This window comes from Roseibium salinum (genome assembly GCF_026240905.1).
Classification (GTDB): Bacteria; Pseudomonadota; Alphaproteobacteria; order Rhizobiales; family Stappiaceae; genus Roseibium; species Roseibium salinum.
In genome coordinates this window covers 1,432,193-1,547,535 of record NZ_JAPEVI010000003.1, presented here as the reverse complement: position 1 = coordinate 1,547,535, position 115,343 = coordinate 1,432,193, and the positions used below count along the sequence as shown (strand labels likewise).

Genomic DNA, 115,343 nt, shown 5'->3' with positions numbered 1-115,343 from the left:
TACCTGGTCTCGCCTTCCGAGCAGTGGCGCTTTGTCCGTATTCCGTTCCTCGGAGATGCGGTCAGCTACACCATGGACGGCAAGGCGGCCGTATCCAAGAAAATCGGGTCCATTCCGTTCGACAATGCCGGTTCCTGCCTGTTCTTTCACTACCCGAACACCTGGAACCACTTCCTGTCGGACCATGTGCTGACGTTCCGTGTGATTCCCGTCGGGCCGCAGGAGACGGAAGTCACCACCACGTGGCTGGTCCACAAGGATGCCGAAGCGGACGCTGACTACAACCTGCAGCGCCTGACGGAAGTCTGGATCGCCACCAATGACGAAGACCGTCGGATCGTGGAAGAGAACCAGATCGGCATCAACTCACCCGCTTATCAGCCGGGGCCATATTCCACGGCGCAGGAGAGCGGCGTCATTCAATTCATCGACTGGTATACCCGCACGCTGGAAAACAGCCTTCTAGGCCGGTTCCGCGTAGCGGCGGAGTAGACAAATGATTCCTATGCCTGGGCGTGACACGCCCGTGTGGAACGACAGCGAGACCCTGGAGTGTGTCGGCGTGTTGCCGGAAGCGCCGGATGTCAAGACATTCGTCTTTCGGCCGCCCTCCGGAGCGACCTTCGTTTACAGAGCCGGCCAGTTCATCACGCTGGATCTGCCGGTTCCGGGCGGCAACGTGCAGCGAACCTACACCATCTCTTCGTCGCCGGTGTCGAACGCCTATCTTTCCGTCACCGTAAGGGCTCAGCAGGACAGTATCGGTACGCGCTGGATGCTGGACCACCTGATTCCGGGCATGCGGATCAAGGCCTACGGGCCGGCCGGTCTTTTCCATTTGCCGCCCAGTCCGGACGGCAAGTATCTCTTCATCTCGGCAGGCTCGGGCGTCACTCCGATGATGTCCATGGCCACGACCCTTTTCGAGCGGGGCGAGGATCCGGACATCTGCTTCATCCAGTGCGCCAACCGGCCCGTTGAGCTGATCTTCCGCAAGAAGCTGGAATACATGGCCAGCCGGGTGAACGGCCTGCAGCTGCATTTCGTCGTCAGCAGGAATGATCCCTATGAGGTCTGGACCGGCTATCGGGGCCACTTCAATCAGCTGATGCTGGGTCTGATGTGCAACGACTACCTTGAGCGGGACGTCTATTGCTGCGGGCCGGAGGGGTTCATGAACGCCGTGCGCGAGATTTTGAACGCGCTTGGCTTCGATATGGAACGCTACCATCAGGAAAGCTTCCAGGCACCTGCCGAAACGCGGGAAGAACTCACCGAATTCGACGACCTCGTGCCGCAGGACGACATCCAGGCGCAGATCGTTTTCGCCAATTCGAAGGTATCCGCCTGGTGTACGCAAACCGACACCGTTCTGGCGGTCGCAAAGAACGCCGGTCTCAATATTCCCTCAGGCTGCACCTTTGGCGTCTGCGGCACGTGCAAGGTGAAGAAGCTTGCCGGAGACGTGCATATGGTTCATTCCGGCGGCATCAGTGATGACGACGTCGAAGCCGGTTACATCCTGGCCTGCTGCTCCAATCCGATCGGCATGGTTGAGGTTGAGGTGTAAGGACGGCCCGCCGGACGGAAATATTCAAAGTTTGAGATGTATCAATGGCGTCCACGCGAGGAGCAGCGTAATCTGCTCCTCGGTTTTGTTGGGAGGACGTCACATGTGGATAGAACTGAGGAAAAGTGTTCAGACCGTTGCCGCAGCCGCCGGCATACTGATCTGCGGAACTGCGATCTCCGCTGCTCAGTCCGTGCCCGAAGGGGTAACGGCCTACGAGGCGTCCGCGGCATTCGACGATATCCGCTTTGAACTTGAAAACGCCATCGTCAATCGCGGTCTTGTCATCGACTATGTCTCGCATATCGGCGATATGCTGGAACGTACAGCGCAAGACGTGGGTGGGAAGAAGCAGGTCTTCGCCAACGCCCAGGCGATGCTGTTCTGCTCGGCCAACCTGTCGAGGAAGGCGATGGAAGCCGACCCGGCGAATATCGCCTACTGTCCTTACACGCTGTTCGTCTATGAGACCGCAGATGCTCCGGGCAAGGTAACGGTCGGTTTCCGTAAACTCGCCGAGACTGGATCGGACACGTCCCGGACGGCCATTGCGGACGTCAACGCATTGCTCGACGCAATCGCCAGGGAAGCAGCAGGGCAACAATAGAGTGGCCTACGGCTCCGGCAGCTTTTTCAGCCGGGTCAGGACCTTCTCTGACGAAAGCTCTTTTTGCGCTTCTCTACCGATCCTGCGGGACGTCTTGTTCTGAGATTCGCAGAGTTGCCGGGAAAGGTCGAGCGCAGGGTCATGCAACGCGGCGGAGCGTTTGCCGATCTGTCTCAGCGCCCAGTGAACGGCTTTCCAGACGAAGTTTCGCTCATCGGTAGACTGCGCTCGTATCAGGTTGAGATAATTCAGGAACTCGGTGTCCGGTACAGTCTTGGCATGAACCGCACGCCAGGCCATGAGGGCGAAGCCCGCTCGGCGGACGAATTCCCGCTCATCGGCAACCAGAACCGGCACCAGTTGATCCGAGCCCGGGCGCCTGGCAAGCACGTTGGCGAACTGATCGCAAAGGTCCCAGGAACGGATATCCTCCATCCAGGCCATTGCACGATCGGGAGCCAGGGATTCGGGCGGCGTCAGTAGGATGGCGAGCAGCCGGGCTTCGTGTCGGCCGGTTTCCCAGAGTTCGTCTGCCAGTTGCGGCGACATGCCGATCCTGCGGGCAAGGGGCCTGAGGACCGACATGGGAACGCCGAACGCGCTGGATGCATCGATGCCGAACCGCGCCATGCCGGCGCGGTTCTCTTGCGACCCGGAAACCTGCAACTCGGCAAGCACCGCGGCGGCCGACCATTCCTGGCTCGGTTCCTGCGCAGACATGCCAATGCTACTTTCTGTCGGCATGCTCCAGTCGGGCAATGAGACTGGAGGTGTCCCAGCGTTTGCCGCCCATGGCCTGGACCTCGGCGTAGAACTGATCGACCAGAGCCGTCACCGGCAGACGGGCACCGGTATCATTCGCGGTCTTGAGGCAAATGCCGAGATCCTTGCGCATCCAGTCGACGGCGAAGCCATAGTCGAACTTGCCGTTGGTCATGGTCTCCCAGCGGTTTTCCATCTGCCAGGATTGGGCGGCACCGCCACTGATTGCGGATATGACTTTCTCGACATCGAGATCCGCCTTCTTGGCGAAATGGATGGCTTCGGAGAGGCCCTGAACCAGCCCGGCAATGCAGATCTGATTGACCATCTTGGTCAATTGGCCAGCGCCGCTTCCCCCATCAGGCCGACGGATTTCGCAAAACACTCGATCACCGGCCTGGCCTTGTCGAAGACATCCTGATCGCCGCCGCACATCACCGTGAGAACGCCGTTTTCGGCGCCGGCCTGGCCGCCGGACACCGGCGCATCGATGAAACCGCAGCCTTTTTCCCTGGCCGCGGCGCAGAGCTCGTGGGCGACTTCGGCGGAGGCGGTCGTGTTGTCGACGAAAATCGCGCCTTCCTTCAGGCCGTGAAAAGCACCGTCCGGACCTGTGGTGACGGAGCGCAGGTCTTCGTCATTGCCGACGCAGGAGAAAACAAAGTCGCAGCCTTCGGCGGCTTCCTTCGGCGTTTGGGCGTGGCTTCCGCCATATTCGGCCACCCATTTTTCCGCCTTTGCCGTCGTGCGGTTGTAGACGGTAACTTCGTGGCCGCCCTTGGTTTTCAGGTAGCCAGCCATCGGGTATCCCATGACACCCAGACCGATGAATGCAACCTTTGCCATGAAGACGCTCCTTTTGCAGAACAAGGCCCGGAGGTTATCCGGGCCTTTCAATTAAAATGGTTCGTCATGGTTTTAGGGCATTCACTGCGATCTGTCAGCCAATACCGCTCAAATCCAGTAGGGCCCGCGCAACCACAGGCGCGAATGCCGTTCGCGCTTCGCGCTTCCGGCATCCTGATGGCGCTGCGTGCGCGGTTCAGTCCGGGAGTTAACGGAAGAGCGGGTTGCTTCCAGGAAGCTACGTGCGTAAATATCAAACATGGCCTTACATCCCTTGCTGGTGTGTCTGAAGGGAATGTGGCCGATAGTCGGGCAAAATGCCAGTCAGGAAGATTTTCAAACTGTAAGGTGAAGTTACATATGGATTGGCGCTCTATTCCATCCCTGACGAGTTTGAAGACGTTTTCTGCCGTGGCGGAAACGAAAAGCCTGTCCGCGGCCGGGCGTGAGCTGAATGTCACTCATGCGGCGGTCAGCCAGCAGGTCAGGAGCCTGGAGAAATTCCTCGGGCTTCAATTGGTCGTGCGGGAGGGGCGAGGGATAGCGCTCACACCGGAAGGTGAGCAGCTCTTCGAGGGGGTAAGTGACGGGTTTGAGAAGATCCGTGAAACGATTGACGGGCTTTTGCAGGAAGACACGGCCCGCCCGCTGAATATTACCACGACACCCTCCTTTGCCATCAGCTGGCTGATGCCGCGCATCAGCGACTTCCGGCACAAACATCCGGATATCGAGCTGATGCTCAACCCGACTGCGGAAGTTGTCGAGCTGAAGCCGGGCGGCGTCGATCTCGCAGTTCGATTCGGCAAAGGGAACTGGCCGGGTCTGGAATCGGAGCTCCTGGTTCCCACAAACTTCGCCGTTGTCGGGGCGAGCTGCCTGATCGGAGACCGCGTCATCGAGAAACCGGAAGATCTTCTGGAGTTTCCCTGGCTCCAGGAATACGGCACCAATGAACTGACGATCTGGATGGAACAGCAGGGAGTGTTTCCGACAGGGAAACTGAGCACGATCCACTTGCCCGGCTACATGGTTCTGGAGGGGCTGCGCCGAGGCGACGGCATATCGGCAACCGCGAAAGTGTTCATCGAGCCGGACATCGAAGCCGGCAACATGAGGGTCCTTTTCGAGGACGGCGTGTCGCCTGGAACCGGGTATCACCTGGTGACGCGGCCGGGCGTCAAACGCCCGCCCCTGAAAGCCTTTATGTCTTGGTTGCGCGCCCTGAGGGCCGAGCAGGCCGACGCCTGACGACCGGCAGATCAGAGTGCCTGGTCGAGATCCGCAATCAGATCGTCGATATGCTCGATGCCGACGGAAAGCCTGAGCAGATTGTCCGGGATGCCTGAGTCGGGGCCCTCGATCGTCTGGCGATGCTCGACAAGACTTTCCGTGCCGCCGAGGGAAGTGGCCCGTTGGAAGAGGTCAAGGGCTCCTACAGACTTGAGGGCCGCGTCCTTGCCACCTTTGAAAAGCACCGACAAAACCGAGCCGAAGCCCCCGGTCATCTGGCTCTTGGCCAACTCATGCTGCGGATGGCTGGCAAGTCCCGGATAGAGCACGGCCTCGATTTCCGGGTGTTTCTCCAGGTGCCGTGCAAGCGCCATCGCATTCTCGTTCATGCGTTCCACGCGCAAGGCCAGCGTTCTGAGACCGCGCAGCAGCAGCCACGCCTCGAACGAGCCGAGGACAGCTCCCGCCATTTTGCGCTCCTCTGTCAGGAAGGCCCAGGCTTCGCTGGCAGCGTCATTGGCCGTGACGACACCGCCGAGAAGGTCCGAATGCCCGTTGAGAGCCTTGGTGGCCGAATGCATCACCAGATCCGCCCCCAGGGACAGAGGCTTCAGGATCAGGGGCGTTGCAGCCGTCGCGTCGACGCAGAGCAGGGCGCCCGCCTGCCTGCAATGCGCGGAAATATTTGCGATGTCGGCGACCTTCAAAAACGGGTTGCTCGGCACTTCGAGCCAGACGAGATCCGGCTTCGTCACGGATATCTCATCGTGAAAGGCCTGCAGATCACTGGCGTCCGCTTCCACCAGCGCGACCTTGTTGCGTGCGCAGTGTTTGCGCAAAAACAGCGTCGTGCCCCAGTAGATGCCGGATTGCGCCAGGAGTGTCCCGCCCGGTCTGACCAGCCGGGCAACTGCGGCAATGGCGGCCATGCCGGAGGCGAAAAGCCGGCTGTCGGCACCACCCTCCAATGCGGCGATCAGCTTTTCGGTCCTGGAAAAGAGCTCGTTGTTGTCGCGGCTGTAGATATGACCCGGCTTGATGAGCTCATAGGCCTCGTCGCGCACGAAGGTCGTCGCCGTCTGGATTGGCGGAACGACGGCGCCGGTTTCCGGGTCGTGACCTCCGCCGCCATGGGCAAGAAGACTGTCCAGGTGGAGGCGGTGATCGTTGGGCGTGTTCGGCATGGCACATCATCCGTTTAGGCTTGGCGGCGGGGAGGAATGTTAAGGAAGCAGTGACGGCTCAGCGTATCAGATGGCGGGTCAGACGCATTTCGATGCGGTCCCAGACACGGCGCAGCGTTTCCACGACCACAAGATACAGGACCGCGGCCCAGATATAGGCCTGGAAATCGTAGGAGCGGGAATAGGCCCGCCGGGTTTCGCCCATCAGATCGTATATCGTGACAATGGACACGATGGCGGATCCCTTGATCATCAAGATGATCTCATTGCCATATGGCCGGAGTGCAACCATCAGTGCCTGCGGAAGGATGATCCTGAAGAAAATAACCGGCCTGGAGAGGCCGAGCGCCTCAGCTCCTTCCCATTGCCCCTTCGGCACGTTGAGCACAGCTCCCCGCAGGATTTCTGCCTGATAGGCGGCTGTATTCAGCGAGAAAGCGAATATCACGCAATACCAGGCTTCCCGGAAAAACGCCCACAGGCCGATCGCTTCGAGTTCTTCCCCGAACGACCCGGCGCCATAGTAGATCAGGAAGGTTTGTGCCAGGAGCGGGGTTCCACGGAAGAAATAGACGTAAGCATAGGCCGGAGCCGACAATATCTTCCATTTGGAGCTGCGCGCAATTGCGATCGGCACACTGATCAGTGCGCCGATCAAAAGTGAGAGCCCGACGATCTGCAGCGTGACGATGAAGCCGCTGACATAGGTCGGCCAATACTTTTGAACGAACGGGCTCGCGATGTTGGTGCCGAGATAATAGACCAGAAACACTCCGGAAACGATCCAGAGCGCCATCAGAACGTGACCCAGAATGCGGGCGTTGTTCCACATGCGCGGCGGCGTGGGCGGGCGCTTCATGCTTGTTTCGGGACTTGCGGCAATCATCGCGCGGCATCTCCCTGTTTGGACCAGCGTTCAATGCGGACGAGACCTGCGGACGAAATCATCGCCAACACCAGATAGATCAGGCAGGCAACGCCGAAAAACAGGAAGGGTTCTTTGGTTACCCTGGCAGCAATGCCGGCTTGTCGTACCAAATCGGCAAGCCCGATCACCGAAACCAGGGACGTCTCTTTCAAGAGGATCAGCCAAAGATTTCCGAGTGCGGGGAGGGCGAGACGAATCAACTGCGGCAGGATCACGAGCGACATGGTCTGGTAGCGTGAGAGACCGAGTGCAAATCCGCCTTCGAACTGGCCGTAGGGAATGCCGCGGAAAGCTGAGAGAAAGGCCTCGGATGCGTAGGAGGAGAACACCAGTGCAAGGGCGACCATGCCCGCCGCAAAGGAGTTGACCTCGACATAGGCGTCGATGCCAATGAACGTCATCCCCTTCTGGATTGCGATCTGCACGCCGAAATAGACCAGGAACAGTGTCAGCAGTTCAGGCAGGCCGCGAAAGATTGTCGTGTAGATATTGGCGGCGAGTTTCAGGCTTGGTTCGGACGAGTTCTTTCCCAGTGCAATCACAAAACCGAGCACCAGTCCGAAAGGCAGAGTGGCGATTGCCAGCGAGATCGTCACCAAAACGCCGAGCGCGATCTCATCGCCCCAGCCCAGGTCGCCGAAGGATAGCAGCGTCAGAGCTTCATTCATAAGCCGGCGCTTCTTTCTTGCTTGTCGTTTGTGTTTCGGCCGCCCCTACGGCCGTGAACTGGGTCTTCCCCAATGCAAAGCGCGGCACACAGGAGGTGCCGCGCTCGTCATCCGGTCAGCCGGCGGTCAGATCAGCCGCCATAAACGTCGAACGTGAAGTACTTGTCGTTGATTTCCTTGTACTTTCCGTTCGCCAGAATGGCGTCGATCGCCTCGTTGAACTTCTCTTTCAGGTCAGTGTCGTCCTTGCGGATGGCAATACCCGCGCCTTCACCGTTGATGACCGGGTCCGGAGTAAGGGTACCGAGCAGCTTGCAGCAAGCGCCGTCTTCCGACGCCAGCCAGTCCGACAGCACCACGACGTCATCGATGACGGCATCAATACGGCCGCTGGCCACGTCCAGCTTGTACTCATCCGGTGTCGGATAGAGCTTCAGGTCGGCCGAGGGCAGCTTCTCTTCAGCGTAGTTCGAATGCGTGGTGGACGACTGCGCGCCCAGAGTGACACCCTCCAGGTCCTTATCGGAAGTACCGGCCAGCTTGGAGTCCTTCGGCACGGCGATGGCCGGCGGGGTGTTGTAATACTTGTTGGTGAAATCGACCTTCTGCTTGCGCTCCTCCGTGATCGACATGGAAGCGATCACCGCGTCGAACTTGCCGGCCTGCAGAGCCGGGATCATCCCGTCCCAGTCTTGAGTGACGAAGTCGCACTCGACCTTCATCTCTTCACAAAGTGCATTGGCGATGTCGATGTCGAAACCAACCAGCTGACCGTCAGCGGTCAGGGAATTGAAAGGAGGATAAGCGCCTTCGGTGCCGATCCGCACTTTGGTCCATTCTTTCGCCTCCGCGCCGCCAAGAGCAGCCATTACTGCAACAGCGGCCGCAGCCATACGCAAACCACGCATATTGAGTTCCCCTCACATTTTTCTTCGCGGCGCATGCGGGTTCCTCCCGCCTTTTGCCCGATGGCCCTATTCCATACACTTCAGTTCAAATTTCAAGCATGGCACCGAAAAAAACACAGTGTTGTCTGCTCGTTTTCTATTTTGACGAGCATTCCGGAACGTAATGCTTCAATGAAAGTGCGGGGCCTTGTCCTCGCAGGAAGTGGAAATGGGCTCTCCGACAGTGCAGGGGCGGCACACTTCTGGACCGTCTTGGCGAAGGTGGCGCCAGATCCGTTTGACGGGCAACGGGATCAAGAATCCCATTCTTCGTTCGGAGCCTTAAGTGCGACGGAAACGGGTTGAGAACGTTGCCGGCCAACGATAAGGGTTCCTGATCTATTCCATGAACTTATTGAATTTGATGATTGCGCTCTGTCGCCATAAGAAGCTGTAGCGTCGCGGAACTTTCCTTTCCGGGCAGCAGGCAATTGGAGACGGTGGCAACAGGAGATCGTGATGGCGGCTTTCGAGCTTTATATCGGCAACAAGAACTATTCGTCCTGGTCTTTCCGGCCCTGGATCGCCCTCAAGCACAAGGATATTCCGTTCACGGAACACCTGGTGCCGTTCGATTTCGAGAACGGCAACCCGGAATTCGCCGCCTTTTCGCCGAGCATGAAGGTTCCGGTGCTGACAGACGGAGATCTGACGGTCTGGGACAGTCTGGCGATCCTGGAATATGCGGCCGAGGTTTATCCCGACAAAAACCTGTGGCCTCGGGATCGTGCCGCGCGCGCAAGAGCAAGGTGCATTTCAGCCGAAATGCATTCCGGTTTTTCGGCACTGCGCGGCGCCTGCCCGATGAACATGCGCCGGCCGATCGAGAAGCTTGCCGTTGGCGATGCCGTCAGGGCAGATGTCGCCCGGATTGTCCGGATCTGGACCGAGTGCCTGGAAGCGTCCGGCGGGCCTTTCCTGTTCGGTGACTTCACCATAGCCGATGCCATGTTTGCACCGGTCGTCAGCCGCTTCGCGACCTATCACCTGTCCGAGGATCGCATCGTCCGCCGCTATTCGGACACGCTGACCTCAACACCCGCATGGCGGGTCTGGGAGGCGGAAGCGCTGAAGGAAACCTGGATCGTGGAAGTGGACGAGATCTGATCGCCGTCCGGTTCCGCCTGCATTCCGTGGAAAGCAGGGTGATCCAGCTTACTCCAACGCAGCCGGGTCACTCCGCCGCTTCCGGAAGATCGATATAGAACGCGCCTTCTTCCTCGAAGAAACCGTGCAGGGCGTCGACGAAGCGTCGGACTTTCAACGGAATGAACCGATTGGACGGATACACCGCGTGTACGGGGTGGAGCGGGTACTGCCACTCCGGCAGCACCAGTTCCAGTTCGCCCGATGTCAGGTGAGGGGCGACCAGCCATCGGTTCGCCAGACTGATGCCAAGGCCTGCGAGCGCCGCCTGGCGCAGGGTCGATGAATTGTTGACGATCATCGCGGGCTTTATCTTGACCGAAAGACTTTCGCCCTGCGCGTTGATCAGGGGGACATGGTCTCCGGTCGAGATATGCTTGTAGAGCAGGTAGTCATGATCGGCCAGGTCGCCGGGATGCCGTGGCCGACCGCGTCTGTTCAGGTAGTCCGGTGAGGCGATCAGGCAGCGCTGAGCGTGGCCGAGTTTGCGGACGATCAGGCGGTCGTCGTTGATTTCGCCCATCCGGATCGCAACGTCGAGCCGTTCCTGAATCACGTCCACGAAGAGATCGGACATGGAAACGTCCAGCAGGATGCCGGGATGTTCCTGTTTGAAACGGATCAGAAACCTGGACAGCACGGTTTCCGCAAAGCCGAGGGGCAGGCCGATCTTGAGAGGCCCGCACATTTGGGCTTCCTCGCTTTGAATCGCCCTGTCGGCTTCCGCGAGGCGCTCCAGAACGTCGCGCGCATAGGTGTAATAGCGCTCGCCGGCCTCGGTGAGACGAAGCTGGCGCGTCGTGCGGTTGAAAAGCCGCGTCCCGAGTTCATTCTCCAGGCTTCGCACCTGCTGGCTGACGGCGGGTTGGGAAATCCCGAGTTGCTTCGCGGCTGCCGAGAAGCTGCCAAGATTTACCGACTCAACAAAACCGGTAAGCGCACTGAGTTTATCCATCGGCCACTCCGGGTGGGACGTGAATCGGTGGGAATGGGCATTCATAATCCCTGCTTATGAGTTTTATAAGATTAGGACGGCTTCAAAATCAATTCGAATGAATCACTTTTAGAGCAGCCCCGGTCGGTCACTCCGGCCGGGCCTTGAGGTTTCATTGTTTTCAGGTCGAGCCCGGAGGCTATTCATGACCAATTCCAATATTTCGCTTTCCAGAAGGTCCCTGCTGGGAGCTGCTGGAGGAGCAGGGGCTCTTGCTGCGGCCGGGGGCATCACCTTTCTTGCCCCATCTGCACACGCGGCCGCACCGAAAGCCGGTGCTCCCATGGCCGGGGCGCTACGCTACAAGGTCGGCGACTTCGAAGTCACCGCGCTTCTGGACGGCTATCTCGATGTGACCCCGGACCTGGTCGTCGGTTATGACGAAGCCGAAGGCAAGCGCATGCGCGAGGAAGCCCTGATCGAGGGCGAGGCATTGCGGATCCCGGTCAACGCCTATCTCGTCAACACGGGAGACCGATTGATCCTGGTGGATGCCGGCACCTCGGATGCCCTTGGCCCGACAATGGGCCGCCTGCCGTCCGCACTGGCGGCTGCAGGGGTTTCGGCCGACCAGGTCGATGCGCTCCTGATCACCCATATGCATCCGGACCATCTGTTCGGTGTCGTTGACGGTGAGGGCAAGCGGGTTTTTGCCAACGCCGAACTGATCCTGCCGGAGGTCGATCACGCCTTCTGGTACGATGATGCCGCGATGAATGCCGCGCCCGAACAGTTCAAGCCCTTCTTCGCCGGCGCCCGCAGGGCAGCCGAGGCATATAAAGGCAGTCAAACGCTCCATTCGGGCGACAAGGAAATCGTTCCCGGCATCCATACCATGGCATTGCCCGGCCACACGCCGGGTCACAGTGGTTATGTGCTGGACAGCAACGGAGAAACGCTGATCATTTCCGGCGACATCGTTCACATGGCGGTTTACCAGTTCGAAAAGCCGGAGTGGGGCATCGGTTTCGACATTGATGCCCAGAAGGCGGCCGAAACGCGCAGGAAATTCCTCGACCAGGCTGCAACCGACAAGGTTCTGTTTGCAGGCGCGCATGTCCCGTTCCCGGGCATGGGGCGCGTGGTCAAGGAAGGCGAGGGATATCGCTTTGTAGCCGCCGGCTGGCCATACGCCTATTGAGACTGAGGAACGATAGCCCGGGGGATTCTCCGGGCTATCGGATACCGAAACCGGAAAAGGGCAGGAAGCGCACCGGTTCGCCTCTTCTGATTGCCGTCACCTCTTCCGGGATTTCAATCAGCCCGTCGGCCTCCCGCAGTCCCGTGATCAGGCCGGACCCGTCGCGCATGAATTTGTGAACGACGGTCGCGCCGGTTTCGTCCGTTCCAAGATACCCGCGGTAAAATTCGCGGCGGTCCGGCTTTTTCGTCGGGACGTCGAAGGCCGCCGGTACCTCGAAGCCCTGCGGTTCGCAAAAGCCGCTTCCAGCCAGAAGACTGATCACCGGGCGTACGTAAAGCAGAAAACAGACCATAGCCGCGACAGGGTTGCCCGGAAGCCCCAGAAACGCGGAGGCGCCGATATTGCCGAACATCATCGGGCGACCGGGTTTGATCGCCAGTTGCCACATGTGGCGCTTGCCGAGCGTGTCCAGTGCCTTGAGGATGTGATCCTCATCGCCGCGGCTGGCTCCGCCGGTCGTCAGCACGACATCGCAACGGCTTGCCGCGTCCTTCAAGGTCACCTCGACCAGGGCCGCATCGTCCTTCAGGATGCCGAAGTCTTCGATTTCAACGGGAAGAGCCGCGCATAATCCGCGCAGCAGAAAGTGGTTGGAATCATAGACATCGCCGAGGTTCATGAGGTCACCGGGACGGCGAAGTTCGTCCCCCGTGGAAACCAGCCCCACCTTCAGCTTGCGGTACACGTCGATTCTGGCCCGTCCGGTTGAGGCGATCGCGGCCAGGTCTTGCGGACGCAGGCAATGTCCCGCACTCAACACGGCCGCACCTTCGGCGACATCTTCACCGGCCTTCCGGCAGTTGGCGCCTATCTTGAGACCCTGCGGCACAATGACGAAGTCATGGCCGTCCTGCTGGTGGGTTTCGCAGTCTTCCTGCATGGCCACGGTGTCGGCGCCGGGTGGCATGACGGCGCCGGTGAAGATCCGTGCCGCGGCCCAGGGAGCGAGTGCGATATCCGTTGCATGACCCGCCGCGATCCGTTGCTGCAGTCGGAAAAAGCCGCCGGTCGTCTCAAAGTCGGCGTGGCGGAAAGCGTAGCCGTCGACCGCCGAATTGTCCGCCAGCGGAACGTTGCGCGGTGCCGTGATGTCTTCCGCGAGAATGCGTTCCAGCGCGTCTGCCAGGGAGACTGTTTCCCGGCTTGCGACGGGTGACAGGCGGTCTTTCAGGATCGCCAGCGCCTCGTCGTGGCGCAGCCTGTCCTTGTCATGCAGAAAGCAGTCGTCAAGAAGTGTCTTGTCGGTCATGAGCCCGGTCCCTTCAGGTCCAGGTGGGCCTGAATGAAATCCGCCATCGCCGCGACGTCGTTCAGATCGAAGACCGGCAGTGTCTCCTCCGGCAAGCTGTGATCCGCCGCAACGGCCAGAATATTCGGATCTGACGCGGCGAGGGAACCGCGGTCGCTCGTCTCCTCGCGCCGGGTTTCGATCTTTGGATGGTTCTCGCGCTTGTATCCCTCGATCAGAATCAGGTCGCAGGGCGCAAGACGGCCGAGAATGGCCTCCAGGGGCGGTTCTTCCTCGCCTCTGAGTTCATGCATCAGGGCCCAACGGCGCCCCGAAACCAGTGCGACTTCGTTCGCGCCGGCGAGCCTGTGGCGGTAACTGTCCGCGCCGGGTTTGTCGATATCGAAATTGTGGTGGGCGTGCTTCACAGTCGAGACCTTGAAACCGCGTGAGGTGAATTCGCTGACCAGACGGGTCACGAGCTGGGTCTTGCCGGAATTCTTCCAGCCGGTAATGGCAAAGACGGGTGTATCGATCATGTGGTGCTGTGGCTCAGTGCTTCTCGGACCGTCGTCAGGTCTTCTGGTTTGTTGGCATTGAAAAACGGGTCCAGCCCGGTCTCCGGATCGATATCGAAGGAGACCTCCACACTGTCGTGACGGTCGACAAAGGCAAGCACCTTGCCGCTTTGCCCGGTGTTCAGCCAGTCATGGAGATCCTGGCGCAAGGAAACCGGCCAGAGGGCGAAAACCGGATGCAGCTTGGCGGAAGACGAGGCGAGGGCGATGACCGGTTCACTCAAGGGCACCGAGGCGCACATGCGCTTGACCAGGCCGACCGGGAAAAACGGCGTGTCTCCGGCAACCGACACGACATGCGTGATATCCGGCCGGTTTTCCGCGGCATAAGTCAGTCCCGCCAGAACACCGGCAAGGGGACCGGCATAGTCGCCCACCGGATCGGCAACGACGGGCAGTCCGAACCGGGCAAACCGCTGCGGGTCGCCATTGGCATTCAGGACGATGTCCGCAACCTGGTGCTTCAGCCGGTCGACGACCATGGCCAGCATGGTCGTGCCGCCCAGGTCCAGAAGGCTCTTGTCGCCGCCTCCCATCCGCCTCGACTGACCTCCCGCCAGGACACAGCCCAGCATACGGTCTTCGGTCAAACTTGCGCGCGTCGCACTCATGCCGCCGGCACACTCCCTTTGCGTTTCGCCTTTTCAGGTTCGTCGTCCACCTGACCCGGCTCGGTGTCGAACTCGATCCGCTCTTCTCCGGCCAGGGCGATGAAGCGCTTGCCGCGCGCACGGCCGATCAGCGTCAGACCGGCCTGGCGGGCAAGCTCAACGCCCCACGCAGTAAAGCCGGAGCGGGATACGAGAATGGGAATTCCCATCATCACCGTCTTGATGACCATTTCCGAGGTGAGGCGGCCGGTCGTATAGAAGATCTTGTCGTGCGCCGGAATATTGTTCAGCACCATCCAGCCGGCGATCTTGTCGACGGCATTGTGCCGGCCGACATCCTCCATGTAGACCAGCGCGCTGTTTTCCTGGCACAGCACGCAACCGTGAATCGCGCCGGCCTCCAGATATAGCGAGGGCGTCGTATTGATCGTCCTCGTCAGTTCATAGAGCCACGACGTCTTGAGTTTTCCGTCCTTGGGTAGGGCGATCGTTTCGAACCCCTCCATGACATCGCCGAAGACGGTACCCTGGGCGCAGCCGGATGTGCGCACCTTCTTCTTTAGCTTCTCCTCGAAGTTGGTCTCCCGCTCGGTGCGGACCACCACCACTTCCAGGTCGTCATCATAGTCGATACCGGTGATGACGTCGTCGTCCGCGAGCATGTGCTGGTTCTTCAGATACCCGACGGCCAGCAGGTCCGGGTGGTCGCCGATGGTCATCATCGTGACCACTTCCTGCGAATTCAGGTAGAGCGTCAGCGGTTTTTCGGTCACCACCCTGGTTTCGACCGTCTCCCCGTTCTGATCGATACCGGTCACCGACGTGGAAAGCCCTGGGGCAAGAGGATCCGGTTTCAGCAGATATGCGCCTGTCACGGCCGCGCGACTCCAATGGGTTCGTTTATAGACAGACTATGGGAGGCAGTTGGACCAGAGCAAGGTTTAACCGACGCATAACCGAGATTCTCCGTCCTGAAGCATCCACTGTCGGACGCGCACTCATTCTTGTGTCGCAGCGCGCGCGCTCGTGAGCGCCATGAAGGCGCCGCCCGCCAGAAGGCCCCAGAGCGCTCCGGATACGCCGAAAAAGCTGACGCCGGAGGCGGTCACCGCAAACGTGATGATGGCGCTGTCGCGGGTCTGTGCGGATCTTGTTGCCTCGCCGATGGAAAACGCAAAGGCACCTAGCAGCGCAAGTCCCGCGACCGCCTCGATGAGGATGGATGGAGTGGCTGCGGCCGCCCGGCGGACATGTGCGCTCCCTTTAAAGTGGCGCACACACTATCTGCGTCTCCGGCAGGGTGACTGTGGCAAAGAAGTCACAGTCATGGGCAAATATGCTGACGGATGGTCCGGAGGAAAGTCGGCCCGTGTCAGATCATCAGCATGTCGTTCGTCAGACGACCTTCTTGCAGTTCGGCTGCGAAATGGCCGAATGCCAGATAAGCTTCTTCCCGGGTCACTTCGCCCGGATGGTCCAGAAGCGGCCGCAGCACCGGGTGCTGCGAGGCGGCGACGCCATCGGTCAGGTCGCGGAAGAACATCAGTGAATTCGGGAACAGCCTGAAGTCCGCCGGTTCGTGAATGATGCCCTCGATCGCATGGAGGCGCGGATCGTTCATCACGCAATAGACGGAATCCAGAACCTGACCCGGCTGGCCTTCCAGAACCTGGATGACGTGCTGGTCGACCAGCAGCAACGCGCCGGTGACACCCGCCTTGCGGTTGATGCGGCGGATACGCAGGAGCGTATTGTCAATTTCATCGGGCAGGGGCAGGCGGAGTTTGCCCCATTCAATCTTGCTTCGATAGCAGGCGCGATACAGTTCCATAGCGGGTCCATCCTTATGCCGATCAAACCAGCGTGCGCCCCAAATCCTCACAATTGCTTAAAATTGAGGTCAAATTGAAAGAACAACCAACAGGGTTACGGGAAGGTTGCTTTGACCCTTGAAAAACTGTGCCTTCCCACTGTGTTGGCGCAGCGGGAAAACTGTGTAAAAGAGCGCAGGCTGACCTCCGCGCGGACAGGCGCTCAGCGGTCGGCCGCGAGCTTGAAATCCAGTCCCGCCCGGACCGCTGGCCATTCGTGCGGCAGAATCGAATAGACCGCCGTATCCCGGAGCGATCCGTCGGCAAGGCGTTGGTGAGATCGCAGGATTCCATCCAGCTTGGCGCCGAGGCGCTCGATCGCGGCACGGCTCTGGCGGTTCATGACGTGGGTGCGGAATTCTACCGCAATGCAATCAACCTCCTCGAAGGCGTGGGCCAGGAGCATGCGCTTGCATTCGGTGTTCACAAGTGTCCGCTGCACGGCCTTGCGGTACCAGGTCGAGCCGATTTCAACGCGTTTATTGGCCGCATCGATGTTCATGTAGGTGGTCATGCCGACGGCCTTGCCACTGGGTGTCAGCACGGCAAAGGCAAGCATGGAGCCTTGCTCCTGCAATCCGAGACGCCGGTCGATTTCCGCCGGAACCGTCTCGGGCTTCGGGACGGATGTATACCAGAGCTTCCAGAGGTCGCCCTCGGCCGCCGCTTCGGCAAGGTTTGCGGCATGCATCCGGGAGAGCGGGGCAAGTGTGGCGTGAGTGCCGGTCAGCGTGACGGGAAGCGGCCAGCTCATGGGGTCAGCTCCATTCGGTGGTGGGCAGGAGGTTAAAACGGGCGTTCCTCGCCCGTCCATTTGAAGAACCTGCCGGTGTCGGCGAGCGTCAGGTTTTCGGCAATTTTCAGAATGCCTGCAGCAACGTCAATGGGCGAGTTGTCCGCAGCCGGTCCGCCCATGTCGGTCTTCACCCAGCCCGGATCAATCAGCACAACGGGAATGCCTTCGGGCTCCAGAGCGGTTGCCAGTCCCTGCATGACCTTGTTCACCGCCGCTTTCGATGCTCGATAGGCGAGGGTGTCCGGCTTGCGGTAGCCCATCCAGGACATCTGGCTGGAAACCGTCACGATCCTGCCGGAGCCGGCGCGTCGCAGATGGGGCAGGAAAGCCTGCGAGACGGCAAGCGGTGCGAGCGTGTTCACCGCCAGGGTTTCCGCGAAGCCGTCGAAATCCATGTCGAGTGGCATCTGGCGGGCAGGCCCGATCACGCCTGCATTGTTGACCAGGAGGTCGATGCCGTCCGTCAACCCGGACGCGGCTTGCCGCACTGCCGGATGGTCCGTGACGTCGAAGACCAATGGCCGGTAGCCCTCACCGAGTTTGCCGGCTGTCTCCCGCGCGTCCCGTTCAGAGCGCACCGAACCATAGACCGTCCAACCCGTCGCGAGGGCCTGGCGCGCAAGTTCAAATCCAATCCCGCGATTCGCCGCGGTGATGAGGCAGGTCGGCATGAAACGTCCTGTGATTGTCCGCCAGCGTGCGAACTGATTGGCAATTCCTGCAAGAGTAAATCTTGCGCGGCCCGGTGCAACCCAAACATTGTTCCTGTCCGCAAACGGGAACAATCGTCTTTCTCGGGGGCGGAGGTATGCGGTGCAAAGGGCCTGTAGCGGCGGAGCCTTCCATCATGGCCGGCGGCAACTGGTTGACATACCGGGCGCGATTTTCCACCTAACCTGCATATCGGCGGTTCGGCCGTTCCGTCTTCTGTCAAATAGTGGGCTTGTGTCTGAACATGTTCAGATTAAGACTGCGGCCGGCCACTGCAGCATTTTGACAGATTGTCTTAGGGTCGGTGCCTCTTACATTCCGGAACATGGGCGCGAACCCAATCCGGCGCGTTGAGCGGGTGCCGGCAATCAACGGGAAGCATTATGAACGACACCATCAAATCCGCGGTTATGGAAAGCCTCAAGCAGATCAAGGGGCCGGACCTGGAAGGCGATATCGTCTCCTTGGGTCTGGTTTCGGATGTCTTTGTGTCCGACGGCCGTGTGGCGTTCTCCATTACCGTTCCCGCCGAACGGGCACAGGAGCTTGAACCCTTGCGCCAGGCGGCGGAAAAGGTGGTGCGGCAGGTCGAGGGCGTCGAAACCGCGATGGTCGCCCTGACGGCGGAACGCACGCCGGGCGCCGCACGCGCGGCCGCCCCGAAACCGGCCCCCCGCCAGCCGCAGCCTCAGCGCGCCGCGGAGGAAACGGCGCCTGCAAAACCCGGTGTGCCGGGCATCAAACACATCATCGCCGTCGCTTCGGGCAAAGGCGGCGTCGGCAAGTCAACCACCACCGCGAACCTGGCGCTTGGCCTGGCTGCCCACGGCCTTAAGGTCGGTGTGCTGGATGCCGATATCTACGGTCCCTCGGTGCCGCGCCTGTTCAACGTCTCCGGCCGCCCGGAGCCTTTGTCCGGCAGGGTTCTGAAGCCGCTGGAAGGCTACGGCGTCAAGGTGATGTCGATGGGCTTCATGGTCGAAGAGGAAACCCCGATGATCTGGCGCGGCCCGATGGTTATCTCGGCCCTGACCCAGATGCTGCGCGAAGTCGCCTGGGGCGAGCTCGATGTCCTCGTGGTGGACATGCCCCCGGGAACCGGCGACGCCCAGTTGACTATGGCACAGCAGGTGCCGCTCGCCGGGGCGGTGATCGTGTCCACGCCTCAGGACCTGGCACTTATCGACGCGCGCAAGGGGCTCAACATGTTCAAGCGGGTCGATGTGCCGGTGCTCGGGATCGTCGAGAACATGAGCTACTTCCTGTGCCCCGACTGCGGCGGGCGGCACGACATCTTCGGGCATGGCGGTGCGCGTGCGGAGGCGGAACGTCTCGGCGTGCCGTTCCTTGGCGAGATCCCGCTGACGATGAAGATCCGTGAGACCTCCGACGCGGGCACCCCGGTCGTGGTTTCTGATCCGGAAGGGGCGATCGCCGGCGTCTACAAGGACATCGCCGCAAAAGTCTACGCAGGCATTGAAAAAGCGGCAGCGTCGAGCGAACGGGTTGCGCCGAAGATTGTCTTCGACTGAGCGTTCCTGAATCCCGTTAGGCAACGAACATACACTTTTGGCTTCTAAGTCAGACTTATAGATTGCCGCAAGGGAACTGGAATCATGCTGGAAAGTCATGCGTGAAAAGCTTGAGATATCTGCGCTTTGTCTTTTTCACGGCCGGATCACGCAGGGCAGGTACCTTTGGAACAACAACACCGGTGTCCGGTGTTTTTTAAATAAACCAAAGGTTCCCCCAAGGGCATGACAGCCGGACACTCGCAATCCACCGGCATCCAGAAAAAGCCGTCCATTGCGGTCCTGATCGCGATTTCCGCGATCAGTCCGCTGGCCATGCAGATCTACCTGCCTTCGCTGGCCGGGATGATGGTTGTCTTTTCGGCAACCGCCGGCGAGATCCAGCTTTCCATGTCCGCCTTCTTTGTCGCCATAGCAGTCTCTCAACTCTTCTGGGGGCCGTTATCGGACCAGTTTGGACGTCGGCCGGTGATCATCGTCGGAATGGCGCTGTTCGTGATCGGCAGCCTGTTGTGCCTGGTGGCACCGACGATCGAAGCCCTGATTGCTGCGCGTGTCATCCAGGCGGCGGGCGGCTGTACCGGGGTCGTGATCGGACGTGCGATCGTCAGGGACCTTCATGGCCCCTCGCAGGCTGCAAGCATGATCGGTTTCGTCACCATGGGAATGGCCGTCATGCCGACGATCGCACCCGCCATGGGCGGCGTTCTGGATCAGTTCTACGGCTGGCAGGGCGGCTTCGTTCTCATGCTGATCTTCGGTGTCGGTGTCCTGTGGGCGAGCATTCGCCACCTGCCCGAAACCCATACTGAACGCAGTTCCGTGGGCGCAAGGCAGGTCCTGAGATCCTACATGGCGCTGTTCAGCCAGCCGCTATACTGGAGCTACGCGCTGACGGCCGCTTTCTCCGCGCTCGCCTATTTCGCCTATCTCGGCGGAGCGCCGTTCATCGCTGCGGAACTGCTGTCGTTGAGTGCTGCCGAGATGGGGTTCTTTTTCATGTTTGTTGCCCTCGGCTACATCGCCGGAAATTTCCTCTCCGGCAAATTCGCCGAACGGATCGGCATGTTCCCGATGATCCTGGCCGGAACGCTGACAGGTGTCTGCGCCGTCTCGCTCCTTGCAGGTTCTGCCTCACTCGGGCTTCTCACGCCCCTGGGCCTTTTCCTGCCGATGTTCGTGCTCGGTCTCGGCAACGGCATCTGCCTGCCAAGCGCCCTGGCCGGGGCGGTCAGTGTCCGGCCCGACTTGGCGGGGGCGGCCTCCGGCCTGACGGCATCCCTTCAGGTTGGAACCGGTGCGCTGGCGGGAACGGCGGTCGCCTGGCTGTACGCCGACAGCTTTCTGGCAGGATCGCCCTGGGGCATGATCCTGATCATGGCCATGGGAATGAGCCTCAGCCTGCTGGCGGCTCTCTCGATCAGGCGTGTTTCGGGAAGCGAAGAGGCCGTCCCGGCCGAGTAGGGCTCGTCTGCCTGAGGAGGGCCAGGTGCTTGCCCATCGATCCGCGGTCGGCCGCGGACCGGCGGTGCATTCGGCGCAAGGCTTCTGCCGGATCAGCCGCCCGTTACGCTCATATGCCGCGACACGGCAGGCTGCTTTGTATTGCGGTCGATGACGAAATCGTGGCCCTTCGGCTTGCGGCCGATGGCTTCATCGATGGCGCTGTTGAGCAGGTCGTTGCCCTCCGAGGCGCGAAGCGGGGCGCGCAGGTCGGCCATGTCGTTCTGTCCAAGGCACATGTAGAGTTGGCCGGTGCAGGTGACGCGCACCCGGTTGCAGCTTTCGCAGAAGTTATGGGTCAGCGGCGTGATGAGGCCGAGCCGCCCGCCTGTCTCTTCAACTTCGACATAGCGCGCCGGACCACCCGTCTTGTAGGGAATATCCGTGAGCGTGAACTCTTCCGCCAGTCGGCTACGCACCGTGGAAAGCGGCAGATACTGGTCCGTGCGGTCGCCGTCGATTTCACCGAGCGGCATGGTCTCGATCAGCGTCAGATCGTAGCCATGCTCGTGGCACCACCGCAGCATCGAGACGATCTCGTGCTCGTTGACATCTTTCAGTGCGACCATGTTGATCTTGATCTGAAGGCCGGCTTCCGTGGCGGCGCGGATGCCGTCCATCACCTTGCCAAGATCACCCCAACGGGTGACGGCCTTGAATTTCTGCGGGTCGAGCGTGTCGATCGAGACGTTGATCCGCCGCACACCGTAGTCGTAAAGCTCTCCGGCAAAGCGGGAGAGCTGCGAGCCGTTGGTGGTCAGTGTCAACTCTTCGAGAGCACCGCTGTCGAGGTGCCGTCCGAGGCTGCGGATCAGGCTCATGATGTTCTTGCGCACCAGCGGCTCCCCGCCCGTCAGACGCAGCTTTCGAACGCCCTTTTCAACAAAGGCGGTGCACAGCCGGTCTAGCTCTTCCAGGCTCAGGATCTCGCGTTTGGGCAAGAAGGTCATGTCCTCCGCCATGCAGTAGACACAGCGGAAATCGCAGCGGTCCGTTACGGAGACACGCAAATAGGTGACTGCGCGTCCGAATGGGTCGATCATCGGGGCAGGGGAAGCTGATGCGTCGGATACAGCCGTTGCTGGCACCAAAATCTTGCCGTCTGTCACGAACCACTCTCCCTTGCTTTCTTGGTATTCTGATCATATGGCGCCTGAATGGGCAATATCAAATGGTGACTGACCGGTTATGTCGGATTATCGCCTGGTGCCTCTCGTCCAGGTAAACTTGTCAGTGTATTTTTGTCAATGCCCGCGGCTTCGGCGCTGTCTGCGTCATTGCGCGCACCCCGGGAGCCTGATCAAATCGCCGAACCTGACCTATTTTCCCTGTGGCGACAATAAAGGGACAACATGACGACACTTGTCTGGTTTCGCCAGGATCTGCGTACCGGCGACAATCCCGCATTCCATCAAGCGGCGATGCAGGGGCCGGTTCTCCCGGTCTTCATACTGGAGGACCCTTCCCAGTCCGGCGAGACCCATCCGCTTGGGCGAGCCAGCCGATGGTGGCTCCACCACAGCCTTGCCGCCCTCAAGGCTGCCGTGCCGGGGCTGGTTCTCCTTCGCGGCAGCGCACGCCATCTGATCCCGCATCTTGCAGCGAAAATCGGGGCAAAAGCCGTCTTCTGGAACCGCTGCTACGAACCCCATGCCATAGAGCGCGATAGTGACATCAAGAGCGCGCTCACGTCGAGCGGGGTTAATGCAAGGAGCTTCAAGGCCTCCTTGCTCCATGAGCCCTGGGAACTGCAAACCGGATCGGGTGGTCCCTACAAGGTCTATTCGCCGTTCTGGAAGGCCGCTCGTCAGCGGGAAGTCGCAGCGCCGCTGCCCGCACCCGGCAACGTGGAGATCCAAGCCTATGACCACGGCAAGGTCCTGGATGATCTGGGGCTGTTGCCGAAACGGCCGAATTGGGCCGGCGGATGGGAACGTATATGGCAGCCGGGCGAGGAGGGCGCGCGCAAGCGGTTGCACACTTTCCTCGATGAGGGCCTTGATGGCTATTCCTCGTTGCGCGACCGGCCGGATCTGGCGAACGTGTCGCGGCTGTCACCCCACCTGCATTTTGGCGAGATTTCGCCGCGGCAGGTCTGGCACGAAGTCTGTGAGCGCATGGCCGCAGAGGTCAGGCTCGCGGACGATGGCACGAAACTTCTCGCAGAAATTGCCTGGCGGGAATTCTCCCAGCATCTGCTTTACGATTTCCCGAAACTGCCTGAGGACAACTGGCGCCCGGCCTTCGATGCGTATCCCTGGCGCGAAAGCACGGAGGACCTGGCCCGCTGGCAACAGGGACAGACCGGCTATCCGATGGTCGATGCCGGCATGCGTGAACTCTGGCAGACCGGGTACATGCACAACAGGGTGCGTATGATCACGGCGAGTTTTCTGGTCAAGCACCTTCGCCTGCACTGGCGTCACGGCGAGGCCTGGTTCCGCGACACGCTTGTCGATGCCGATCTCGCCAACAATTCCGCCAACTGGCAATGGGTCGCCGGATCCGGCGCCGACGCGGCGCCGTATTTCCGCATATTCAGCCCGATCACCCAGGGCCGGAAGTTCGACCCCGAGGGTCACTATATACGCCGCTGGGTGCCCGAATTGAGAGACTTGGGCACGGCGCACCTGTTTGCGCCGTTCGAAGCACCGCAGGACGCGTTGCAGCAGGCGGGCGTCGAATTGGACAGAAACTATCCTTTGCCGATGGTCGATCATGCGAAGGCACGCCAGGCCGCGCTTGATGGTTATGAGGCCGTGAAACGGGCGGGACAAAACGCGGCTTGACGGAAGGCTCCGTGCCGCTATCGTCCGCGCCAGACAGCTGATTGCTCAGCCAAAAGGATCCGCACATGAGCGAACAATCCGGCCACTGGCCGACGGAATTGCGTGTCTCTGAAGACAAGAGGACGCTCACGATCGCGTTCGACAACGGCGAACGGCATGAATTGTCGGCCGAATATCTGCGCGTCTGCTCGCCGTCGGCGGAAGTGAAGGGGCACAATCCCTCGCAAAAACAAACGGTTCCGGGAAAGCGTAACGTCGGGATCATGAAGATCGAACCGGTGGGCAACTACGCCGTCCGGATCCATTTCGACGACATGCACAATTCCGGTATCTTCACATGGTCCTACTTTCTGGACCTTGGCCGGGACAGGGAAAAGCACTGGGGCGGATATCTGAAGGAGCTTGGGGAAAAAGGCCTGAGCCGGTAGCCCGATCCCTGCAGCCGGAAACGAAAAGCCGGGCACAATGGCCCGGCTTGCGGCAGATTTCCGACGATGTGCGCTTACCGTTTGACAACAACCGTAGCGCCGACCGAAACGTTCTCGTAAAGATGGATCACGTCTTCGTTGGCAAGGCGGATGCACCCGGAGGAAACGGCCGATCCGATCGTCCATGGCTGATTGGTGCCGTGAATGCGATAAAGCGTCGAGCCGATGTAGAGCGCACGGGCGCCAAGCGGGTTGTTCGGGCCGCCCGGCATATGAGCCGGCAGGATGCGTCCCTGAGCGCGTTCGCGGGCGCGCATTTGCGGCGGCGGGGTCCAGCCCGGCCACTCGGCCTTGCGTGTGATCCGGTGAGTGCCTGCCCACTGGAATCCCTCTTTGCCGACGCCGACGCCATATTTCATGGCCTTGCCGCCCGGCAGTACGTGATAGAGACGGCGCTCGGTCGTATCGATGATGATCGTGCCCGGTTTGTAGTTGCCGTCATACCTGATACGCTGGCGCTTGACCGGCGACGGTCCGCCCGGGTGGTACTTCGGTGTTACCCAGGTGTTGGTGCTGTGGTCGAAAAAGCCATAGCGCGGTGCAGCCTGCGCGGTGAGCGCGAAGGCACCCACAATCACTGCAATCATAACAAATAAAAGTCTGTTCATTCAGATCCCCCATCAGCGCCGGACAAATGCCACGAAAGTGCTTAGTCACAGAAGGTAACGGTACGAAAACGTTCTTGCTTACCGGTTAATAATCGTGGCCCAAAATGGATGCAAAAGAAATCTCACATTGCCGTGAGCCTGCCGGACTTCGCGCATTTGTGTGCTGATATTGCAACGGAGGTTTCTCGATCTTGCATATTCAGGGCATCTTTTCTGTCATAAATGCCAATAATATTGACCAGGACGGGTTCCCGCGCGTCCCGCGACCGGTCCGGACGGGCAGACGGCGTCCACGGCTCGGGCGGCAGAGCGTGATTTCCCGACGAATCGGATCCCGCAACCCGAGCAAATTCTCCGCCCCCCAGAGAAGCAGCGTTACCCGAGGTTCAGTTCCTTGAAGAAATCGTTGCCCTTGTCGTCGATGACGATAAAGGCCGGGAAGTTCTCGACTTCGATTTTCCACACCGCTTCCATGCCGAGTTCCTCGTATTCGACCACTTCCACTCTCTTGATGCAGTCCTGGGCGAGGCGCGCGGCCGGTCCGCCGATGGAGCCCAGATAGAAGCCGCCATGGGCCTGGCAGGCGCGGCGGACCTGGGCGGAGCGGTTGCCCTTGGCAAGCGTCACCATCGAGCCGCCCGCAGCCTGGAACTGGTCGACATAGGCATCCATCCGGCCTGCCGTGGTCGGACCGAACGAGCCCGACGGCATGCCTTCCGGTGTCTTGGCAGGGCCGGCGTAATAGATCGGGTGGTTCTTGAAATAGTCGGGCAACGGCTCGCCGCTTTCCAGCCGGTCGCGCAGTTTGGAATGCGCCAGGTCGCGTGCCACGATCAGCGGACCGCTCAGCGACAGGCGGGTCTTGATCGGGTGCCTGGAAAGCTCGGCCAGAATTTCCGGCATCGGCCGGGTCAGGTCGATCTTCACCACGTTGTCGGACAGGTGATCGTCGGTAACTTCCGGCAGATATTTCTCCGGATGCATTTCCAGCTGTTCCAGGAAGATGCCGTCCTTGGTGATCTTGCCGACCGCCTGGCGGTCTGCGGAGCAGGAAACGGCAAGACCGATCGGCAGGGAAGCCCCATGGCGCGGCAGGCGGATGACGCGCACGTCGTGGCAGAAATACTTGCCGCCGAACTGCGCGCCGACGCCGGTCGCCTGGGTCAGCTTGTGGATCTCTTCTTCCATCGCCAGGTCGCGGAAGGCGTGGCCAAGCTCGGAACCGGCGGTCGGAAGTCCGTCGAGATAACGCGCGGAGGCGAGCTTCGCCGTCTTCAGGTTCATCTCGGCGGAGGTGCCGCCAATGACGATCGCCAGGTGATAGGGCGGGCAGGCGGCCGTGCCGAGCGTCAGGATCTTTTCTTTCAGGAATTCGATCATCCGGTCGTGGGTCAGGAGGGACGGCGTTCCCTGAAACAGGAAGGTCTTGTTGGCGGAACCGCCACCCTTGGCCATGAACAGGAACTTGTAGGCGTCTTCTCCGTCCGCATAGAGCTCGATCTGCGCGGGCATGTTGTTCTTGGTGTTCTGCTCCTCGAACATGGAAATCGGCGCAAGCTGGGAATAGCGCAGGTTCTTCTTGAAATAGGCATCGCGCGCGCCTTCTCCGAGGGCGGCTTCGTCGGAGCCGTCGGTCCAGATCCGGCGCCCCTTCTTGCCCATGATGATCGCCGTGCCGGTGTCCTGGCACATGGGCAGCACGCCATGGGCGGCGATATTGGCGTTTTTCAGCAGATCGAAGGCGACGAACTTGTCGTTTTCGGTGGCTTCCGGATCTTCGAGAATTCTCCTGAGCTGTTCCAGATGACCGGGACGCAGGAAGTGATTGATGTCCTTGAAGGCTTCCTCTGCGAGCAGGCGCAGCCCCTCCCGCTCGACAATCAGGACCTCTTCGCCGTTGAACTCGGCGGTCCTGACATGGTCGGAGGACAGCTTGCGGTAAGGTGTCTGATCCGCGCCTTGCGGGAAAAGCGCACCGTGCTGATAGACGGGGGGCGTGAGCGGAGCGTTCATGAGACGGCTTTCCTGATCTGGCTGCCAACCGGTCTGCCGGCGGCGCTGGAACAATGAGTGGTGTTCTCATACGGCAAAAAGGCCGCGGACGCCAAGTGCCGCGGCCTGATCAAATGGTCTCAGGGAGAGATGCTGCGCGATTAACGGGTCGCGGTCAGGTTGAGGGTCACGGTGACGACGTCGCCGACCGTATCCGTGCCGACGCCGCTGCCGAGCTTGTAATCGAGACGGTTGACGGTCGCCGTTCCCTTCGCGGTGGCGGTATCTCCGTCGATATCAAGCGTGAAATCCAGCTCGACCGGCTGGGAAATGCCCTTAATGGTCAACGTACCGTCCGCCCGGTAGCTCTTGCCTTCGACAAGGGCCACGTTTTCGGACTTGAATTCGGCGGACGGGAATGCGCCGGCATCGAACCAGTCCTTGCCGGGCAGTGTTCCGTCGAATTGCGGGTTTCCGGTCGCGGCACTCATCGGCTGGATTTCCGCGGAGATACGCGCTGTTTCCGGAGCCTGCGGGTCAAAGTCGATCGTGGCGTCCCATGTGCTGAAAACACCTTCGACCGTGCCGTCGCCCTGCGTGACCTCAAAACCGAGCGTGCTTTTCTCCGGATCAACAGTCCATGTATCGGAATATGCCGGAGACGCGGTTGCCGCAGCGGACAGAACCATCAAAGCATACGATAGATTTTTCAAGTTCATGTGAAGGAATCCTAATGTTATGTCTCAGACGTCTGCCTTGGCCGGACCGGTGGAGACAATGCGCATCAGCGTGTTGTCCCGGGCGATGAAGTGGTGCTTGAGTGCGGCTGCGACATGCACGGTGATCAGGCCGATCAGCAGGAACGCGCCGTATTCGTGCAGCAGCCTGAAAAAGCTCTCCGCCTGCTCCTGGCTGCCGAGTGCGGGAGGAACCGGCAGATGCGGCACCGGCAGGACGTTGAAGAGGATCGTCGGAATGCCCCAGGGCGAGGCGGACACCATGAACCATCCAGTGACCGGTATGGCGAAGATCAGCACATAAAGGCCGATGTGCCCGAGATGTGCGGCGGTCTTCTCCAGAGGATGCATGTTTTCCGGCAGTCTGGGCGCGGGATTCGTCAGCCGCCAGACCAGGCGGAGCACAGCCAGCGTCAGGACGACAAAGCCGATGGACTTGTGCAGTTGATAGAGCTGGAATGTCGCCTGATCTGTCTGCGGCAGCCCGCTCATGTAAAGGCCGAGTGCGAGCATGCCGATGATCAGCAGCGCCATTGTCCAGTGAAAGACGATGGCGATGCGCCCATAACCTGATGGCGTGTTACGCAGCATGGCAATTCTCCGGAAAAGGGAGACCGGCCGCTGCCGGTCTCTTCTGGCATGAAACTCAGTTGGTCGCGTCGGATTTCAGCGCTTCGGCGTGGAAGGTTACGGTCACTTCATCGCCGACATAGGGCACATACATGTCCATACCGAAGTCGGAACGTTTCAGCACCGTCGAAACCGCAAATCCGGCGGCTTCTTTCTTGGCCATCGGGTGTTCGCCGAAAGTGGTGACGTCGACGGTGAGCGTAACCGGCTTGGTGATGTCCTTGATGGTCAGGTCGCCGGTAACTTCCAGCTGGTTTTCGCCGGTCTTTTCGACCTTGGTGCTCGTGAATGCGGCCGTCGGATATTTTTCCGCATCGAAGAAGTCAGCGCTGAGAAAATGCTTGTTCCGCTCGGCGAAAAACGTGTCGAGGCTCGTCACGTCGATCGTGAATTCGATGGAGGAATTGGCAGGAGTTTCCTTGTCGATCAACAGGACGCCGTCCCAATTGCCGAAACGGCCTTCGGTCGTGGAAAAGCCGAGATGGTCGTAGGAGAAGGACAGGTTGGCGTGGGACTTGTCGAAATCGAACGCAACCGGTTCGGCGACGGCGGCGCCCGCCAGCATGGAAAGTGCAAGCGCTGAAGCTGCAATACGGATCATGGTCAAACCTCATAGTGTGTATCGGGAGCGTTCTCTCATGAACGCTGCCGCCCCTACATAGGTGGAAAAATTCGGAGCGCCATTTGACTGTCTGTTCCTGCCCACTGAACAATGCATAGGACAAGCGGTGAACTGTGTATGAGCGGGCTATGGTATAAACCTCAAGGGAAGGCTGCCCCGCGCGCGCAGAAAGGGATGGTGCCGACTCGCGACCCTCCGCCCCGGTGTAGCGCTCATGGCCGACCATTCTAAGGTTGATTGATTCGTTAACTATTTGAGATATCGAAACATTTTGCCTGTCATCATTCCATCAACAGAATCGGTCACCTGTTTGACAAACCTCGTCCAATGGCGCTCACTATCAGCGCGAAGTGTCCCGGGCGCCAAGCTTGAGGGCAGAGGAGAATAAGCATGAGACATGCGGTCATTGTTTGTCATCGGGGAGCCTGTCTCTCAGCGCCGGAGAACACCCTGGCCTCCCTTGCCGGCGCCATCGATATGGGCGCTGAAGTCGTTGAATTCGATGTGCGGCCCTCCAGGGACGGCGTCCTTTACGTGATGCATGATGCCACCGTGGATCGGACGACGGATGGAACGGGCCGGTTTGCCGACATGACGTCGGATGAAATTGATACGCTCGATGCCGGCTCTTGGTTCAGTCCGGAATTTGCCGGTGAGCGGGTTCCCCGCCTGAACACGTTTCTGGACGCCTGCCGGGGGCGGATCGTGGCCTATGCCGAAATCAAGGAAGGCGATCCGGCGGAAGTACGTGACTTGCTGGCCGTCCGGGGCATGCTGAAAGAGGCCTGGACCTTTTCGTTCGACCAGGCGATCCGCGCGGCAACACGGGCCAAGGTCCCCGATTTCCGGCGGATGGTTCTTTTTGAACATGTCGGTTCCGTCGCCCGCGCAGTGGCCCATGAAGCCCGGATTATCGAGTTCAACGAGCACAATCTGACTGAAGAGCTCGCAGCCGAGGCAAGACAAGCGGGACTGATCACTCAGATGTTTTATGCGGGCGACGACCGGTCGGTGTTCGAAAGGGCTGTCCGCAGCGGCATCGAACAGATGAATATCGATCATGTCGAGACGTTTCGCGCCGTGGAGCGAGAACTGGCAACCCCCACCTGACCGCACTGTCCGACGATGGCAACGGCGCCGTTCGGATGCCGCACCGTCCGCGGAAACACAGGCGCGATACTACCAGCTACCAAATACTTTCGGCCATGCGGCAAGGCAGTTCGAAGGTCGCCGGCTGCCTTCGTTGAAATAGTCTATTGATCTTTGAGACAACTTTAGGTGTTTGGAGCAAGCGTAAAGTTGTATCCAGATTAGTCGTTTGTTTTCACTTTAAGTTAAGCGGCATCCCGTAGCGTTCATCGCCAAGCAATAGAACAGGTAGTATCGCGATGACTGTGCTTGTAAGTGGCCGCAGCCAAAAGTTGTTAACGGAGTTTGCGGATCCAGGAAAGTTGAACTTGTTCGCTGGAAGGCTCGCCAGATGCCTTTCCGTGCTCATTCTTGTTTCCCTTGTTCTTGGCCCGTCTTTCGCCGGCGCCGAAGAATGGGTGGTCAAGCGGGTCTCGGGCATCGCCTATTTCGTTGCGCCCGGCGTCGAAGCCTACCGTGTCGAGAAGGGCATGGTCTTTGAAAAAGGCTTCACGATGGGAACGCGGCCCGGTGCCAGGGCCCTGATCGCACGCGGCGACGAAACCATTGCTGTCGGACCGAACACCACATTCGCAATCTCGAAACGCCTCAGCCGCGGAACGAGAACGACGCTCCTGCAGCGCAAGGGCACGATAGAAGTGGACGTGGAAAAGCGGCAGCGCCCGCATTTTACCGTCGAAACCCCGTTTTTCGCGGCCGTGGTCAAGGGAACCCGGTTTGAAGTCCGGGTTCGCGAAAAACAGGCGCGTGTCTCCGTCGAACGCGGCGTGGTCGCGGTGGAGGACTTTGCTTCCGGCGACAGGACGGAACTGGGTGCGGGGCAGAGCGCATCGAGCGCTCCGGCGCGAAAGGTCGGCCTGTCGGTTGCCGGCAAAACCAAACCGGTGGTCAGTCCCGGCGCGAAGCGTGCTCCCGCTTTCGAAACGCCCGCAGTGAAGAATGTCCCGGCCCATTCGGGGGCCGCGAACGCTCAAGCGGACGGTCCCTCCGGCAACGTCGGGGCAAGCCATGCCGGGTCCGCAAGCAGCGCCAGCAAAGCAGGAAACGCCGCCAATTCGGGAGCTGGCGGAAATGCCAACGCTGGCGGCAGTAGCAACTCCGGTGGCAACGGCGCTTCCGGCGGCAGCGGCGGCTCCGCTGGCAGCGGCAGCGACAATTCCGGTAGCAGCGGCAACGCCGGTAGCAACGGAAAGAACAGGTGATGGCGTGGGAAGCGCTTCGAGAGGGCCGTCCTGGCGGTGATCCGCGTCCCCTGATGTGCCGCATCGGACGGTAGCCGTGTTGCACTGGCAGGCAGGAACAACAAAGCGCATTCTCGACGCCTGTCTGGCCGCATTCGCCGTGATTGCGGCCGTCGCCGTTTTATATATGGCCGGAGCCGTCACCGTGCTCGACCGGTTCTTGTGGGAAACCCGTTTCGGTCTGGATCATCGGCCTGTTTCGGGAAATATCGTCCTGGTCGATATCGATGCCAGGAGCCTGGATGAACTTGGTGTATGGCCGCTGCCCCGCAGGCTCTTCGCGGATCTGACCGATCGCCTGGCCGCCGAAGGGGCGCAGGACATTGTCTTCGACGTCGACTTCAGTTCCGCCTCAAACCCGGAAGACGACGCACTCCTGGCCGATGCCATTGAGCGGGCGGGCAACGTCAGCCTCGCCGTTTTCCGTCAGCCAGCTTCCTCGGCCGGCACGGCAGGCGAAATCGTCAACCGGCCGCTGGACAGGTTCCTGGATGCAGCCTGGCCGGTTGTCGTCATGGTGCCCGTGGAGAGCGACAGCCGCGTCTGGCGAAATCTCTATGGCTACCCGATCGACGGCAGTCCCGAGATTTCCGCCGCGGCCTTGCTGGGAGGGCATACCGGGAAGGCGACCGGCGCCTTTGGTCTGGACTACGGCATCGCGATCGACCGGATGCAACGCGTTTCCCTCGTAGATGTTCTGGGTGGAACAGTCACACCCGACAGTTTCCGCGGCAAGAAAGTCATCATCGGCGCCAGCGCACAGGAACTCAGGGACGTGTTCCCCGTGCCCGTCCACGGTTTCCTGCCCGGCAGCGTTATCCAGGCACTCGGAGCGGAAAGCATTGCTCAAGGCCGGGCGATGGTGGTTGACGGGGAGGCGATCGCCGTCCTGACAGCCCTGGCCATCTTCTTCGTGCTGCTGATGACGAGGATGGAGGGGTGGCTCGTCAAGGTTCTGATCCTGATGCTGACGGCCTGTGCGTTCGAGATTGTCGCTTTCGGGGTTCAGACGTCGGCGCCCATTCTGGTCGCCACCGCAAGCGGCCATTTCGTGCTGCTGTTTGCCGCTGCAAGCATCGTGATCAGGGAACTGGGCTTTCTCAAGTTCCTGTCTTACCTCGCTACCGTTAGCCGGCGAAACAGCGAACGTATGCTTGGCCTGGTGTTCGATGAGAGTTTCGACGCCATCGTCGTGCTTGGCGGCGATGGACGGATAACCGCCGCAAGCCGGGCTGCTCGCTCGCTCTTTGCCAGTGAAGCGCTGGTTGGAATGATGGCAGAGACGGTCCTGCCGAAGGATCTGGTCGAGGAGACACTGGCGGTTCTCGACGCCCGGCAGGACCGGAAACCCGTTCCAAAAGTCCTGATCGTTCCATTGGAGAGCGGCAAACGCCAGGTCATCGAATATGTCGTCACCAGGTCGGAGAAAACGATTGTGCGGGCAAACAGGCGTCAGGACGTCAAGACGCAATCGCTTGCCTGCCTGACCTGCCGCGATGTTACCGAAGAACGCGAATCCGCCGAGAGGCTGGAATACCTTGCCCGTTTCGATCCGATTACGGGCCTGCTGAACCGGAGCGGCTTCGAACAGGAGTTGCAGCGGCAGACCCGGACCGCCGGGCGCATGGGCGAGAGCCTGTGCCTGATCCAGTTCGCGATCGCCAATCTGGATCAGATCATCGCTTCCCTTGGATTTTCCTACGGGGACACGCTTCGCCAGGCGGTCGCCTCACGCCTGAAGAGCCATCTTGCACAGGAGGCGGTCTGGTCCGCTATCTCCGTCGATGTGTTTGCCGGCGTCTTCGTGTGCGGTCCGGACGGCGATGAGGGGCTGCAGATGATCGAGGCCCTTCGGGATGTCATCTGCGAAGACTATACCATCGATGGCGCGAGGATCTCCGTTCAGCTCAAGTTCGGTTACCAGCTTGCGGACGGACAGACCCCGCCGGACATCCTTCTCAAGAATTCCGGCAATGCGCTGGCAAGGGCGCGCCGCGACTTGCAGGTGTCCGTCGTCGCGTTCCGCCAGGAACTGGAAGACGCTCTCGAGCGGCGGCGCACCCTGGAGACGGAGCTTTTCAAGGCGATCGTCCGCGACGAGTTGCGCATGGAGTACCAGCCTCTGGTGAACCTCGCGGATCGGTCCGTCTTCGGCGCTGAGGCGCTGCTCAGGTGGAACCACCGGCAACTCGGGCCGATTTCGCCCGCAGAATTCATACCGATTGCAGAGGAAAACGGCTATATCGTCGACCTTGGCGCCTGGGCCATGAACCGGGCGATGAAGGAGGCTCTCACCTGGAGCAACCCTCTTAAGCTGTCGATCAATATTTCCGCTATCCAGATCAGCCGGGGAAATCTTGTCACGACGGTCGCCGAGGCTCTGGAGCGGACCGGTTTTCCCGCACAAAGGCTCGATCTGGAGATCACCGAATCCTTGTTCATCGACGAGAGCCTGGATCTGAAATCCTGCATGGAAGAGCTGAAAGCGCTTGGCTGCAGTTTTTCACTGGATGACTTCGGCACCGGCTATTCCTCGCTCGGCTATATCCCGAAATATCCGTTTTCGAAGATCAAGCTGGACCGGTCCTTCGTCCGTCGCTCGATTGAGGCAAAGCAGGACGTTGCCGTGATCGAAGCGGTGCTTCATCTCGCCAGGGGCTTTGGCATGTCCGTGGTGGTCGAGGGGATCGAAACGCCGGACCAGGCAGCCAAACTGCTGGAACTGGGCTGTCCCTGCGGCCAGGGATATCTGTTCGGCCGGCCCATGGGCTCGGCCGAATTCTCTTCTCAGCTGCTCAAGGCGGCGTAACGGCTGTTGCCATACCACAGGCCTGGTCCCGTCCGGTACACCGGGAACGTTGCCTGTTCGCCAGACCGTTAAAGTCCCAGGCCACCGATACAGTTGTATTTCACGTTCAGATAGTCGTCGAAGCCGTATTTGGAACCTTCGTTGCCGATGCCGCTTTCCTTGAAACCGCCAAAGGGGGCGACTTCGGTGGTGATCACGCCTTCATTGACCCCGACAAGGCCGTATTGCAGCTGCTCCATCACCCGGAAACAGCGGCCGAGATCCTTGGAATAGAAATAGCAGGCAAGGCCGTATTGCGTATCGTTTGCGAGCCGTATGGCTTCTTGCTCGGTCTCAAACCTGAAGAGTGCCGCCAGCGGGCCGAACGTTTCTTCGTGCGCGACCGCCATCTCCTGGGTCGCGCCCGTGATGAGTGTCGGTTCGAAGAAGGTGCCCGGTCCCTCCGGCCGATTGCCGCCGGCCAGCAGCTGGCCGCCTTTTTCGAGGGCGTCCTTCACATGGGCAGCTACCTTGTCAACGGCCGCTTCGTTGATCAGCGGACCCTGGGTGGTGCCTTCCTGCAGCCCGTTGCCGACCTTCAACTCGGCCGCCACTGCGGCTTTCAGCTTCTGGGCGAAGGCATCGTAGACTTCGGCCTGCACGTAGATCCGGTTCGCGCAAACGCAGGTCTGCCCGGAGTTGCGGAACTTGCTGGCGATGGCACCCTCCACCGCACGGTCGAGATCCGCATCGTCGAACACGATGAACGGGGCATTGCCGCCAAGTTCCATGCTGATTTTCTTCATGTGCTTGCCGGCATTGGAGGCCAGCAGCTTGCCGACCCGGGTGGAGCCGGTGAAGGTGATCTTGCGCAGGGCGGGGTTTTCGCACATTTCCTCGCCGATTGCCGGGGCATCGCCAGTGACGATGTTGATGACGCCTTTTGGCAGCCCCGCCTTCTCGGCCATTACTCCGTAGACCAGTGCGGAAAAAGGAGTGAACTCGGCAGGTTTCATCACCATCGTGCAACCCGAGCCAAGGGCGGCGCCGAGCTTGCGGGCGATCATGGAATTCGGGAAGTTCCAGGGCGTGATCGAGCCGACGACTCCCACAGGTTCCTTGGTAACCACAATGCGCCGGTCGGCCCAGGGCGAGGGGATCGTATCTCCGTAGATCCGCTTGCCTTCCTCGGCGAAGAACCTGATGTATTTCACGCCGAGGGTGATCTCGCCCTTGGCCTCGGCAAACGGTTTGCCCATCTCGCTCGTCAGCAGGACCGCAAGATCGTCAAGGTGCTCCATGATGGCGTCGCACAGTTTGTGCATGTAATTTGCACGCGCTTCGGCCGTCAGCGCCTTCCAGCCCGGAAAGGCCGCCTGGGCGGCGGCAATTGCCTGCGCCGTCTCGGCGCGGCCGCAAAAAGGAACCGTACCGATAACCTCGCCGGTCGCCGGATTGGTGACTTCGATCGTCTTGCCGCTGTCGGCGTCCAGCCAAGCCCCATCAATGTAAACCTGTTGTTTCAAAAGCGATGTGTTCAAGGACATGGGGTCCCCCCTGGAAGCTGAGATGAGATGGATGGCCGATCGAAGACCGGAGATGTTTTTCTACAGATAGGGGGCGGGTGAAGGCTCTGGCAAGCGATTTTCCGGAAAAGGATCAGCATTCAAATGGTTTGCAGCAAAGACGATTGCAGGAAAACGGACAAGGCGCTAGGGAAGCGTCTCGCCACTGGTGTTGACGCCAGTTCGTGAGCTTAAGGACCGGAAATCGAGTGACACGGACCATTGCAGTTGCCGAAGCAGAACGCCTTGCCGCCAAGGCTCTGATTGCGGCGGGAACGGACCCGGCGAACGCGCGTGCGGTTGCGCGCGCCCTGGTTGGCGCGGAAACCTCCGGTCAGCCGGGGCACGGATTGTCGCGGATGCCGTCCTACATCGAACAGGTCCGCGCCGGAAAGGTGAGGGGCACGGCCAAGCCGTCGCTCGAGCCCGTGAAACCCGGGCTGGTGCGGATCGATGCGGGACATGGTTTTGCCTATCCGGCGATCGCGCTGGCGCTGGAGGTTCTGCCGGACATGGCACGGCAGAATGGTATCGCGCTTGCCGCCATTCACCGGTCCCATCACTTCGGCCAGGGCGGCGCGCACTGCGAAGTTCTGGCGGACAAGGGGTTTGTTGCGATGGTCTTCGGCAATGCCCCCAAGTCCATCGCCCCCTGGGGAGCCAGCCGGGCCATGTTCGGCACGAACCCGATTTCCTTCGCCGCTCCCGGGCCGAAAGGCATGCCGTCGCTGGTGATCGATTTCGCCGTCTCCCGGGTTGCAAAAGGCAAGATCATGGCTGCCAACCGGACCGGACAACCCATCCCGGAGGGCTGGGCACTGGACGCGTCCGGCCGGCCCACGACGGATGCCGCAGCGGCGATGAACGGCACAATGGTTCCGATCGGTGAAGCGAAAGGCGCCGCGCTCGCGATGATGATAGAGGTGCTGTCCGCGGCGCTCGTTGGTGCGCATTTCGGATTCGAGGCGAGCAGTGTCTTTGACGGCGAGGGCGACCCGCCCAACCTGGCCCAGACCATCCTTGCGATCGATCCCGGGCTCACGTCCAACAACGTCTATTGGGAGAGAATCGGCCTTCTGTTCCACGAAATGGAGGCGACAGACGGCGCCCGGCTGCCAGGCAGCCGAAGGCTGGAAGCCCGGAAAATCGCCGCAAGCGAGGGGCTGAAGGTCCCGGAGCAGATCCTGGAGGATCTCCTCCGGTTTGCTGGAGAGTTGGACTAGGGGGCCGGCTCAGTCGCCGGCCAATCGCTCCTGAAGGATCGCGATCTCGTCGGCAAGGGCCTGGGCCTGCTGGCGAATGCGGCTAAGTGTCATCCGCATGCCGTCCAGATCCGTGCCGATCGGTTCGTCGGACATGGGCGGAGTGCCCCGGCCGACCAGGAGCCAGGTGGGGCTGACATTCAACACGCCCGCGAGCAGCACCAGCTTGTTCGAGCGCGGCTCCGAGCGGTCGCTTTCCCAGCTCTGCAGGGTTGATGTCTTGATGCCCAGGCGGCGGGCAAGCTGTGCGGTCGACAGGTTACATACGTCCCGGGCCTTGCAGATCCGCTCGCCCAGAGTGTAATCGCTGCTGCTGGTAGACATTATCGAACTCTCGTCAATGCCGGCTCTCTCCGCCGTCACATAGACGGTGTCTTCCGCGGAGGACGGAACATTACTTTTGAATATGTGGGTCATGAACCTAAGGTTCGCAGATACGCGTCCCGGCTGCAATAGCTTATCGTGAATTTGTCGCATGGAGAGCGGGAAATGGCGGGATCCCGCAGCGTTCCTGCCAAAACTGCGAGTGAGTGAACAACAACTTCAGTATTCGCGTTCGAAGAAGATCCCCGCCTTGGAGGATCCGTCCGCGCCGACCTCGCCGCGAACCTTGAGGCCGCGGTCCAGATCGATGTCGACCTTGACCCGGCTCGATCCGGAACCGGTTCCCTGTTCTACGCCCAGATAGATGTTGTCATTGATGTATTTGCCGACAGCTACCGAGGGACCGTCGTCGCCGTCTGTGTTGACATCGATGGCGTCGAGCCCGAGCGATTTTCGGATGGAGGCTAGGGGGCCGGTGTCACTGCCGCCGGTCAGGGTGGCGATGGCCGCGGCGAGGCGCGCCGCCTGGGTCGCCGAAAGGTTGCCGATGCTCTTGCCAAACAGCAGCAGGGCAAGCACCTCGTCCTGGGGCATCTCCGGAGATGAGCTGAATGCGATGGCGGGATCGTCGGCTTGCCCACTCACCGTCACCGTAACCGTCGTGCCGCTCACCGCACTCGTCGCGGCAAAATCAAGGATCGGTGTCAGCGAGCCCTGGAATGTGGTTCTGCCGTGGGAAAACTGCAGCCGCCGCGTCAGAATGTCGAACTGGCCGCGCTTCAGGTTGAAGGCCCCGATGGCCTGAGGGTTCGCGGTGGTTCCGACAATCTTCAGGTCGCCCTGCAGTTCCGCATCCAGTCCGCGGCCGCGGATGAAAATGCGCCCGGGCGAGGTCAGCAGGATGTCCAGCCGGGGCGGCAGGTTTCCTTGCTGCGTCCCACTCTGCCTGGAATCGCCGCCAAGTTCGGCGACTTGCTGCCGGACGGCCGCGGGCGCGTTGATGTGCCGGACGTCCACGGGAGAAATCGCTCCCGGAAGGCTTTCGGGAATGGAAATATCGGCCTTGTTGATTTCGACCTTGCCGCTGATGAGCGCCGAATCCGTCGACGAGACGAGCGGGCCGGAGATCTTCAGGTCCGCGCCGATGTCTGCCGTGACGAGCCCGGGGTCCACATAGTGGCCGTTGGTGAGACCGATCTGCAGGTCGGCGGGATAGCCGTTTGTCATGCCGACTGTCCCCGACGCCGCAAGAGACCCGCCGGTGGAAAGGTCGCCGGTAATCGCGTTGAGGCTCGCCTGATCCTGGTTGACGGTGATCGTGCCCCGAACGTTCTGAACCGTTAAGCCTGTCGACAGGCTGGTTATTTTCAGATCGGCCGGCGTTGCCGTGATCTGGTAGGAAGGGGCGGCGGCGCTCCCTCCGACCGAGCCCTGCAGATTGATCGCCCCGTCACCCCTCAGCCCCGCTTCCAGCATCGGGCGCCACAGGGCGGCAGACGGCAGCGTACCCTCCACCTTGAGGGAAAGCGGATTGGGCCGTGCCAGTCCCACGGTTCCCGAGGCGGCCATGTTCAGGCCGGCCGGGTTGGTCGCTCTCGTCGTCTGGTTTATCCGGTTGTCTTCCAGCGTTCCTGACGAGGTCAGGCTGAAAGCCTCCAAGCCATTCTTTCCAAGTTCGTTTGCCGTAAGGCCCGCACCGCTGATCGACCACTCCGCCTTTGGCGAGGAACTGCTGCCATTGGCCGAGACGTTGCCCGACAAGGTTCCGCCGAGCCCCAGTGAAGGCACAAAGGCGTTGGCGAGGTTGAGGGGTACGGAGTTCAGTTCGGCGGCCAGATCAAGCGTCCGGCCGGCCTTGCCGGAGACCGACAGGGAACCGCCGCCGAGCTGAAGATCCAGAGGCTGGATCGTTGCCACGCCATTTGCGTAGGAAACAGATGTCGGCTGCTTGAGCTTGCTCGTCAGCCCCTGATAGCGCAGGGCGAGGTCCTGCAGGGCGACCAGATACGTGCCGGCATCAGGTTCGCTGACCCGGGCGTTCAGGGTCAGCCCGTCCTCGCTGTTCCTGTCCATGCTCATTTCCAGCGCGATCGCGGTGCCGTCGTCCTGCGGTTCCGCGCTGATGGTGACGCCGTGAATGGGCGTGACGTCCGTTTGCAGGTCGGAAAGCCGGATATCCGCGGTTACAGATTGGGGCGTGTAGGGCGAAGCGACATTGGCCTTCAGGGTCAATGAACCAAGCGTTGCAGACGGTACGTCAATCTCGGAACCGGTAAGGTCGAGCGCCAGGCTCTTTGTGTCCGGGTCCGCCGAAATCGTGCCTTGAAGGCGGCCGCTGATTTCCGTGAGCAGAAGAGGCGAGAGGGAGGCGAGATCGGGCGCGTCGATATCCAGGCGCCCCTCAAGCGTTTCCATCGGCCTGTTCAGGTCCGTCACGGCAAGAGAACCCGTCACCGTGTTTCCGGCAAGGCCGATCGAAAGCGGGCTGACATTGGCGCCGCCATCCTTGCTGGTCAATTCGACGTCCACCTCGATCGGCTGGCCGTTCAGCGATGCGGACCCCTTGACCGTGGCCGTCGGCGCGGCCGTGTCGGCCGTTGCCCTTGCGGAAAAGCTCAGGTCGTCGAGCGGGGTTCCGGCCAGCATGATCTGTTCCGACGTCGCTTTCGCCTCGACCCTCAACGCATTGATGGGGCCGGATGTCCGCGCTTCTAAGGTCAGACGTCCGGAGAGTTGAGGGTCGATCCCGGAGAGATCGGTCAGGCTTGCCGTCAGGTCGGAGGTCAGGGTTGCGTCCCGGTAGGTTGCATCGGCGCTTGCCTGTAGCGCATCGTTGGCGAGCGAAAGGGTATTCACCGTGACGTTATCCGCGCCCGAAATATCCACCGCAAGCTCGATGTCGCTTTCGCCTTTCATGAGCGCGTCGGCCTGAGCGATGCCGGTTTGCAGATCACGGGTCTTCAGGGAAACAGTTGCCGAGCCCTCGATTGTCTCCGGGTTCAGGTCAGCGGTGAATTCGCCCGAAACGCTTCCTGCGAGATCGCGCGCCGCGAGCCCGGAAAGCTTTGCCAGGTCGGTCAGGGAGAGACGGCCCCGCCCACTCACCCGGGCCGCGGAGATTTCCGTCTCCGTCAGCGTGACTGAGCCGATCGCGGTCGCGACGTTGAGATCCGCGAACGCCGCCGTCCGTTCGGCGCCGTCGAGCGCGCCGGTTCCCTTGACCGAAAGCGGTCCGGAAAGCGGTGCCGTCTCTGGTGTCAGGCCCTGGAACCCGGCGGCGGCCAGTGTGAATTGCAACGGCGAGGTCAGAATATCGGCTCGCAGATCGGCACCGGAGCCGGAGGCCTCGAGCCTGATTTCATCTGTCCGCGCTTCCGATGCCTGGAGGGAGGCAAGGCTTGCCCGTGCAGACCAGTTTGCCGCCGAACGCTGTCCTGATGCGGAAAATTCAGCGTCCATGGGGCCGAACACGATCCGCCGGTCGCCCAGGTCGACCGCGATCAGAGCGCTGTCTCCCGCGCTTATGGAGAGGTTTCCGGAGGCGCTGATAGTATCACCGGTGAGGGCCGTCTTCGCATCGAGGGAAACGGTTCGGGTCTTCAGGGATACATCCGCCGACAGAGGTTCGAACGCGGGCGAAAACCAGGCCTGCCCGGAAGCGCGCGTTGTCCCGAGCAGGAATGCCTCCGCGGCGGGTGGGGCGAGTCGTGCAAGCTCTCCATCGAGATCGAAGGAAATGCGGCGTCCGTCTTCGGTTTGCTCGATTTGCGCTGAGCCGGTCACGGTTCGCCGGCCGTCGAGCGCAAGGTCGAGGTTCGCCGCCCAGCTTGTCAGCGGGCCGGAACCGGTCAATTCCAGTGTCACGGCCGGCAGGTCCGGAACGTCGAGCAGCCGGGCCACCAGGCCGCCACGCGGTTCGGAAACGCTGATATCGAATTCAAGGGTCTCTGCCGCAGGTTCGAATATGGCTCTTGCCGTCAACCCGGCATCGACGCCGTCGATCCGATGGATATCCAGGTCAGCGGTGACAATGGCCGGATCCAGCGCGACATTCCCCGATCCGGACGCGGTCAGGGAGATGGGCGCCCCCAGCAGCGTCTCTCCGAGATTGATTTCGTTAAACTCGATGCTCTGCAGATCGATATCGAGGGGAATGGAAAAGCCACCCGCACCGCCACCGGTCTCCCCGGTGGCCGACACGGCATCCGGCTGCACCAGAGGCCTTCGTTGCAGGTCAACCTGCTTCGCAAAGACCCTGGCAATGGCCAACTCGCCGGAAAGCAGTTTCAGCGGATCCCAGCTCAGGGCGATCTGGTCGGCATCCAACCAGATACCACCCGCATCGGCGATGGACACATGCTCGGCTTCAGCATTGAGAGCGAAGCCGAGATGAAGCCCTCTGATGGTGACTGTGCGGCTGTCGGAAGATGCCAGATCACTGGCGAGGCTCGAAACAAGCGTGCGCCCCGCCGGTATCTGCAGTATGGCGATCACAAGTATCGGTACGGCGACGGCAAGGAGAAGCAGGAAACCGAAAAACCGCAATGAGAGTTTCAAAAAACGCATCTGCGTTAAAACGCCTGGCTCAGACCGACATAGAGGGCGAAATCCGGGTCATCCTGTTCCGGATCCAACGGTATGGCCGCATCGATCCGAAGCGGCCCTATCGGCGTAAAGTAGCGCACGCCCGCGCCCACGCCTATCTTCAGGCCCTCCGAAAAGTCGGGAAAACTGTCTTCGTAGGCGTTTCCGGCGTCTACAAAACCCACGATTCCGATGGTTTCCGTCATCTTCACGCGCACTTCGCCCGACAGTTCGATGAGCGAGCGGCCACCGGTCACTTCGCCGTTCACACGCGGCCCGACATTGCGGTAGGCGTAGCCGCGGATCGATCCTCCGCCGCCGGCGATATAGCGGCGGCTGGCGGGAACAGCCTCGACGGAAGGGGCGTAGATGGTACCCGCGGAGGCCTTTCCGGCCAGTATGAAGCGTTTCGCCTCGTCCAGCGCATAATAGCTGGAAACCGTGCCTTTCACGAAACCCATCGCGTTGGAGTTAAACGTGTCATAGACCGGTTCGGCGGAAAGCGCGGCGAAGACGCCTTTGGAGGGATTGAGAAGATCATCCCGGTTGTCGAAGGTGAGGAGCGTCGGCAGGCCGACGAGCAGATAGTCTTCCTCGCCGAAGGCATCTTCTTCGTTGGCGTAATAGACTTCTGCCCCGGCGCGCCCCTTGAGCTGCTCCGTGAACTCCCGGTTCAAATAGGCGTCATAGGTGATCGAACGGCTCTTGTAGGCCTCGGGATGTTCCTGCTTGGCCTGGAGACTGGTCGAGAAACTGGTCAGCGGGCCGAAAACGCCGGGCTTTTCAAACGCAATCCGGCCGGAATACTCGAGATCGGTCAGGCTCTGGTTGCCGATCCGTCCGACGGCACCCTCGATGGACAGAAGTTCGCCGCGGCCGAACAGGTTTCTGCGGCGCCAATAGGATTCGACACCGAACCCTTCCGTGCTGGACCAGGTCGCACCCGCACCGATCACATTGCGCTTGCGCTCGGTAACCTCGATCGTGATCGGCATGGTGCCGTCCGGGTCTTCGATCCCACCTTCGATGATCCGGACGGATGAGAAGATGCCGAGATCGTTCAACCGCCGGCGGGCCCGCGCCAGATCTTCGGGAGAATAGATCTCTCCTTGCGGCAGCATTGCCTGCCGGACGACGAACTCCGGATCGGTGACTTCCATTCCCTGGACGGATACCGCCCCGAATCTGGCTTGCGGACCGGCTTCCGCAACGATTGTAACCGCCAGCGTGTTGGTGCTGTGGTCGGCGGTTATCTGCCGCTCCGCAATATTCGCCTTCGGAAAGCCGCGTCCCCGAAGAACGTTCACCATGCGCTGTTCCGCGGTCCGGATCTTGTCCGCTTCCGCCGTGTCTCCGCCCGACAGACCCCAAAGGGAAGGATCCGTGGACAGCTCGCTGCCCTTGGCGGAGATCGACACATCCCGGAATGTGAACACCGGTCCGGGGTTGATCAGAATGGAGACCTTGACGGGCCGCCCGTCCGGCAGGCCGCTGCGCTCCAGTACGCTTTCGAGCGGGATACCGGCGAGGGCGATATCGACCGTTCCACCATAGCGTCCGTCGGCATAAAGCTGCGCAATCAGCCGTTCCCGGTCCGAGAGCGCGCGTGCAACCAGTCCGGCCTCACCGGAAGGCGGCTTCTTCTGCTCGCGCACCAGCAACGAGGCCGCGCTCAATTCCTTGGAAAGATCGTCGTCGTCACCCGACACCGAAAGCTCGGCCTCATAGGGGAGCGGGTCGGGAACCGGGTCGACATCCTCGGAAGAACCGAACGGGTTCCAGCCGAAAATTTCGAAGGAATGGGCAGGCAGGGCGGTGACGGCCAGAACCATGCAAACGAGACCGGCGGGAATCAGCAGCCTGGCAACGCCAAACGCACCGGGCGCCGAGAAGGCAACCGGTGTATGAACGGCGTATTCAAACGCACCCGGACGCGCGCCGGGTTTGCAGGACGGAAGACCCTTCACTTACAGCCGCCTGACGGATTGGCACGGCCGAATGGCATCAGCGATTTCTGATACAAGTCGACCGAACTGCACTTGCAGTCCCTACGCTACGCACGTTAGGTCACCATGGTTAAGGTAATCGAAACACGGTAGACCATGGCCGCCGACCCGGCGCAAGTGCGGGGCGGCAACATCGTGTTGACTTGCTTGAGACCTGAGCCCCGGCTTTTCGATGACGGTCGGAATGTTGGCAGTGCTGCGCCGCCAAGCGTCAAAACAGAGGTTCTTCTTCCGCAAGACCGAGCAGCCGGCGTGCGGCGGTCAGCGTGTTGGCCATGAGCATGGCAATGGTCATGGGGCCGACGCCGCCGGGAACCGGCGTGATGGCGCCGGCATGCTCGACGGCCTCGCTGAATGCCACGTCGCCGACCAGCCGCGACTTGTCTTCGCCCAGTTCGGGGGCCGGAATGCGGTTGATGCCCACGTCGATCACCGTGGCGCCAGGCTTGATCCAGTCGCCCCTGATCATCTCCGGCCGCCCGACGGCGGCAACGACGATGTCCGCCCCGCGCACCACATCGGGTAGATCTCTTGTCCGACTGTGGGCGATGGTCACGGTGCAGCTTTCCTGAAGCAGCAGGCTCGCCATCGGTTTGCCGACGATGTTCGACCGGCCCACCACGACGGCGTTCTTTCCGGACAGCGTGTCCCCCAGCGTGCGCTTGAGGAGAACGAGGCTGCCGGCGGGCGTGCAGGGAACAAGGGCACTTTCGCGTTCGCCGGTGGTCAGAAGGCCCACATTGACCGGGTGGAAGCCGTCGACATCCTTTTCCGGACGGATCAGGCGAAGGACCTTGCCTTCGTCAATATGGCCGGGCAGGGGAAGCTGCACGAGAATGCCGTGGATATCCGGATCGTTGTTGAGCTGCTCGACAAGGGCAAGCACCTCTTCCTCGCTGGTTTCAGTGGGCAGCGTATGCTTGAGCGAATGAAAGCCACAGGCCTCGGCCGCGCGGTCCTTGTTGCGCACATAGACCTGGCTTGCCGGATCCTCGCCGACAAGAACGACAGCCAGCCCGGGACGCTTGCCGCTGGTTTCCAGCAATTTGGCTGCACGGCGGGTGATTTCATCGCGCACGGAACTTGCGATGGCCTTACCATCAATGATTTGAGCCTTGGGCATACCGGTTCCCTGTTGCTTTACGAGTCCAATCCGAATTCGCGACCAGCTATAGAATGCCACGCCCCGATAAAAAAGGCGGTTTGCGTCTTATCCTGCTCTGGTTTCGCCATCAAAACGGCGACGAGCAGGGAGGAAAAGTCCGCAGGTCGATTCATGTGCATCGGCCACACGCATTGACGCTGCTGCCCGCAGCCGTTTTGGCGTCCGTCGGATCTCTCCAGAGAGACCAGTGCGTTCAATCTCGTGGGCCATATCCTAGAGAGTACGCGCAAAGGCGTTCAGGTCGGAGATGGCGCAGACGATATGATAGAGCGAGCTGGCGGGCGCCGGTTCGTCGATGAATGATCCGTCCGGGCGGAGCTTGTCGCGCCACAAACCATCCGGCACATCCTCGAAATAGAGCTGAAGGGCACGAACGGCGTCGGGAATGTCGGACAGATAGGCTTCCTGTTCCGCGCCGATCGAGATCTGCGCCAGGGCGACCGCCGCCTTTATCCATTCGGTCTGTCCCCACAGCCGGGCGACCGGATCGCGCACGGTGAAGTCCTCGTTCAGTGCCATGAACGCCGCGCCGCGGCTTTCGTCGATACCATAGGTCCAGCCGATGTCATATAGGCGCCGGGCGGCGACCAGGGCGCCGGCATCGCCACGGGACCGGCCCCACCTTGTCAGCAGCCATGCCCACTCGAATTGATGGCCGGGCTCCATGACACGTCCCTTTTCGCCGGGCATCGGTGACCAGTCCAGGTCGAAGAACTCCCGCAGGCCGCCATTCACCGGATCGATGAACCGCGTCAGCGCAAGCTCAGCGATTTCGTCCGATAGCTCTTGCCAGGCCGGGTCGTCGGACACCTCTTCCCAGGCAAGACAGGCCTCGAAAAGGTGCATGTGCGGATTCGAGCAGAGCGGCGCCTTGTCCGGGTTGGCCTCCCGGAAGCCGCCCTCCGGATGGCGGTAGTTGTCGAACAGATGGTTCACGAGATTTGCGGCCTGGTCGACGGCCGCGATTCGGCACTCTGGAACATGCGCCGCGATCTGGGCGAAGGCGAACAATGCGAAGGCCTGATTGTAGAGATCGAACGAGCGATCCGTGATCCGGTTGTCCATATCCACCGCGGCGGCAAAATAGCCGTCGTCGGTGAGGAACCTGTCCACGTGCCAGTCGAAAAGCCCTTTGGCCAGGTCCCTTGCCGGCCCGCCCCAGCCGAGGTTGGCGCCCTCCAGGAAGGAATAGATCTGGCGGGGAACGACGCGGGCGCGGCGCGGGGAGGTGATCGCCTTGGTATCGTCCAGGCTTATCGCCTCGTAACACTCACCCGCCTTGTGGTTTGCACCCACCGTCGACCACACCGGAAGGGCCTTTTCCAGCAGCCAGGTCGTTAGTTCGTCGGAGAGTTGCATCACGGTCTTGATGTCGGCGGTCTGGTCTGTGGCGGTCATCGGGTACCTCGTCCTGACCCTCGGGTCCGTTGAGAATGATGGCTTGGTGGCGGGATAACCCGTCAAGTCATTGCAGCCAAGATCGTTCCAGAATGTCGAAAGTGCAACCGTCCTCTGGCGCTGCCAGCCAGGCGCAACAGCGTGCCTGAAAGCAGAAACGCCCTGGCGGAGCAGGGCGTTTCGCACATTGTTTGTCGTCTTTCCGCCCTGGACGGCTTCAGATGTTGCTGTCCGGGAAAGATGCCTTCCGCTCCTGCATGAAGGCCTGCAGGGCTTCATCGATGCCCGGATCGAGTTCCGGTCCCGTATAGCCCCTGAGCAGCTCCTTCCAGCGTACATTCGCGCGCCGGGCGGCATCCTGCTGTCCGTCCGCCAGCCATTGCTCATACGAGTTGTTGTCCGCGATCGAGGACCGGTAGAAGGCGCTTTCGAAGTTGCGCTGCGTGTGGGAGGCGCCCAGGAAGTGACCGCCTGGGCCCACTTCCTTCAAGGCATCCATGGCCAGCGTTTCTTCGTTAACCTCGATGCCCTGCGCCAGGACATGCATCATGCCCAGCTGGTCCGCATCCATGACGAACTTCTCGTAGGAAGAACACAGGCCGCCTTCCAGCCAGCCGGCCGAGTGGAGGGCAAAGTTCACGCCGGACTGAACGGTGGCAAGAATGGTCTGGGCCGACTCCTGCGCCGATTGCGCGTCCGGAACCTTGGACGCGGTGAAAGATCCGCCCGAGCGGAAGGGCAGTTTGAGCCGCCGCGCTAGCTTTGCCGCGCCGTTCAGGAGGAGAGAGCCTTCCGGGCTGCCGAATGTGGGAGCTCCGGACTGCATGGAAATGGAGCTGACGAAGGCGCCGAAAACCACGGGCGCACCCGGGCGGATCAGCTGCGTGAGGGCACATCCGGCCATGGCTTCGGCAAGGATCTGCGACAGCGTTCCGGCAACCGTCACCGGGCTCATTGCACCGGCCAGGATGAAGGGGGAGACGATGCAGGCCTGATTGTGGCGGGCATAGACCTTCAGCGCACCAAGCATGGTCGAATCGAACACCAGCGGTGAGTTGGCGTTGATCAACTGGATCATGACGCAGTTCTGGTCGACGAAGTCTTCGCCGAACGTGATCTGAGCCATCTTCACGGAATCTTCGGCCCGCTCCGGCGCGGTGACCGAGCCCATGAACGGCTTGTCGGAATACTTGATGTGCGAGTAGACCATGTCGAAATGGCGCTTGTTCACCGGCTGGTCCACCGGTTCGCAAACGGTGCCTCCCGAATGGTGCATCCAGGGCGACATGTAGGCCAGTTTCACGAAATTGCGGAAATCCTCGATGGTGCCGTAGCGACGGCCCTGATCGAGATCCGTGACGAAGGGAGGTCCGTAAACCGGTGCAAACACCAGGTTGTTGCCGCCGATCTCGACATTCCGCGCCGGATTGCGGGCATGCTGGGTGAACTGCGAAGGGGCGGTTTTGAGGATTTCCTGAAGCATGCCTTTGGGAAAGCGCACGCGCTCGCCGTCAATTTCCGCGCCCGCGGCCTTCCAGATGCCTATGACTTCAGGATCTTCGCGGAATTCGAGGCCGATTTCCGCCAGAATCCGCTCGGCGTTCGCTTCGATCTGCTCCGCGCCTTCATCGCTGAGCACGTCATAGAGCGGAATATTTCTGGAAATGTAGGGGACAGCCTGCCCGCCTGGTCCGGATTGCCTGCGTTCCCGGCGGGCATTTCTTCCACGGCGGCCTGATTGGGCGGCGTCTGACATATTGGGCTCCCAAGGTGGTATTTTGTTTAGCGTAGAATTGACCAGATGGTTTGCAAGTCCGCTCTGGATACGTCGCGCAGTACCTTAAATGCGTCATGTGGCTTTGTTGAGTGGTCCTATCGGGAAAATCGTTGACTTTGCAATTGCGAGTATGGAGCAAATGACGGCGTGTCTGCTATTGCAGGGCGCGGCCGAACGGGCCACGAGTAAAAAACGACGAAGGGTTGTTGCATGTCCAAGCTGGAAGATCTTCTGGCCCGCAAGGGAGCGCTCCTGGCCGATGGGGCAACGGGAACGAATCTCTTCGATATGGGTCTCGTTTCAGGCGACGCGCCGGAGCTTTGGAACGTTGAAGAACCGGAAAAAATCAAGGCCCTGCACCAGTCCTTCGTCGATGCCGGCGCCGACATCATCCTAACCAACACGTTCGGCTGCAACCGGCACCGGCTGAAACTCCACAACGCCCAAGACCGCGTGAGCGAATTGAACATCGCCGCGGTCAGGCTTGCCCGGGAAGTCGCCGACTGTGTGGATCGCGACGTCCTTATCGGCGGTTCCATCGGGCCGACCGGTGAGCTCTTCCAGCCCCTGGGCGCGCTCAGCTACGAAGATGCTGTTGCAGCCTTCAGGGAACAGATGGAGGCCCTGGTCGAAGGCGGTGTCGACATTCTGTGGGTCGAAACCATGTCGGCTGTCGAGGAAATGAAGGCCGCCGCGGAAGCGGCAAAGGGCCTCGATGTGCCGCTGGTGATTACTGCCAGCTTCGATACGGCGGGCAAGACCATGATGGGTCTTGCGCCAAAGGGGCTGGGGGATCTTCAGTCACAGTTTGCCTGCAGGCCGGTTGCTATCGGTTCCAACTGCGGCGTCGGCGCATCCGACCTGCTGGCCGCGATCATGGATATTACCGAAGCCCATCCCGACGCGATCGTCGTCGCCAAGGCCAATTGCGGCATTCCGCAGATCAGGGGCGACGAGGTCGTCTACACCGGCACGCCGGACCTGATGGCGAAATACACCCATATCGCTCTTGATGCCGGCGCCAGGATCATCGGCGGCTGCTGCGGCACCTCGCCGGTTCACCTGACGGCCATGCGTGAGGCACTCGACACGCACCACGCCGGCAGGCGGCCGACGCTTGACGAAGTGATAACGGACATCGGGCCCTTGGTGTCGCCGCCCAACAGGGAAGCGGATGCCGCACGTGCGGAGGGAGACGGCGCAGGCCGCCGCCGCGGGCGCAGGCGGAGTTAGACCGACGCACTGAGACACACTGAGGCACTCTGGCAGCGCATGGGCCTTGCATCCTCCGCGTTTTGACGTTTACGTAAGACAAGGCCGGAAAACGGCGTTTGTGGAACGGTATGGGGGAGGCGCAATGCAGCCGGTCATGACTGCTGGGGAAATCATGGAGATGCTGGACAGGGAATTCCCGCAGATCCATGCCGGAGGCAAGGTATATTCCATCAGCAGCGTATCGCCTGGTGAAGCCGTTGTGCGTCTGACGGCGAGCGAGTTGCATTTGCGGCCGGGGGGAACGGTATCCGGACCGTCGATGATGGCACTGGCGGACTTGGCAGCCTATGTGGTGATCCTGGCTCACATCGGTCCGGTCGCGCTGGCGGTCACCACCAATTTGAACATCAACTTCCTGCGCAAGCCCGGGCCGGGCGATCTGCTTTGCACCTGCCGTCTGCTGAAGCTCGGCAAGCGCCTTGCGGTCGTTGACTGTGCCATCGCGGGGGAGCGAGACGAGGACCTGGTGGCCCATGCAACGGCGACCTATTCCGTCCCGCCGCGATAGTTTTCTCGGCTTTCGGGCCGGGAAGACATCGAGGATTGACGGATTTGGCAGCTGAATCATGAGGTAATATGATACCGTTTTTTCAACTAATTGATTTTTAACAGGAAATTTAATCGATGCTGCAAAGATCGCTCTTGACGGTGTTTTGGCCGCGGCGTATAAGCTCACCCGAACGTATTCAAGGTCCGTTCGCTGGCTCAAGTTCAAGCCGCGCGGGCCTTTCTCTTTAACTGACCAGTACGGATCAAACTCATGAAGACCTTCTCTGCCAAGCCGGCTGAGGTCGAGAAAAAGTGGATCTTGATCGACGCAGAAGGCATGGTCGTCGGCCGCTTGGCCGCTTTCATCGCCAGTCACCTGCGCGGCAAGCATCTGCCGACCTTTACGCCTCACGTTGATACCGGTGACAACATCATCGTCATCAATGCTGACAAGGTTGTGCTCACCGGCCGCAAATACGACAACAAGAAGTACTACTGGCACACCGGCCACCCGGGCGGCATCAAGGAGCGCACCGCGCGTGCGATCCTGGAAGGCCGTTTCCCGGAACGTGTCCTGGAAAAAGCCGTGCAACGCATGATGCCGGGCGGCCCGCTGTCCAACAAGCAGCTGAAGAACCTCAAGGTTTACGCTGGTCCGAACCATCCGCATGAAGCTCAGTCGCCGGTCACCGTCGACGTGAAGGGCCTCAATCCCAAGAATGACGGCAAGAGGGCTTAACAATGGCTGAGCTGCAATCCCTGGAAGAACTGGGCGGCGCGGTCGAAACCGCAGCCCCCGAAGCTCCGGTCCATGTCCAGAAACTGGACTCCCAGGGCCGGGCCTACGCAACCGGAAAACGTAAGGACGCGGTTGCCCGCGTGTGGATCAAGCCGGGCACCGGCAAGATCGTCGTCAACAAGAAGGACTACACCGAGTATTTCGCTCGTCCGGTTCTTCAGATGATTCTTCGTCAGCCGGTCATGCTGACCAATCGTACCGGCCAGTATGACATCATCGCAACCGTCACCGGTGGCGGCCTGTCCGGTCAGGCCGGTGCCGTGCGTCATGGCGTGTCCAAGGCTCTGACCTACTATGAGCCGGAACTGCGCGCAGTTCTGAAGAAGAACGGCTTCCTGACCCGTGATAGCCGCGTTGTCGAACGTAAGAAGTTCGGTAAGCGCAAGGCCCGCCGGTCGTTCCAGTTCTCCAAGCGTTAATCGCTGGATCTGGTTTGAGACAAGACCCGCCGGAGCGATCCGGCGGGTTTTTTGTTTGACCCGGCTTCTTCAATTTCCATGGGCAGTTTGGCCGATTCCACACTCCATGTCGCGTCGAGCAAGTGGAATAGGGAGCAGGCCCGGTTCGGCGCTGGCGCTCGACCGCTGATCCTCTCCGACACGCCGGAACTGCGGCTATTCAGCCAATCATGCGACGCCTGGTACTGGTCGCCGTGAGCGGTCGCGTTTCCTCTTGCCGCTCAGTCGGATCAACTGCTGAAACTTTGGACATTCCATGTGAGAAGGTGCAGGGCATTCCGCGACGTGGCGGATCATGTCGCGCAGGGCTGACAGGCGCTCGATCTGCCGGTCCAGATCACCCGCCTTGCCGTGCAGCATCGGGCGGGAAAGGGCAGGGCGCCCGTCCGGTCCGAACATGCTTCCAATCTCGTCCAGTGAAAATCCGGCGGATCTTCCAAGCGTTATGAGCGCCAATTGATCCAGAACCTCCGGGCCGAAAAGACGCTTCAGGCCCCTGCGCCCGATCGACGTGATCAGCCCTTTTTCCTCGTAGTACCGGATGGCTGATGCCGCAATGCCGGTTTGCTTCGAGATTTCGGAAATATCCAGAAATTTCATCTATTGACCTAAAGTCGACTTTAAGTAGTAGCCTGGCCTTCCGTACTCCAAAAGGCAAGGAAAATAATGTGTCCGCCACCAAATCAAATCGGCAGCGTCCGCTCTGGCTGGACGTGGCCGCCATCGGGCTGCTGATGACCGCAACGCTTAAAATCATGGCAAACGCCACCATCAGCCCGGCGCTTCCAGCCCTGGAGGCAAGCTTTTCGGGAGACCCCGGGGCCGCCACGCTGACGCGGTTCCTGGTTTCCGCGCCATCGCTGTCGGTCGTCCTGATCGCCCCATTTGCCGGCATGGCCGCCGATCGCATCGGGCGAGGGCCGATGCTGTTGGCGGGCGTGCTGCTGTTTGTGCTGTCCGGAACCGCCGGGGCATATCTGCCGGATCTCTATTCGATCCTGATCAGCCGCTTGCTGCTTGGCGTTGCCGTCGCCATGACCATGACGGCCCAGGTGGCTCTGGTGGGAGACATGTTTGCAGGGGCCCGGCGCAGTGCCTTCATGGGCTGGCAGACCGCGGCGATCAATTTCAGCGGCTTTCTCTTCATCGGACTGGCCGGATACCTGGCGGGCGTCTCGCCGCGATTGCCGTTCCTGATCTACGCCTTTCCGGTGCTTCTGCTGCCGATGCTCGTTCTGATCCTGCAAGGCGAGCGGCGCGCCGCGGCCGCACTGCCACAAGCAGATTTGCAGGACGCTCCGCTCTCGGCGCGCCACTGGGTGAAGCCTGCGGCCCTCGTTGGGGGCCTGACCATGGTCACCGTCATGCTGTTCTTTCTCATGCCCAGCCAATTGCCGTTCTACCTGGATCAAAACGGCTTCGACAGCGCTTCCGCCACCGCCATCGGGTTGGGCGCGCTGACGCTGACAGCCGGCTTCGTCGCGATGACGTTCCGGCGGTTCAGCGAGCGCCTTGGCCTGGCAGCAACCTTCGCCCTGGGGTTCCTGCTGATGTGCGGCGGTTTCGCGGCTTTGGCGTTTGAGGCAAGCTGGGGCTTCATCCTGATAGGCGCGGCGCTGGTCGGCGCCGGCTATGCACTGGTTCAGCCCGCGTTTCTGCTGCTTGCTCTGCAGATCGCACCCGCGGACCGCCGCGGCAGTGTTTCGGGGATCGTGGCGACGTCCATGTTCCTGGGGCAGGTGGTATCACCGCTTGTGCTGACACCCCTCATCCAGGCATTCGGCTTTGCCGCCGTCTACCTGGGAACGGCCCTGGCGCTGCTTTTCCTCGCGGCAGCTTCGATCGCGCCTGCTCTGGTGCGCCAGTACAGGCAGGGCGAAGCGGGGTAATAGGTGACCCGAGGGCCGTTATCCTGGAGCGGGCTTCCGCTTTTCCCCAGCGGCATAGGCCTCGACGACGGCCCGATCGTCGCCGAGCGTCTGAAGGACAAAAAGCTCTTCGGAAAGCGACTCGACCGTTTCCATGCGCAGCGCCATCGGCGGGGTTGCCCGGGCGTCCAGCACGATCAGATCGGCATCGGTGCCGGGTTCAAGGGTGCCGATCCTGTCCGCCAGGGAGAGCGCTTTGGCATTGCCGAGCGTGATCCAGTAGAAACTGATGAGCGGATGCATGCGCTGGCGCTGGAGTTGCAGGATCTTGTAGCCCTCGTCCAGCGTGCGCAGCATCGAATAGTTGGTGCCGCCGCCCACATCCGTTGCGATCGCCGTCCTGATGCCGGCGGCCTCCAGACCCTTCTTGTCATAGAGACCGCTGCCGAGGAACAGGTTGGATGTCGGGCAGAAGACGGCGACGGAACCGGTCTCCTGCATGACGGAGAGCTCGCGTGCGTTCATGTGGATGCAGTGGCCGAGCAGCGTTTTGGCCCCGAGCAGGCCAAAGCCTTCATAGACCCCGAGATAGTCCGCCGCCTCCGGAAAGAGTTCCCTGGTAAAGGCGATCTCGTTGTGGTTCTCGTTGATATGGGTCTGCAGATGGCAGTGCGGATACGCCTTCAATAGGGTTCCTGCCGCCTCGAGCTGTCCCGGCGATGATGTAATGGCAAAGCGCGGCGTGATGACGTAATGCGCCCGCCCTCGGCCATGCCACTTTTCCAGAAGCGCCTTGCTGTCATCGTAAGAGCTTTGCGCGGTGTCGCACAGACCTGCGGGCGCGTTGCGGTCCATCATGGTCTTGCCGCCAAGCATCAGCATGCCGCGCGCTTCCGCTTCTTCGAAATAGGCGTCGACCGAATTGGGATGGCTCGAACAGTAGGCGGACGCAGTCGTCGTGCCATGGGAGAGCAGGGCGTCGTAGAAAGCCCGTGCAATGCGTTTTCCGTGCGCCTTGTCGGCAAACTTCATTTCCGCAGGAAACGTGTAGTCGTTCAGCCAGTCGAGAAGCTGATCGGCCCAGGACGCGATCACCTCCGCCTGCGGAAAATGGATATGCGTGTCGATAAAGCCAGGCAGGATCAGATGCGGCCGGTGATCGATGACTTCCACGTCGTCCGGTGCGGATTTCTCGATTCCGGAGAACGGCCCCCTGGCTGCGATTGTTCCGCCCTCAATCAGCAGCGCACCGTCTTCTTCGTAGGAATAGCTGGCGGTGTCGTCCGGTCCTAGAGGGGCATAGTGGAATGTGAGCAGCCTGCCGCGCAGGATTTTCGTTCTCTGATCTGCCACGGAATGAAGTCCTTGCTGCGGTCGTTTGCGAGCCGATTGATGGCTGGCGGGTTTTATACCAGTTGCCGGGTTCTGTAACCCTCCTGATCGCGATCGGACTTGCGGGAGGTCGCGCCCAAAGCGCTTTCCCCCGGCTATCCTGCTCGAACTGTGAAAGTCACTCCGCGGGCTGCCGGGTCGTCATTTCAATGGTCACGTGGCCGATGCCATGCACGTCCTTGAGCCGCTTGCGCATGTTCTCCAGGACGGCATCGGACTGGTCCTCGCTGTCGACAGCGGCATGCATGGTGGCGTTCACCTTGCCCTCGGCGAGTAACCAGAGATGGACGTGATAGACATCCAGAAGGCCCGGAATTTCGGACATCAGGTCTGCTTTCAGTGCGTTCCTGTCGATGTCCTGCGGAGCTCCTTCCAGCAGGATATGAGCCGACTGGCGAATGATCGAGATTGCGGAGCGGGCAATCAGCAGCGCGACGAAAACCGACAGGATGGGATCGATCGGATACCAGTTGGTGAAATAGATGACGATGGCCGCAGCGATTGCCGCCACCGAGCCGAGAAGATCCCCCAGAACATGCAGCATGGCGGATCGAATGTTGAGCGACTCGCCGCCGCCGCGCCGCAGCATCAGGAAGGCCCCGATATTGACAAGCAGACCCAGCACCGCAATGACGAACATCGGTCCGGAATGCACGGTTTCCGGCTCCAGAAACCGGCCGGCCGCCTCGACACAGATCCAGATGGTCACGACAAGCAGGAAGATGGCGTTCGCAAAGGCGATCAGGACAGGCAGCCGGTCGCGGCCGTAGGTCAGGCGCGCATCAGCCGGTTTCCTGGCCTGCTGAAAGGCCCACCACGCGAGACCGAGGGAAGCGGCGTCCGTCACCATGTGAACGGCATCCGCCATAAGCGCCAGGGAGCCTGCCAGCCATCCGCCGATCAGCTCGACAAACATGAACCCGGCAATCAGCAGTCCCGCCCGGGCGACGGCGCGCGCATTCTCGTCCGTCACCTCGGGCGTGTGGTCATGGCCGTGGTCGTGAGAGTGATTGTGCTGCCCGGTCTGTTTCATGAGCGATGAGCTTCCCTGTTGCGGCGCTGCGGTCACGGCCGCAAAGTCTGTCGTTGCTGGGCCTGTGTTCTGGACGGTGTCAACTCCGTAGCTTAGGTGGTTGGTCGCCGGTGACAAGTGAGGGCGAAGAAATCCGCAGGCTTGCTATGGCTTGGCAGGAACACGGGGCGGCTGATAAAACCGGAACCAATGTGACGGTGGTTGCGTAACTGGGGCGAGACCTGAGCGCCGCTTTCCGGGCACACACACCACCATTGAGCCAGGAATAACGTCATGTCAGCAGATCTGCCGCGCCCGACCGACAACGCCTTTCTGGGAAAATCCATAAAAGGTGGCTCACATGAACCGACATACGGCGGAGCCCTGTCCTTCATGCGCCGGCGCTACAGCCGCGACCTCAACGGGATCGATATGGCGATCTGGGGCATTCCCTTCGATGCCTCCGTCTCCAACCGTCCGGGCGCCCGGTTCGGCCCGCAAGGTGTCCGGCGGGCCTCCGCGATCTTTGACGGCGACCCGCAATACCCGTTCCACAGGGATCCGTTCGAGGTGCTCGCCTGTGTGGACTACGGCGACTGCGTCTTCGACTACGGCCGTAATTCGGACGTTCCGGGCCTCATCGAGGGCCAGGCGGCCGAAATCCTGGCCAGCGACGTGCACCTTTTTTCCATAGGCGGCGACCATTTCGTCACCTATGCGCTGCTGAGAGCTCATGTGGCAAAACACGGACCGGTGGCCCTGGTTCAATTCGACGCCCATCAGGACACCTGGCACGATCAGGGAGACCGGATCGACCACGGCACCTTCACCGGCCGCGCGGTTCGGGAAGGGTTGATCGACCCGGAAAGATCCATCCAGATCGGCATTCGCACACATGCCCCGGAAACCTGCGGCCTCGACATCATCTACGGCCAAGAAATGGATGAACTGGGCATCAAGGGCGTCATCGACAGGGTCGTGAGGCGGGTCGGCGAGGGGCCGGCCTATATGACCTTCGACATCGACTGCCTGGACCCCGCATTCGCACCCGGCACGGGGACACCGGTGGCCGGCGGGCTGTCGTCCCGGGAAGCGCTTTCCATTCTGCGCGGACTGGGCGGGATCGACTTTGTCGGTGGCGACGTGGTCGAAGTGGCCCCGGCTTATGACCACGCCGACGTCACGTCGATTGCCGGAGCAAGCGTCGCCATGACCTATATCGGTCTGCTGGCCGAAAAACGGGCGGCGGTGAGCCTGCGGGATCAGGTCGCGCTGACGGGTCCTACGGTGTAGGGACAGGGATAGGGATAGGGAACCTAAGCTCGCTTGCGTGCGGATCCGGCGGGCTTGTTGTCGTTGGCCGTGCGTGCCGTCCAGAACCGGTAAAGCGGATCCTTGTCCTGCATGACCCGATAGAGCTGAATGAGCGTCTGATAGCTGACGCTCTGTGCGGTATACGCAACCAGAAGGCCCGTTGCCGAGAGGAGGGGTAAAGCCGTAAGTGCGCCAAGGAGCGCGGCAAGGTTTCCGGTCCAGATCACCAGATAAAGCACGATCAGGCGGTGGTTGATCTGGGGCGGAATTGGAATGGCCAGTCTGTTCAGCCAGATCCGTTCTCCGAATCCGACGAGTGTAGCCCAGCCGTTCCGGTGCGCAGATGCCACGGGAAGCCGGGAAATCGACACAAGGACAAGCACTGCTGCCATGGTCACCAGGACCGAACCGGTTACACCGAGCCAGATATGCGTCCACAGGGCTGCCGTAAGCAGGCCTGGCGCAATAAGCCTTGTGTAAGTTGCTGCGGGTTTTGTCGGTTTGCCGGCACCACCGCTTGCAAACAACAGGCGCGTGTTGGCACCCAAGGCACCTTTCTGCCTTGAAATCGTTCTTTGTACCAAATGTGGCTGAGCGTTTTGCATGTTCGGACCCGGGCCGGCGGACGTGTACTATCTTACCCGGCTATCAGGTGACTTGGCAAATGTCTTCGCCTGTCCTTTGGACATATTCAACTAGGCACAATTGACGAGGAAAAAGTCGGTCAGAAAAGAAATACAGCTGTAAAAACTTCAAATACAAAGAAAAATTGAATAAAGATTTCTTGATAAGAGGTTTTTAGTAAGCTGCCATCGGCAGAAGATACGTAGTCCGATGTTATTGTCGTTGTGTTTATGCTTTCTTAGCTAGAATGCCGCGAAGATACTCATAATCCTAAGCGCGTCGCATCTGTCGTATTGGATCAATGCATGGTTTTGAGTTGGAGCAGGAATTTAGAGGATCTTATCGCGCCGGAAGACGGGACATCTTTGGCCTCAGAACTTGACCGGCTGAATGACCTCGCGCAGCTCCGCGCGGGTGACGAGCTTTGTCTCACCGGTGACTGGCTGCAAACACTCGTCGACGAGGTCTCTGACTACATTTTTGTCAAGGATCGCAATTCGAGGTTTGTCATGGCAAACCGGCAGGTCGCGATCGATATGGGTCTTGACGATTTCTCCGAGTTGCTCGGCAAGTCCGACCTGGAACTGCACCCACAGGAAGTCAGCGCTGGTTTTATCTCGGTCGAGGCGGAGGTCATGACGACGGGCGTGGCGAAGATCGACCTGGAGGAGTTCGTGATCTTGCCGAACGGCAAGAGAAAATGGTTTTCGTCATCCAAATTCCCGGTCACGAATGGCAACAACGAGATTGTCGGTCTCGTCGGGATCTGCCGCGATATCACCGAGCGCAAGAGAGCCGAAATGCTCCAGCAGGGCCATAACAGGGTCCTGCAGGAAATCGCCAGCGGGCTGCCGCTCCTTGATGTTCTGAATACGCTTGTTCTGACGATTGAAAGTCAGATGGATGGCGTAATGGGATCGGTCATGCTCACTGACCAAAGCGGCACCCATCTCCTGTCAAGCGTCGCGCCCAATCTGCCGGCAGAATACATGGCGCTGATCGATGGTGTTCCGGTCGGCCCGAAAGTAGGATCCTGCGGGACCGCCGTGCATACACGCTCATGCGTTTTCGTTGACGATATCCTTACCCACGAGCTCTGGGCGGATTACCGCGAAGTCGTCAAGCAGTTCGACATGCGCTCCTGCTGGTCTGTTCCGTTTTTCAGCAAGGACTCCAGAGTGCTGGGGACATTCGGGCTCTATTCAAAGGAGGTCCGTCACCCGACCGAGCATGAGCACAAGCTGGCCACCGAGGCAGCCCGCCTTGCATCAATCGCGGTAGAAAGGGACCTTGCAGAAGGCAGGATCCGCTATCTCGCCCACCATGATGTTCTGACCGGACTGCCCAACCGGCACGAGTTTGAACGGAAACTGGACGAGAAGGTCGAAGACAGCAAAATAACCGGTGTGCCGCTGGCCGTCGTCTTCGTCGATGTCGACAATTTCAAGTTCGTCAACGACAGTTTCGGCCACGCGACGGGCGACCAGGTGCTCAGCATTATCGCGGAGCGGATCAAGTCGGTGGACGGAGGTGCGCATGAGGCTATCCGCTTCGGCGGCGACGAGTTCGTTCTGATCATCGAAGGCGGCTCGGATCTGAGTGGCACGCTGGAGAATGTGATGGTCAGTCTCCGGGACGAAATCACCAGGACGATCAACATCGGCGATTTGTCCTTTCACGTGACGTGCAGCATCGGGGCGGCCTGCTATCCGGCGGATGCGGAAGACGCTGCGGAACTTTTGAAAAACGCCGACACGGCAATGTTCGAGGCCAAGTCGTCAGGCCGCGACGGGTACAAGATCTACCAGCAGATCAGGCCGGTGAAATCGGTCAACAAGCTGACGATCATCGAGGAAATGCGGAACGGCATCGAGACGGGTGAGTTCATTCTCGATTACCAGCCGCAATACGATCTCGCCAGCGGCCGGATTGTCGGCGCGGAAGCGCTGGTCAGATGGCAGCATCCCCAGCTGGGGCGGTTGATGCCGGGCGAATTCATCGCCTTGGCGGAAGAAAGCGGATTGATCGTTCCATTGGGACGCTGGGTGCTGCGGGAAGCCTGCCGGCAGAACAGGGCCTGGCAGGATGCCGGGCGCAATCCGATCACGATAAGCGTGAATGTTTCCGCCCGCCAATTCCGGGACGCAGCCCTGATTTCGGACGTGTGTGCGGCCCTGGAAGATACTGGCATGGCGGCTGAGTTCCTGGAACTTGAACTGACGGAAAGCCTGCTGGTGCAAAACAGGGAGCAGGCGGTCGAGCTTATGGATGCCTTCCGCCGCATCGGGATAAAGCTTGCCATTGACGATTTCGGTACCGGCTATTCAAGTCTTGCAGCCCTCAAGAATTTCCCGCTGACCCGATTGAAGATCGACCGGAGCTTTGTGCGCGATCTTCACGTTGATGAAAGCGACCGCAGCATTGCCCGGGCGATCATTTCGCTCGGACGGGAACTCGGGCTCAACGTGGTGGCCGAAGGCGTGGAGACGCCGGAACAACAGGCATTCCTTGCCAGTTGCCGCTGCGACACCGTGCAAGGCTATCAGTTCGGTTACCCGATGGACGCCGATACGTTCGGCGAACTGCCCGGCATGTCGCGAAAGCCGCTGGACGTGCGCTATTAAGCGCGGGTCTGTCTCGTAGCGGCTTGTACCCGCTCAACGGTCTATGCCTTTTGCCGTCCGAACGAGCTGTCTCGCCGCTTTGAACCGCTACACCTTCTGCATCACGTAGGAGCCGGGCGCATCCTCGAGGATTTTCACCCGGTTCGCACCGGGCTTGCGGGCCTTGGCCAGCGTGTCATCCTGGGAGCGGATCCACTGATCCCAGTATGGCCACCAGGAGCCGGGATGTTCTTCCGCATTCTTGAGCCAGTTTTCAAGTGTGCCCTTGGGCTCCCTGCCGGTCCAGTACTGGTACTTGTTCTTTGCCGGCGGGTTGACAACACCGGCAATATGGCCTGAGCCGGACAGGACGTATTCCACCGGACCGCCGAAACAGCCCGAGCCGAGGAAAACCGACTTGGGCGGGGCAATATGGTCTTCCCGGGTGGCAAGATTGAAGATCGGGATCGTCACCTCGGAAAGGTCCAGCGTTTCACCGGCAATCTCCATCTCGCCCTTGGACAGTTTGTTATCCAGATAACAGTTGCGCAGATAGAACGAGTGGTTCGCCGCCGGCATGCGGGTGGAATCGGAATTCCAGTACAGCAGGTCGAAGGGGAACGGTTCCTGGCCCTTGAGGTAGTTGTTGATCACATAGGTCCAGATCAGGTCGTTCGACCGGAGCATATTGAAGGCCGAAGACATCTTCGAGCCATCGAGATAGCCGTACTCCGCCATCCGCTTTTCCAGAATGGCGATCTGATCTTCATCGACGAAGACCTTGAGATCGCCTGCGAGGGTGAAGTCGACCTGGGTGGTGAAGAAGGTCGCGGTCTTGATCCGCTCGTCGCCGATACGGGCCAGATAAGCCAGCGTCACCGCCAGCAGCGTTCCGCCGACACAATAGCCGATGGTGTTCACTTCCTCCTGCCGGGTGGCGCGCTTGATGACGTCGAGGGCGTGGAGAATGCCCTCCTTCATGTAATGCTCAAAGCTCTTCTGGGCCTGCCGCTTATCCGGATTGACCCAGGAGATAATGAACACGGTATGCCCCTGGTCGACGGCCCATTTGATGAAGGATTTCTCCGGATTGAGGTCGAGAATGTAGAACTTGTTGATCCAGGGCGGCACGATCAGGAGCGGCCGCTTGAGCACCTTTTCCGTCGTCGGCGTGTATTGGATGATCTGGCAGATATCATTCTGCGCGATCACCTTGCCGGGCGTGGTGGCGAGGTTTTCGCCGAGCTTGAATTTGGACGGGTCGGTCTGCCGGATCTTCAACTCGCCTTGTCCCGTTTTCAGGTCTTCGGCCAGATGCTGCATTCCCTTGACGAGGTTTTCGCCATTGCTTTCCAGGGTGAGGCGCAGCAGTTCCGGATTGGTGAGCACGAAATTGGAAGGCGAAACGGCATTGGCGATCTGCTTGACGTAGAATTCCGCCTTGTGGCGGGTATGCTCATCAAGCCCCTGGGCATCGAGGACCATGTCCTCGGCCCATTTGCTGGTGATGAGATAGAGCTGCTTGATGAAGTCGAAATACTGATTGCCTTCCCAGTCGGGATCCGCGAAGCGTCGGTCCTTTTCCGGTGTCTGGACGGCTGGCTCCGCCGGTTCGCCCATCATGCGTTTGAGCGATGAATTCCAAAGGGTGATGTAGCCGTTCCACAGCCTGGACTGGGCTTCGACGGCCCGCTGGGGATCGGACATCCAGTACTCACCCACCTGGGCGAGTGTCTTGACGACGCCCGTCAGCTCGTCGGTCGAATCGCGGGGGATCTTGCCTTGTTCGCGGGGCTCGATGTAAGCGGCCAGAGCTTTTCCGGCCTGCTCCAGCGTTTTGGCCAGGTTTTGGGCAAAGGCTTCCGGATTATTGATTATATACTGCAACATCGGATGCTGGCGGTCATCAGCCATAGGCGGGGTTTCCCTCCGGTTTTCGCTGCTCTGTCCGGCCTTGGGACGGCCTGGGCCCATATCCGTTCAAACGACTTATCTTGTTATATTTGCGTTGGTATTTTGAACTATCAGATATTTATGACACAACGTTCTGGTTCCGTCGATTGGTTTCCAATGGGATCGAGAGCCTCTCGTTGCCATGTAACAATCCCGCGGAGCAAGGTGCAAGACTGGGGAGGAAAGGTTGTCCATGATGCGTGGCGTATTGGTTCCGGTTTGCAGCCTGGCGCTGCTGCTATCGCTGTCGGCCTGCTCGGTTGGACCCGGTACGCCGCTTGTGGATGCCTTGAAGATGAGGCCGGGGCGGGGAAGTGCAAACGTGCCCCCGCCCACCGGTTACGGAGTTCCGGTCTATCCGGCCGAGTCGACCGGACTGATCAATCCGAAGCAACGCGCAGCCACCGAAGCCTATCTGGAATCTCTGGCTTCAGAGTAAGCGGCCGCGGTCCCGCATTCGGCCGCGGGATTGGCCAAGCGGAGGGTTCGCAAAGACGCAGCATGGCGTGCGAGATCCGCGGCGATGAAAAGCCGCCGCAATCGCCTCTTTCAGCGTGCCCGTGATACACTTGGAAATGCGTTCTACCATTCGCCTTATTTTTAGTCGGCCAGCGACGTAAAGACGGGTGCGTAAATTTTGCGGGGCTGCTAAAAGGGCCCCGCCGCGCTCACGCTGCGCCTGGTGTGCCGCGCGCTGATATCGTCAAACTCGCAAGGATCCGCGCCATGGAGGAATTCCACAAGGTCAAACGGCTGCCGCCATATGTCTTCGAACAAGTCAACCGCTTGAAGGCGAAGGCGCGTGCGGCGGGGGCGGATATCATCGATCTTGGAATGGGCAATCCCGACCTGCCGACGCCGAAGCACATCGTCGACAAGCTGACCGAGGTGATACAGGATCCGCGCACGCACCGATACTCGGCCTCCAAGGGCATCGGCGGTCTGCGCAAGGCCCAGGCTTCCTACTATGGCCGCCGGTTCGGCGTGAAACTCGATCCGGACACCCAGGTCATCGCGACTCTCGGGTCCAAGGAAGGATTCGCCAATATGGCTCAGGCGATCTCCGCACCGGGAGACGTGATCCTGAGCCCGAATCCCAGTTATCCGATCCACACCTTCGGCTTTCTCATGGCCGGTGCATCGATCCGCAACATTCCCGCCGAGCCGGGACCGGCCTTTTTCGATGCTCTGGAACGGGCCATCATCCACTCCGTGCCGAAGCCGATCGCGATCATCCTCTGCTATCCGGCAAACCCGACCGCCTATTGCGCCGATCTGGACTTTTACAAGGATGTCGTCGCCTTTGCGCGCAAGCACGATATCTTCATCCTGTCGGATCTGGCCTATTCCGAAATCTATTTCGGCGACACGCCGCCGCCTTCGGTTCTGCAGGTTCCCGGCGCGATGGATGTCACCGCGGAATTCACGTCGCTCTCCAAGACTTTCTCCATGCCCGGATGGCGCATGGGATTTGCGGTGGGGAACGAAAGGCTGATTTCCGCGCTCTCCCGCGTCAAATCCTATCTCGACTATGGCGCGTTCACTCCGATTCAGGTTGCCGCCACCGCGGCCCTCAACGGCCCGGATGATTGCATCCGGGAGACGCGCGAGGTCTACAGGCGGCGGCGGGACGTGGTGGTCGACAGTTTCGGCCGCGCCGGCTGGCACATTCCCGCACCCGAAGCCAGCATGTTCTGCTGGGCGCCCATTCCCGAGCCGTTCCGCTCTCTCGGCAGCCTGGAATTCTCAAAGCTTCTGCTGGAAAAGGCGGAAGTGGCCGTCGCGCCGGGGCTCGGTTTCGGGGAGCACGGCGATGAATACGTGCGCATCGGGTTGGTGGAAAACGAACAACGGCTGCGCCAGGCGGCAAGAAATATCCGCCGCTTCCTTGAAACTGCGGAGCAAAAGCTGCACAACGTCATCCCGCTCGGGACCTCAGGCTGAATAGAACTGGACTAAATTCCGCATGGCAGAAGCATTGAAAGTGGGCGTCGCAGGCCTTGGGACCGTAGGCGCCTCTGTCGTTCAACTCCTTGCAAAGCACGGGGGCCAGATTGCCCGAAAGTCCGGCCGTGCCGTGACCGTGACCGCGGTTTGCGCACGGGACAGGAACAAAGATCGTGGCTTTGATGTTTCAAGCCTGGAATGGTTTTCTGATCCGGTCGAAATGGCCGAAAAGGCGGAGGTCGACATCTTTGTGGAGCTGATCGGCGGCGACAACGGTGCGGCCGAAGAGTGCGTGCGCGCCGCTCTTCAGCGCGGTATTCACGTCGTCACGGCTAACAAGGCGCTGCTTGCCAAACACGGTGTGTCCCTGGCAGGGCTCGCAGAAGCCAACAATGCCTGCCTGAACTACGAAGCGGCCGTTGCCGGCGGTATCCCCATCGTCAAGACGCTGCGCGAATCCATGGCCGGAAACGACGTCAGCCGCGTCTACGGCATCCTCAACGGAACCTGCAACTACATCCTGACCCGCATGGAGGCTGAGGGCATCGGTTTCGAGGAGTGCCTGGCCGATGCACAGCGTCTTGGTTATGCCGAAGCAGACCCGAGCTTCGATATCGAAGGCAACGACACGGCACACAAGCTCGCGATCCTGACCAGCCTAGCCTTCGGGACAAAGATCTCCAGCGACGACATCTATATGGAGGGGATCACCTCCATCGCGAGTGCGGACATAGAGGCGGCCGACGAACTCGGATTCCGCATCAAGCTTCTCGGCGTTGCTCAACGCACGGAAACGGGGATCGAGCAGCGGGTGCATCCGACGATGGTGCCGAAGTCCTCCGCCATCGCGCGCATCGACGGCGTGCTGAATGCGGTCGCCGTGGACGGCGACTATGTGGGTGAAATCGTCCTTGTGGGTCCTGGCGCGGGCGGCGATGCGACGGCTTCCTCCGTCGTGGCCGACATTGCCGATATCGCCCGCGGCGACCAGACCCCGGTGCTCGGCATGCCGGCGGCGGACCTGAAGGAATACCAGCGGGCACGCATGCGCATGCACGAGGGCGGGTACTACATCCGCCTGAGTGTCTACGACCGTCCGGGCGCATTCGCCGAAATCGCCCGCTGCATGGGCGAGGCGGGCATATCGCTTGAGTCCATCGTTCAGAAGCGTCATGCGACCCACCATGCGCCGGGCAAATATAATGCCGACGTGCCGCAGCCTGTCATATTGATCACGTATGAAACCACGGAAGTTGCGATCAAGGAGGCTCTAGAGGTGGTCATGTCGAAGGGCGTGGTCTCCGAAAAGCCGCAAATGATCCGGATCGAGAAACTGAGTTGAGTTCTAAAGAGTACAGCGAGAGGCGTCTTGCGGGAGAACTGGAGATGTTGATGTCCAATACTGAAAATCAGCCGTCGAGCGGTCTGGACCGCATTCTGACCCTGGAGCTGGCGCGCGTCAGCGAAAGAGCGGCTGTATCAGCGGCGCGTCTGCGTGGCCATGGCGACGAGATGGCGGCCGATCAGGCAGCGGTGGACGCGATGCGCAGGGAGCTGAACCGCTTGCCGATCGACGGCACTGTGGTGATCGGTGAGGGCGAGCGCGACGAGGCGCCGATGCTTTACATCGGCGAGAATGTCGGCACCAAGCAGGGACCGAAGGTCGACATCGCTCTCGACCCGCTTGAAGGCACCACCATATGCGCGAAGAACCTGCCGAATTCCCTGGCCGTTATCGCACTGGCGCCGCACGGCGACCTGCTGAATGCGCCGGACAGCTACATGGACAAGATCGCCATTGGCCCGGGCTACCCCCAGGGCCTGATCGATCTTGACGCATCGATCGCCGACAATATCGCTGCCGTCGCCAAGGCAAAGGGCGTGACGGTCGGCGAAATCACCGCCTGCGTTCTCGACCGTCCACGTCATGCGCGCCTGATCGAGGAAATCCGCGCGACAGGTGCTGCCATCCGCCTGATCGGCGATGGCGATGTTGCAGGGATCATTCACACAACCGACCCGGACGAGACCGGCATCGACATTTATGCCGGCATCGGGGGGGCGCCGGAAGGCGTTCTGGCGGCTGCCGCGCTGCGCTGCATCGGCGGTCAGATGCAGAGCCGGCTCGTCATCACTCGCGACGAACAGGTCGAGCGGGCCCACCGTATGGGCATCGAAGACATCAAGAAGAAATACACGCTGGAGGAAATGGCGGGTCCCGACGTTCTGTTCGCCGCAACCGGCGTAACGGACGGCAACTTTCTGCAGGGCGTACGGTTCGGCCGGCACCATATCACGACCCATACCGTGGTCATGCGTTCGTCCACCGGAACCGTCCGCTACATCAAGGCCCAGCACACGGATCTCGAAAAATTCCTTCTGGACTAAGTCGGCATTGAATGATCGCAAACTTCGGGGATGGTGAAGAAAGGCGGCTCGTTCTGGGGGTCGCACGATCCGCAAATGACAATGCCTGGCGGGAGCGTTTGAACGCAGCCGACTCCCGCGCAGCCATGGCCATCTGCCAGACCCATGGACTTCCGGACGTTCTGGCGCGGGTCATGGCCGCCCGGGGCGTTCTGGCCGAACAGGCTCCGGAATTTCTGGAGCCGTCGCTCAAGACGCTGATGCCGGATCCCTCCACGCTCGTGGACATGGACGCTGCCGTTGCCCGCGTCGCCGATGCCGTCCAGGCGGGCAGGAAGATCGCGATCTTTGGCGACTATGACGTCGACGGTGCAACCTCCTCGGCGATTTTTGCCAAGTATCTTCAATGGCTCGGTCTGGATCCGGTCATTCACATTCCGGACCGGATCATCGAAGGCTATGGACCCAACGGCCCGGCCATCGAGCACCTGCGTCAAGGCGGCGCCGAGCTGCTGGTAACGCTCGATTGCGGCAGCACGTCCTTCGAGGCGTTCGAGACCGCCAGGACACTCGATCTCGACGTCGTCGTGATCGATCACCACCAGGTTGGGGAAACGCTTCCGGCCGTCAGCGCCCTGGTCAACCCCAATCGGCAGGACGATCTGTCAGGGCAGGGGCATCTTGCCGCTGTCGGGGTGACCTTCCTGTTTCTGGTGGGTCTCAACCGGGAACTGCGCCGGCGGGGCGCCTTCCAGAGCCGGCCGCAGCCGGACCTGATGGCGCTCCTGGATCTCGTCGCGCTCGGAACCGTGTGCGACGTGGTTCCCCTGCAGGGGCTGAACCGTGCCTATGTCACGCGCGGCCTGGCCATCATGCATCAGAGACGGAATTTCGGCCTGACGGCGCTCTCAGACGCCGCCCGGGTAAGCGGCAAGCCGGCTCCTTATCACCTTGGCTTCCTGATCGGCCCGCGCATCAATGCGGGCGGGCGGATCGGCGACGCGGCACTGGGCGCCAGACTTCTGACGACCGAGGATCCCCACGAGGCCCGGGCGATTGCCGAGCGTCTCGACCAGCTCAATTCGGAGCGTCAGGTGATGGAAGCCGCGATGCTGGAACAGGCGGGCGTGGAAGCGGTCCTTGCGATTGATTCGCGTAATCCCGCGGTTCTTCTCACCGGTTCGGACGGCTGGCATCCGGGTATCGTCGGCCTGATCGCGTCCCGTCTCAAGGAAGCGCACAGGCGGCCTGCCTTTGCCATTGCCTATGACGAGATCCGGCAAGGGGACGGGCTCCGGCCGTTCCATCGCCGGCGTCGACCTTGGCAAGGCGGTACGCAGGGCGGTGGACGAGGGCTTGCTGGAAAAGGGCGGCGGCCATGCCATGGCAGCCGGGTTGACGGTCCGCCGGGAAAAGGCAGCCGATCTGGAAAGCTTCTTCAACGAGGTCCTGAAGGACGACGTCGAGGCGGCGACGGCGCACAGGGAAGTCAGGATCGATGCGGCCCTGACGGCGACCGGCGCCACCCTGGACCTCATGGATCTTCTGGAGAAAGCCGGTCCCTTTGGCGCCGGACATGCGGAACCGGTGTTTGCATTTCCCGCGCACCGTATTTCCTTTGCCGATGTCGTTGGCAAAGGCCACGTCAGGGCCACTCTTGCGGCGGGCGACGGGAAACAGCTCAAGGCGATTTGTTTCAAGGCCGATGACAAGCCGCATGGCAGGATGCTGCTCGAGGGCCGCGGCAGCTCGCTTCATGTTGCCGGAACGCTGTCTGTCGATACCTGGCAGGGTACACCCAGGGTTCAGCTGCGTATCCTGGATGTGGCGGATCCGCGAAAAAGCCGGATCTAGAGTATCTGTGTTGGTCAAGGAAGGGATGGCGTCCGCTGCGATTAACCAAACCCTAAGGGACTTTCCTTAGCATGGCTTCACGAAGGAATCGTGAGGATCAGGTATGCGCGCTCAGAATGAGCTTTCGCCGTATTTTGCGGAAATTGACCTGCGTACCGACCGTGCGCTGAAAGGGATTCGTGAAGTCCGCCGGACGGCAAAGCTCACTGCACTGCCCAGAGAACCGAAAGCGCTGGCCATCGGCACGGGCTTTCTTGTTGTTCTTGCCGCATTTGCCGGTCTGTTTTTGAACTGAAACGAGACTCCGCCGTTATCCGGCTTGATTTCGCCCGTGGCAGCCATCTATGTCATTGCGTCAATGACGGCATTTCGATTGGGCGCTCATGGCTGATTATTCTGTTGCACTCTGGTCTTTCAATCTGAGCCGCGCTCCTGCTTCGGTCTTCGCTTTCGCGCGCCAGATCGAAGAAGGGCTCGAGCGGGCAGCCGCAGAAGGTGCAAGACTGCTCGTTCTGCCTGAATATCTGATCGAGTGCTGCCTGGCGTTCAAACCCGACGGATTGCCTCCGGAAGAGGAGATGTCGTTTCTGGCGGATGTCGGGGCGGATCTTCTGCCCTTGCTGGGGCCCTTGCCAGAGAAACACGGCGTTTCCGTGCTTGCCGGCACGATGCCGGTGAAAACCGCCAGCGGCATAACCAACACGGCCATTCTGCTCACCAGCGACGGCCGCGAGATCCGCCAGGACAAACTCTGCCTGACTCCCTTCGAACTGGGTTCAGGAGCATGGCAATTGGTCCCGGGCACGGAACTGAAGGTTTTTGAACTCGACGGCCTGAAAATGGCGATCCTGGTCTGCCTCGATGTCGAAATGCCGGCCCTCAGCAGCCTTCTGGCCAGACAGGATCTGGATCTGTTGCTGGTTCCCTCAATGACCGAAAAGCCGTCCGGTTATCACCGGGTGTTTGGCTGCGCCAAGGCGCGCGCCGTCGAGCTCATGTGCGCCGTCGGCGTTTGCGGTGTCGTCGGCGCCTCGAAGGGGACGACGCAGAACGATACCAATTTCTCCGGTGCAGCGCTTTATCTGCCTTGTGAAGAGGAATTCGGATATTCCGGCGTAGCTGCGGAGATTCCGCTGACCGGTGGCACAAGCGGCGACGAACCTTTTCTGGTCTCGTCCGTTCCCGTAGAGGAATTGCGCGCTCTGAAATCCGGTAAAGCAGAAGTGTGGCCGGGGGCATGGACCGCGGATCACGTCAAGGTTTCCGCGGGTTGACCTGCCGAAAGATGGGCCCGATGCCAGGGCGGAAATGCGCACAAAGTGCACTTTATTCGATGGACTGCGCTGCGAGAATCCTTATATACAGCGTATTCCGATTGTTCAGGTGTGGAAATGGGATTCGCAAAGTCGATAACAGCACAGGATTTTTCGTGGCTGCAGGGGCTGAGCGGTTTGTTCATCAGACCGGCCCGGTTGCAGATCGCCGCCCTGTGCTATCGGCCCGGAGATACGGAACCCGAAATCCTCTTCGTTTCCACGCGCGGCGCCGGTCGCCTGATCCTGCCCAAAGGCTGGCCGGAAAAGGACAAGCCCACATTTGAAACAGCCGTCATCGAGGCATATGAAGAAGCGGGCGTGATCGGCAAGGCGGATCCGCGGCCGATTGGGTCGTTCCGTTCCTACAAGGGCCTGGCCGACGGATTGAAAATCCGGACAAAGGTACTGGTATTCAAGATCAGGTTCGAAAAGCAGCTTGAGGATTTTCCGGAGGTCGGTCAGCGCGAATTGCTTTGGCTGCCGATTTCCGAAGCCATGGAAAAGGCCGATGAGCCGTCCTTGAGGCGGTTTCTTCGCCGACACAGGTCCGAAATCAACTGAATTCGGGCGCGCGCTGTTGAATAAATTCAGATCCTGTCGCATCCGTGGCGGTGTTTCGGCGCCGCCGCCTGGGCAGGACATACCTGCCTGATGCCGGATTCGTCCCGCGTTCAATCAGGGGCACGGGAGATGCCGGCGCCTTCCGTATGAGCATTTGAAAGAGGTTTGCTGCGTGCTGTCACACAAGGACCTGAAAGCCAAGGCCCTAGACAAGGATCTGGACAAGATCGGATTCCTCAGCGACGCAGCCGAAGCCATGGGCCGCAGGTTGAGCGGGCCTGCTGTTGCGATCACGTTTCTTGCCCTGTGTGCCGGCATTGCTGCCACCCAGATCGGCTCCTCGGGCCTGTCCGATACCGTGCTTCTGCTGGCCGCCAGCGTGATCGGCGGTTACATGGCCCTGAATATCGGCGCGAATGACGTTGCCAACAATGTGGGGCCGGCAGTAGGTGCACGCGTCGTCAGCCTCACCGGCGCGCTGATCATTGCCGCCATCTGTGAAAGTGCCGGTGCTCTGCTCGCCGGATCGGAGGTCATTTCCACCGTTTCGGGGAATATTCTCAGTCCCCGCGACGTGCCTGACAATTTCGCATTCACGCTGGCCATGCTGACCGCGCTGGCCGCGTCGGCTTTGTGGATCAATCTCGCAACCCTTGTCGGCGCGCCGGTCTCCACCACCCATTCGATCATTGGCGGGATCGTCGGGGCCGGAATTGCCGTCAGCGGGTTCGCCGTGATCAACTGGACCACAATCTCGACGATTGCGGTCACCTGGGTTCTCTCCCCCGTGCTGAGCGGCGTGATCGCGGCTGCCCTGATGGCCTTCATGAACGCGCGGGTGATCTACAACGAAAACAAACTGGACGCTGCCCGGTTCTGGCTGCCGGTCCTCCTGGGTGTCATGGGGGCCATCTTTGTCGGCTATGTGGCACTCAAGGCAATGGACCACATCTGGCATGTTCCTGATTGGCTGGCAGTCAGCCTGTCAGTTCTGACCGGGTCAGGGCTCTGGTGGTTCTATCGCGGCGTTGTCGTGAAGCAGATTGATGCGCTGGAAAACCCGACTGGCGCCATGCGGATTCTGTTTGCGGTTCCGCTGATGATCACCGCGGGAATGTTGTCCTTCGCCCATGGGGCCAATGACGTGGCCAACGCAATTGGCCCGCTGGCGGCAATTGTCCTCAGCCGGTCCAGTGAGGTCGCCGATCTGAGCTTCTGGTATCTGGGCGGGGCCAATTCGGACATTCCGCTCTGGGTGAGGGCGGTCGGTGCCTTCGGCATCTCGGCCGGGTTGCTGCTGTTCGGCCGCCGCATCGTGACCGTCGTCGGCAAGAAGATCACCAAGCTGAGCCCCGTTCGCGCCTTTTGCATCACGCTGGCAGCCGCAGCCACGGTGCTGGCGGCGTCGGGCTTCGGATTGCCCGTGTCCTCGACACACACGGCCGTTGGCGCTGTCTTTGGTGTCGGATTTTACCGCGAATGGTACCGTAACCGCTATGTGGCCGATCAGGGCCGCATGAAACCGCGCAAGTGGCTCAACCGCGAAGAACGCAGGCGCCGGCTCCTGGTCCGCCGGGCCAATCTGCTGACCATCATCGCCGCATGGACGGTAACCGTTCCCGCGTCCGCGCTGCTGGCCGCAGCGCTCTATAAAATTCTCGAACTGATACTGGCGTAGCAACCCGGCTGGAACGATGGAACTTGGGGCGCTATGGTTTCATTGTCCGAAGGCACGTGCCGGCGAAAGCGAAGCGGAGAGCTTTGCGGCCGGGTTCAAGGACGGAGGATCCGATGGCACTTTCGAATCTGCAACCCCATGATCGAGCGTCCTGGTGGCAGAGCATCACACTGTTGTTCCGCCGTCCCGCCAGGCTGCAGGTGGCCGCGCTGTGCCACCGCGAGCGCAACGGAAAGCGTGAGGTCCTGCTGATCACGACCAAGACCACACACCGGTGGATCCTGCCGAAAGGCTGGCCGGATCTGTCCATGGAAGCGCACCGTACGGCGGCGATCGAAGCGTTCGAAGAAGCCGGCGTTGTCGGAAAGGCGCATGAAGAACCGTTTGCCAGCTTCAGCTCACACAAAGGCGGCAGGGCGGGCTTCCGGATCCGGACCGAAGTCCTTGTCTTTCTGGTCGATGTTGAAAGCACCACGGAAGATTACCGCGATCGCGGTGAGCGGGACGTTCGCTGGGTCCCGATCGACGAGGCAATCAGGCTGGCCGACGATCCCGGGCTGGTTGACGTTCTCCGCAAGCTGGACAGATTAGCCGGATAATATATTCGTTGAGGCGGCGCCAAAAAGGTTGACCTTTGCCGGTGAATGTTTAAGGCAAGCCTCGTGATGTGCCTGCCTGAACCGGGCGGCAACCTCGACAAACATGCCGGCCCTGAGACTCTCATGCCTAATTTGAAAAAGCCGACACTCGACAAAGATCTCGACAAACTGAGCTACGTGGAAGAAGCGGCGGGCACGCTGGGACGCGGTCTTATCGCTCCAGGTATCGCTCTTGTCTTCATCGTCCTGTGCGCCCTGGCAGCAGGCGCAACGATGTCCGATGCGCCGAGCACTGTTCTCATCGTCGCCGCCGCCGCGGTGGGGGCCTATATGGCGCTCAACATCGGTGCAAACGACGTTGCCAACAATGTCGGCCCTGCTGTCGGTTCGAGAGCCATGACGTTGATGACGGCGCTGATTATCGCGGCCGTCTTTGAAAGTGCCGGTGCGCTGATTGCAGGCGGCGACGTGGTTGGAACGATTTCGAAGGGCATTATCGACCCCGGTGCGGTGGCGACACCCACGGTGTTCATGGCCGCCATGATGGCGGCGCTGGTTTCCTCCGCTTTGTGGATCAATCTGGCAACCTGGGTCGGAGCGCCGGTTTCGACAACACACGCCATCGTCGGCGGTGTGATGGGCGCGGGTATCGCCGCTGCGGGATTTGGCGCGGTCAACTGGCCGACCATGGGCAGCATTGCCGCAAGCTGGGTGATTTCGCCGTTCCTGGGAGGGGCCATCGCAGCCCTGTTTCTCGCCTTCATCAAGACCTTCATCATCTACCGTGAGGACAAGATCGCGGCAGCGCGCCGGTGGGTTCCCGTCCTCATCGGTGTCATGGCGGGAGCCTTTGCAAGCTATCTTGCGCTCAAGGGGCTGAAGAAGCTCGTCAAGATCGACATGCCGACATCCCTGCTGATCGGTGTGGCCGCAGGGCTGATCGTCTGGTTGGTGGTTCGTCCGATCATCAGGCGTCAGTCCGCAGGGCTGGAGAACCGGAACCAGTCCCTGCGGACGCTGTTTGCCATGCCACTTGTATGCTCGGCGGCCCTGCTGTCCTTTGCGCACGGCGCCAACGATGTCGCCAATGCTGTTGGTCCGCTTGCCGCGATCGTCCATACGGCCGAGCTTGGCGAGGTCGTCTCGAAGGTCAGCATCCCGCTCTGGGTCATGGCAGTCGGCGCTTTCGGCATTTCCTTCGGTCTGCTGTTGTTCGGCCCGAAGATCATCCACATGGTTGGCCAGCAGATCACCAAGCTCAATCCGATGCGGGCCTATTGCGTGTCGCTGTCTGCCGCTATCACGGTCATCATCGCCTCCGGCCTCGGCTTGCCCGTCAGTTCCACGCACATTGCCGTCGGCGCCGTCTTCGGCGTCGGGTTTTTCCGGGAGTGGTACACGGAGCGCTCGAAGCGCCGGCTCGAATACGTGAACAAGCAGCCGAATTCCAGCGGCAATGAAGTCCGGCCCGTCCGCAATCGCGAGGAGCAGGCGCGGCGTCATCTGGTGCGCCGTGCCCATTTCATGACGATCATCGCCGCTTGGATCGTAACTGTCCCTGCCGCCGCGGCCCTGTCGGGCGCGCTCTATTTCGTCATCGTGAAGCTGATCGCCTGACAGGGAACGTCTATCCCGGCAGGTGCCCGGCTGGTTCAAGCGAAAGCCTTGCCCAGACGGGCAGGTGATCGGATGCGATCCGCGCCGTCTTCGACTTGTGAACGCCCGCCTTTTCCACCGTGAATTCCGGACTGGTAATGATTCTGTCGAGGCTGCCGACGGGCATGAGGCTTGGATAACTCCGTCCCGGTGTCGTCACCGCGTAGCGCTCTTCAAAGAGTCGGATACTGCCTGCAGTGCCGCGCCATTCATTCAGGTCACCGATCAGCACGGTCGGCAGATAGTCGAGATGCTCGTGTAGTTGATGCATCAGCGATGTGATCTGCTTCTTGCGGAAATGACCTATCAGGCTCAGATGCATCGCCGCGACCCGGATCTTTTCGCCGGCAATGTTCAGGTCCGCCGCCACGGCGCCGCGCGGCTCCAGCGTGGGCAGCTCGATCCGCCGGTAGTCCAGGATCTCATACGCCTTGCGCACCAGAATGGCATTGCCGTGCCAGCCAAGGCTCTTGACGGAGGTCGCAAACGGCACCGCCTGATAGTCGGTTTCTGCCAGAATGATCTCGCGGTCCAGAGTGCTCGCGCGCGGACCGAAACGTCTGTCCGCTTCCTGCAGGGCCAGGATGTCGCATTCCAGTTCGCGGATTACCCTGAGGGTCCGCTCCGGACGGCGGCGGGCGTCGACGCCGATGGATTTTTGAATATTGTAGGAACCGATCTTGAGCATGGCAGACAGCTTGGCGGCCTTTGGTGTCAATTGGAAGTCGGGGAATTGCGGCTTGGGACTTTATGCCATTGTTTATACAGCCATGAGTTATCTTCTGTGACGTGAGCTCCGACATCAATTGCCGGTCGAGAGGGGCCACGCCTCCAGTTCCCGGGCCGAGTGCACCAGAAGCCCCGTGACATAATCCATGAAAGATACCCATGCTTCCACGACAAAGCTGTCCGGACCGGTACGCCAGATCATTACCGGAGATTTGTGAAACACCGTGCGCGTCACATTTCCGACCGGAAAAGCCTCCGGAGCGAAATCAACGAAAACTCCGGTGTTGAGCAGCCAGACGGCCTTCTCTCCGCTGACGATGACCGCCTCCGATCGGTCGGAAATGTCGACCAACGCATGCGGCTCGCCGCCAAGCTTGCCCTCAATGGCCTCGACGACGGCATGTACGTCGTCTTCCGGCGCCAGAAGCGTCCATTCGTCCGGTCCCATCCAGAGGGCAGCCCGCTTGTCCGCCGTTTGTGACGACAGCGGCGTGTCCGGAAGGGGAACGCCGAGGCCTTCGCCGGCTTTTTCCAGAGCCGCGCCGCGCGCCCGGAAGGACAGGCGGGTCAGCGGTGCCGCCTTCAGGATCGACACGCTGGCGAAGTTGAGCAGGGGCGCTTCGCCGGCGTCCGGGGAAATCAGGTCGCTTGCCAGGGGATCAGGCATTGAGCCGTGCTCCTTCCTTGTCGTAGAACACCGTGCCGGTCACCTTGACCGGAATGCTGTTCTCGGGCATGGGCACGTAGAAGGTTTTGCCTTCCAATGCGTGTCCGTTCTTCACAAGCGCCAGGGCGATCGTTCGCTCCAGAGCCGGGCTGTAATAGGCCGACGTCACGTGACCTTCCGCCGGCGTGCCGGTGGCAGGCGAGGCGACGCTGGTGATCTGCGCGCCTTCTTCCAGCTTCACCTTCGGGTCCTCTGTCAGGAGACCGACGAATTGTTTGCGATTTTCTGCCGTCAGGTCCGGCCGCTCCAGGCCGCGCTTGCCGACGAAGTCGACTTTGTTCTTGCCGATCGCCCAGCCCATGCCGGCGTCATATGGCGTCACCGTGCCGTCCGTGTCATGGCCAACGATGATGTAGCCCTTTTCGGCGCGCAGCACGTGCATGGTTTCCGTGCCGTAGACCGTTCCGCCGTGCTTTTCGATTTCCTTCGACAGCGTCTCCCACATCGTCTTGCCGTGGCGGCGCGGCACGTTGATTTCAAAGCCGAGCTCACCTGTGAAGGATATGCGGAAGAGGCGGCAGGGAATCCCGCTGAATGTCGCTTGCCCGACACTCATATGCGGGAAGGCGTTTGCGGAAATGTCGAGCCCCTCGATGAACGGCGCGATCACGTCGCGCGCCTTCGGGCCCTGGACGGCGGCAACCGCATATTGCTCCGTCGTCGACGTGATCCAGACGTCCAGGTCCGGCCATTCGGTCTGAAGGTAGTCTTCCATGGCCGCAAACACGCGCGGCGCACCGCCGGTGGTCGTCGTCACGTGGAAGCGGTCCTGTGCGAGACGGCCGATGACGCCGTCATCGGTGATGAAGCCTGCATCGTTCAGCAAAAGACCATACCGGCAGCGGCCCGGCGCCAGCTTCTGCCACGGATTGGTGTACATTCGCTCCAGGAATTCGGCCGCGTCCGGACCGACCACCTCGATCTTTCCGAGCGTGGATGCATCGAACAGGCCGACGCTTTCGCGAACCGTCCGGCATTCCCGCGCGACGGCTGCGTGCATGTCTTCACCGGATTTTGGGAAGTACCATGTGCGCTTCCACTGGCCGACGTTTTCGAACACGCCTCCCTGTTTCACGGCCCACTCGTGGGACGGCGTCTTGCGGACAGGATCGAAAAAGTCCCCGCGGGAAACAGTCGCGAAGACGCCAAACGTGGTCGGAGTGAACGGTTGGCGGAACGTGGTCAGGCCGACATCCGTCATGGGCCGCTCCAGTGCGCCAGAGGCAATGCGGAGCGCGTTCATGTTCGACAGACGACCCTGGTCGGTCGCCATGCCCGTGGTCGTATAGCGCTTGATGTGTTCGATCGACTGCATGCCCTCGCGCACGGCGAGCTTCACGTCCTTTGCGGTGACGTCGTTCTGATAGTCGACGAAGGCCTTGACGCGGGAAGCGTTGCGGTCGTGGGGCAACGCGCCGAGCGTGCCGCCGCTGCCGGCCTCGCCGCCCGTGGCCACGGCTCGCGTGGTTGTTGCGGATTTGCAGGTTGCCGCTTTGGCCGCTTGTTCGCCTGCCGCATAGCCGTCATCCAACGTGGCCTGGAGGCCGTAAAGGCCTCTGGCCGCGCCGGCGGAACGTTCCCTCTGAACAGACTTGCCGGGGACATATGCGCCATTTTCTTCCTCCCAGACCACTTTTCCGCGCGACTGGGAGTAGAGGCTGACGCTCGGCGTCCAACCGGCGGACATCAAGAGTGCATCGCATGCGACCTGTCCGCCGGATGCTACTTGGCCGGATGTCATGAGCCGGCCAAGGAGAGCCGCCTTGATACGCTTGCGCCCGAGCGTTCCGGTAACAACGCAGCCGGCCTCGACCCGGATGCCGCGGGCACTGGCGATGGAAACGAGGTTCTCCGAAAGGGTCTCCCGAAGATCGACGATCGCCACGACCTCGACGCCATGATCGGCAAGATCGAAGGCCGCCTGCCACGCCGTGTCACAGGCCGTTGCCACCAGAACCCTTTGCCCGACCTTGACCCCGTACCGGTTCAGATAGGTCCGGCCGGCTTCGGCGAGCAGGATGCCGGGGCGGTCGTTTTCCGGGAAAACCATCGGCCGTTCGACGGCGCCTGCAGCAATCACCACCTCCTTCGCGCGCACCTGCCACAAGCGTTCGCGCGGTAACTTGGGGTCCGGATCGGCAAGATGGTCGGTGATCCGTTCCGCCAGCGCGATGTAGTTATGCGCAAAATAGCCGAAAGCCGTTGTACGCCGCAAAAGCGTGACATTGTCCATCGCAGCAAGTCTGCCGACGCTCTCGGCTGCCCAGGTCGCCCCGTCCTTGCCGTCGACGCTTGCGCTGCTGTCCGACAGCAATGATCCGCCGAACTCGGCCTGTTCGTCGCACACGATGACCCTCGCGCCCGTCTCGGCGGCCGCTTGCGCCGCCGCCAGCCCCGACGGCCCGGAGCCGACTACCAGGACATCGCAATGAGCGTAGAGATTGGCGTAGGAATCGTGGTCCGGGTTTTTCGGCGGCCTGCCGAGACCGGCAGCGGCCCGGATGACGGGTTCATAGACCTTGTGCCAGAAAGACTGCGGCCACATGAAAGTCTTGTAGTAAAAGCCCGCCGGGAAAAGCGGCGACAGCAGATCACTGATCGCGCCGACATCGAAACCGCGTGCGGGAAAGCGGTTCTGCGAGATCGCCGTCAGCCCCTGGTACAGCTCAAGCTGGGTGGCCCTGAGGTTCGGCGTCTGATCTCCGCGCCGGTAGACGCCGACGAGTGCATTCGGCTCCTCCGAGCCGGCGGTGAGGATGCCGCGCGGGCGGTGGTATTTGAACGACCGGCCGACCAGGTGCACACCGTTGGCGATGAGGGCGGAAGCGAGAGTGTCGCCCGGGTGGCCGTGCATCTCCTCGCCATCGAAGGTGAAGGTAAGTTCCACCTTGCGGTCGATCCGCCCGCCTTTTGCAGTCCTAAACGGCTGGCTCATTTGCTGGCATCCCTGACGAGCGCATCAAGATCCGGCATCGGTTCGCCGACCTTGTAGAATTTCAGGAACCTGTCGCTGACCGTGTCGCGCACGGCATTGAAGTTACGGCCGCATCCGTGGATGTGGCGCCAGCGTTCGGCGTATAGACCCTTCGTGTTGCTGCGCATGTAGAGATAGACGGCCCAGTCCTCGTCCGTCGTGTCGGTCGGATCGGCGGGGCGGGCGACATGCGCTTCGCCGCGGCAGGCGAACTCGGTCTCCGCACGCTCCGTGCCGCAATAGGGGCAGTAAACCAGCAGCATTGACGAATTCTCCCCTAATGCGCCACAGCGGCGGCGGCGGCTTCATCGATTAGGCGCCCGGTGCGGAAGCGGTCTATCGTGAACGGTGCGTTGATGGGATGCGGCTCGTCCCTGGCGATCGTATGGGCAAAGACATGGCCCGATCCCGGTGTCGCCTTGAACCCGCCGGTGCCCCAGCCGCAATTCACATAGAGGCCCTTGACGGGTGTCTTGGCGACGATCGGCGAACGGTCGGGCGTCACGTCGACGATGCCGCCCCAGTTGCGCAGCATGCGCATGCGGCGGAAGTGCGGGAAGAGTTCGCAAATCGCCTCGATCGTATGGTTGGTGATGTGGAGGCCGCCCGCCTGGGAATAGGAGATGAACTGGTCGGTGCCGGAGCCGATCACCAGCTCTCCCTTGTCCGATTGGGAAATATAGGCGTGGATCGTGTTGGACATGACCACGCACGGGAAGGCCGGTTTCACCGGCTCGGAGACGAGCGCCTGCAGGGGGAAGGATTTCAGCGGCAAACGGACACCGGCCATGTCCATGATAACGGATGTGTGGCCTGCCGCCACCACGCCGACCTTTTTGTCCTGATGAAACCGCTCGACGTATCAACCCCTTCCACCGCTCCGTTCTGCCCTCGGCGTATGCCGGTGACGGCGCAGTTCTGGATGATATCGACGCCCAGGGCATCGGCGGCGCGGGCGTAGCCCCATGCCACCGCATCGTGGCGCGCCGTGCCACCGACCCGCTGCAGCGCGGCGCCGATCACCGGATAGCGGATGTCTTTGGAGATGTTGAGGGGCGGGCAGTATTCCTTGGCCTGTTCGGGCGTCAGCCACTCGTTCTGAACTCCGGCCAGGCGGTTGGCATGGATATGCCGCTGTGTCACTTGAAGGTCCTGAACGGTGTGCGCCAGCATCATAACGCCGCGCGCCGAGTACATGACGTTGTAATTCAAATCCTGCGACAGGGTCTGCCACATGCCCATGGCGTGATTGTAGAGCGCGGCGCTTTCTTCCCAGAGATAGTTGGATCGCACGATCGTGGTATTCCGGCCGGTGTTGCCGCCGCCGAGCCAACCTTTCTCCACGACTGCCACACGCCGGATGCCGTGCTCCCTGGCAAGGTAATAGGCCGTTGCAAGCCCGTGACCGCCGACGCCGACAATCACCACGTCATACGCGGGCTTGGGTTCCGGAGCCCGCCACTGGCGGCCCCAGTTACGGTGCGCGGAAAAGGCGTTCTTCGCCAGTTCGAGAAAGGAATAGCGCCTCATGAAACTGCGGCTCCCATTGCTGATACCGACTGCGATCGGTTCCGGCCCTTTCGTGGCACCCTGCGCCTCGCCGGCACGTGCATCCCCAAGCGCGGCCATGCATGCCGGGCAAGCAGTACAAAACACTCTAACCGCACTTGAGGCAAACACGTCAATGCGGTCATGATCAGGCGCGTTGGCTCAAAGTCCGCCTGTGCCTTGGGTTCCACCCGCAGTCCGCAAATTGCGGCGGCTCCCGGGAGCCGGACACCCGGCACAACGCGGTTCCTGACCGGTCACGATTGCGCATTACGGACATCAGATGTCGTTTGAGACCTTGCAATAAATGCGAGGGACGGTAACTCTTTCCCGAACATCTGATCAGGAGACTTGTTCATGGAAGTTCGTGCAGCTGTCGCCCTCGGCGCCGGAAAACCCCTCGAAGTCACGACCGTAAAGCTGGAGGGACCGCGCGCTTTCGAAGTTCTGGTCGAAATAAAAGCCACGGGTTTGTGCCATACGGACGAGTTCACCCGGTCCGGCGCGGATCCTGAGGGCATTTTTCCCGCCATTCTCGGCCATGAGGGTGCGGGTGTCGTTGTGGAAGTCGGCCCCGGCGTCACGTCGCTCAAACCCGGCGATCATGTCATCCCGCTCTACACTCCCGAATGTCGCAGCTGCGAATACTGCCTGAACCCCAAGACCAACCTGTGCCAGGCGATCCGCTCGACACAGGGGCAGGGGCTGATGCCCGATGGCAGCTCCCGTTTCTCGACCCTCGACGGTGATCCGATCCTGCACTACATGGGCACGTCGACCTTCGCCAACTACACGGTCGTGCCGGAAATCGCGCTGGCGAAGATCCGCCCCGACGCGCCGTTCGAAAAGGTCTGCTACATCGGCTGCGGCGTGACCACCGGCATCGGCGCCGTCATCAACACCGCCAAGGTGGAAATCGGCTCGCGCGCGATCGTCTTCGGGCTCGGCGGGATCGGCCTCAACGTCATTCAGGGCCTGCGCCTTGCCGGCGCCGACCAGATCGTCGGCGTGGATCTCAACCCGGCGAAAAAGGAAATGGCCGAACGCTTCGGCATGACCGATTTCGTCAACCCGAGCGAGGTCGAAGGCGACCTGGTGCCGTATCTGGTCAACCTCACCAAGGGCGGCGCCGACTACACATTCGACGCGACGGGCAATGTGAACGTCATGCGCACGGCGCTGGAATCGGCTCACAAGGGGTGGGGCGAAAGCATCATCATCGGCGTCGCACCGGCGGGCGCTGAAATTTCCACCCGTCCGTTCCAGCTCGTCACGGGCCGCAGCTGGCGGGGTACGGCGTTCGGCGGCGCAAGGGGCCGCACGGATGTGCCGAGGATCGTGGACTGGTACATGGACGGCAAGATCGAGATCGATCCCATGATCACCCACACCATGCCGCTCGAGGACATCAACAAGGGCTTCGACCTGATGCATGCCGGTGAATCGATCCGATCGGTCGTGCTCTACTGATCCGGCTGCCGGCCATGCTATCATGGCGCCATTGCAGGACCTTGATCCTGTCTCGGTGCCATTTGCCATGACACCGGCAACCAGTTCTGCTGACTGACATGGAAGTTGGCGCGGCCCATAGGCGGCCGCGCCTTTAAATGGCTATTTTTTGCTGGGTGAGGAATTCATGAAAACAGTTTCGGAAAACAGGTCTTTCGGTGGCGTTCAGGGTGTCTACACTCACATGTCGGAGGTTTGCGACTGCGAGATGACTTTCGCCGTCTACATGCCGCGGCAGGCGTGGAACGAACCTGTGCCCTGCCTCTGGTACCTTTCCGGCCTGACCTGCACCCACGAAAATGCCATGGTGAAAGCGGGGCTTCAGGCTCATGCGTCCGAGTTCGGAATCGCGATTGTCTTTCCCGATACAAGCCCTCGCGGCCAGGGCGTTGCCGATGACGAGGCCTACGATCTGGGGCAGGGCGCCGGGTTCTACGTGAATGCGACCGAGGCACCGTGGAAATCGAATTTCCAGATGGAAACCTATGTCGCCAGCGAATTGCGGGATCTGGTGACCGAGAAATTCGAAGTCTCCGTTCACCACGGCATAACGGGCCATTCCATGGGGGGCCATGGTGCGCTGACGCTGGCCATGAAATATCCCGGCCACTATCAGTCGCTCTCCGCCTTTTCGCCCATCGCCAACCCCACCGGGTCGGACTGGGGCCGCAAGCAACTGGGCGCCTATCTGGGGAGCGATGAAAGCCTGTGGACCGCTCACGATGCTTCCCTGGTGCTGAGGGACAAGGGCTGGAGCGGCGATGTTCTGATCGATCAGGGCGCAGACGACCAGTTTTACGATCTCCTGAGACCTGAGTCTCTGGTGGCCGCGCTCGTGGAAACAAGGACGGCGCATGAATACCGGCTGCAGAAAGGCTACGACCATTCCTACTATTTCGTGTCGACCTTCGCACGGGACCATGTGGCCTGGCATGCCGAACGGCTGAACGTAAACCGGCCGTAGGGTGCGGACGTAGCCTGGGGCCGCCCGACAGGCTGTCTTGTCTATCTGGGCAAGATGCGCACGGCGCTGAGTGCGAGCGCCATCCAGCTCGATATGACCAGCATGCCGCCTGTCGGCGCCGCCATTGCAAAAAGCCTGTGCTCCAATACGACGCGGGAATACAGGTCGCTGCAGAAAAGGATCAGTCCCAGCGACAGCAGGATGGGAACAGCCGGCAGAAGAGGCAGCCTGCGTGTCTGTGACACTGCGCCGAGCCCGAGGAAGACGGGCGCATGGAACAGCAGCATCTGGGCCGCGGTCGCAAGGAGCGGCGAGGCGGTTGCATGCGCGGAGAGGGCGAGGCTGGCGACGCCAAGCGCACCCGTCAGGCCGGAGAGAACAAGGCAGATCCGCAAGAAACCAGAGCTGTGTGCCGATGGGTGGGGCATGGGGTCAGAACCTGTTGATCCGCTGTGGCCGGTGTCCACTATGCGGCAAAGCCGCGTTTCCTGAGAAGGGCGTCGATCTTCGGTGCGCGTCCCCTGAAGGCGATATACGCTTCTTCCGGATCCTGCCGCCCTCCCGCGGAATAGATGCAGGTCAGGAGCCTTTCCGCCGTCGCCGGGTCGAAGGGGTCGCTCGTTTCCTCAAAGGCTCCATAGGCATCCGCATCCATCACCTCCGACCACATGTAGCTGTAGTAACCGGCCGAATACCCGTCGCCGGAAAACACATGCTGAAAATGCGGTATGCGGTGACGCAGCGTGATCGCCTTGGGCATGCCGATCCTGGCAAGCTCCCGACGCTCGAATTCCGCGATGTCCAACTGCGCCGGATCGCCAATAAGATGCAGCTCCAGATCAACAAGGGCGGACGCGGTGTATTCGACCGTTTCGAACCCCTTGTTGAAGTTGGCTGCGGCCAGCAGTTTGTCGAGGAGGGGCTTCGGCATCGGTTCGCCGGTTCTGTAGTGAACGGCGAACCGCGAAAGAACCTCCGGTTCCGACAGCCAGTGCTCGTAAAGCTGGGACGGAAGCTCGACGAAATCGCGGGCGACTCCCGTTCCTGAGATGATCGGGTAGGTCACATTCGACAACAATCCGTGCAGGCCGTGGCCGAATTCGTGGAACAGCGTGCGGGCATCGTCGAAGGTGAGCAGCGTTGCCTCGCCGCGAGCGCCTTTGGAGAAGTTCATCACGTTGACGATGATGGGGGTAACTTCGCCGTCCAGCCTGTGCTGAGAACGGAAGGCGCTCATCCAGGCACCGGAGCGCTTTGAGGAGCGGGCGTAGTAGTCTCCCAGGAAAAGACCGACATGCCTGCCGTGCCGGTCCTTCACCTCAAACGCACGTACGTCCGGGTGATACACCGGCAGTCCCTTGATTTCCTCGAAGGAAAGGCCGAAGAGGCGGCCGGCGGTGTCGAATGCGGCCTGAATGATGTTGTCGAGCTGCAGATAGGGCTTCAGCTCCGCCTCATCGAGATCGTGCTCGGCGTTACGAACCTTCTCGGAATAGAACCGCCAGTCCCACGCTTCGATCTCGTGATTCTCTCCGCGGCTGCGCGCCATCTCCGCGAGCTTGGCTTCCTCCTCGCGCGCCTGCATCACAGCCGGTTCCCAGACCCTTGTCAGGAGCCCCCGGACATTGTCGGGCGTCTTGGCCATCGTGTCGTCGAGTTTGTAGGCGGCAAAGTTCTCGAAGCCGAGCAGGGCGGCTTTTTCGGCGCGCAGCGCGAGCGTTTCGGTGATGATCTCGCTGTTATCGGTCCCGCCGCCGTTTTCCCCGCGGGCTGTCCAGCCCTTGAAGGCCTCTTCCCGCAGGCTCCGGTTGGTGGAAAACTGCAGGAACGGCACGATCGACGAGCGGGAGAGGGTGATCACATGCTTGCCTTCCAGCCCGCGCTCCGCGGCCGCCTCGGCCGCCGCGGTCAGCAGGAAATCGGGCAGCCCGGCCCGGTCTTCAGCCGTCTCGAGGACCAGTTGAAAGTCCGACTCGTCCTTCAGGACGTTCTGGGAGAACTGGGTGCCGAGCGTCGCCAGCCGCTGGGAGATTTCCGCGATGCGGGCCTTTCCCGTCTCGTCGAGACCGGCGCCGGCACGCTGAAACATTTTCTGGTACCGCTCCAGTACCATGGCATCTTCTTCATTGAGGCCCAGGCTTTCGCGCTGTTCCCAAAGGGATGCGATCCGATCGTAAAGCCTTGTGTTCAACAGCGTGTCCGACGAATGCCTGGCCAGTTTCGGCGCGATGTCGCGTTCGATTTTCTGCAGTGCCTCGTTGGTGTGGGCGCCGGTCAGGTTGAAAAACACGCGGGCGACCCTCGTCAGCTGCCTGCCGGATTTTTCCAGGGCGACGACGGTGTTCTCGAAAGTCGGCTCGCCGTCCTGCCCGGCAATCTCGTCGATCTCCCTGCGCGCTTCCGCCATCGCTGTTTTGAAAGCGCTTTCGAAATGGGCTGGTTCGATTTCCGAAAATGGCGGCAGTTGGAACGGTGTGGTCCAGTCGGCGAGCAGCGGATTGGCGGTCATGGAATCCTCGGGAAAGAGTTGAATTGGGCGTTGGTCAGATATGGAGCGTCTTTCGCCAGCTTCCAAGAGCCTGATTGCAGCGGCAAGGCGCATCCGGCAAGTCGCCGGAAGGCCTCGCCGCCTGCGGGGTCTTACCACATGCTTTTGGCGGCGCGCTCCGGCCATTCTTTATCGTAGGTTTCGCCGTCGAAGCCTTCCTTGATTTCCTGCAGGATGCGTCCCGGCGTCGGCAGATCTCCCTTGCCGATCCGGACATCCGGATTCCAAAGGCCGGCGCGCATGATGGCCCGCGCGCATTGGAAGTAAATCCTTTCGATCGTGACGACGATGACCGACCGGGGCGGGTTCCCGTCCTTCTCAAAGGAGGCGAGCAGGTCCGGCTCCACGGAAATGGCCGCCTGACCGTTGATTCTCAGAACATTGTTCCAGCCGGGGACCATGAACATCAGGGAGACGCGCGGATCGCGGACAATGTTGCGCAGGGAATCGATCCTGTTGTTTCCGCGCCGGTCCGGCATCAGCAAGGTCTTGTCGTCCCGGATCCGGACCACCATGCCGTCATCTCCTCTGGGAGAGCAGTCCAGTCCTTCCGGACCGCAAGTCGCAAGGGCACAGAAGGACGAGGCTTCGACAATGTCCCGATAAGCCGGACTTAAATGGCCGATTTCCTTGATGAGCGAGGCTTCGCCGGCCATGCCGTAATGCGCGTGAAGTGCGTCCAGGGAAGACAGAATGGTCATGAGAATCGGTCCGGTTGCCGGAAAATTCAAAAGAAAAACGAGAGCCCGGACAATACCTGCATTGGCGATCCAGCGTCAATTTTACTGCCGGATCAGGCTTCTTGTGCCCACATAAAACTTTGGTCTAAGCCATTGAAGCTTGTCCGTAATTGACTATTACGTCAAAGGAATTTCGCGCTGCAATATTGTCTTGAGCTAAGTTAATGTAAAGCTGTAAAAATTGCGATGCTGCAATGCAATAGATGTAATTGCGAGTTCACGCGATTCCGAAATGTTTACTTCCAAAGTCTAATAGGGGGAGGCAGCGTGCGCGTCGATAGTCGTATTGCTGTTTAGTGTTTGATTTTTCTACAGTCATCGAAGCTTGCAGTTTTGGCTTTTGGAGTGCCGGAGATCCGGACAAAGAACGGACCAGAACTGCTTGCGGCTGGACAGATATAGCAGGTGGGGCCGAGGTGGACCCGCCGCGCCTTTCTGGGAGGAAAGTATGAGCTTTATTCGTAAACCCCTTAATCGCCGTTCTATTCTGCGTGCTGGCGCAATGGGTGGTGTTGCCTTGGCAACGCCGACCATCATCACCAGCCGCGCATGGTCGCAGGGCTATCTGAACGAGCCGACAGGGTCTGATGTTGTTTTCGGTTTTAACGTTCCGCAAACCGGTGCCTATGCGGACGAAGGTGCAGACGAACTGCGCGCTTACCAGTTGGCCGTCAAGCACCTGAACGGCGAAGGAGACGGCGGTCTTCTCAACACGTTCTCGTCCAAGGAACTGCAGGGCAACGGCGTGAACGGCAAGAAAGTTGCCTTCGTCACCGGTGACACGCAAACCAAGTCCGATGCCGCCCGCGCATCCGCAAAGCGCATGATCGAAAAGGACGGCGCCATCATGATCACCGGCGGTTCGTCCTCCGGTGTGGCAGTCGCGGTGCAGTCGCTCTGCCAGGAAGCCGGCGTCATCTTCATGGCCGGTCTCACCCACTCGAACGACACAACCGGCAAGGACAAGCGCAAGAACGGTTTCCGTCACTTCTTCAACACGGAAATGACCGGTTCGGCCCTGGCTCCCGTGCTGAAGAACAACTACGGCACCGACCGCAAGGCCTACCACCTGACCGCTGACTACACCTGGGGCTGGTCGCAGGAAGAATCGATCAAGAAATACACCGAAGACATGGGCTGGGAGACGGTTGCTGCCGTCCGCACGCCGCTCGGTGCAGGCGACTTCTCGCAGTACCTCACCCCGGTTCTGAACTCCGGTGCCGACGTTCTGGTTCTGAACCACTACGGCAAGGACATGGTGAACTCGCTGACCCAGGCGGTCCAGTTCGGACTGCGCGACAAGCAGGTCAACGGCAAGGAATTCACCATCGTCGTTCCGCTCTATTCACGCCTGATGGCTCAGGGTGCCGGCGAGAACGTGAAGGGCATTTTCGGATCCACCAACTGGCACTGGTCGCTGCAGGACGAAGGCTCCAAGGCTTTCGTGAAGTCCTTCGGCCAGGAATACGGCTTCCCGCCGAGCCAGGCCGCGCACACCTGCTACGTCCAGGCGCTGCTTTATGCGGATGCTGCGCAGCGGGCAGGAACCTTTGAGCCCTGCGCGATTGCAGCGGCCCTGGAAGGCTTCGAGTTCGACGGGATGGGCAACGGCCCCACCCTCTATCGCGCTGAAGACCACCAGTGCTTCAAGGACGTTCTGGTCGTGAAGGGTAAGGATAACCCGACCTCACAGTTCGACCTTCTCGAAGTCGTGGAAGTGACCCCGCGGGCCCAGGTCGAGTATCCGGCCGACATGCTCGGCGGCGAACTGGGTGCGTGCAACAACGGCGTATGATGCCTTGAAAAGAGTGGCCGCCGGCGAGTGACTGCCGGCGGCTGCTCTACTTTTGGGGCGCAAAGTCAAGCAACTAGCGGCAAAACAATGGATGTCTTTCTTCTTCAATTGCTGAACGGCCTCGACAAGGGCGGCGCTTATGCGCTGATCGCCCTTGGACTGACGCTGATCTTCGGCACCCTCGGGGTCGTCAACTTCGCCCATGGGGCACTCTTCATGCTCGGCGCGTTCTGCGCGGTCGCCTTCAACAAGTTTCTTAGCCTGGAAGTCATTACGACGGATCCTGAACGGACCACGGCCTGGGGCACGCCGCTGGAGATCCGCACGCGCTACGTCGAAGCCTATCTGGGCGACATCGGCGCCTGGGTCGTCAATTACTCGGTTCCCGTGTCGATCCTGCTGGCCATTCCGGTCATGCTCCTGGTCGGCTTCGTGATGGAACGGGGCCTGATCAAGCATTTCTACAAGCGGCCGCATGCGGACCAGATCCTGGTGACCTTCGGTCTGGCCATCGTTCTGCAGGAGATCATCAAGTCGATCTTCGGCGCCAACCCGATCCCGCAGCCTGCACCGGATGCAGTGCGCGGCGCGGCTGATATCGGGGCCGTGTTCGGGTTCGATCCCGGCGTGATCGTCTACCCCTACTGGCGAATGGTCTATCTCGGCTTTGCCGCTGCCGTGATCGCCGCCGTCTTCGCCTTTCTGCAGTTCACCACATTCGGCATGGTCGTTCGGGCCGGCATGGCGGACCGGGATACGGTAGGACTGCTCGGCATCCACATCGAACGCCGCTTTACGGTCGTCTTCGCGATCGCGGCCGTCGTCGCCGGTCTCGCCGGGGTGATGTACACGCCGATACTTCCGCCGGACTATCACATGGGCATGGACTTCCTCGTGCTCAGCTTCGTCGTCGTCGTCGTCGGGGGCATGGGCTCTCTGCCCGGTGCCGTTGCTGCCGGCTTCCTGCTCGGCATCCTGCAATCCTTCGCTTCAATGAACGAAGTGAAAGCCATCCTCCCGGGCATCGACCAAATCATCATCTATCTCGTTGCAGTGGTCATCCTTCTCGTGCGTCCGCGCGGGCTGTTAGGCCGCAAAGGCGTCATGGAGAACTAATAAAATGGTCACCAAATCATCTCCTGCGCGCGATCTGATTTACTTTGGAATCTTTGCTGCCGCTGTGCTTACAATGCCGTACTGGCTGGCGCCGGTCGGCGCCGGTTATCCGGACCTCCTGCAGAAATTCGCCATCTACGGACTGTTCGCCACTGGCTTCAACATCCTGTTCGGCCTGACCGGATACCTGTCCTTCGGCCATGCGGCCTTCCTGGGCGTGGGCTCCTATACCGCCGTGTGGACCTTCAAGCTCCTCGGCATGAACCCGCTTCCGGCGGCGGTCATGGCGATCCTTGCATCGGGGGTCTTCGCACTGTTGATCGGTTATGTGTCGCTGCGCCGCTCGGGCATCTACTTCTCGATCCTGACGCTGGCCTTCGCGCAGATGTCGTACAATCTTGCCTATTCGGTTCTGACGCCGATCACCAATGGCGAGACGGGACTGCGTGTTCTGCGCTCCGACCCGCGTCTGTTCGATGGCAATGGCGGTGCCGACGGTCCGCTGATCGCGAACCTTTTCGGCATCGACATGATCGGCTATCCCGGCTTCTACTTCTGTGCGGTCGTGATGCTGATCGGCTTCTTCATCGCGCAACGCATCTTCCGCTCGCCCTTCGGCATCATGCTGCGTGCGGTCAAGACCAACCAGAACCGGATGAACTACACCGGGCTGAACCCGCGTCCCTATACGCTGGCCGCATTCGTGATCTCCGGCATGTATGCCGGTCTGGCCGGTGCGCTGCTGTGCATCACCGACCCGCTGGCCGGAGCGGAGCGCATGCAGTGGACCGCATCGGGCGAGGTTGTTCTGATGACCATCCTGGGCGGGGCGGGCACTTTGCTCGGACCGATCTTCGGTGCCGTGTTGATCAAATACTTCGAGAACATCTTCTCGGCCTTCAACGAACACACGCTGAACGATATTTTCAGCTTCCTCCCGGACTTCCTGCAAGCGCCCGTCGTTGCGGTCTCCGGCCTGTTCGTCGGGGAGGGCTGGCATTTGACCCTGGGGGTCCTGTTCATGCTGATCGTGATCTTCCTGCCTGGCGGCCTGATGGAAGGCTTTACCCGGATCGGGCGCTTGTTCAGGCGCTCGCCCGACAAGGGTGAACCGAGCGGCGCCACCGCGCCAGCCGAGTAAGGAACAGTTTGATGGAAATTCTCAAAGTCTCGGGCGTTAACAAGGCCTTCGGCGGCCTCAGAGCCCTCAATGACGTGAATCTTGCAGTCGAGGAAGGTACGGTTCACGCCATCATCGGTCCGAACGGGGCCGGCAAGTCGACCTTGCTGAACTGTTTCGTCGGCCGCCTGATCCCGGATACCGGAACCGTGATGTTCGGCGATGTTTCGCTGATCGGATTGAAAGCCCACCAGATCAACCAGGCGGGAGTATCGCGGGTGTTCCAGACCCCGGAAATCTTCGCCGACCTGACGATCCTGGAAAACGTCATGATCCCCACCATGGCAAAGCGCGACGGAGTGTTTGCGCTCCATGCGTTCAGGCGTCTCGACAGTGATACCGAGATCCGGGACAAGGCGCTCCACATGCTGGAGGATGTTGGCCTGGTGGAAAAGCGGGACGTTGTCGCGGCATCGCTTTCGCGCGGCGACAAGCGCCGCCTGGAACTCGCCATGTGCCTGGTTCAGGACCCCAAACTGCTTCTGCTTGACGAGCCGACCGCAGGCATGTCCCGGGCCGATACCAACAACACGATCGATCTCTTGAAGCGCCTCGGCGACCGTGGGATCACCAAGGTCGTGATCGAACACGACATGCATGTGGTATTCTCGCTGGCGGACAAGATCAGCGTACTCGCGCAGGGCACCGTGATCTGCGAAGGCAAACCGGAAGAGATCAAGGGCGACCCGCGCGTGCAGGAAGCCTATCTGGGAGGAGCGCACCTGTGAGCGTACATGAAAACCAATTCTCCGGAACACCGGCTTCGGGCACTCAGCCGCCGAAGGCCGAAAGCACAGAGCCGGCATTCTTCTCCGCCCGGGACCTGCACGCCTATTATGGCGAGAGCTATATCGTGCAGGGCGTCAGTTTCGACGTGCGGGAGGGTGAGATCCTGGCACTGCTCGGCCGCAACGGCGCGGGCAAGACCTCGACCTTGCGGACCATCGCCCGCATGGATAATCCCAATTTGACAAAGGGCGAAGTGTGGCTGGACAACCAGCCTCTGCACCAGATGAAGAGCTACCAGGCAGCTCGCAAGGGTGTCGGGCTGGTGCCTGAGGACCGGCGCATCATCCAGGGACTGACCGTTCAGGAAAACCTCGAGCTGTCCCAGATCGCCGAGCCGAAAGGCTGGTCGATCGAGCGGATTTACGAGCACTTCCCGCGTCTCGCCGAGCGCCGGCAACAGGAAGCCGTGACGTTGTCGGGGGAGAGCAGCAAATGCTGGCCGTCGCACGTATTCTGGCGCGCGACATCAGGCTGCTGCTGCTGGACGAACCCTATGAGGGTCTGGCACCCGTGATCGTGCAGGAAATCGAGCGCATTCTCGAAGGGGTCAAGGAACTCGGCATCACCACGATCATCGTCGAACAGAACGCCATTGCGGCACTCCATCTGGCCAGCCGCGCAGTGATCCTCGACATGGGCGAGGTGGTGTTTGACGGTTCGGCGCAGGAAGTTCTCGACAACGCGCAGCTGCGCCAGGAATACCTGGCAATCTAAGCCAGGAATAATCCCACCACGACTTTGCACGGCCGGCGCTCTGCGCCGGTCTTTTTTTCAAAAATGCATCGGATGCTGCCGGTCATCGCCGTTACTTGGATTGACCGGACGAATGTGGTTTGTTGCCCGGTATGTCCCACCCGATACCGATTGGTTCCTGATGCTGCTCCTGTCCGAAGAACAAACCCGCGATGCCCTGCCTTTCCCGGATCTGATCGACGCCCTGGCGGAGATCTTCCGCTCCGGTTGCGTCATGCCAAAGCGCCACCACCACGACATGGAGATCCCAGGTGAACCGGACGGGACCATGCTTCTGATGCCCGCCTGGGTGCCCGGCGGATACGCCGGCGTGAAGGTTGCCAACGTGGTGCCCGGTAACTCCGGGCGCAATCTTCCCGCCGTTTCCGCGCAGTACCTGCTTTCCGATGCGCGCACGGGGCAAATGCTGGCGCTGATCGACGGCGGTGAGTTGACCGCCCGGCGCACGGCGGCGGCCTCCGCTCTGGCGGCCAGCTATCTGGCGCGCTCCGATGCCAGGCATTTGCTCGTGGTGGGAACCGGACGGCTCGCTCCCAATCTGATTGCCGCCCATATGGCAGTCCGTTCGATCGAGGAAGTCACGATCTGGGGCAGGTCCGGGGAAAAGACCGAGAAACTCGTGCGCAAACTGAGGGAACAGTTTCCGGCAAGGATCGAGGTGGCTGAAGACCTGACGGAGTCGCTCGGCAAGGCGGATATCGTCAGCGCGGCCACCTTGTCCGTGGACCCACTGATCAGGGGCGCTGCCTTGAAGGCCGGCACTCATGTGGATCTGGTCGGAGCTTTCAAACCCAACATGCGTGAAAGCGATGACGATCTCGTCAAACGGGCGGAAATCTATGTCGATACCCGCGAAGGCTGCCTGTCCGAGGGCGGCGATATCGTCCAGCCGCTCCAGGCGGGGTTGATTTCGCCTGAGGATATCAAGGCGGATCTCTATGAGCTTTGCCGCGCGGACCATCCGGGCCGCCAGTCCGATGAGTCCATCACCATGTTCAAGTCCGTCGGCGCGGCCCTGGAGGATCTGGCAGGCGCTATCCTCGCCTACAACAATGTGAAGCGCTGAACGCAAGACCCGTTCAGTGCGGCTAACCCAGTTCGAAGGTGGTGATCCCGAACGTCTGGTCGAGCGGCAGGTCGGGTGCCGGCCCGCGATACATGCGGAAGGTTTCGAACTCCGGTGAAAGTTCGTATTTCTCGGCAAGCAGAAGAGCGGCTGCATTGGGTTCGGGCGTGTCCAGGATCACCGTCCGGCCCTTCACCTGCCCGGCGAGCGCCCGGAACAGCGTATCGGCGACGTCGGGCGTATCGGCAAAAAGCGGTCCGATCTTGAAGCCGTCATCGCATTGCCGGATGACGCCGTAGCCTTTTACCTCGCCGTTTTCGGCAAAGGCAAATCCGCGGCGGGTTTCGAACATCGGCGCGGTCCAGAGCCTCAGGAATTTTTCTCGCGGGGCCGGGAAGAAGCGTTGGTCATAGTCGCGGATCGATGGAAAGATCCCCTGGCCGAGAGGTGCGATCCTCGGATCCATGGGTGTGTCGCACACCGACATGCCTGCCTGGCGGATGTTGCGGTAGGCCGGCTTGAACCCGTGCTCCGCATAGCTTGCCGTCTGTTCCTTGACGGCGTCGAGACCTGTCAGCCGGGAGCCGAGATAGGCCATGGCATGGTCCCAGATCTGATGGCCGTAGCCCTGTGCCCGGTGTTCCTTCTTGCAGATGTAAAGCCCGATGAAGCCGAAATCGTCGCCGTAGCGGATCGCCGAAATCACATTGACGAGTTCGCCGTCGATTTCGCCCGCGAAAAAGCCGTCCGGATCGGCGGCGTAGAAGGCAGGTCCGTCCTCAAGGCCCGGGTTCCAGCCTTCGTCCTTCGCCATATCCAGTGCGATCTGCATTTCGTTCTGTTGCAAGGGGCGGATCTTGAGAACTGCTGACATCTTGTCTCCGGGAAATCGGTCTCTTTAAAAACATTCCCTGGCAGCGTAAAATACCTCGCATGGAATTGAAATCCGCCCGTCAGCGGAAGTTTGAGGCGGGATGGACTTATGTTTGTTATATTCCGGGTGCTGCTTGCGTCGGTGCCACAAGTGTGCATCTCTTTACTTCAAGTCAGTTTGACACGGGGGGCACCGTCGGTGTTTGAGCCGGATCGGTTTGAGTGTGAGCTTCGTCACAGACTGTCTGCTGCTTAAGCGTGAAAGTGTCGTGCGGTTGAATGCCACGAGGACGTCATGCAGGAATGGTTTTGTCTATCAGGTAATATGCGGTTGGCCGGCAAAGCGCTTTCAGGACCAACGGCCGGTCTGCGCCGGGCTGTTCGGACTTGTCTGATCGCACTGCCACTCGGCCTTGTTCTGGTCGCTGCGAATGCAGTCGCCGCCACGGACGAGGGGCGCAGGGTCGCTCTCGTGATCGGTAATCAGGATTACCAGTTTGTCGAGCCCCTGGTAAATCCGCTGAACGATACCAAGGAAATCGCAAGGGTCCTTCGAGAAGCCGACTTTGAAGTCACGCTCGGGATCAACCTCGACAAGAAGGAGCTTGAGGAGGTGGTCCGCCGCTTCCTTCGTGAGCTCGATGACGGCGACACGGCTCTGTTCTATTATTCAGGCCACGCCCTGCAGGTGGGGGACTCGAATTTCATCCTGCCTGTCGATGCCAAGCTGGCATCCCAGTACGATCTTGAATTCGAGAGCCTCAAGGTTTCCCATCTGCTCGATTACATGAAGGCCGCGTCCAGCCTGCAGATCGTCATGCTGGATTCCTGCCGCGACAACCCCTTCGAGATTGCCAGCCTGTTCTGGGGAGAAGAGGAATACTCCCTCGGCAAGACGAGAGGGCTGCGGCGGATCCCGAACAAGCTGGGGTCTTTCATTTCCTATGCCACCCGGCCGGGCCAGGTTGCCTATGATGGCGACGGTCCCATGAGCCCGTTCACCTCGTCCGTCGTCGGAAACGCCCTTGATCCCGCGCTCGAGATCAAGGACCTGATGACCAAGGTGCGTGAAGAGGTGGTACGCAAGACGGGCGGCCAGCAGATCCCGTACGAGGACTCCACGCTTGTCACCAACTTCTATTTTGTTCCTCCCAAGCCCAAGCCGATCGTGGTCGCCCATCACCGCGTCAGCGTCCCGGCAACCGGTGAAGCGGTAGCGCTCAACATCCCCGAGCCGGTCCAGCCGGAAGGCGGGTCTGTCGAGGCCAGGCTGACCCTGACACCGGGAAAGGGTGAGTTGCGCTTGCCCGGCGGCAGGACCGTGGCTGAAGGCGATGTGCTCCAGGCGTCGGAACTCGCCAGCCTGGAATTCGTGCCGACCGGCGCCGGCGCGGGGGATGTTGAGCTGATCGGTTATGAAGCGCAGGATCAGTGGGGCGGCACCGTTTCGGCAATTGCATCCATTACCGTTGCCCAGGCCGACGCTCCGGCAGAAGAGGACGCGAAGACTGAAGATCAGGACCAGCGCCTGGAAGCTCTGCTCGCCTGGCTGAGGGAGAAGTCGGTGGCCGGTGCCGTGGAAGCGGATATCGGCGTCGGACCGGTTCCGGTCTATCCCGATGTGCCCGCCGAAGGCGTGGCAGCAACCAGCAACTGGCTGAAGGTGGTTTCCGCCGACAGCGATCTGCAGCTGTCGTCGGAAGGGCGTCTGCTTCAGGCCGGAGACCGTTTCCCGGTTTCAGCACTTGCTTCGCTTACCGTCCGCCCGCAGATCGGCAGCGAGAGGGAAGCCGGACAGTTCGAGCTTGAACTGCCGGGCGAGGCCGGCGCCGCCGGGACGATTACACAGATCGTGCAGCCGCGCGTGACCCAATGCGATCAACTGGCAACGCAGCCGTTCGATCTTCAGGCGGTGACCGAAGGCCGGCTGGCGAACGACCTGGACCCGCAGGCGGTCGAAAAGGCCTGCGCCGAGGCTAACGCCGCTTATCCGGAAATCGGCCGTTTCGTGTTCCAGCGCGGACGCGGGGCTTTTGCAGCCGGCGACCTCGAGCAGGCCAGCGCCTATTTCGAACAGGCCTACCAGATGGGTCATGTCCGCGCCGGACAGGTGCTCGGCCGCATGTATTATCTCGGCGCGGGCATTGACCGCGACCGGGAAAAGGCGGTGGAGCTTTACCGCAAGGCCGCCGAACGCGGAGATCCATATGCGCTCCATTCCCTTGGCATGGCCGAAATCAGGGGCGAAGGCACGCCCCAGAATGAAAAGGCGGGCCTGGAAAAGCTGCTGCAATCCGTCGAGGCCGGACACACCTTCTCGTATAACGCCATTGGCGGCTTTTACCTTGGTGGTGAGCATGTCGGCGAGAATGTCGATCGCGCCGTCTATTACTTCAACCGGTCGGCGGCCCGCGACGACATTTACGGCTATCTGAATGTCGGCACGCTCTATCGCGACGGCAAAGGCGTGCCGCAGGACTACGAGGCCGCACTGGGCTGGTTCAAGAAGGCCCATGAAGGCGGACACCCAGCCGCCGGAACGGCGATCGGGCTGCTCTACTACAACGGCCAGGGCGTTGAGAAAGATCCTGAAGAGGCAACCAGATGGTTCCGCGAAAGCGCTCAGCGCGGCGATGCCTGGGGGGCCTTTAACACGGCCTTCATGCTGGGCCAGAAATCAGGGGAAGCCGCGGGCCGCGACCGGATCAGGATGCTGGCCATGGCTGTGGCCGTCGACCCGTCCTCTCCGGCTGCCGAACAGGGCAGGGATGCCCTCGGCAAGGCGGACCGAAGGCTCAAGGGCAAGGTTCTGCAGCAGGCTCTTACCGACCTCGGCTATGAACCGGGGCCGATAGACGGGCAGCCCGGCCGGAAGACCCGGGAGGCCCTGTCGGAGTTCTTCGAAACCACTGGACACAAACCGGTTGAAGGGGACGAGGCTATGATCGCGTTGGTCAAACACCAATGGGAACTAGACCGTCCGCGCTACGATCTATTCTAGGGAGAGAGTTATCATGCGTTCGCTATTTTATGTGATTCCCGTTGCGGGCCTGACCACATTGTTGATGACGGGCTGCCAGCTACAGCAACCACGCAATATTCAGCCGGTTACCACGAAGCCTTATGTCGCGCCGGCCAAGACAAAAGCGAAAACAACCACAACAGCACCCGTATACGATCCCATCAACGATCCGTCCCTTCGTGACAATGACAGTGGCGGTAGCGGCGGTGGCGGCGGTGGTGGTGGCCCAGGCGGTGGCAGTGACAGCGGATGGGGCTGAGCAGCATCCAGAGTTGAAGAGACATTCATGTACCACAAGTCCTGGACCAGGGGGCGACGCTGGATCGCGATGGCGACCCTCGGCGGCCTTTGCCTGCTGCCCCTTTCTGTCTCCTCCATGGCCGGAGAATGGCGCGCGCTGGTTATCGGCATCGATGCCTATGAGCACGTGTCGCCGCTCAAGGGCGCGGTCAATGACGCGCAGGACATTGCGCAAACGCTGAGGGCTGCAGGCGTCAGCGACCTCACCATGCTTCTCGATGGTGATGCCTCGCGCGCCGCCGTCCTGTCTTCCTGGCAGGAGCTCGTTTCCAGATCTGCCGAAGACGATATTCTCGTTTTGTCCTATGCCGGACACGGGGCGCAGGAAGCCGAATGGGCGGAGGGATCGGAAGAGGACGGACTGGACGAGGTCTTTCTGCTCGCCGGTTTCGACGTCACGGCTCCGGGGAACGGGGAAAGGCTCCGGGATGACGACATGGCGGCCATGTTACAGGCAGCCGAAGGGCGCAGCGTGCTCGTTCTTGCCGACAGCTGCCATTCCGGCACGATGACCAGGTCCATAGATCCTCGGATCACGCGGCTCGGTACCCGGCTGGTGAGCCTGCCGCCCTTTGAAAACGACGTGCTGCGCTCGCAGCCGCTGCACCCGGTTCTGGCAAATTCGGAAGGGACCGGCGAGGACCTGCAGGAACTGCCCAATGTGATCTATGCGGGCGCGACGATCGACGGCCAGGTGATTCCCGAACTTGTTATCGCCGGACAGCCGCGCGGCGCCCTGAGCTGGGCCTTTGCGCGCGGGGTTGAGGGCCGTGCCGACCTGGACAAGGACGGTGGTATCTCCATGGAGGAACTGGGCGTCTTCCTGCGCGAAACCGTCCGGGTGGCGACGGAAGGGCGGCAGTCGCCGAGCCTCACCATCGGCGGGGAAACGCGCGCGGCCGTGCTTCCAAGGGTGAAGGACGACATCCTGCAACGCGACGGCAACGTGCTGACACTTGCCGCAAGCACCAGCACGGCCGGTCCGATTCTCGAAAAGCTGTCCCGGCAGCACAGGGAACGTCTGGAAGTCACAGACGACGGGAGCGCGGATCTTTATTGGGACGTCGAAGAAGGGGATGTGCTGACCAAGTTCGGCGACGTGGTGCTCAGGAACGGCGCAAACAATGCCGACGGCTTTGCCGATGTGGTCACCAAATGGGTCTTTCTCTCGGATCTCTACGCTCTCTCCCTGAACCTGAAGCCCATAGAAGGGAAGCTGCAGCCTTCCGTCGGACACATCCCGGAAGGCTCGCCGTTCAAGGTCGGCCTTACATCCGACCAAGGCGGTTACATGGCCGTCTTCGGACTGGAAGCGGACGGCACCTTGCGCCTGCTTGCCCCAAACCGCAAGGCGGACCCGCTCGGCAAGGACACGTCGGTCGAAGCGGGTGAGCCCTACGTTCTCAACCTGAGGGCTGCGCTGCCGTTTGGAGCCGATCATATCGTCATGGTGCGCTCGGCCGGCCCCATGCCGCAGCTTGTCGGTGTTCTGTCCGCACTCGACGGGAAACGGCTGGGCGCCGAACTCCTGCCAGGTGTGCTGGACCTGATCGAGGAATCCGCCGATGCTGTCGGCATTGCCGCGGTCTACACGCAGCCTGCCGGATGAGGCGCGGGAAGCGCTTATCCTGTTGCTGTCCAAAACTCTTTTATGTGACCATAACCACACTGGCATAGCGTTTCTCTGGTATAAACGGATCATGAAACACCGGGGCGAGATCCGACGAAGGATCGCACGGTGACCGGATCAAAAGCTTGGGAGTAAGCCATGATACATTCGCTTAAACGCCACCGTGTCCCACGAAGTTTGCAGTTCGGCGGAGTAGCGGCGGCCCTTGCAATGGGTGCAGCCCTGATGCCCGGCTCAGCGCTCGCCGGCCCGATTGCACTGGTTCTGGACAAATCCGAAAACATCGACGTGTCCGCGTTTGCGGAATTGATGCCGGGCGACGTGGTGGACCTGGGATCATCCGGCCATATCGATCTTCTCGACTATGCCGCTTGCCAGGAGGTTCGCGTCAAATCGGGGGTTCTCTCCGTGTCGTCTTCCGGTTTTGAACTGGAGGGGGGCGAGCAGGAAGTTCTCAGGGACGGCAACTGTCTTCAGGCAGAGAGCGGGTCGGCTTCACAAGAAGCGGACAAGGGCCTGACGGTCACACTGCGCGGCCTGACGCTCGACAACAAGAAGGCGGCTTCGCTGATGCTGCGCTTCGACGACAAGCTCCGGGAGGAATACGACACTGTCTTCGTGTCCTTTGAAGGCGGTGAGCCAAAACGTTTTGACGTCCTGGACAATATCCTGACCGACATGCCGGAACGGGAAACGGAAGATGAAGCGGTCGATGTCGAGCTGTTTCTGCAAGGAAAGGCCCCGGACTATGGCGTGGTCATGCGCAAGTTCACCATCGATCCGGACCAGGTCGGCCGGAAAACCGCAGTTGTCATCGTGAAATGACATTCGGCGGCCGGTTTGCGGATGCAGCCTTTGGCCGGAAGACGCTTTTAGCCGTCATCGCATCTGTCGCGGTCAGTGCCGGCATCGCTATCGGATTGTCCGCGCAAGGGGCCATCTGGGAAGGCTGGGTCATAGACCGCCTGTTTCAGATCCGGGCCCTTATGAGGGATCCGCAGGACACCGTTCCTGCGCCGGTGGCGGTGATCGGTCTGGACCGGACGGCACTGGACTCCGAACGGCTCGCACCGGTGCCCCGCGTCCTCATGGCCCCGGTCTTCGCCGAAGCCGGCCAGGCGGTTCTCGACGCCGGCGCTACCGCACTCGGCTACGACTTTGTTTTTGCATATAGCGCGGACGCCTTTGTCGATCCCGTAACGGGCGAAGCGCGCCTGAAGGGTTTTGACCAGCCATTTCAGCGGTTCCTCTATCAGAACAGGGGCAAGGTATTCATTGCACACACCGAAATCGGTGTGCCGCACCGCTCCTTTACGGCGGCTGCGGGCGCCGGCGGTGTCAGGTCGGTAACGATCTCGTCGGAAAACGACGGGGTGGTGCGCCGCCATCTTCCCCATCCACCTCTTTCGCAATCGCCCGCACTCATCGATGCCCTGATCGCAATGACGGGCGCCGAGGTTTCGCAGGAATACACCGCGGTTCCCTCCTGGAGACTTGCGACCTCCGTTCCCTACATGTCTCTGCTCGACGTTCTGAACATGAAGGAAACCGAGGCGGGCAAGGAAAAGCTGAGACGCTTTGTCGAAGGGCGAATTGTGCTTTTCGGGGGTCTGTTGCCATACGAGGACGAGCATCTCTATTCCGATCGGTTCCTGCCGCATTTTCCGCTGGAAATGTCCGAAACCGGCGAGAGCGGCCGGCCCTGGGTTCAGTCCGAAACCGCCGGCGTCTTCATTCTTGCAGATCTCGTCGGCTCGGCACTGTCCGGCAGAATGGCGGTCGCACCGCCACCTGGCGTCATTCAGGTCCTGGCCTTCGGATTTGCCGCAGCCGGGGCGCTCGCCGCGCTGTTCCTGCCGCTGTTTGCCATGCCGTTGGTGGCCGCGGGCGGCGTTGCGCTCGGTCTCGGCCTCTCTCTGGCAGGCCTCGACTACGGGCTGCTGCTCGCGCCGGGCGTGGCGCCGGTTGCATGCGTTAGCGCAATGGTTGCCGCTGGCGTCGGCAAGGTCGGCATTCTCCAGCGCCGGCAGCGTTCGCTCGTGCGCCTCTTCGGTCACTATCTGGCGCCGGATGTCATCAAGCGCATGGCTCAGTCGGAGCAACTGCCTGAACTCGGCGGCGACACGCGGCAGGTCGTCGTCGCCTTCATCGATATCGTCGGCTTCACCAAGATGTCCGAGACCCTGGCGGATCGGGATGTGGTCCGCGTGGTGAATTCCTGTTTCGACGCCATCGGCCAGGTGATCACCAGGCATCAGGGCTACATCGACAAATATATCGGCGATGCGGTCATGGCCGTCTGGAATGCGCCAAACACGGTCGAAAACCCGGAGCAGGCGGCGGTGGACAGTGCCCGCGAGATCGTCGACCTTCTGGATCACATGAGATCGATTACCGGCCAGAAGTCTCTCGACCTGCGCGTTGCGCTCAATGCCGGGCCGGTGCTTGTCGGAGATATCGGCGGCGAACACCGCCGGTCGTTCACCGTCATGGGTACCACCGTCAATACCGCCAGCCGGATCGAAGCCGTTGCAAAGGACAAGAAGGTCCGGCTGGCCGTCAGCCAGTCCGTCGCCGACAGGCTTCCCCGCTCTTATCCCATCAAGGAAATCTGGACGGGCCAGTTACGGGGCCTCAGCACCGATCTGACCGTGTTCACGCTGGACGTTCCCGAGATGTATATGGAAAATACCGAAGCAGCGCCGGATGGAAGCTCCAAGAGCGGATCGGGAAAGCTCTTGAACTTTCCGCGCTAGCAGTCAGTGCTCATGAAGCGGGCGGTTCGGAACAGACGCGGGAGACCGGAGTCCTTGGGGAAGTGGAACAGACATGGCTCACGGAAAAACTCTATGATCCGGTTTTGCATCTTCGTGTTTCATCCGGCATGATCATGCGACCGGCGCAGGCTGAAAGCGCCCAGCCAAGGTGTCATGATGGCTCAGTGGCCTGACAATCAAAATCCCGGTGCACATCGCCCTGAATTTGACCGGACTGTCATCCGGCCGTCCGGTCAAAAGCCCGGTTCGTCGGAAGGCGGCGGCAAGAAGCGTCCGGACCAGCCGTCGAAACCTGCCCGGACTCCCGGGAAGAAGCGCTCTCCAGTGGTTCTTTATGCCGCCCTGGCTGCCGGTTGCCTCGTCCTGGGCGCCGGCGTCGGCGGCGTTGCCCATCTGATCCTGTCCGGCGCGATCTCGCTGTCTCCACCCCAAGAGCTTGCCGGAGACCAGAGCGCCCAATTGACCGGGGAGCCGGAAGGCCCTCCGCGCGAGGCGGAGCAGCAAGAGGAAGCGGAGACGCAGGCACCCGCTGATCCGCTCGAAAACACTGCCGAACTTGTCAATGACGAAGAACTCGATATTCCCGCCGACCCGTTTTACGACATGGCGGTCTCGGCGGTCATCCCGCTCGCCGGCGATCCGGTTCTGCTGAGCGCCGGTGCCGCGGCCCGGCGGATAGAACTGTCCGAACGTCCGGTGCCCGCATCCACGGGAACGAACGACGCCGCGGTCCTGCCGGCAGCCAACGCCTATGTCCTGGACAGCCAGATGCTGGACGACAGCGGTGACCTGGTGATCCGTGCTCCCGGCAGCGAGGCGGACTTCCAGTTCGGCAATTTCGGCGGCGGCGAGGATGCGGACGGCATCGTGGTTGAAGAAGACAGCGAGGCGTCGCAGGGTCAGTCGCCCGACCTTCCGGTTTTTCTGAAGCCGCCGACAGATACGCTGAACCTCTTTTTGTCCGAACGCCCGATCGGCCAGGGTCCAAGCCGCATCGAAGTCCGGACCGAGATCACCGAGGCGCAGACGCTTGAAACGTTTCTGAAGGAAGCCGGCTTCGACGAGGACGTGCTCAAACCGTTGCTCGAATTTGCCGAAAGCGAGTTCCAGAAAGGCGATCTTGTTGCGGGCGACAAGATCGCGGTGCGCGGCATCAGGATGCCCAACAAGGTCGGCCGCATCGGCGACTATTACCGGCCGGTTCAGGTGTCGTTCTATTCCAGTGAAGGTTACGCCGGAACCGCCGCCTTTTCCCTGTCGCGGGACGGGCCGGCCTACGTGCACGGCGCTGATCCCTGGTTCGGAAAAACCATCGCGCAGGATAAGATCGCGTCAGATGATGCCGCGTCCGGTTCGGACACAGCGTCGTCCAAGAGCCACCGCCTGATCGACGGGCTCTACGCGACCGCGGTCCGCAATGCCGTTCCTGCGTCGATCGTGGGCGAGGCGATTGCCTATCTGGCGCCGACGACGGATCTGAAGCGTGCGATCAAACCCGACGAACGGTTCACCCTCGTCTTCACCGACGTTCCCCGGGACGAGAAGCGGGGCGGGGGCAGGGTGCTCTTTGCGGGAGTGCGCAGAGGCGATGAATGGTCCGTCCGCTGCTATGTCTTGAAGGCGCCGGGGAACCGCGGTTTCGCCTGTGTCAGCGAGGGCGGCAAGGTCAGCCTGTCCGGGGCAATGCTGGTTCCGGTCAAGGGCGTTCTGACATCGAAGTTCGGCATGCGTTTCCACCCGATCAAGAAGACCCAGCGGCTCCATGCCGGTGTCGACTGGGCCGCTCCGACAGGGACACCGATCCGCGCTGCATTCTCCGGCAAGGTCACTTATCGCGACGTCAGGGGCGGGTACGGCAATTTTATCGAGTTGACCCACAAGGACGGCATCTCCAGCCGCTATGCGCACATGCACGAATATGGCGACGGCATTCAAATGGGATCTGTCGTCCAGGCCGGCGACCTGATCGGCTATGTGGGCACGACAGGCCTGTCGACAGGGCCGCATCTGCATTTCGAGATCCGCCAGCGCGGCGAGCCGACCGACCCGCTGGCCTTTGAAATGGAAACCGGCGCGGATGCGTCGCAGTCGGTGGCAGGCAGCGATCTCGAGGAGTACCGGGTTGTTATCGCGGATATCTTGAGCGTTCAGTGACGAGCGTCCGCCTCAGCGCGGCAGCATCAGCCTACCATCCCGTTTGTCGCTTCATCAGCAACACCGGGATCCGGTAGACCCGCCCCAAGACATCCCGGACAATGCCGCGCCGCCATGCCGGCGGCGCGGAATTTTCTCAGGTCCGCCTACGCGGCGGTCTGAATTTCAATTCCCGTCTCGCCGGCCGTCAGCGTGACCTTGGACAGATCCTCGCCATTCATTTGCGCCGTCAGGAAAGCCCGGGAGAGTTTGGGCAGCAGATCGTTGGTCAGGATGTTGTCGATCATGCGCCCGCCGCTGTCCGGGTCGCGGCAGAGCGAAACGATGTGCGTGACGACATCTTCGCCATAGGCAAGCTCCGCGTCCCTGTTTTCCTTGACCCGCTTGACGATCCTGTTGAGCTGCAGGCGGACGATAAAGCCGAGCATCGACGGCGACAGCGGGTAATACGGAATGGTGACGATTCGGCCGAGCAGAGCCGGCGGAAACACGTCGAGCAATGCCGGGCGCAGGGCTTCGCCCAGTTTTTCCGGATCCGGGGCGTTCGGGTCGGCCGCGGCCTGGGCCGGATCGTCGGAGACCGGCGCGTCCAGCATGTGGCTGGCGGCATGCATGATGATATCCGTGCCCACATTGGAAGTCAGCAGGATCAAGGTATTGCGGAAATCGATCTTGCGGCCCATGCCGTCTTCCATCCAGCCTTTGTCGAACACCTGGAAGAAGATTTCGTGGACATCCGGATGGGCTTTTTCCACCTCGTCCAGCAGCACGACCGAGTAGGGCTTGCGCCGGACGGCCTCCGTCAGCCGTCCGCCTTCGCCGTAGCCGACATAGCCCGGGGGGGCGCCCTTGAGACCCGAGACGGAATGAGCCTCCTGGAACTCGGACATGTTGATGGTGATCAGGCTGTCTTCGCCGCCATAGAGTGTTTCGGCCAGTGCGAGGGCAGTTTCGGTCTTGCCGACCCCGGACGGTCCGCACAACATGAAGACACCGATCGGCTTGTCCGGATTGCCGAGCTGGGCGCGGCTGGTCTCGATGCGCTTGGCGATCATGCCGAGGCCGTGCGCCTGGCCGATGACACGCTTGTTGAGGCTGTCCGTGAGGTTGAGGATCGTCTGCATTTCGTCCTGCACCATCCGGCCGATCGGAATTCCGGTCCAGTCGGAAATGATGCTGGCGACCGCCTCGTCATCCACATAAGCGTAGACCATGCGCTCGTCCTCGGGGATGGCGGACAGTTCAGCCCGCTTTTCGCCCAGGGCGGTGCGGATCGCCTCTTCGTCTTCCAGGTCGATATCGAGATCCAGTTCGATCTCGTCGATCCCGACCAGGGCCGAGCCTTCATGCTCGGGATCCTCGATGTCCGCGCTTTCCGGATGGGGCGCCGGCTCGCCGCCCCGCAGCCGGCTAAGGGCAGAGTTGAGCCTGCGGATTTCCGCGACGAGCTTGCGTTCGCGTTCCCAGTCCGCGCGCACGGTTTCAATCGCGGTTTCAGTTTCCTCAAGGGCTGCATCGAGCGCCGCGAGCTGCTCCTCATGTTCCATGCCGAGTTCGGTATCGTTGGAAAGAGCCAGCCTTTCCGCTTCCAGGAAGCCCTTTTTCGCAATGAGGTCGGAAAGCTTTGCCGGATAGGCGGCCTGCGAGATGTTCACCCGCGCCGAGGCCGTGTCGAGCACGCTGACGGCCTTGTCGGGCAACTGGCGGGCGGGGATATAGCGGTGGGAAAGCGACACGGCCGCCTTCACGGCGCTGTCGAGAATGCGGACCTGGTGGTGCTCTTCCATGGGGCCGAGAAGACCGCGCACCATGGCAAAGCATTTCTCCTCGTCCGGCTCGTCCACCTGCACCGGCTGGAAGCGGCGGGTCAGCGCCGGGTCCTTCTCGAAATGCTGACGGTATTCCGACCATGTGGTGGCCGCGACCGTGCGCAGCGTGCCGCGTGCAAGGGCCGGTTTCAGAAGGTTCGCCGCATCGCCGGTCCCGGCTGCGCCACCGGCGCCGATCAGGGTGTGGGCTTCGTCGATGAAGAGGATCGTCGGCACGATGGAGGCGTGAACCGCGTCGATCACGGCGCGCAGCCGCTTTTCGAATTCACCCTTCATCGAGGCGCCTGCCTGAAGGAGGCCGAGATCGAGGGCGCACAGACGCGTGCCGAGAAGGGCAGGCGGAACGTCGCCGGACACGATCTTCTGTGCAAAGCCTTCCACGATGGCCGTCTTGCCGACACCGGCTTCCCCGGTAAGGATCGGGTTGTTCTGGCGCCTGCGCATCAGGACGTCGATGACCTGGCGGATTTCGTCGTCCCGGCCGACGATCGGATCGAACTCCTCGGCCCTTGCGCGGGCGGTGAAGTCGACCGTGAACTGGGCCAGCGCATCCTCGCCGGCGCCGCTCCCGACGGCTGCCTCCGAACTTCCCCCTTGGCGCCGGCCGGCGCGGCGGCTTTCGGGCCGGATCCGTCAACGGGACGTGCCCCGGCTTCGCCGGAAGTTCCGGCAATCTTGTCCAGGTCGCGAACGATAATATCGCGGTTGAGCTTGTCGAGCGCGGAGGAATAGCTGCGCAGCTGGCGCGCGGTCGTCCGCTCGCCCAGCATGGCAATCAGCACATAGGCGGAGCGGATCTTGTAGTCGCCATACCGCAGGGTACCCTCAAACCAGGCGCGCTCCAGCGCTTCCTGGAACGGGGCGGCCATGGAGGGCAGTTCCGTCTGATTGATCTTGAGCTCGGAGATCGCCTTCTGCAGGTCGGTATGGACCTCTGCCACATCGATGCCGAAATGGCGCAAGACGTGGACGAAATCGGTGTTTTCGTCGCGCGCCAGATAGTAGAGCCACTGCAGGATCTCCAGATTCCGGTGCCCGGAGCTCTTGGTCAGCCGCATCGCCCTTTCCAGGCACTCGTAGCTCACCGTAGTGAGCTTGTTGGCAACTGTTTCAACCAGAATGTCACTCATGGTGTCGGCCTTTCAGACTTGAGACCTATTGATAGACGGTCGTGTGGCGGCGCACGGGGCGGAAGCGGGTATCGGTCAGCATTACCTCGTCCTCATCCCCGGCTTCGGTATCTTCGTCGTCGATACTCGCCGTTTTCAGCCAGCCGATATGACCGAGCGTGGCGGAGTTGTTCCGGTCCATGTGGACCGCGGAAGCACAGCGTGCGGGGAGGGCGAGTTCGATTTCATACTCGATCTCCAGACCCAGGTAGAAGTCGATGAGGTCAAAGAGCTTCTCGGTCCACGGATTGGGCTTCGTCCGGGTGGGCGGCAGAAACTTGCGGTATTCGTCCAGCGAGCGGGTGAAGATACGGATGCGGATCTTGTCGCTGACGCTGTAGACCTTGGCTCCGACGATCGTGTCGAGACCGAGCTGGCCGGCGCCTCCGGGGCCGAGCGTGCCGAGGCTGAGCTGGTCGTCCTTGTCCAGATGCAGCCAGTTCCCGACGCATTGGTCGATTTCCACCTTGACACCGAACACTCCGGCGATCAGCGATTGCAACCGGGCCGCGCTCTTTGCCTTCGGCGACATCAACCCGCCGTAAAGCAGCTTCAGCCTGTCATCGATCCGGTCGAGGTCGCGGTAGATCGGCGAGCCAATGCCGATGGCCGAGCCAAGATAGGTCAGGAACCGGTCGTCATCCGGGCGGTCATGCTGAACGATGGGGCGTGCATCGGCCCAGGCACGGAAGAAAAGCTGGATGAAGCGGTTGTTGAAGAGATCGAGGAAGCGGGGAAAGCTGTCCTCGCCGCGAAGCCCCCACATGATGGCTTCGTCCGTGTAAGCCGACGGCAAGGCGCCCTGAGGCCCGAGAAGGCCGAGAAACCGTTCCAGCAGCACCAGGTCGCCGCGGCGGTCGCGTGTGGCGCGTTCTATCGTCGATCCTGCAAATTCGGCTGAAGGATCCTGCCCGAAACGCACGATGTCTTCCATCAGCCGGCGGCTCTTGCCAATGCGCGGCGGAGCCGGCTCGTCGGGTTTTTCGGCCCGGCAACGCCTGACGGTACAGCGCCGGGCGCCGTCTGCCCTTCCAGCATGCGCAACACGGACAGGAGGTCATGACCGCCCGGGTGCGTCTCGAGCCGGGCGCTCAGCGCCGCCAGGAGCGAGGCATATTGCTGCTGGACGGGAACCTCGATCCTCTGCTCGGCGGGCGGCACATGCCCGCCGTCCGGATCTTCTGTCGCAGGTTCGGTTGAACTCGGCGCGTCATCCTCTTCCAACTGTACTGGTGGCGCCGGCTCTCCTTCGTCAGGCGAAGCCTTGTCCTCGACGGGGGCGTCGTCAGAGGCCTCATCAGAGGTTGGAGACTGCGATTGTATCGTGTGCGATTCGGTCGCCTCGCCGGGGGGCGTCTCGTCGGAAGTCGGGGAGGCGTCGGGGGCAGACTCCGGCCACGGATCGGCGGCGCCCGATGCCTCGTCTTTGCCTTCAGAGCCGCTTGCGTCCTGCGCCGGCCGGACAGCCGTCTTCGAACCGGCAAACCGCAGGACGGTCTTGTCCCGCGCGGACCCGCGTTCGGGCGTGCCCGATTGAACCGTTTCGTCGCTGTCGTCTGCGCGGCTCATATAACCCCTTTGGCGCCGATCCTTGGCGGCCACTTCATGATGGTTCCCCGTTCGGTGGTGGCGATCACGCACTGGGTGAAATGATTGATCGAGGCATATTCGGCCAGGAACCGGTCCAGAACCGCTCCCATCAGGAAGGCGCTTGCGCCCTCGAAGGCCTTGTCGTCGAGCGTGATGGTGATCTCCAGGCCACGGGCAACGCCTGTGCCGGATTTCTGCTGAAGCCTTCGCACCACCGGACGGGTCGACACGGAGCGGACGGCCTGCGCCTGCCGGTCGGCCGTATTGTCGGACAGCGGGGCAAAGACGCTCAGGATATCCCGGAACGAGCCGCCGTCCCTGCCGGCAGCGTCATGAAGCAGCCCGGTGTGATTGAGGGCCAGGATATTGATCAGCCGCCAGGCAATCGCCCCTGTGTGACCCTCCTCGCCGAGCCTTTCGTTATAGGAAAGAAGCGGCGCTCTCGGCGAAGTCGGGCCGGCCACGCAATCGACCTTGAGGCCGATGTCCTCGAGAATGCGGAAATCGCCGATATCGGACGAGATCCGAATTGCTGCCGACCGGAAGATCGGCCGCCACCGCCCGGTTGGATGCCATCACTTTGAGGGAAAGTTCGGCAAGCTGCTTGTCGCCGCTCTGCAGCAGTGCGGCCGCGTGAGCGCCGCTTGAAATCGAGATGAAGGTTTCCGTACCGACATACGGGCTGGGCTGCATGCGCCGCACTTCGGAAGATGACTGGCGGCGGGGCAGGCGGCGAACCGTGTAGAACCACTCATGGCCGGCCTTTTCCGTGTCCGGGGCTACGCTGTAGAGCGGCTCGACGGACCGTTTTTCCCCGCCGGAGAAATGCGCGTTGACCTCCGTAACGGAGTGGACTTCGTAGTCGATCGGGCGGGTGCGGTCGGTGATGACGGCAAATTCATGTTGCCCCTTCTTGATCGGCACCCTGTCGGTCTGGCGTTCGAACAGGTTGACGGCCGGAGCGGCATGCAGGGCGAAGATCTTCGCTTCCACATGAGAGGGCAAACGGGGTTCGGCCTCATCGAAGACGAAAATCAGCTCGAAGGACTTTGCCTTGACCTGGTCGAGATAGCGACGCAGACCCGTAAGGCGCAGGCCGAGAAAGCTGCGGGGGAAATTGAAATAGTCCCGCAGGTAGTCGAAGCCCATGAACATCCTGCGGTCATTGCGCAAGAGGGCGTCTTCCTCATCGAAGCCAAGCTGCTCGATGGCGCTTACAGGCATTCTTTGCAGCGAAGACTGGCCGTATGCATCTTCGGTCCGGAGGTAGAGAGCGATGGTGTGGCCAAAGATCTGCTCATAGACCTTCGCGGCCAGTTCAATCGGGCCGATCAGCCGGATGGGCAACTCGTTGATCCGGCAGCCCGCCACCTGGTATTCCGGTTTCTTGAGTGCCTCCTTGGCGGAGACTTCGTTCTCCGGGTCTTCGGCCATTCGATGGGTGAGCGTGATCGACAGACCGGCTCTTGCGCGCCGGTCCTCGGCCATTTCAGCACCAAGGCCGGAAATCTGCGCGGCCGAACTCAGATACCGCGCTCCGGTGAGCTCCAGGGGCGTCATGACGATCGGGGCGGCAAGCGTGAACCTGCAGCGCACTTCTCCCCGCCGTTCGCGGAAAACGGCCTCCATGGGCGCGTGCCGGCTTATCTTGATGCCGTTGCGCAGGTTGGCATCGCCGTATTTGGGCGTGACGCGGGCAAGCACCATGGAGGGAATGGGCGCGAGGGCGGACGGATAGAGTTGCTCGAACAGGTTGGACGTGAACTCGGAAAACTCGTGCTTCATCTTGAGCTGGACGCGCGCCGCCAGAAAGGCCGCGCCTTCCAGAAGGCCGGACAGCATAGGGTCCGACCGGTCTTCCAGCAGTCCGCCCAGGCGCTCGGCCACGCCCGGATAGGCGTCGGCAAATGCCGCGCCCTGTTCCCGCAAGTAGGTCAGCTCCTGATTGTAAAGGTCCAGAAATTCCCGGTTCATGCAGTCGCCCCGATAATCTTGATCCTGCCATATGCCGGATCGACGTCGGCAATGAATTCGCTTCCGACCCGTACCGGATCACAGCGGATCTCGGCCTTGATCACAAACCGCACCTTGAAGGTGTCGCTGTCGGTGTTGTCATCTCTGGTCACCTGGAGTGTACGCGGATCCATTCGCGGTTCGAAGCGAACGAGCGCCTCGCGGATGTCGTCGGCGAGGCTGTCGATCCGGGCCGTATCGACCACATGCACGGAAAGATCCGGCAGACCGTAATTGAGAACGGACGTGGCCACTTCGGGGAAATCGGACAGATCCTGAGCCGAATTCAGGTTCACCGTGTTCAGAAGGGACTGAAGGTCGCGGCGAACCTCAGCGAGAAGCGCGTGTTCTGAGAGGCCATAGGCACGGGAAAGCCGGCGTCCGGACTTGAGTTTCTGCCCGTCCTTCAATTCGTTCTGGCGAGCCCGGGCAGCCTTGTAGTCCGGATCGTCCACGGCCCGGAAAGCCCACATGAGCGGGGAGTGCATCTTCATAGTTGATTTAGCCATTGGCTATGCCCACGCTGACTGCCGCCTCATGATCGATTTGCACTGGTTCCCGGCGGGGGCGGGCCGGTCCTTGCTGCCCGCGTCGCCAGGTTGTCCATGGAAAAGCATTGGCTGCCGCGTTGGAACGCGGCAGCCATTCACGCAAAAAGGCGTTATTTCTTTTCGTTCGCCGCGATGTCCCAGGCGAACTCCGGAGCCGCGCCTTTGGAGCCGTCCGGCTTCTGTTCGGTGTAGATGTACTTGTACTCACCGAAGTTCAGCGTGCAGCTTTCCGTGATGCGGTCGTCGGAACCGCTGCCGCCGGTCGAAAGGTTGGTGACGATAATGTCCTTCATTTCGATCTTGATGTATTCCAGCGGGGAGTCTCCGGCGGCCTTGCGGACCAGCAGGGTCCCTTTGGCGATATGTTTGCCGGTAGACAGGTGCTGAAGCAGAACCGGGGTCGATTTGTCGACAAACTTGGTGATGCTCAGGTCCTGAAAATGCGCCTTGCCTGAGCCGGAACCGCCGCCCATGTGGGTGGTGCCGGACTGGGATGCACCCCAGGACCAGGACAGGACGTCAATCTTGTCCTTGTGCGTTTTGTCCTGAGCTTCACCCTTGATGCCCTCAAGTTCCAGATAAACATCGACAGCCATTTCAATAGATCCTTTTGGTTGCTGACGGCCAGGACCTCTTGCCTGGCACGGTCTCTACTATCTCTAAACAACTACCTCGGACCTCGCGGTCCAAACCCCTGGACGCGACTGCGTCTTGTTTGTACCTCCGCCCGGAATTGCCGGGCTGCATCCGTTCGGGATGCCTGCCTGGCGGGCGGACTGCCGCCCGCCAGGCAATTCGTGAAATCAGTTTCCGTCCTGCGGAATGCGGGAGGCAAGGCTCATGCCGATATCCATGCCTTCCAGCTGGTAATGCGGACGGAGGAAGAACTGGGCCCGGTAATAGCCGGGGTTTTCCTCGTCGGGGACAATGGTGACCTTGGCTTCCCGAAGCGGCTTGCGCGCCTTGGTTTCCTCGGTCGAGTTGTCCGGATCGCCGTCCACATAGTCCATGATCCAGTCGTTCAGCCACCGCTGCAGCTGCGCCGTTTCCTTGGTCGAACCGATCTTGTTGCGCACCATCACTTTCAGGTAATGGGCAAACCGGGTGACCGCGAACATGTAGGGCAGGCGGGCCGACAGGTTGTCGGATGCGGTTGCATCCTTGCCGTCCGGTCCGGAGAACTGCCTCGGCTTGAAGACGGATTGCGCGCCAAGGAAAGCGGCCTGGTCCGTGTTCTTGCGGTGGATCAGCGGGATCAGGCCCAGACGGGAGATTTCGTGCTCCCGGCGGTCGGAGATGGCAATCTCTGCAGGGCATTTCTGATCGACGCCGCCATCATCGGTCTCAAACACGTGGGTCGGCAGATTCTCGACCAACCCGCCGCTTTCAACGCCGCGGATCCGCACCGTCCAGCCGTATTCCTTGTAGGCCCGATTGATGTTTGCGGCCATGGCATAGGCGGAGTTCATCCAGCCGTATTTGTCGTGGCTGTTATCGCCGAATTCCTCTTCGAAGGCGAATTCCTCGACCGGGTCCGACTTGGCGCCATAGGGCTGGCGGGCGAGCACGCGCGGCAGGGTCAGGCCCAGATAGCGTGCATCTTCGGATTCCCGCAAGGTCCGCCACTGTGCATGGATCTCCGTGTCGAAGATCTTGGACAGATCGCGCTTGGCCGGAAGCTCCGTCCAGCTCTCCATCTGCATCAGCTGCGGATCGGCAGCTGCCAGGAACGGCGCATGTGATGCCGCCGAGATTTTCGCCATGCCGCGCAGAATGGTGATGTCCTGCGGGTCATAGGAGAACTCGTAATCACCGACCAGACAGCCGTAAGGCTGGCCGCCAAGCTGGCCGAATTCAGCTTCGTAGATCTGCTTGAACAGCGGGCTCTGATCCCACTTGGCGCCGCGATAGCTCTTGAAGACGCCGGCAAGTTCGCTCTTCGAAATGTTGAGGAACTGCAGCTTCAGCGAAGCATCGGTTTCCGACTGGTGGACCAGGTAGTCCAGACCGCGCCAGGCGCTTTCCAGCTTCTGGAACTCCGGGGCATGGATGATCTCGTTCACCTGTGCCGTCAGCTTTTCGTCAAGCTTCGCGATCATCTCGTCGATCGTGTCGTACACGTCGTCCTTGATGAGCGCCTGGTCGGACAATGCTTCCGCCAGGAACGTGGACATGGCACTGTCAACCAACTGGTTGGCCGTATCGTTTTCGCTCTTGATGCGAAAGTTCTGTTTCAGGATCGAGGCGAATTCCTCAGGGCTCCGTTCCCCCGTCACTTCGCCGGCTGGTGCGCCACTTGTTTGAGCGCTTGTATCCGTGTTGGTCATTTACGCCTCCTCCGTACCGCTGCCTTTGTCCGCGCCGCCATCGGGCTGCGCTTTTTCGGCTTCGATTTGCTGCGCAAGGGCCTGCATCAAGGCCGGATCCCGGGTCAGCTCCTCAAGCTGGCTGATGGCCTGAACGCGTCCGTCCATCATTGTCCGCAGAGCTGCGAGACTGCGGCGTGCATCAAGAAGTTTCTTCAGGGCCGGAACCTGTTCGGCCACCTTGCCCGGTGTGAAATCGTCCATGCTCTTGAAACGGAGCTGGACACTCATCTTGGTGTTTTCCTCGCCGGACAGTTTGTCCTTCACGTTGAACGAAGTGCCAGGCTGGATGGCTTCCATTCGCTTGCTGAAGTTGTCCATGTCGATATCGAGGAGCTTGCGCTCGTCGATGTCCGGCTTTTCGGCGCCGGGACTGTCGCCCGAAAGGTCTGCCATAATGCCCATGACGAAGGGCAGCTCGACTTTCTGCTCCGCGTCGAACGGGTCCTCGTAGAAAATGTGAACACGAGGAGGTCTGTTACGTTTGATGAAGCTTTGCCCGCTATTCGATGCCATTGTACTTGCCTTTCACTATCATGACTTTGGTGAAGTCAAGGTCAAATTTGATAATATGATCATGCAGAGCGACTTGTGTTTGCGTTTGTTTTCGTTCTGCGTTTTGTCTCGTTGGTGTCTATTTAACTGGATTGCCCGGATTGGAAAGTGATCACAGTCACAAGATCGCCGCTTTAGTATTTTTCTTAAGAAATATCTTGGATCGGAATATTGAGGACCCGTTGGCTTCCCGTGTCAAGAAAGAAGCGCGGAAACGCTAGGGAACGGGTCGAGATCGAATCTGTCTCCCTGTCAATCATCTTCGGGGCGCAGGAAAAGGTTGAGCAGCCCCGTGAAGGAACCTGAACTCATATTCTGAGCTTCTTCCAGCAGAAGAGGTATCGGGCTGGTCGGCTCATTGGCGGAATAGTAGCCCTTGACTGCGGCGATTCCCTTCATGGCGTCGCTCCGGTTCTCAATCACCATAACCGCAAAGCCATCGATATCACCAAGCTCGGGGTCGGTGCCTTCATTGAGATCGACGAGCCTGTTGTTGGACAGTTGCAGTCCGCTCGTGCCAAGGATCAGCGACACGTCGTCGAATCTGCTTGGCATGAGGATCTTCAAGGCGTCCAGGTAAGATTTTCCGACGAGGCCACGCGCTTCACGCACGAGAAACAGGGCCGGGTGCGACGGTTCGCGGGTGGCGAAATAATCTTCGACGGCATCCAGAATAAGTTTCGCCTGAGCCGAATTCTTGATGTCGGATTGCGAAGCGGCTCCATTGGCAGAGGCATCGGCGCCTTCCTCTGCGCCGCCCTCTTCGGGGACCGCTCCTTCCGCTTCGTCGGTGAGGCGCCCGAGACGGATATTCAGTTCTCTGCCCATATCCCTGACGAGCGTCGTGAGCACTTCATAGTTCGGCGGAGCGGCCTTGGCGCCGTTTTCCTTCAGCTTCTCGCTGCAAATGCGGGAAATTTCCTGCAGTTCGTCGGGCAGCTCGGCGAGGTCCGTCAGGATTTCGTTGATGAGTTCCGGCTCCAGCTCGCCGGATGTCAGCGCAGCTTCGATGGCGCCCAGGGAAATCGTGTGCTCGTCCGGGCGCGCCGTGGCTTCGCCCGCGGCGATCTGGATTGCGCGGTAGCTTATGGGGCCGCTTCTGCGCGTTTTGAACAGCGGTGCAGCTTCAAGCGGCAGGATGACGGTTGGACGGTTGTTGAGTGATTCGAGGGCGCCGACGCGTTCCATATGGCCGAAATCGGCATCGGCCGGATGAACCTCGTTCCAGTGGTTCTCCAGGAGCCTGCGGATGATTCGTACAGAATTTGCAAATATATGAAGCTGGCCGTTCAGAAGGCCGAGCTGGGCGAGAAGCACGAGCAGTCTCAGGTCTCTCGACTGCTTCAGGAAACCGTCCATCTGCTTGAACAGATCGGTGAAATCGACTTCGGTCCGGTCAAACTCGCTGAAACGCTCCGGCAGCAGTTCCTCGCACGAGATCCATGAGCGCGGCGAAGGCGGGTTCCGTATCGTAAAGATCAGGCCCGCAGCCTCCGCCGGGCGACACCTCCGTGCCATAGATGTCCGGATCAAAATTCATACCAGCCCCCAGCCCGGCTTGGGCCAGCCGGCTTGCCACCGGCTGGCGAATACCTGCGTAACCGCTTATTCGAAAACCAGCTTGCTTTCCACGCGGCGGTTAGCCGGATCGTTTATGTCGGCGACCATCGGTCTGGTTTTGCCGTAGCCGACGGTCTTCAGGCGGTCCCGGCCGACGCCGAGCGACACGAGATACTCGGTCACGGCCTTGGCCCGGTCTTCCGAAAGGCGCTGGTTATAGGTCGCCGATCCGACGCCGTCTGTGTGTCCCTCGATGACGAAGGTGGCGCCTTCAAGGTCCGGCACGTCGATGCCCTTTGCAAATTCCTGCAGGTTGGCCTTGGCTGTCGGGCTGAGGCGGGCGGAAGCATATTCGAAGGAGACCAGCAGGTCGAAACCTTCATCGATTGCCTTGGTTTCCGGATCGACCACCAGCGTATCCGCGGTCTTCTCGGTTTTGACGCCCACCTGGCCGTCGCTGCCACTGGCCGCTTCGGGATTGCATTCGTCCCTTGTGCCGATGCACAGTGCCCGGGTTGCGCCTGTGGTTTTCAGGGAGCGGGTCTTCAGCTGTTTGAAATGCTTGCTGACTTCGTCGGCCGAATAGGTGGCATCCTGTGCCGATGCTGCCTGATAGCCGGCGCTGATGCCGGTAAGCGAAAGCGAAAGTGCTGCCGCCATCAGAAGGCGGGCAGGCGCGAAATGACGGGATTTGGTCCGGTCAAATA

Annotated in this window: 95 protein-coding genes and 5 pseudogenes (2 of these 100 running past the window's edge); 46 read left to right on the top strand and 54 right to left on the bottom strand. The window is 60.9% G+C overall.

Translation table 11 applies throughout. The features are described 5' to 3' along the window. The 3 genes from ON753_RS11685 to ON753_RS11675 all read left to right on the top strand — a co-directional run. Positions 1-492: the end of an aromatic ring-hydroxylating oxygenase subunit alpha gene (locus ON753_RS11685; protein ID WP_265962695.1), read on the top strand. The gene continues 744 nt to the left of window position 1, outside the view; 492 of the gene's 1,236 nt are visible here — the last part of the coding sequence; its start codon lies off the left edge, out of view; it ends in the stop codon at positions 490-492. Positions 493-496: 4 nt separating this feature from the next. Continuing rightward, complete coding sequence (locus ON753_RS11680; protein ID WP_265962693.1) at positions 497-1,570, top strand: FAD-binding oxidoreductase; 1,074 nt, start codon at positions 497-499, stop codon at positions 1,568-1,570. Positions 1,571-1,673: 103 nt separating this feature from the next. After that, positions 1,674-2,177, top strand: coding sequence for a DUF302 domain-containing protein (locus tag ON753_RS11675; protein WP_265962691.1), 504 nt, complete (start codon positions 1,674-1,676; stop codon positions 2,175-2,177). Positions 2,178-2,183: 6 nt separating this feature from the next. Here the strand turns inward: ON753_RS11675 and ON753_RS11670 are convergent, their stop codons facing one another. Together ON753_RS11670 and ON753_RS11665 are read right to left on the bottom strand one after the other, a co-directional pair. Continuing rightward, the gene (locus tag ON753_RS11670; protein ID WP_265962689.1) at positions 2,184-2,897 is read right to left on the bottom strand and encodes a DNA alkylation repair protein; all 714 of its coding nucleotides are present in this window, start codon (positions 2,895-2,897) and stop codon (positions 2,184-2,186) included. Between the two features lie 7 nt (positions 2,898-2,904). Beyond that, a pseudogene (locus ON753_RS11665) lies at positions 2,905-3,785 on the bottom strand (NAD(P)-dependent oxidoreductase). A gap of 144 nt (positions 3,786-3,929) precedes the next feature. On the opposite strand from ON753_RS11665, the gene ON753_RS11660 reads away from it, so the two are divergent. Then, complete coding sequence (locus ON753_RS11660) at positions 3,930-5,036, top strand: LysR substrate-binding domain-containing protein (RefSeq protein WP_265962687.1); 1,107 nt, start codon at positions 3,930-3,932, stop codon at positions 5,034-5,036. An 11-nt stretch (positions 5,037-5,047) separates the two neighbouring features. On the opposite strand, the gene ON753_RS11655 is transcribed toward ON753_RS11660, so the two are convergent. The 4 genes from ON753_RS11655 to ON753_RS11640 form a co-directional block, all read right to left on the bottom strand. Next, entirely contained in the window at positions 5,048-6,202 is a 1,155-nt protein-coding gene (locus ON753_RS11655; RefSeq protein ID WP_265962686.1) for a trans-sulfuration enzyme family protein, read from the bottom strand. Between the two features lie 58 nt (positions 6,203-6,260). Then, positions 6,261-7,088, bottom strand: coding sequence for an ABC transporter permease (locus ON753_RS11650; RefSeq protein ID WP_265962685.1), 828 nt, complete (start codon positions 7,086-7,088; stop codon positions 6,261-6,263). Further along, the gene (locus ON753_RS11645) at positions 7,085-7,798 is read right to left on the bottom strand and encodes an ABC transporter permease (protein WP_265962684.1); all 714 of its coding nucleotides are present in this window, start codon (positions 7,796-7,798) and stop codon (positions 7,085-7,087) included. The genes ON753_RS11650 and ON753_RS11645 overlap by 4 nt, the downstream gene beginning before the upstream one ends. A 131-nt stretch (positions 7,799-7,929) precedes the next feature. After that, entirely contained in the window at positions 7,930-8,706 is a 777-nt protein-coding gene (locus tag ON753_RS11640; protein ID WP_265962683.1) for an ABC transporter substrate-binding protein, read from the bottom strand. A gap of 498 nt (positions 8,707-9,204) precedes the next feature. Here ON753_RS11640 and ON753_RS11635 point away from each other — a divergent pair, with 498 nt between their 5' ends. Continuing rightward, positions 9,205-9,852 (top strand): glutathione S-transferase family protein, encoded by a 648-nt coding sequence (locus ON753_RS11635; protein WP_265962682.1) that lies wholly within the window; start codon positions 9,205-9,207, stop codon positions 9,850-9,852. A 67-nt stretch (positions 9,853-9,919) separates the two neighbouring features. Here ON753_RS11635 and ON753_RS11630 read toward each other — a convergent pair whose 3' ends face one another. Beyond that, a complete protein-coding gene (locus ON753_RS11630; protein ID WP_265962681.1) occupies positions 9,920-10,846 on the bottom strand; it encodes a LysR family transcriptional regulator in 927 nt (308 codons plus the stop codon). Between the two features lie 184 nt (positions 10,847-11,030). On the opposite strand from ON753_RS11630, the gene ON753_RS11625 reads away from it, so the two are divergent. Further along, a complete protein-coding gene (locus tag ON753_RS11625; protein ID WP_265962679.1) occupies positions 11,031-12,026 on the top strand; it encodes an MBL fold metallo-hydrolase in 996 nt (331 codons plus the stop codon). Between the two features lie 34 nt (positions 12,027-12,060). On the opposite strand, the gene ON753_RS11620 is transcribed toward ON753_RS11625, so the two are convergent. From ON753_RS11620 to ON753_RS11585, 8 genes and pseudogenes are all read right to left on the bottom strand, one after another. Beyond that, entirely contained in the window at positions 12,061-13,338 is a 1,278-nt protein-coding gene (locus ON753_RS11620; protein WP_265962678.1) for a molybdopterin molybdotransferase MoeA, read from the bottom strand. Continuing rightward, positions 13,335-13,856, bottom strand: a complete 522-nt coding sequence (mobB, locus tag ON753_RS11615) for a molybdopterin-guanine dinucleotide biosynthesis protein B (RefSeq protein ID WP_265962676.1) — start codon at positions 13,854-13,856, stop codon at positions 13,335-13,337. The genes ON753_RS11620 and mobB overlap by 4 nt, the downstream gene beginning before the upstream one ends. Further along, positions 13,853-14,506: a molybdenum cofactor guanylyltransferase MobA gene (gene mobA / locus ON753_RS11610; RefSeq protein WP_377046980.1), complete on the bottom strand. Its 654-nt coding sequence runs from the start codon at positions 14,504-14,506 to the stop codon at positions 13,853-13,855. Before mobA ends, mobB begins: the two co-directional genes overlap by 4 nt. Continuing rightward, entirely contained in the window at positions 14,503-15,381 is an 879-nt protein-coding gene (fdhD, locus tag ON753_RS11605; RefSeq protein WP_265962675.1) for a formate dehydrogenase accessory sulfurtransferase FdhD, read from the bottom strand. Before fdhD ends, mobA begins: the two co-directional genes overlap by 4 nt. A gap of 123 nt (positions 15,382-15,504) precedes the next feature. Continuing rightward, positions 15,505-15,756, bottom strand: a pseudogene (locus ON753_RS11600) (benzoate/H(+) symporter BenE family transporter); the annotation flags it as partial. 122 nt (positions 15,757-15,878) lie between these two features. Next, on the bottom strand, positions 15,879-16,337 hold the full coding sequence (locus ON753_RS11595; protein WP_265962674.1) for a BLUF domain-containing protein: 459 nt from the start codon (positions 16,335-16,337) through the stop codon (positions 15,879-15,881). 203 nt (positions 16,338-16,540) lie between these two features. After that, positions 16,541-17,131 carry a GNAT family N-acetyltransferase gene (locus ON753_RS11590; RefSeq protein ID WP_265962673.1) on the bottom strand — a complete coding sequence of 197 codons (591 nt, stop codon included), beginning with the start codon at positions 17,129-17,131 and terminating at the stop codon, positions 16,541-16,543. 32 nt (positions 17,132-17,163) lie between these two features. Next, positions 17,164-17,844 (bottom strand): SDR family oxidoreductase, encoded by a 681-nt coding sequence (locus ON753_RS11585; protein WP_265962672.1) that lies wholly within the window; start codon positions 17,842-17,844, stop codon positions 17,164-17,166. A 423-nt stretch (positions 17,845-18,267) separates the two neighbouring features. Here ON753_RS11585 and ON753_RS11580 point away from each other — a divergent pair, with 423 nt between their 5' ends. Together ON753_RS11580 and ON753_RS11575 are read left to right on the top strand one after the other, a co-directional pair. Continuing rightward, positions 18,268-19,416, top strand: coding sequence for an Mrp/NBP35 family ATP-binding protein (locus ON753_RS11580; protein ID WP_265962671.1), 1,149 nt, complete (start codon positions 18,268-18,270; stop codon positions 19,414-19,416). 225 nt (positions 19,417-19,641) lie between these two features. After that, positions 19,642-20,880 carry a multidrug effflux MFS transporter gene (locus ON753_RS11575; RefSeq protein ID WP_265962670.1) on the top strand — a complete coding sequence of 413 codons (1,239 nt, stop codon included), beginning with the start codon at positions 19,642-19,644 and terminating at the stop codon, positions 20,878-20,880. A 92-nt stretch (positions 20,881-20,972) separates the two neighbouring features. Here ON753_RS11575 and moaA read toward each other — a convergent pair whose 3' ends face one another. Then, the gene (gene moaA / locus ON753_RS11570) at positions 20,973-21,962 is read right to left on the bottom strand and encodes a GTP 3',8-cyclase MoaA (protein ID WP_265967133.1); all 990 of its coding nucleotides are present in this window, start codon (positions 21,960-21,962) and stop codon (positions 20,973-20,975) included. Positions 21,963-22,271: 309 nt separating this feature from the next. Between moaA and ON753_RS11565 the strand changes: the two genes are divergently transcribed. Together ON753_RS11565 and ON753_RS11560 are read left to right on the top strand one after the other, a co-directional pair. Next, a complete protein-coding gene (locus tag ON753_RS11565) occupies positions 22,272-23,708 on the top strand; it encodes a cryptochrome/photolyase family protein (RefSeq protein WP_265962669.1) in 1,437 nt (478 codons plus the stop codon). A 65-nt stretch (positions 23,709-23,773) separates the two neighbouring features. Next, positions 23,774-24,136 (top strand): gamma-butyrobetaine hydroxylase family protein, encoded by a 363-nt coding sequence (locus tag ON753_RS11560; protein WP_265962668.1) that lies wholly within the window; start codon positions 23,774-23,776, stop codon positions 24,134-24,136. Between the two features lie 74 nt (positions 24,137-24,210). Here ON753_RS11560 and ON753_RS11555 read toward each other — a convergent pair whose 3' ends face one another. The 5 genes from ON753_RS11555 to ON753_RS11535 form a co-directional block, all read right to left on the bottom strand. After that, complete coding sequence (locus tag ON753_RS11555) at positions 24,211-24,804, bottom strand: L,D-transpeptidase (protein WP_265962667.1); 594 nt, start codon at positions 24,802-24,804, stop codon at positions 24,211-24,213. A gap of 375 nt (positions 24,805-25,179) precedes the next feature. After that, positions 25,180-26,817, bottom strand: coding sequence for a fumarate hydratase (locus tag ON753_RS11550; RefSeq protein ID WP_265962665.1), 1,638 nt, complete (start codon positions 26,815-26,817; stop codon positions 25,180-25,182). Between the two features lie 140 nt (positions 26,818-26,957). Beyond that, a complete protein-coding gene (locus ON753_RS11545) occupies positions 26,958-27,515 on the bottom strand; it encodes a YceI family protein (RefSeq protein ID WP_265962664.1) in 558 nt (185 codons plus the stop codon). A 24-nt stretch (positions 27,516-27,539) separates the two neighbouring features. Beyond that, positions 27,540-28,124: a cytochrome b gene (locus ON753_RS11540; protein ID WP_265962663.1), complete on the bottom strand. Its 585-nt coding sequence runs from the start codon at positions 28,122-28,124 to the stop codon at positions 27,540-27,542. A gap of 55 nt (positions 28,125-28,179) precedes the next feature. Further along, positions 28,180-28,764 carry a YceI family protein gene (locus ON753_RS11535; protein ID WP_265962662.1) on the bottom strand — a complete coding sequence of 195 codons (585 nt, stop codon included), beginning with the start codon at positions 28,762-28,764 and terminating at the stop codon, positions 28,180-28,182. A 411-nt stretch (positions 28,765-29,175) separates the two neighbouring features. Here ON753_RS11535 and ON753_RS11530 point away from each other — a divergent pair, with 411 nt between their 5' ends. The 3 genes from ON753_RS11530 (at position 29,176) to ON753_RS11520 (ending at position 33,984) form a co-directional block, all read left to right on the top strand. Beyond that, complete coding sequence (locus ON753_RS11530; protein ID WP_265962661.1) at positions 29,176-29,895, top strand: glycerophosphodiester phosphodiesterase family protein; 720 nt, start codon at positions 29,176-29,178, stop codon at positions 29,893-29,895. Positions 29,896-30,242: 347 nt separating this feature from the next. Then, on the top strand, positions 30,243-31,136 hold the full coding sequence (locus tag ON753_RS11525) for a FecR family protein (protein WP_265962660.1): 894 nt from the start codon (positions 30,243-30,245) through the stop codon (positions 31,134-31,136). 76 nt (positions 31,137-31,212) lie between these two features. Continuing rightward, a complete protein-coding gene (locus ON753_RS11520; protein WP_265962659.1) occupies positions 31,213-33,984 on the top strand; it encodes an EAL domain-containing protein in 2,772 nt (923 codons plus the stop codon). Positions 33,985-34,052: 68 nt separating this feature from the next. On the opposite strand, the gene ON753_RS11515 is transcribed toward ON753_RS11520, so the two are convergent. Next, positions 34,053-35,510 (bottom strand): NAD-dependent succinate-semialdehyde dehydrogenase, encoded by a 1,458-nt coding sequence (locus ON753_RS11515; protein ID WP_265962658.1) that lies wholly within the window; start codon positions 35,508-35,510, stop codon positions 34,053-34,055. Between the two features lie 227 nt (positions 35,511-35,737). On the opposite strand from ON753_RS11515, the gene ON753_RS11510 reads away from it, so the two are divergent. Further along, positions 35,738-36,751: an Ldh family oxidoreductase gene (locus ON753_RS11510; RefSeq protein ID WP_265962657.1), complete on the top strand. Its 1,014-nt coding sequence runs from the start codon at positions 35,738-35,740 to the stop codon at positions 36,749-36,751. Between the two features lie 9 nt (positions 36,752-36,760). Here ON753_RS11510 and ON753_RS11505 read toward each other — a convergent pair whose 3' ends face one another. The 6 genes from ON753_RS11505 to ON753_RS11480 form a co-directional block, all read right to left on the bottom strand. Then, the gene (locus ON753_RS11505) at positions 36,761-37,114 is read right to left on the bottom strand and encodes a helix-turn-helix domain-containing protein (protein ID WP_265962655.1); all 354 of its coding nucleotides are present in this window, start codon (positions 37,112-37,114) and stop codon (positions 36,761-36,763) included. Positions 37,115-37,333: 219 nt separating this feature from the next. Further along, the gene (locus tag ON753_RS11500; protein WP_265962654.1) at positions 37,334-41,680 is read right to left on the bottom strand and encodes a translocation/assembly module TamB domain-containing protein; all 4,347 of its coding nucleotides are present in this window, start codon (positions 41,678-41,680) and stop codon (positions 37,334-37,336) included. Positions 41,681-41,685: 5 nt separating this feature from the next. Beyond that, positions 41,686-43,665, bottom strand: coding sequence for an autotransporter assembly complex protein TamA (locus ON753_RS11495; protein ID WP_323054724.1), 1,980 nt, complete (start codon positions 43,663-43,665; stop codon positions 41,686-41,688). A gap of 250 nt (positions 43,666-43,915) precedes the next feature. Beyond that, positions 43,916-44,827, bottom strand: coding sequence for a bifunctional methylenetetrahydrofolate dehydrogenase/methenyltetrahydrofolate cyclohydrolase FolD (gene folD / locus ON753_RS11490; protein WP_265962653.1), 912 nt, complete (start codon positions 44,825-44,827; stop codon positions 43,916-43,918). A gap of 255 nt (positions 44,828-45,082) precedes the next feature. Further along, on the bottom strand, positions 45,083-46,267 hold the full coding sequence (locus ON753_RS11485; RefSeq protein ID WP_265962652.1) for an AGE family epimerase/isomerase: 1,185 nt from the start codon (positions 46,265-46,267) through the stop codon (positions 45,083-45,085). A 217-nt stretch (positions 46,268-46,484) separates the two neighbouring features. Beyond that, complete coding sequence (locus ON753_RS11480; protein ID WP_265962651.1) at positions 46,485-48,023, bottom strand: trimethylamine methyltransferase family protein; 1,539 nt, start codon at positions 48,021-48,023, stop codon at positions 46,485-46,487. A 231-nt stretch (positions 48,024-48,254) separates the two neighbouring features. Between ON753_RS11480 and bmt the strand changes: the two genes are divergently transcribed. From bmt to rpsI, 4 genes are all read left to right on the top strand, one after another. Continuing rightward, positions 48,255-49,277 carry a betaine--homocysteine S-methyltransferase gene (gene bmt, locus ON753_RS11475; protein WP_265962650.1) on the top strand — a complete coding sequence of 341 codons (1,023 nt, stop codon included), beginning with the start codon at positions 48,255-48,257 and terminating at the stop codon, positions 49,275-49,277. A gap of 124 nt (positions 49,278-49,401) precedes the next feature. Then, a complete protein-coding gene (locus ON753_RS11470) occupies positions 49,402-49,827 on the top strand; it encodes a PaaI family thioesterase (RefSeq protein ID WP_265962649.1) in 426 nt (141 codons plus the stop codon). A gap of 252 nt (positions 49,828-50,079) precedes the next feature. Then, positions 50,080-50,547 (top strand): 50S ribosomal protein L13, encoded by a 468-nt coding sequence (gene rplM / locus ON753_RS11465; protein WP_265962648.1) that lies wholly within the window; start codon positions 50,080-50,082, stop codon positions 50,545-50,547. A gap of 2 nt (positions 50,548-50,549) precedes the next feature. Continuing rightward, positions 50,550-51,026, top strand: coding sequence for a 30S ribosomal protein S9 (gene rpsI / locus ON753_RS11460; RefSeq protein ID WP_265962647.1), 477 nt, complete (start codon positions 50,550-50,552; stop codon positions 51,024-51,026). A gap of 207 nt (positions 51,027-51,233) precedes the next feature. Here rpsI and ON753_RS11455 read toward each other — a convergent pair whose 3' ends face one another. Then, positions 51,234-51,665: a helix-turn-helix domain-containing protein gene (locus tag ON753_RS11455; RefSeq protein WP_265962646.1), complete on the bottom strand. Its 432-nt coding sequence runs from the start codon at positions 51,663-51,665 to the stop codon at positions 51,234-51,236. A 68-nt stretch (positions 51,666-51,733) separates the two neighbouring features. On the opposite strand from ON753_RS11455, the gene ON753_RS11450 reads away from it, so the two are divergent. Next, positions 51,734-52,954 carry an MFS transporter gene (locus ON753_RS11450; protein ID WP_265962645.1) on the top strand — a complete coding sequence of 407 codons (1,221 nt, stop codon included), beginning with the start codon at positions 51,734-51,736 and terminating at the stop codon, positions 52,952-52,954. An 18-nt stretch (positions 52,955-52,972) separates the two neighbouring features. Here ON753_RS11450 and guaD read toward each other — a convergent pair whose 3' ends face one another. Next, positions 52,973-54,286 carry a guanine deaminase gene (guaD, locus tag ON753_RS11445; protein ID WP_265962644.1) on the bottom strand — a complete coding sequence of 438 codons (1,314 nt, stop codon included), beginning with the start codon at positions 54,284-54,286 and terminating at the stop codon, positions 52,973-52,975. Positions 54,287-54,443: 157 nt separating this feature from the next. Continuing rightward, positions 54,444-55,358, bottom strand: coding sequence for a cation diffusion facilitator family transporter (locus tag ON753_RS11440; protein WP_265962643.1), 915 nt, complete (start codon positions 55,356-55,358; stop codon positions 54,444-54,446). A gap of 273 nt (positions 55,359-55,631) precedes the next feature. On the opposite strand from ON753_RS11440, the gene speB reads away from it, so the two are divergent. Further along, positions 55,632-56,630 (top strand): agmatinase, encoded by a 999-nt coding sequence (gene speB / locus ON753_RS11435; RefSeq protein WP_265962642.1) that lies wholly within the window; start codon positions 55,632-55,634, stop codon positions 56,628-56,630. Between the two features lie 23 nt (positions 56,631-56,653). On the opposite strand, the gene ON753_RS11430 is transcribed toward speB, so the two are convergent. Beyond that, entirely contained in the window at positions 56,654-57,199 is a 546-nt protein-coding gene (locus ON753_RS11430) for a DUF6653 family protein (RefSeq protein WP_265962641.1), read from the bottom strand. A gap of 441 nt (positions 57,200-57,640) precedes the next feature. Here ON753_RS11430 and ON753_RS11425 point away from each other — a divergent pair, with 441 nt between their 5' ends. Then, positions 57,641-59,899 (top strand): sensor domain-containing protein, encoded by a 2,259-nt coding sequence (locus ON753_RS11425; protein WP_265962640.1) that lies wholly within the window; start codon positions 57,641-57,643, stop codon positions 59,897-59,899. A gap of 87 nt (positions 59,900-59,986) precedes the next feature. Here the strand turns inward: ON753_RS11425 and ON753_RS11420 are convergent, their stop codons facing one another. Beyond that, positions 59,987-61,792, bottom strand: a complete 1,806-nt coding sequence (locus ON753_RS11420; protein WP_265962638.1) for a PHA/PHB synthase family protein — start codon at positions 61,790-61,792, stop codon at positions 59,987-59,989. 232 nt (positions 61,793-62,024) lie between these two features. On the opposite strand from ON753_RS11420, the gene ON753_RS11415 reads away from it, so the two are divergent. The 11 genes and pseudogenes from ON753_RS11415 (at position 62,025) to ON753_RS11365 (ending at position 73,770) form a co-directional block, all read left to right on the top strand. Then, positions 62,025-62,270, top strand: coding sequence for a hypothetical protein (locus ON753_RS11415; RefSeq protein WP_265962636.1), 246 nt, complete (start codon positions 62,025-62,027; stop codon positions 62,268-62,270). A gap of 287 nt (positions 62,271-62,557) precedes the next feature. Continuing rightward, positions 62,558-63,775, top strand: a complete 1,218-nt coding sequence (locus ON753_RS11410) for an LL-diaminopimelate aminotransferase (RefSeq protein WP_265962635.1) — start codon at positions 62,558-62,560, stop codon at positions 63,773-63,775. A gap of 22 nt (positions 63,776-63,797) precedes the next feature. Continuing rightward, entirely contained in the window at positions 63,798-65,120 is a 1,323-nt protein-coding gene (locus tag ON753_RS11405) for a homoserine dehydrogenase (protein ID WP_265962634.1), read from the top strand. 50 nt (positions 65,121-65,170) lie between these two features. Next, the gene (gene glpX / locus ON753_RS11400) at positions 65,171-66,166 is read left to right on the top strand and encodes a class II fructose-bisphosphatase (protein ID WP_265962633.1); all 996 of its coding nucleotides are present in this window, start codon (positions 65,171-65,173) and stop codon (positions 66,164-66,166) included. Positions 66,167-66,177: 11 nt separating this feature from the next. Further along, positions 66,178-67,999, top strand: a pseudogene (gene recJ / locus ON753_RS11395) (single-stranded-DNA-specific exonuclease RecJ). Between the two features lie 103 nt (positions 68,000-68,102). After that, positions 68,103-68,294 (top strand): hypothetical protein, encoded by a 192-nt coding sequence (locus tag ON753_RS11390; RefSeq protein WP_265962631.1) that lies wholly within the window; start codon positions 68,103-68,105, stop codon positions 68,292-68,294. A gap of 88 nt (positions 68,295-68,382) precedes the next feature. Next, positions 68,383-69,273, top strand: a complete 891-nt coding sequence (locus ON753_RS11385; protein ID WP_265962630.1) for a nitrilase-related carbon-nitrogen hydrolase — start codon at positions 68,383-68,385, stop codon at positions 69,271-69,273. A 117-nt stretch (positions 69,274-69,390) separates the two neighbouring features. Further along, on the top strand, positions 69,391-69,876 hold the full coding sequence (locus tag ON753_RS11380; protein WP_265962628.1) for an NUDIX hydrolase: 486 nt from the start codon (positions 69,391-69,393) through the stop codon (positions 69,874-69,876). Positions 69,877-70,048: 172 nt separating this feature from the next. Then, a complete protein-coding gene (locus ON753_RS11375; protein WP_265962627.1) occupies positions 70,049-71,554 on the top strand; it encodes an inorganic phosphate transporter in 1,506 nt (501 codons plus the stop codon). A gap of 113 nt (positions 71,555-71,667) precedes the next feature. Then, the gene (locus ON753_RS11370; protein ID WP_265962626.1) at positions 71,668-72,153 is read left to right on the top strand and encodes an NUDIX hydrolase; all 486 of its coding nucleotides are present in this window, start codon (positions 71,668-71,670) and stop codon (positions 72,151-72,153) included. A gap of 123 nt (positions 72,154-72,276) precedes the next feature. Next, entirely contained in the window at positions 72,277-73,770 is a 1,494-nt protein-coding gene (locus ON753_RS11365; RefSeq protein ID WP_265962625.1) for an inorganic phosphate transporter, read from the top strand. A gap of 10 nt (positions 73,771-73,780) precedes the next feature. Here the strand turns inward: ON753_RS11365 and ON753_RS11360 are convergent, their stop codons facing one another. The 5 genes and pseudogenes from ON753_RS11360 to ON753_RS11340 form a co-directional block, all read right to left on the bottom strand. Then, positions 73,781-74,527, bottom strand: a complete 747-nt coding sequence (locus ON753_RS11360; RefSeq protein WP_265962623.1) for an endonuclease/exonuclease/phosphatase family protein — start codon at positions 74,525-74,527, stop codon at positions 73,781-73,783. A gap of 84 nt (positions 74,528-74,611) precedes the next feature. Further along, positions 74,612-75,205, bottom strand: a complete 594-nt coding sequence (locus tag ON753_RS11355; protein ID WP_265962622.1) for a sarcosine oxidase subunit gamma — start codon at positions 75,203-75,205, stop codon at positions 74,612-74,614. Continuing rightward, positions 75,198-78,200, bottom strand: coding sequence for a sarcosine oxidase subunit alpha family protein (locus tag ON753_RS11350; RefSeq protein WP_265962621.1), 3,003 nt, complete (start codon positions 78,198-78,200; stop codon positions 75,198-75,200). The genes ON753_RS11355 and ON753_RS11350 overlap by 8 nt, the downstream gene beginning before the upstream one ends. Further along, complete coding sequence (locus ON753_RS11345) at positions 78,197-78,502, bottom strand: sarcosine oxidase subunit delta (protein ID WP_265962620.1); 306 nt, start codon at positions 78,500-78,502, stop codon at positions 78,197-78,199. The genes ON753_RS11350 and ON753_RS11345 overlap by 4 nt, the downstream gene beginning before the upstream one ends. A 14-nt stretch (positions 78,503-78,516) precedes the next feature. Then, positions 78,517-79,769: pseudogene (locus tag ON753_RS11340) on the bottom strand (sarcosine oxidase subunit beta family protein). A 375-nt stretch (positions 79,770-80,144) separates the two neighbouring features. On the opposite strand from ON753_RS11340, the gene ON753_RS11335 reads away from it, so the two are divergent. Continuing rightward, positions 80,145-81,257 (top strand): S-(hydroxymethyl)glutathione dehydrogenase/class III alcohol dehydrogenase, encoded by a 1,113-nt coding sequence (locus ON753_RS11335; protein ID WP_265962619.1) that lies wholly within the window; start codon positions 80,145-80,147, stop codon positions 81,255-81,257. A 166-nt stretch (positions 81,258-81,423) separates the two neighbouring features. Further along, on the top strand, positions 81,424-82,260 hold the full coding sequence (gene fghA / locus ON753_RS11330; RefSeq protein WP_265962618.1) for an S-formylglutathione hydrolase: 837 nt from the start codon (positions 81,424-81,426) through the stop codon (positions 82,258-82,260). A 41-nt stretch (positions 82,261-82,301) separates the two neighbouring features. Here the strand turns inward: fghA and ON753_RS11325 are convergent, their stop codons facing one another. From ON753_RS11325 to ON753_RS11315, 3 genes are all read right to left on the bottom strand, one after another. Continuing rightward, positions 82,302-82,688, bottom strand: a complete 387-nt coding sequence (locus ON753_RS11325; protein ID WP_265962616.1) for a DUF423 domain-containing protein — start codon at positions 82,686-82,688, stop codon at positions 82,302-82,304. 38 nt (positions 82,689-82,726) lie between these two features. After that, positions 82,727-84,769, bottom strand: coding sequence for a M3 family metallopeptidase (locus tag ON753_RS11320; RefSeq protein WP_265962614.1), 2,043 nt, complete (start codon positions 84,767-84,769; stop codon positions 82,727-82,729). Positions 84,770-84,900: 131 nt separating this feature from the next. After that, on the bottom strand, positions 84,901-85,509 hold the full coding sequence (locus tag ON753_RS11315; protein ID WP_265962613.1) for a pyridoxamine 5'-phosphate oxidase family protein: 609 nt from the start codon (positions 85,507-85,509) through the stop codon (positions 84,901-84,903). 487 nt (positions 85,510-85,996) lie between these two features. Here ON753_RS11315 and ON753_RS11310 point away from each other — a divergent pair, with 487 nt between their 5' ends. The 6 genes and pseudogenes from ON753_RS11310 (at position 85,997) to lhpI (ending at position 92,247) form a co-directional block, all read left to right on the top strand. Continuing rightward, complete coding sequence (locus ON753_RS11310) at positions 85,997-87,343, top strand: substrate-binding protein (protein WP_265962612.1); 1,347 nt, start codon at positions 85,997-85,999, stop codon at positions 87,341-87,343. A gap of 87 nt (positions 87,344-87,430) precedes the next feature. After that, positions 87,431-88,459: a branched-chain amino acid ABC transporter permease gene (locus ON753_RS11305; protein WP_265962611.1), complete on the top strand. Its 1,029-nt coding sequence runs from the start codon at positions 87,431-87,433 to the stop codon at positions 88,457-88,459. 4 nt (positions 88,460-88,463) lie between these two features. Next, positions 88,464-89,600 carry a branched-chain amino acid ABC transporter permease gene (locus tag ON753_RS11300; protein ID WP_377047001.1) on the top strand — a complete coding sequence of 379 codons (1,137 nt, stop codon included), beginning with the start codon at positions 88,464-88,466 and terminating at the stop codon, positions 89,598-89,600. 11 nt (positions 89,601-89,611) lie between these two features. Next, entirely contained in the window at positions 89,612-90,367 is a 756-nt protein-coding gene (locus ON753_RS11295) for an ABC transporter ATP-binding protein (protein WP_265962609.1), read from the top strand. Then, positions 90,364-91,142: pseudogene (locus ON753_RS26810) on the top strand (ABC transporter ATP-binding protein). Before ON753_RS11295 ends, ON753_RS26810 begins: the two are co-directional and overlap by 4 nt. A 160-nt stretch (positions 91,143-91,302) precedes the next feature. Then, positions 91,303-92,247, top strand: coding sequence for a bifunctional Delta(1)-pyrroline-2-carboxylate/Delta(1)-piperideine-2-carboxylate reductase (gene lhpI / locus ON753_RS11285; protein ID WP_265967131.1), 945 nt, complete (start codon positions 91,303-91,305; stop codon positions 92,245-92,247). 22 nt (positions 92,248-92,269) lie between these two features. Here the strand turns inward: lhpI and ON753_RS11280 are convergent, their stop codons facing one another. Further along, complete coding sequence (locus ON753_RS11280) at positions 92,270-93,121, bottom strand: GNAT family N-acetyltransferase (protein ID WP_265962608.1); 852 nt, start codon at positions 93,119-93,121, stop codon at positions 92,270-92,272. Between the two features lie 294 nt (positions 93,122-93,415). Here ON753_RS11280 and ON753_RS11275 point away from each other — a divergent pair, with 294 nt between their 5' ends. The 6 genes from ON753_RS11275 to ON753_RS11250 all read left to right on the top strand — a co-directional run bounded on the left by ON753_RS11275 (position 93,416) and on the right by ON753_RS11250 (position 103,003). Further along, on the top strand, positions 93,416-96,121 hold the full coding sequence (locus ON753_RS11275) for a caspase family protein (RefSeq protein WP_323054723.1): 2,706 nt from the start codon (positions 93,416-93,418) through the stop codon (positions 96,119-96,121). A gap of 13 nt (positions 96,122-96,134) precedes the next feature. Then, positions 96,135-96,401 carry a hypothetical protein gene (locus ON753_RS11270; protein WP_265962606.1) on the top strand — a complete coding sequence of 89 codons (267 nt, stop codon included), beginning with the start codon at positions 96,135-96,137 and terminating at the stop codon, positions 96,399-96,401. Positions 96,402-96,428: 27 nt separating this feature from the next. After that, the gene (locus tag ON753_RS11265; protein WP_265962605.1) at positions 96,429-98,051 is read left to right on the top strand and encodes a caspase family protein; all 1,623 of its coding nucleotides are present in this window, start codon (positions 96,429-96,431) and stop codon (positions 98,049-98,051) included. Positions 98,052-98,210: 159 nt separating this feature from the next. Beyond that, a complete protein-coding gene (locus tag ON753_RS11260; RefSeq protein WP_265962604.1) occupies positions 98,211-98,897 on the top strand; it encodes a hypothetical protein in 687 nt (228 codons plus the stop codon). Beyond that, positions 98,894-100,828 carry an adenylate/guanylate cyclase domain-containing protein gene (locus ON753_RS11255; protein WP_265962603.1) on the top strand — a complete coding sequence of 645 codons (1,935 nt, stop codon included), beginning with the start codon at positions 98,894-98,896 and terminating at the stop codon, positions 100,826-100,828. The genes ON753_RS11260 and ON753_RS11255 overlap by 4 nt, the downstream gene beginning before the upstream one ends. Before the next feature lie 345 nt (positions 100,829-101,173). Beyond that, complete coding sequence (locus ON753_RS11250) at positions 101,174-103,003, top strand: M23 family metallopeptidase (RefSeq protein WP_265962602.1); 1,830 nt, start codon at positions 101,174-101,176, stop codon at positions 103,001-103,003. Between the two features lie 146 nt (positions 103,004-103,149). Here ON753_RS11250 and tssH read toward each other — a convergent pair whose 3' ends face one another. The 12 genes from tssH to ON753_RS11190 all read right to left on the bottom strand — a co-directional run. Continuing rightward, on the bottom strand, positions 103,150-105,378 hold the full coding sequence (gene tssH, locus ON753_RS11245; protein WP_265967130.1) for a type VI secretion system ATPase TssH: 2,229 nt from the start codon (positions 105,376-105,378) through the stop codon (positions 103,150-103,152). Then, positions 105,276-105,962 carry a Clp protease N-terminal domain-containing protein gene (locus ON753_RS11240; protein WP_265962601.1) on the bottom strand — a complete coding sequence of 229 codons (687 nt, stop codon included), beginning with the start codon at positions 105,960-105,962 and terminating at the stop codon, positions 105,276-105,278. Before ON753_RS11240 ends, tssH begins: the two co-directional genes overlap by 103 nt. Positions 105,963-105,987: 25 nt before the next feature. After that, entirely contained in the window at positions 105,988-106,956 is a 969-nt protein-coding gene (gene tssG, locus ON753_RS11235; RefSeq protein WP_265967129.1) for a type VI secretion system baseplate subunit TssG, read from the bottom strand. Next, the gene (locus ON753_RS11230; RefSeq protein ID WP_265962600.1) at positions 106,935-107,570 is read right to left on the bottom strand and encodes a hypothetical protein; all 636 of its coding nucleotides are present in this window, start codon (positions 107,568-107,570) and stop codon (positions 106,935-106,937) included. Before ON753_RS11230 ends, tssG begins: the two co-directional genes overlap by 22 nt. After that, the gene (locus ON753_RS11225; protein ID WP_265962599.1) at positions 107,567-108,055 is read right to left on the bottom strand and encodes a type VI secretion system baseplate subunit TssF; all 489 of its coding nucleotides are present in this window, start codon (positions 108,053-108,055) and stop codon (positions 107,567-107,569) included. Before ON753_RS11225 ends, ON753_RS11230 begins: the two co-directional genes overlap by 4 nt. Next, the gene (gene tssF, locus ON753_RS11220) at positions 108,012-109,565 is read right to left on the bottom strand and encodes a type VI secretion system baseplate subunit TssF (protein ID WP_265962598.1); all 1,554 of its coding nucleotides are present in this window, start codon (positions 109,563-109,565) and stop codon (positions 108,012-108,014) included. The genes ON753_RS11225 and tssF overlap by 44 nt, the downstream gene beginning before the upstream one ends. Beyond that, the gene (tssE, locus tag ON753_RS11215) at positions 109,562-110,113 is read right to left on the bottom strand and encodes a type VI secretion system baseplate subunit TssE (RefSeq protein ID WP_265962597.1); all 552 of its coding nucleotides are present in this window, start codon (positions 110,111-110,113) and stop codon (positions 109,562-109,564) included. Before tssE ends, tssF begins: the two co-directional genes overlap by 4 nt. Positions 110,114-110,265: 152 nt before the next feature. After that, a complete protein-coding gene (locus ON753_RS11210) occupies positions 110,266-110,751 on the bottom strand; it encodes an Hcp family type VI secretion system effector (protein WP_265962596.1) in 486 nt (161 codons plus the stop codon). Positions 110,752-110,958: 207 nt separating this feature from the next. Continuing rightward, a complete protein-coding gene (gene tssC / locus ON753_RS11205) occupies positions 110,959-112,482 on the bottom strand; it encodes a type VI secretion system contractile sheath large subunit (protein WP_265962595.1) in 1,524 nt (507 codons plus the stop codon). Then, complete coding sequence (tssB, locus tag ON753_RS11200) at positions 112,483-113,037, bottom strand: type VI secretion system contractile sheath small subunit (RefSeq protein ID WP_265962594.1); 555 nt, start codon at positions 113,035-113,037, stop codon at positions 112,483-112,485. A 291-nt stretch (positions 113,038-113,328) separates the two neighbouring features. Beyond that, on the bottom strand, positions 113,329-114,594 hold the full coding sequence (locus ON753_RS11195) for a type VI secretion system protein TssA (RefSeq protein WP_265962593.1): 1,266 nt from the start codon (positions 114,592-114,594) through the stop codon (positions 113,329-113,331). An 87-nt stretch (positions 114,595-114,681) separates the two neighbouring features. Further along, positions 114,682-115,343, bottom strand: the 3' portion of a protein-coding gene (locus tag ON753_RS11190; protein ID WP_265962591.1) for an OmpA family protein. 19 nt of this gene lie beyond the right edge of the window; only the last 662 of its 681 coding nucleotides appear in the window; its start codon lies beyond the right edge, outside the window; the stop codon is at positions 114,682-114,684.

What these genes read in the sequence shown, in the direction of transcription:
- ON753_RS11680 (WP_265962693.1), top strand. Translation starts at nt 497, where the DNA reads ATGATTCCTATGCCTGGGCGTGACACGCCCGTGTGGAACGACAGCGAG.
- ON753_RS11675 (WP_265962691.1), top strand. Translation starts at nt 1,674, where the DNA reads ATGTGGATAGAACTGAGGAAAAGTGTTCAGACCGTTGCCGCAGCCGCC.
- ON753_RS11670 (WP_265962689.1), bottom strand. Translation starts at nt 2,897, where the DNA reads ATGTCTGCGCAGGAACCGAGCCAGGAATGGTCGGCCGCCGCGGTGCTT.
- ON753_RS11660 (WP_265962687.1), top strand. Translation starts at nt 3,930, where the DNA reads ATGCCGTTCGCGCTTCGCGCTTCCGGCATCCTGATGGCGCTGCGTGCG.
- ON753_RS11655 (WP_265962686.1), bottom strand. Translation starts at nt 6,202, where the DNA reads ATGCCGAACACGCCCAACGATCACCGCCTCCACCTGGACAGTCTTCTT.
- ON753_RS11650 (WP_265962685.1), bottom strand. Translation starts at nt 7,088, where the DNA reads ATGATTGCCGCAAGTCCCGAAACAAGCATGAAGCGCCCGCCCACGCCG.
- ON753_RS11645 (WP_265962684.1), bottom strand. Translation starts at nt 7,798, where the DNA reads ATGAATGAAGCTCTGACGCTGCTATCCTTCGGCGACCTGGGCTGGGGC.
- ON753_RS11640 (WP_265962683.1), bottom strand. Translation starts at nt 8,706, where the DNA reads ATGCGTGGTTTGCGTATGGCTGCGGCCGCTGTTGCAGTAATGGCTGCT.
- ON753_RS11635 (WP_265962682.1), top strand. Translation starts at nt 9,205, where the DNA reads ATGGCGGCTTTCGAGCTTTATATCGGCAACAAGAACTATTCGTCCTGG.
- ON753_RS11630 (WP_265962681.1), bottom strand. Translation starts at nt 10,846, where the DNA reads ATGGATAAACTCAGTGCGCTTACCGGTTTTGTTGAGTCGGTAAATCTT.
- ON753_RS11625 (WP_265962679.1), top strand. Translation starts at nt 11,031, where the DNA reads ATGACCAATTCCAATATTTCGCTTTCCAGAAGGTCCCTGCTGGGAGCT.
- ON753_RS11620 (WP_265962678.1), bottom strand. Translation starts at nt 13,338, where the DNA reads ATGACCGACAAGACACTTCTTGACGACTGCTTTCTGCATGACAAGGAC.
- mobB (WP_265962676.1), bottom strand. Translation starts at nt 13,856, where the DNA reads ATGATCGATACACCCGTCTTTGCCATTACCGGCTGGAAGAATTCCGGC.
- mobA (WP_377046980.1), bottom strand. Translation starts at nt 14,506, where the DNA reads ATGAGTGCGACGCGCGCAAGTTTGACCGAAGACCGTATGCTGGGCTGT.
- ON753_RS11595 (WP_265962674.1), bottom strand. Translation starts at nt 16,337, where the DNA reads ATGGAACTGTATCGCGCCTGCTATCGAAGCAAGATTGAATGGGGCAAA.
- ON753_RS11590 (WP_265962673.1), bottom strand. Translation starts at nt 17,131, where the DNA reads ATGAGCTGGCCGCTTCCCGTCACGCTGACCGGCACTCACGCCACACTT.
- ON753_RS11585 (WP_265962672.1), bottom strand. Translation starts at nt 17,844, where the DNA reads ATGCCGACCTGCCTCATCACCGCGGCGAATCGCGGGATTGGATTTGAA.
- ON753_RS11580 (WP_265962671.1), top strand. Translation starts at nt 18,268, where the DNA reads ATGAACGACACCATCAAATCCGCGGTTATGGAAAGCCTCAAGCAGATC.
- ON753_RS11575 (WP_265962670.1), top strand. Translation starts at nt 19,642, where the DNA reads ATGACAGCCGGACACTCGCAATCCACCGGCATCCAGAAAAAGCCGTCC.
- moaA (WP_265967133.1), bottom strand. Translation starts at nt 21,962, where the DNA reads ATGATCGACCCATTCGGACGCGCAGTCACCTATTTGCGTGTCTCCGTA.
- ON753_RS11565 (WP_265962669.1), top strand. Translation starts at nt 22,272, where the DNA reads ATGACGACACTTGTCTGGTTTCGCCAGGATCTGCGTACCGGCGACAAT.
- ON753_RS11560 (WP_265962668.1), top strand. Translation starts at nt 23,774, where the DNA reads ATGAGCGAACAATCCGGCCACTGGCCGACGGAATTGCGTGTCTCTGAA.
- ON753_RS11555 (WP_265962667.1), bottom strand. Translation starts at nt 24,804, where the DNA reads ATGAACAGACTTTTATTTGTTATGATTGCAGTGATTGTGGGTGCCTTC.
- ON753_RS11550 (WP_265962665.1), bottom strand. Translation starts at nt 26,817, where the DNA reads ATGAACGCTCCGCTCACGCCCCCCGTCTATCAGCACGGTGCGCTTTTC.
- ON753_RS11545 (WP_265962664.1), bottom strand. Translation starts at nt 27,515, where the DNA reads ATGAACTTGAAAAATCTATCGTATGCTTTGATGGTTCTGTCCGCTGCG.
- ON753_RS11540 (WP_265962663.1), bottom strand. Translation starts at nt 28,124, where the DNA reads ATGCTGCGTAACACGCCATCAGGTTATGGGCGCATCGCCATCGTCTTT.
- ON753_RS11535 (WP_265962662.1), bottom strand. Translation starts at nt 28,764, where the DNA reads ATGATCCGTATTGCAGCTTCAGCGCTTGCACTTTCCATGCTGGCGGGC.
- ON753_RS11530 (WP_265962661.1), top strand. Translation starts at nt 29,176, where the DNA reads ATGAGACATGCGGTCATTGTTTGTCATCGGGGAGCCTGTCTCTCAGCG.
- ON753_RS11515 (WP_265962658.1), bottom strand. Translation starts at nt 35,510, where the DNA reads ATGTCCTTGAACACATCGCTTTTGAAACAACAGGTTTACATTGATGGG.
- ON753_RS11505 (WP_265962655.1), bottom strand. Translation starts at nt 37,114, where the DNA reads ATGTCTACCAGCAGCAGCGATTACACTCTGGGCGAGCGGATCTGCAAG.
- ON753_RS11500 (WP_265962654.1), bottom strand. Translation starts at nt 41,680, where the DNA reads ATGCGTTTTTTGAAACTCTCATTGCGGTTTTTCGGTTTCCTGCTTCTC.
- folD (WP_265962653.1), bottom strand. Translation starts at nt 44,827, where the DNA reads ATGCCCAAGGCTCAAATCATTGATGGTAAGGCCATCGCAAGTTCCGTG.
- ON753_RS11485 (WP_265962652.1), bottom strand. Translation starts at nt 46,267, where the DNA reads ATGACCGCCACAGACCAGACCGCCGACATCAAGACCGTGATGCAACTC.
- ON753_RS11480 (WP_265962651.1), bottom strand. Translation starts at nt 48,023, where the DNA reads ATGTCAGACGCCGCCCAATCAGGCCGCCGTGGAAGAAATGCCCGCCGG.
- bmt (WP_265962650.1), top strand. Translation starts at nt 48,255, where the DNA reads ATGTCCAAGCTGGAAGATCTTCTGGCCCGCAAGGGAGCGCTCCTGGCC.
- ON753_RS11470 (WP_265962649.1), top strand. Translation starts at nt 49,402, where the DNA reads ATGCAGCCGGTCATGACTGCTGGGGAAATCATGGAGATGCTGGACAGG.
- rplM (WP_265962648.1), top strand. Translation starts at nt 50,080, where the DNA reads ATGAAGACCTTCTCTGCCAAGCCGGCTGAGGTCGAGAAAAAGTGGATC.
- rpsI (WP_265962647.1), top strand. Translation starts at nt 50,550, where the DNA reads ATGGCTGAGCTGCAATCCCTGGAAGAACTGGGCGGCGCGGTCGAAACC.
- ON753_RS11455 (WP_265962646.1), bottom strand. Translation starts at nt 51,665, where the DNA reads ATGAAATTTCTGGATATTTCCGAAATCTCGAAGCAAACCGGCATTGCG.
- ON753_RS11440 (WP_265962643.1), bottom strand. Translation starts at nt 55,358, where the DNA reads ATGAAACAGACCGGGCAGCACAATCACTCTCACGACCACGGCCATGAC.
- speB (WP_265962642.1), top strand. Translation starts at nt 55,632, where the DNA reads ATGTCAGCAGATCTGCCGCGCCCGACCGACAACGCCTTTCTGGGAAAA.
- ON753_RS11420 (WP_265962638.1), bottom strand. Translation starts at nt 61,792, where the DNA reads ATGGCTGATGACCGCCAGCATCCGATGTTGCAGTATATAATCAATAAT.
- ON753_RS11415 (WP_265962636.1), top strand. Translation starts at nt 62,025, where the DNA reads ATGATGCGTGGCGTATTGGTTCCGGTTTGCAGCCTGGCGCTGCTGCTA.
- ON753_RS11410 (WP_265962635.1), top strand. Translation starts at nt 62,558, where the DNA reads ATGGAGGAATTCCACAAGGTCAAACGGCTGCCGCCATATGTCTTCGAA.
- ON753_RS11405 (WP_265962634.1), top strand. Translation starts at nt 63,798, where the DNA reads ATGGCAGAAGCATTGAAAGTGGGCGTCGCAGGCCTTGGGACCGTAGGC.
- glpX (WP_265962633.1), top strand. Translation starts at nt 65,171, where the DNA reads ATGTCCAATACTGAAAATCAGCCGTCGAGCGGTCTGGACCGCATTCTG.
- ON753_RS11390 (WP_265962631.1), top strand. Translation starts at nt 68,103, where the DNA reads ATGCGCGCTCAGAATGAGCTTTCGCCGTATTTTGCGGAAATTGACCTG.
- ON753_RS11385 (WP_265962630.1), top strand. Translation starts at nt 68,383, where the DNA reads ATGGCTGATTATTCTGTTGCACTCTGGTCTTTCAATCTGAGCCGCGCT.
- ON753_RS11380 (WP_265962628.1), top strand. Translation starts at nt 69,391, where the DNA reads ATGGGATTCGCAAAGTCGATAACAGCACAGGATTTTTCGTGGCTGCAG.
- ON753_RS11370 (WP_265962626.1), top strand. Translation starts at nt 71,668, where the DNA reads ATGGCACTTTCGAATCTGCAACCCCATGATCGAGCGTCCTGGTGGCAG.
- ON753_RS11365 (WP_265962625.1), top strand. Translation starts at nt 72,277, where the DNA reads ATGCCTAATTTGAAAAAGCCGACACTCGACAAAGATCTCGACAAACTG.
- ON753_RS11355 (WP_265962622.1), bottom strand. Translation starts at nt 75,205, where the DNA reads ATGCCTGATCCCCTGGCAAGCGACCTGATTTCCCCGGACGCCGGCGAA.
- ON753_RS11350 (WP_265962621.1), bottom strand. Translation starts at nt 78,200, where the DNA reads ATGAGCCAGCCGTTTAGGACTGCAAAAGGCGGGCGGATCGACCGCAAG.
- ON753_RS11345 (WP_265962620.1), bottom strand. Translation starts at nt 78,502, where the DNA reads ATGCTGCTGGTTTACTGCCCCTATTGCGGCACGGAGCGTGCGGAGACC.
- ON753_RS11335 (WP_265962619.1), top strand. Translation starts at nt 80,145, where the DNA reads ATGGAAGTTCGTGCAGCTGTCGCCCTCGGCGCCGGAAAACCCCTCGAA.
- fghA (WP_265962618.1), top strand. Translation starts at nt 81,424, where the DNA reads ATGAAAACAGTTTCGGAAAACAGGTCTTTCGGTGGCGTTCAGGGTGTC.
- ON753_RS11325 (WP_265962616.1), bottom strand. Translation starts at nt 82,688, where the DNA reads ATGCCCCACCCATCGGCACACAGCTCTGGTTTCTTGCGGATCTGCCTT.
- ON753_RS11320 (WP_265962614.1), bottom strand. Translation starts at nt 84,769, where the DNA reads ATGACCGCCAATCCGCTGCTCGCCGACTGGACCACACCGTTCCAACTG.
- ON753_RS11315 (WP_265962613.1), bottom strand. Translation starts at nt 85,509, where the DNA reads ATGACCATTCTGTCTTCCCTGGACGCACTTCACGCGCATTACGGCATG.
- ON753_RS11310 (WP_265962612.1), top strand. Translation starts at nt 85,997, where the DNA reads ATGAGCTTTATTCGTAAACCCCTTAATCGCCGTTCTATTCTGCGTGCT.
- ON753_RS11305 (WP_265962611.1), top strand. Translation starts at nt 87,431, where the DNA reads ATGGATGTCTTTCTTCTTCAATTGCTGAACGGCCTCGACAAGGGCGGC.
- ON753_RS11300 (WP_377047001.1), top strand. Translation starts at nt 88,464, where the DNA reads ATGGTCACCAAATCATCTCCTGCGCGCGATCTGATTTACTTTGGAATC.
- ON753_RS11295 (WP_265962609.1), top strand. Translation starts at nt 89,612, where the DNA reads ATGGAAATTCTCAAAGTCTCGGGCGTTAACAAGGCCTTCGGCGGCCTC.
- lhpI (WP_265967131.1), top strand. Translation starts at nt 91,303, where the DNA reads ATGCTGCTCCTGTCCGAAGAACAAACCCGCGATGCCCTGCCTTTCCCG.
- ON753_RS11280 (WP_265962608.1), bottom strand. Translation starts at nt 93,121, where the DNA reads ATGTCAGCAGTTCTCAAGATCCGCCCCTTGCAACAGAACGAAATGCAG.
- ON753_RS11275 (WP_323054723.1), top strand. Translation starts at nt 93,416, where the DNA reads ATGCAGGAATGGTTTTGTCTATCAGGTAATATGCGGTTGGCCGGCAAA.
- ON753_RS11270 (WP_265962606.1), top strand. Translation starts at nt 96,135, where the DNA reads ATGCGTTCGCTATTTTATGTGATTCCCGTTGCGGGCCTGACCACATTG.
- ON753_RS11265 (WP_265962605.1), top strand. Translation starts at nt 96,429, where the DNA reads ATGTACCACAAGTCCTGGACCAGGGGGCGACGCTGGATCGCGATGGCG.
- ON753_RS11260 (WP_265962604.1), top strand. Translation starts at nt 98,211, where the DNA reads ATGATACATTCGCTTAAACGCCACCGTGTCCCACGAAGTTTGCAGTTC.
- ON753_RS11255 (WP_265962603.1), top strand. Translation starts at nt 98,894, where the DNA reads ATGACATTCGGCGGCCGGTTTGCGGATGCAGCCTTTGGCCGGAAGACG.
- ON753_RS11240 (WP_265962601.1), bottom strand. Translation starts at nt 105,962, where the DNA reads ATGAGTGACATTCTGGTTGAAACAGTTGCCAACAAGCTCACTACGGTG.
- ON753_RS11230 (WP_265962600.1), bottom strand. Translation starts at nt 107,570, where the DNA reads ATGAGCCGCGCAGACGACAGCGACGAAACGGTTCAATCGGGCACGCCC.
- tssF (WP_265962598.1), bottom strand. Translation starts at nt 109,565, where the DNA reads ATGAACCGGGAATTTCTGGACCTTTACAATCAGGAGCTGACCTACTTG.
- tssE (WP_265962597.1), bottom strand. Translation starts at nt 110,113, where the DNA reads ATGGCTAAATCAACTATGAAGATGCACTCCCCGCTCATGTGGGCTTTC.
- ON753_RS11210 (WP_265962596.1), bottom strand. Translation starts at nt 110,751, where the DNA reads ATGGCTGTCGATGTTTATCTGGAACTTGAGGGCATCAAGGGTGAAGCT.
- tssC (WP_265962595.1), bottom strand. Translation starts at nt 112,482, where the DNA reads ATGACCAACACGGATACAAGCGCTCAAACAAGTGGCGCACCAGCCGGC.
- tssB (WP_265962594.1), bottom strand. Translation starts at nt 113,037, where the DNA reads ATGGCATCGAATAGCGGGCAAAGCTTCATCAAACGTAACAGACCTCCT.
- ON753_RS11195 (WP_265962593.1), bottom strand. Translation starts at nt 114,594, where the DNA reads ATGGCACGGAGGTGTCGCCCGGCGGAGGCTGCGGGCCTGATCTTTACG.